Raw genomic sequence first — 112,458 nt, 5'->3', positions numbered from 1 at the left:
GGATGCGCAGCATCACCTTCGTGCAGGCCTTCCAGTACTGGCTCAAGCTCACCGCACTGCTGGTCCCGGCCTTCTTCCTGCTCGCGGCCTGGGCGGGGGACGGCGCGCCGCGGGCCGGCTTCGACGCCCCGGCCGTCTTCCGGGAGCGCACCTCGGTGACGCTGGCGCAGGACGTGCGGCTCCAGGTGGAGGAGCCGCTCACGGTGACGGTGACCGGGCAGGTGGACGGGCGCGGCTACGCGTCGGTGCCGGTGACCCTGGCCGCCGGGCAGCATGCCGTACGGGCCCACGCGCGGCTGGAGTTCGCCGCGGGCACCCCCGTCCCCGAGCCCCGGCGGGAGGCGGGGCTCGGCGTGTCCAGCTGGTCGGAGCCGTTGTCGGGCGACCGCCCGGAGCACCGCCTGTACGCGACGTACGGGCTGATCCTCGCCACCTTCCTCGGCACGATGGGCCTGCCGCACGTCGCGGTGCGCTTCTACACCAGCCCCAACGGGCGGGCCGCGCGGCGCACGACGCTGGTCGTGCTCGCCCTGGTCGGCGTCTTCTACCTGCTTCCGCCCGTGTACGGGGCCCTGGGGCGGATCTACACGCCCGAGCTCGCCCTCACCGGCGACGCGGACGCCGCGGTGCTGGTGCTGCCCGAGCGGCTCCTCGGCGGGCTGCTCGGTGATCTGCTGGGGGCGCTGCTGGCGGCGGGCGCCTTCGCGGCGTTCCTGTCGACGGCTTCCGGGCTGACGATGGCGGTGGCCGGGGTGCTGCACCAGGACGTGCTGCGGGCGCGCGGGGTGCGCAGTTTCCGTACGGCGGCGCTGGTGGCGATCCTGGTGCCGCTCGGCGGCAGCGTGGCGGTCACGGCCGTGCCGGTGGCGGACGCGGTGGGGCTGGCCTTCGCGGTGTCGGCCTCGTCGTTCTGCCCGTTGCTGGTCCTGGGCATCTGGTGGCGCGGGCTGACCCCGCCCGGGGCGGTGGCCGGGCTGGTCACGGGCGGCGGGGCGGCGCTGAGCGCGGTGCTGGCGACCCGGGCCGGGCTGCCCCCGGCGGGCTGGACGCACACCTTGCTGGCGTGGCCGGCGGTGTGGTCGGTGCCGCTCGGGTTCCTGACGATGGTGGCGGTGTCCCTGGCCACGCGGTCGCGGATCCCCGCCGGGACCGCGGCCACGCTGGCCCGGCTGCACCTCCCGGAGAACGTGGCCGGGGACCGGGTGGGAGGCCTCCGGTGAGCGCGGTGGACCCGGCCGTGCTGGCGGTACTGGCCGCGGCGTGCCCCCTCCTGCTGGGCGCGGGCTGGGCGGCGGGCCTGTGGCACGCCCGGCGCGGTGAACGGGCGGCCGGGCTGGACCTGGGGACCCCGGTGGAGCGGGCCACCTTCCACACCCTGCACACGGCTTCGCTGGCCGCGCCTCCGCTGCGCGCCGGGCTGACCGAGGACGCCGCCCGCAAGGCCGCCCGGCGGCTGCGGTCGCTGCTGGGGACGGAGGCGCTGTGCCTGACCGACCGCAGGTCAGTGCTGGCGTGGGACGGCCCGGGCGCCGACCACCACCAGCGGGGGGCGATGGCCCGGGTGGCGATGATGCTGGCGTCGGGGCGCAGTCAGAGCGTGCGGACCGAGTGCCAGCGGCCCGACTGTCCGCTGAAGTGGGCGGTGGTGGCGCCGCTGACCGGCGAGGACGGGATGCTGGGCGCGCTGGTCGCGTTCGGGTCGCGGGAGTCGGCGGTGCTGGTGCGGGCCGCGACGGAGGTGGCCCGGTGGGTGTCCGTACAGCTGGAGCTCTCCGAGCTGGACCGCTCGCGGACCCGGCTGATGGAGGCGGAGATCAGGGCCCTACGGGCGCAGATATCCCCGCACTTCATCTTCAACTCCCTGGCCGCGATCGCCTCGTTCGTGCGGACCGATCCGGAGCGGGCCCGGGAACTGCTGCTGGAGTTCGCGGACTTCACCCGGTACTCCTTCCGGCGGCACGGGGACTTCACCACGCTCGCCGACGAGCTGCGCTCGATCCAGCAGTACCTGGCACTGGCCGGGGCCCGTTTCGGGGACCGGCTGAAGGTGACCTTGCAGGTCGCTCCGGAGGTGCTGCCGGTGGCGCTGCCGTTCCTGTGCCTGCAGCCCCTGGTGGAGAACGCCGTCAAACACGGCCTGGAGGACTCCACCGAGGAGTGCCGGATCACCATCACGGCGCAGGACGCGGGCTCGGAGGCGGTGATCACCGTGGAGGACAACGGGGTCGGAATGGATCCCGCCCTGCTGCGCCGGATACTGGCCGGGGAACGCGCGGGCTCCTCCTCCGGCATCGGGCTGCCCAATGTCGACGAGCGGATCCGGCAGGTGTACGGGGACGAGTACGGGCCGGTGATGGAGACGGGCGTCGGCGCCGGCATGAAGGTGACCCTGCGGATCCCCAAATACCGTGCGGGCGTACATAGTTCACCCTCCGGGCAGCCTCCCCCCGGCCCCTGAGCGGGGGGCAGCGCGGGCCTGTGGAGGCGGGTCCGGCAGGTCCGGCGGCGCATGCGAGAACGCCGGCGGGGCCGGGACATCCGACCTCGCCGGCGTTCGAGACGCAGCGGCCCGGGGGGCGGGCCCCCGGCCTGGACCTGGGCCTAGCTCCAGCTGGCGTGCAGCGGCTTGCCCTCGGCGTAACCGGCCGCGGACTGGATGCCGACGACGGCCTTCTCCTCGAACTCCGCCAGGGAGCCGGCACCGGCGTAGGTGCAGGAGGAGCGCACGCCCGCGATGATCGAGTCGATCAGGTCCTCGACGCCCGGGCGGGACGGGTCGAGGAACATCCGCGAGGTGGAGATGCCCTCCTCGAACAGACCCTTGCGGGCGCGGTCGTAGGCCGACTCCTCGCTCGTGCGGTTCTGGACCGCGCGGGCGGAGGCCATGCCGAAGGACTCCTTGTAGAGGCGGCCCTCGGCGGACTGCTGGAGGTCGCCCGGGGACTCGTACGTACCGGCGAACCAGGAGCCGATCATGACGTTGGAGGCGCCGGCGGCCAGCGCCATCGCCACGTCGCGCGGGTGACGGACGCCGCCGTCGGCCCACACGTGCTTCCCGTACTTCTTCGCCTCGGCCGCGCACTCCAGCACCGCGGAGAACTGCGGGCGGCCCACGCCGGTCATCATGCGGGTGGTGCACATGGCGCCGGGGCCCACACCGACCTTGATGATGTCGGCGCCGGCGTCGATGAGGTCCTTGACGCCCTCGGCGGCGACGATGTTGCCCGCCACGATCGGGACCTGCGGGTCCAGCGCGCGGACGGCCTTGATCGCGTTGATCATCGATTCCTGGTGGCCGTGCGCCGTGTCGATGACGAGCGTGTCCACGCCCGCGTCGAGCAGCTGCTTGGCCTTCTGCACGAAGTCGCCGTTGATGCCGACGGCCGCCGCGATGCGCAGCTTGCCGTTGGCGTCGGTGGCGGGGGTGTAGAGGGTCGCGCGCAGGGCGGCCTTACGGGTGAGGATGCCGACGAGCTTGCCGTCCCGGTCGACGGCCGGGGCCAGCTTGCGGTGACCGGCGTCGAGCCGGTTGAAGGCCTCGCGGGGGTCGATGTCGGCGTCGATGAGCAGCAGCTCCTTCGACATGACCTCGGAGAGCTGGGTGAAGCGGTCGACACCGGTCAGGTCGTGCTCGGTGACGACGCCGACCGGGCGGCCCGCGTCGTCGACGACGACGCCCGCGCCGTGCGCCCGCTTGAACAGCAGGGACAGCGCGTCGGCGACCGTCTGGGTGGGCGCCAGCGTGATCGGCGTGTCGAGCACGAGGTGGCGGGTCTTCACCCAGGAGATGACGTCGGTGACGACCTCGATCGGGATGTCCTGCGGGATGACGACGAGGCCACCGCGGCGGGCGACGGTCTCGGCCATCCGGCGGCCCGCGATGGCGGTCATGTTCGCCACGACCAGAGGAATGGTGGTGCCGGTGCCGTCGGGCGAGGCGAGGTCGACGGCCTGGCGGGAACCGACCGCGGAGCGGCTCGGCACCATGAACACATCGTCGTACGTCAGGTCGTACGGCGGCTTCAGGTCATTGAGGAAACGCACGTGCTGAACATCCCAGTCGATCGAAGGATCCGTCTATGGCCTCGACCGGATCAGCCGAGGAAACGCACGTACTTCATTCTCCCACGACCTGGGGTTTACACAGCCCGGGCCGATCGTCCAGGACATACCGGGCCGCCTGGTTCTTTCCTACGGGACCTCGGTCCCCAGACCTTGTGATCAAGGGCCCACCGGATGCAACGTTGATTACATGATTACAGCCGAGCAACGCGAACAGCTCCGCGCGTGGTTCGCCGAGCGGCTGCCGGAGGACGTCTACGAGTCCCTGCTGTCGGTCACGGCCGACCGCGAGGAGATCACCGTGATCGGCACCATCCCGGCGACCGAGTCCGTCAAGGACTTCCGCGAACGCACCCGCGAACAGCGCATCGAGGTGGCCCGCGAGGCAGAGGCCCTCTACCGCCGCAAGGTCGCCTGGGGCGTGCGGGCGGGTGAGGAGACGACGCTCTTCACCCACCTCGCCGTCCCGGTGATGACCCGCCTGCGCCAGTCCGAGCGCCAGGTCCTCGACACCCTCGTCGCGGGCGGCGTCGCCCGCAGCCGGGCGGACGCCCTGGCCTGGTGCGTCCGCCTCGTGGGACAGCACACCGACACCTGGCTGACCGACCTGCGCGACTCCCTGGACCAGGTCCACCGGATCCGCGCCCAGGGCCCGGACGTCCAGGGCGCCACCGACACCGAACCCCCGGGAGGACCCAGACAATGACCCCGAAGACGACAGTGGAGTACATCCGCTACCGGATCGCGTTAGCGGACCAGGAGGCCTTCGAGGCCGCGTACGCCCGGGCGGCCGCCTCCCTGGCCGCCTCACCCGAGTGCATCGACTACGAACTGTCCCACTGCGAGGAGGAGCGGGAGCGCTACGTCCTGCGCATCCGCTGGACCTCGGTCGACGCCCACCTGGGCGGCTTCCGCAAGGGCGAGCACTTCCCGGCCTTCTTCAGCGCGATCCGGCCGTACGTGTCGGCGATCGAGGAGATGCAGCACTACACGGTGACCGGCGTCGCGGGCACCGGAAAGGGCGCCGGAGAACGATGAGCACGACACCCACGATCTACGAGTGGATGGGCGGCGCGGAAGCGATGAAGCGCCTCACCGACGCCTTCTACGCCCATGTCATGCGGGACGAGATTCTCTCCCCGGTCTTCGCCGGCATGGACGCGGAGCACCCGCAGCACGTCGCGGTCTGGCTCTCGGAGGTCTTCGGCGGCCCCGCGGACTACACCGCCCACCACGGCGGCCACGCGCACATGGCCTCCAGGCACCTGGGCCGCGCGATCACCGAACAGCAGCGCCGCCGCTGGGTGGACCTGCTCATGGACACGGCCGACGAGGTCGGCCTCCCGACGGACCCCGAGTTCCGCGGCGTGTTCGCGTACTACATCGAGTGGGGCACCCGCATGGCCCTGATCTACTCGGGCCCCACCCCACCCCCACTCGACGCGGCCCCGATCCCCCACTGGTCCTGGGGCCAGACCCCACCCTGGACCTAACCCCCAGCCCCGCCGCCACATCTAGCCTCGCCGGCGTTTGAGGCGCGGGGTCCGGGGCGGAGCCCCGGCAGCCGGACCGGGCCCGGGCTCCGAATCGGCCTCGCCCTCGGCCAGCAGCACCGCCAGCCCCGGCTCCCCGTCCTCCCCCTCACGCTCCCGCCAGAAAGCAACGGCCTCCTCCAGGATCTCCACCAGGATCTCCCAGTCCCCCGGCCGCGCCTCGGCGAACCGACGCCACGAGGTCACCACCACCAACCGCCCGGCAGCACCCCCACCCTCCGCGCCCCCCGGGACGGGGACCGGCAGCCACGACAGATCCCGCACCGCATCCGCCAACGCGTCCCAGTTCCCCCCGACCCAGTCCGGCAGCCGCAAGGCATCCCCGCAGCGCGCCATCAGCCCGGCCTTGTCGCGTACGCCGTCCAGGTCCAGCCGTAGGGTCGTCCAGCCGGCGGCCTCCGCCGCGGCGAGCGCCGGCGCGAGCGGCTGCGGGTCCAAGGTCATCGGAGAACCGCCTTGAAGGTCTCGTAGTGGTCGTCCGTGTAGAAGAACTCCCCACCCTCACCCGTCACGATCCGCCGGGCCCCACGGTCCCGCTCCCCGGGCGTCCGCACCGTGAACTCGTGGTAGTAGCCGCGCTTCTGCCGCGGCAGGACCTTCTCGAAGTTCCCGAAGACGGTGCCGTCCTGCCGGTAGGGGTACGGCCCGCCCTTGTCGATCAGCGCGAGCACGTCCCGGGCCTGCTGCGACAGCGCATCGGCGCGTACGGTCGCGAACCCCTTCGCCCACCCCGGGGCGGCACTGGGCTCAGCCCGAACACGCCCACTGGCGCTAACACTGGCACTAACACCGGGACCGGCACTGGCGGCGGCAGGCGCGGGATCCGTCCCGCCACAGCCCGCCGCACCGACCAGCGCGACGCAGAGGAACAGGGGCCCCAGTAAACGCAGCAACGATCGGGGCACGTTCCGAAAGATCATGCACCGATCGTGCCAAATATCCGATTCGCTCGCGAATCGCCCACTGGCCTCAGAGCGCGGCCATCTTGGTGTAGGGACTCAGGATGCGCTTCTGGACCGAACCGAAGTCGACGAGAACAGCGATCCCCTCCTCGATTCCGACGACACGGCCGAGGCCGTGCTCATCGTGAGTAACCCGGTCACCCACGGAGAACTGCCGGATGGGCTGTTCCACGGGAGCCTTGAACGGGCTGGACGGCAAATGGCGGCGAGGTACTGCGGACTTTGTCATTGGAACCAGTATGCGCCCAGTGGGCCGCCTCGCGGTCCGCCGTTCGGATCTCAATTCCGGCACCATCCGCACCGGGACCGGCGGACGAGCACGCCCGAACCCCGCACGCCCGGTCAGAACGGCGGGTACGGGACTGCGCCAGGCGGCTGGGCTAGTCGTCCGGGTCGGCCCGGTCCAGCGCGGGCCGCAGCCCCGGCGCCGATTCGGTCAGCAGGTAGTCGGCGACGGCCGTGTCCGTGACCAGGCTGGTCACCAGCCCCGACCGGAGCACCGCACCGATCGCGGAGGCCTTGCGCAGCCCGCCCGCGATCGCCACGACCTCGGGGATCCGCCGCAGCCGGTCGGCCTCGACGGTGATGCACCGCTCGCCGAGGTCCCGGCCGACCCGCCGGCCCTCGGAGTCGAAGAGGTGGGCGGACATCTCGGCCGCGACGCCGAGCGAGGCGTAGTGGGCCCGCTCCTCGTCGGTCAGCATGTCGTGGACGGTCGAGATGCCCGGCTCCCACGACCCGATGGAGACGGCCGCGACCGTCACCTTGTCGAAGTACTCGAAGGCGCGTGCGATCCCGGTCTGGCTCCGCAGCGCGGCGGCGGTCGCCGGATCGGGCAGCAGCATCGGCGCGTAAATGGGGTGCGCGTCGCCGCCCGAGACCTGGGCGGCCCTGCGTACGGCCTCGACCGAGCCGCGCTCGGCGGTCCCCGCGTCGTACACGCCGGTCAGTTGCACGACGGTGCAGGGCGGCAGTCTGTGCAGGGAGGCGGCCATGTGGATGGTCGACCGCCCCCAGGCCAGGCCCAGGACGTCGCCCTCGTTGACGAGTTCGCCCAGCAGGTCCGCGGCGACCGCCCCCAGGTTCTCGGGGTCGGGCGCGTCCTCGGTGGCGTCGGCGGGCGACTCCACGACGACGGCGTGCCGCAGCCCGTACCGGGCGCGCAGCGCGTCCGAGCGCTCCGCGTCCAGTTCGGCCGGGACCCGGATCTCGATGCGTACGAGGTCACGTTCGAGCGCGGTCTCCAGGACCCGGGCCACCTTGAAGCGGCTCACGCCGAACTCCTCGGCGATCTGGATCTTGGACTTCCCCTCCAGGTAGAAGCGGCGCGCCATGGCCGCCGCCTGCACCAGCTCCGCGGGTCCCATCCGCAGGGCTGACCGTCCCGCCGACATTGCAGACACCGCGTTCTCCTCACTGCTGTTCACACTGTCGTGTTCACACTCTCGACTCGCCGTTCATCCTGTCAGATCCGACGGCCGTTGATCAGCCTGGACGGCTACCGTTCACCGAGCCGTTCATCAGCGCTCGATTCAGTGGTCGCAAGCCCACGGCGCGGCGGCGATGGCCGCGCCCGCCTGCTCACGGAGCGTGCGGACGGCGGCGGCCGGATCGACCGCCCCGTAGACCGCGCTGCCCGCCACGAACACGTCGGCGCCGGCCTCGGCGCAGCGTTCGATGGTCGAGGCCGAGACGCCGCCGTCGACCTGGAGCCAGATCTCCAGACCGTGCTTGGAGATCAGTTCCCGGGTCCGGCGGATCTTGGGCAGCATGATGTCGAGGAAGGCCTGGCCGCCGAAGCCGGGCTCGACCGTCATGATCAGCAGCATGTCGAGCTCGGGGAGGATGTCCTCGTACTGCTCGATCGGCGTCGCGGGCTTCAGCGCCATGGACGCGCGCGCACCCTTGGCCCGGATCTCCCGCGCGAGGCGCACGGGCGCGGCGGCGGCCTCGGCGTGGAAGGTGACCGAACCCGCGCCGGCCTCCACGTACTGCGGGGCCCACCGGTCGGGGTTCTCGATCATCAGGTGGAGGTCCAGCGGGATGTCCGTGGCCCTGCTGAGGGATTCCACGATCGGCATGCCGAGGGTGAGGTTCGGGACGAAGTGGTTGTCCATGACGTCGACATGCAGCCAGTCGGCCCCCTCGACGGCCTTGGCCTCCTCGGCGAGGCGGGCGAAGTCGGCGGACAGGATGCTGGGATAAATCTGCGCGGCCATGCCCCAAGCCTGCCATGCCCCCGGCCGGTTCCGGCCACGACCCCGCAAGTCGGGACGGGCGCAGCAGCGCCTGCCCGACCCCGTAGAACGCTTCATCCTCCCTGAACCCCCGACGGCCGGTTCAGCACCTTGCCCGGCGGGCGGAAGCAGGGCGAGACCACCTGAGGTCGGGGAGTCCAGGGCCGGTGCTACGCCGTGCGCCGGAGCAGGGCCAGGTACATCGCGTCCGTTCCGTGCAGGTGCGGCCACAGCTGGACGTCCGGGCCGTCGCCCAGGCCGGGTACGCCCGGCATGTACGGGCGGGCGTCGATCAGTTCGGCGGACACCGGCGAGGCGCCCGCGCCGCGGCCCTTCAGGACGTCGTCCACGACGACCCGGGTCTCCGCCAGGTGCGGGGAGCAGGTCGCGTAGCCGACGATGCCACCCACCCGCACCGCCGACAGCGCCTCCCGCAGCAGCCCGCGCTGGAGCGGGGCGAAGCCCTCCAGGTCCTCCGGGCGGCGGCGCCAGCGGGCCTCGGGGCGGCGGCGCAGCGCGCCCAGGCCCGTGCAGGGCACGTCCATCAGGACGCGGTCGAAGGAGCCCGGGAGCCACGGCGCGCGGGTGCCGTCGGCCGCGATGACCTGGTAGGGGCCCGGGTTGCCCACGAGCGCCCGTTCCACGAGCCGCGCCCGGTGCGGCTGCTTCTCCGAGGCCAGCAGGAACGCCCCGCGCTGCGCCGCGAGCGCCGCGAGCAGCGCCGCCTTGCCGCCGGGACCCGCGCACCCGTCGAGCCAGCGCTCGTCGCGGCCCTCGACCGGCGCCGCCGCGAGGGCCATCGCGACCAGCTGGCTGCCTTCGTCCTGGACTCCGGCGCGACCCTCCCGTACGGCCTCCAGCGCGCCCGGTTCGCCGCCCTCGGCCATCCGGACCGCGTACGGGGACCAGCGGCCCGGGAGCGCGGAGTCCTCGCCGACCGCCTCCAGCAGTTCCTCGGGCGTGGAGCGCCCGGGGCGCGCGACGAGCGTCACCTCGGGCCGTTCGTTGTCGGCCTCCAGCAGGTCCTCGATGCCGGCGCGCCCGCCGCCCAGCGCGTCCCACAGGGCGCTGACGACCCACCTGGGGTGTGAGTGGTAGACGGCGAGGTGTTCCTCGGCGTCGTCCTCGTAGGGGGGTGCGACCCGCTCCAGCCAGCCGTCGAGGTCGTGCGCGGCGATCTTGCGCAGGACGGCGTTGACGAACTTGGCGCGCCCGTCGCCGAGCACCACCCGGGCCAGCTCCACGCTCGCCGACACCGCGGCGTGCGTCGGGATCCGGGTGCCGAGCAGCTGGTGGGCTCCGAGCGAGAGCACGTCCAGCACCGGCGGGTCCACCTCCCGCAGCGGCCGGTCGATGCACGCCTTGATCACGGCGTCGTACGTGCCCTGCCTGCGCAGCGTCCCGTAGACCAGCTCCGTGGCGAGGGCCGCGTCGCGCGCCTGGAAGCTCTCGTCCTGCCGGGCCTTCTTCAGAAGCGGCGGCAGCACGAGGTTGGCGTACGCGTCGCGCTCGTCCACCGCCCGCAGCACCTCGAAGGCCAGCATCCGCACGGGGTCCTTCTGCGGCCGGCGGTAGGGCTTGGCCTGCCGGTTGCCTGCGGGGTTGCGACGGGGACGGGGCTGTTCGCTCACGTGAAAGGTGCTCCGGGGTTACGAGGTACTGGTGGTGATGACGTGGAGGAGGGGCCGGCCGTCCCGGGCGGGGGCGGCGCTACGGTGCTGCGCCCGCGCCGCAGCGCGCGGCGCGGCTGGATTCAGCCTACGTCGGCTCCGCCGAGCCGCTCGCCGGGAGCGATCCGCACCCCGCGGGCCCAGTCGGCGCCCCGCATCGGCTTCTTGCCCTGCGGCTGCACCCACAGCAGTTCCACGGCGTGCGAGCCGGTGCCGACGTAGACGTTGTTCTTGGCCGGGGCCAGCACGCCGGGCGCCAGGTCGGTGCGGTCGGGCACCAGGCCCACCGAGATCAGCTTGAGCCGCTCGCCGCGGAAGACGGTCCACGCCCCCGGCGCCGGCGTGCAGCCGCGCACCACGCGGTCGGCGCGCATCGCCGGGGCGTTCCAGTCGACCCGCGCGTCCTCGACGGTGATCTTGGGCGCGAGGGAGATCCCGTCGTGGGGCTGCTCGACGGCGCGCAGCGTGCCGTCCTCGATGCCGTCCATGGTGGCGGCCAGCAGCCCGGAGCCGGCGAAGGCGAGCCGGGTGAGCAGGTCGCCGCTGGTGTCGGTGGGGCGGATCTCCTCGGTGAGGATCCCGTAGACCGGGCCGGAGTCCAGGCCCTCCTCGATCAGGAAGGTGGAGGCGCCGGTGACCTGGTCCCCCGCCATGATCGAGTGCTGCACGGGCGCGGCTCCGCGCCAGGCCGGCAGCAGCGAGAAGTGCAGGTTGACCCAGCCGTGCTTCGGGATCTCCAGGGCGCTCTTGGGCAGCAGCGCGCCGTACGCGACGACCGGGCAGCAGTCCGGGGCGATCTCGCGCAGGCGGGCCTGGAAGTCGGGGTCCCGCGGCCGGACCGGCTTGAGGACCTCGATGCCGGCCTCCTCGGCACGTTCGGCGACCGGGCTGGCGACGAGCCTGCGGCCCCGGCCGGCCGGGGCGTCGGGCCGGGTGACGACGGCGGCGACCTCGTGCCGCCCGGAGGCGATGAGGGCGTCCAGGGCGGGCACGGCGACCTCGGGGGTGCCTGCGAAGACGAGCTTCACTGGGTCCTACCTCGCTTTTTCGGCTGACAGCAGCGCACCAGTCTATGGGGGCGTGCGCCCGGCGGCCCACCTGCGGTGGGGAGGGGGCGTACACGGACGCGCGCGCCTCTCGCATATGCCGACACGCCCCCACAGCGTGACCTGGGCGACGGGTGGCGCGTTGGTCAAGAGAGATTGACCAAAACGGGCCGCGCGCGCACGGTTTCCGCGGCCCGATCCGCCCTTCAGCACCGGTTCGAGAGGCTTCTTCATGGCCGACCACGCCACCCACGACGCCCAAGCCCGGGCGAGCCTGCACCTGCTGGTGCGGGACATCGAGCGGGTTCGCCGCCAGGTGGATGCTCTGCGTACGCTCACCGCCCAGCTCGGCAATGTGTACCGCCCGCGCCGCTCGGGTCCCTCCACGGGCTTCGTCGTCTACGGCCGGGCCCCCGCGCCCACCGTCCGGCTCGCGCAGGAGCTGCGCGACAGCGTGGAGACGCTGGTCACCGCCGCGGTGGACTTCGACCGCTCGCTCGGCTTCTCGTGGGACGCGGTCGGCTCGGCCCTCGGCGTCACCAAGCAGGCCGTGCACCGCCGTTACGGTGCCCGCCGGGCGCAGTCCGCCGAGTCCGCGGAGCCGCTAGCCGAGGGCGCGACCACCCGCACCCTGGGTCCGCTCCCCACCATCCCGGCCGCCCGCTCGGTCCCGCCGCAGCCCCTGCGCGAGGAGTCCCAGCCCGCCACGGCGGGCGCGTCCCGCTCCACGGCGTTCCCGAGCCCCCGCAACGGCTGACCGGCCGCACGCCCCTCGCCGCCGGGACGCCGACCCCCGACGGCCACAGGCGGCCGCAGCCGGCCACACGCCGGGTGGCCCGCAACCGGGCTCCGCCCCCCACCTCGCGCCTCGGACGCCGACGAGGCTGAATCCCAGCCCGCCCCGGCGTTCGAGGGCCGGGTCCGGGCCCGGAGGCCTCAGCCGATGTCCGGCGGATCGATCCGGATCCGGACCGCGTCCGCCGCCGGTACCCCTTTCACCAGCCGGGCCGCCTGCGCCGACTTCAGCGCCGCCGCCAGCGCGGCCCCGCTGCCCGGCGGCACGCGGACCAGCGCCCGCTCCCCGGGCGAGCGCTCCCCCCGCCGCCCCGGTATCGGCACCGGCCCGAGGATCTCCGCGTCCGGGGGGAGCCCGGCTCCCGCCAGGAAGGCCTCCACGGCCTCGCCCCGCCCGGCCACCGCCGCCATCCGGGACACCGGCGGGAAGCCCAGCTGGGCCCGCTCCGCCAGTTCCCGTACGGCATGGCCCACGGGGTCCCAGCGCACGAGCGCCTGCACCGGCCGCAGCGTCGGCTCGGCGACCACCACGACCTGCCCGGTCCCACGGACCAGCGACGCGGCGGCGATCCACCGCCGCAGCGCCTCCTCTCCGGCCCGCAGATCGGGCCGGCTCAGCATCGCCCAGCCGTCGAGCAGCAGCGCGGCCGCGTACCCCTCGCCCGCCGCCACCGGCTCGGCCCCCGGCGTGCACACCACCAGCGCCGGCCGGTCCGGCACCTCGTCCAGGACGTGGTCGCGCCCCGAGGTCCGCACGGGCACGGCCGGGAAGGCCCGCCCGAGCTCCTCGGCGGTGCGCCGGGCGCCCACGACCTGGGCCCGCAGCCGGAACGACCCGCACTCCTCGCAGTGCCACGACGGCTCGCCGCGCCCGCACCAGCCGCAGTGCAGCTCCCGTTCGTCGGGGGCCTCCAGCGGCCCGGCGCAGACCGTGCAGCGGGCCGGGGTCCGGCACCGCTCGCACGCCAGCCGGGGCACGTAGCCCCGCCGGGGCACCTGGACGAGCACGGGCCCGGTCTTCAGCCCTTCCCGTACGGTCTCCCAGGCCAGGCTCGGCAGTCGCGCGGCGCGGGCCGCCTCGTCGCGCGCCAGCAGCTCGTCGCCCACGGTCCGGATCCGGGGGGCGCAGGCCCGTACGGTCTCGCGGCTGGCGACCAGCGGCCGGGCCCAGCCGGACTCGACGAGCTGGGCGGCCTCGACGGTGCAGCTGGTGGAGCCGGCCAGGAAGCCGCAGCCGTCGCTGACCGCGCGCAGCTCCAGCACCTCGCGGACGTGCGGGAAGGGGGCGTGGTCGTCGCTGTGGCTGGAGTCGCCGTCGTCCCAGATGGCGACGAGCCCGAGGTCGCGCACGGGGGCGAACATCGCGGCGCGGGTGCCGACGACGGCCCGCACCGATCCGCGGCTGACGGAGAGCCACTGGCGGTAGCGCTTCTCGGGGCCGGACTCGGCGGTCAGCAGCGCGTGCCGGCCCTCGCCGAGCAGGGCCGTGAGGGCCGCGTCCACGCGGGCGGCGCTGCGTCCGTCGGGGACGACGGCGAGGGCCCCGCGCCCGGAGGCCAGGGTGGCGGCCATGGCCCGGGCGAGTTCGTCGGCCCAGCCCGGACCGGGCAGGGCGGTCCACACAGCGCGCGGGGTCCCGCCGGTGGCCAGCGCCCGCAGGAACGCCGGCCCGGCCCCGTACCGCTCCCAGCCGCCGGGCTCCGGCGCGGGCGGCGCGGGCAGCGGCGGCGGCGAGGGTTTGGCCTCGGCGCGGGCGCTGCGCGCGGGCAGGGCGAGCTGGAGCACGTCGGCCAGGCTGCCGGCGTACCGGTCGGCGACGGCCCGGGCGAGGGCGAGCATGCCGGGGCCGAGCACCACCTCGGGCGAGACCACGTGGGCGAGCGCGGCGAGGGCCCCGTTGTAGTCGGACTCGGCGCGGCGCTCCACGATGAAGCCGTCGATGAGGCCGCCGCCCTCGCGGCGGCCGCCGTGCACCTGGTGGGAGCCGGCCCCGAAGCGGACCCGGACGCGGACGCCCGGCTGCGCGGCCTCGGAGAGCTCCTCGGGGACGGCGTAGTCCCAGAGCTGGTCGAGGTGGAGCACGCCCTTGTTGACGAGGACGCGGGCGACCGGCAGCTCCGCGGCCAGGGCGGCCCCCCGCCAGGTACGCGGCTTCGCCTTGGGCACCTTGGCCTTCGCCTCGGCGACCATCTCCCGGATCAGTGCGAGCTGCTCCGGCGGGGAATCATTCGCGCTGCTCACATCAGCATTCTTACCAAACCCCGCTGACAGCCAGGGCATGCGAACGGCCCCGGACCAGCAGGTCCGGGGCCGTTCGGCGGCTGTTCCTAGAGGCCGGCGGCCGCGCGCAGCGCGTCCACGCGGTCGGTGCGCTCCCAGGTGAAGTCCGGCAGCTCGCGGCCGAAGTGGCCGTAGGCGGCGGTCTGGGCGTAGATCGGGCGCAGCAGGTCCAGGTCGCGGATGATCGCGGCCGGGCGCAGGTCGAAGACCTCGCCGATCGCGTCCTCGATCTTCTGGACCTCCACCTTGGCGGTTCCGAAGGTCTCGACGAAGAGACCGACGGGCTCGGCCTTGCCGATCGCGTAGGCGACCTGGACCTCGCAGCGCGAGGCCAGACCGGCGGCGACGACGTTCTTGGCGACCCAGCGCATCGCGTACGCCGCGGAACGGTCGACCTTCGACGGGTCCTTGCCGGAGAAGGCGCCGCCACCGTGGCGGGCCATGCCGCCGTAGGTGTCGATGATGATCTTGCGGCCGGTCAGGCCGGCGTCGCCCATCGGGCCGCCGATCTCGAAGCGGCCGGTCGGGTTCACCAGGAGGCGGTAGCCCTCGGTGTCGAGCTTGATGCCGTCCTCGACGAGCTGGGCCAGCACGTGCTCGACGACGAACTCGCGGATGTCCGGGGCGAGCAGCGAGTCCAGGTCGATGTCCGAGGCGTGCTGCGAGGAGACCACGACGGTGTCCAGGCGCACGGCCTTGTCACCGTCGTACTCGATGGTGACCTGGGTCTTGCCGTCGGGACGCAGGTACGGGATGGTCCCGTTCTTGCGGACCTCGGACAGCCGGCGCGAGAGCCGGTGCGCGATGTGGATCGGGAGCGGCATGAGCTCGGGGGTCTCGTCGCAGGCGTACCCGAACATCAGGCCCTGGTCGCCGGCACCCTGCTTGTCGAGCTCGTCCTCGTCGCCCTCGACGCGCTTCTCGTAGGCGGTGTCGACGCCCTGCGCGATGTCCGGGGACTGGGCGCCGATGGACACCGACACGCCGCAGGAGGCGCCGTCGAAGCCCTTCTTCGAGGAGTCGTAGCCGATTTCGAGGATCTTCTCGCGCACGAGCTGCGCGATCGGCGCGTAGGCCTTCGTCGTCACCTCGCCCGCGATGTGCACGAGGCCCGTGGTGATGAGGGTCTCCACGGCCACGCGCGAGGTCGGGTCCTCGGAGAGGAGGGCGTCGAGGATCGTGTCGCTGATCTGGTCAGCGATCTTGTCGGGGTGGCCCTCGGTCACGGACTCCGAGGTAAACAGACGACGGGACACAACGCTCCCTGGGGGTTGCAGCGGCTGCTGGCTGATCATTTGGCGGAACCACACCGGGGGCTGCGCCCGATCACGTTCCGAATGCAGTTTATCGGTCGCCACCGTTTGCCGGACCACCCGTCTCGCCTTATGGGAGCCGTGTGACCTGCGGCACCGACATTCTTACCCACGGACCTGACCAGGAGAAGGGGAATCGGCTCAGGCGCGTCGCGGCGGCAGCAGGGCCGCCACCTGGTCCCAGATCTCCTCTGCCAGGGCTTCCTTGGGTCCGTAGGGGACGTGGCGGTCCGATCCGTTGGAGGAAAGGATCACCGCTTCGTTCTCCTCGGAACCGAAGGTCTTGGCCTCGCCGACCTCGTTCACGACGAGAAGATCACATCCCTTGCGCCGGAGCTTGGCCCGCCCGTTGGCGAGGACGTCGTCGGTCTCGGCGGCGAATCCCACGACGACCTGCCCCTCCCGCGCCCGGTCGGCGGAGATCTCCGCGAGGACGTCCGGGTTGCGCACCAGCGCGACCGGCGCCGGGTCCTCCCCGTCCTTCTTCTTGATCTTTCCGCCCGCGTAATGGGCCGGCCGGAAGTCGGCCACGGCCGCGGCCATCACCACCGCGTCGGCGTCGGCCGCCGCCTTGATCACGGCCTCCCGCAGCTGCACGGCCGTCCCCACGCGGACGAGGTCCACCCCGGCCGGGTCGGCCAGCGCCGTGTTGGCCGCGACCAGGGTGACCCGGGCCCCGCGGGCGACGGCGGTGCGGGCCAGCGCGTAGCCCTGCTTGCCGGAGGAGCGGTTGCCGAGGAAGCGGACCGGGTCCAGCGGTTCGCGCGTACCGCCCGCGCTGATCACCACGTGCCGGCCGGTGAGGTCGGGCTCGGCCACCCCGCGCGCCAGGACCCTCTTGCACACCTCGAAGATCTCGTCCGGGTCGGGCAGCCGTCCCTTGCCGGTGTCCTTGCCGGTGAGCCGGCCGACCGCGGGCTCGATGACGAGGGCGCCGCGCCGGCGCAGCGTGGCCACGTTCTCCTGGGTGGCGGGGTGCTCCCACATCTCCGTGTGCATGGCGGGGGCGAAGACCACCGGACAGCGGGCGGTGAGCAGGGTGTTCGTGAGCAGGTCGTCCGCGAGCCCGTGGGCGGCCTTGGCCAGCATGTCGGCGGTGGCCGGGGCGACGACCACCAGGTCGGCGGACTGCCCGATGCGCACGTGGGGCACCTCGTGGACGGTCTCCCACACCTCGGTGGAGGCCGGGTTCCCCGAGAGGGCGGCCCAGGTGGCCTCGCCGACGAAGTTCAGGGACGCGGCCGTGGGCACCACCCGCACGTCGTGGCCGGACTCGGTCAGCCGACGGAGCAGCTCGCACGCCTTGTAGGCGGCGATCCCGCCACTGACCCCCAGTACGACCTTCGGCTTACCCACCGCGCACTCCCCTTCGAGCTCCGTCGACGTGTCTCGTCCCTACCCATGACACACCACAGGCCCGGCAGATGTTCTGCCGGGCCTGTGGTGAAAGGATTCTCGTGCCTTACTGAGCCGGGGCCTCGATGGCCTCGGAGGTCAGCAGACCCGCGTTGATCTCGCGCAGCGCGATCGAAAGCGGCTTCTCGTGGACGTGGGTGTCCACCAGCGGGCCGACGTACTCCAGCAGGCCCTCACCGAGCTGCGAGTAGTACGCGTTGATCTGACGCGCGCGCTTGGCCGCGTAGATCACGAGGCTGTACTTCGAGTCCGTGGCCTCGAGCAGCTCGTCGATCGGCGGGTTGATGATGCCCTCGGGCGTGGTGATGGAAGAGGACACGCTCTACCTTCCGAAGAATGTGGGGAAAGATCGGATCGATCAAGCCCTGTCGATCATGGAAAATCGACCAACGATCAGACAACTTCCATCAAGGCTAGCAGCTCACGCGCCACGTCCTCGACGGAGGTGTTGACCAGGGTCGTATCGAATTCGGACTCGGCAGCGAGTTCGATCTTGGCGGTGGCCAGTCGGCGCTCGATGACCTCGGGCGATTCGGTCCCCCGCCCGGTGAGGCGGCGGACCAGCTCGTCCCAGCTCGGCGGGGCCAGGAAGACCAGCTGGGCCTCGGGCATGGACGCTCGGACGAGCCGTGCGCCCTGGAGGTCGATCTCCAGCAGTACCGGCTCGCCGTTGTCCAGGCGTTCCAGCACCGCGCCGCGCGGTGTGCCGTAGCGGTTGCCCGCGAACTCGGCCCACTCCAGCAGCTCGCCATTGGCGATCAGCTTGTCGAACTCGTCGTCATTGACGAAGAAGTAGTGGACTCCGTGTCGCTCACCGGGCCGCGGCTTGCGGGTGGTGGCCGACACCGAGAGCCATACCTCGGGGTGAACCTTGCGCATATGCGCGACGACCGTGCTCTTGCCGACCCCTGAAGGGCCGGAGAGCACGGTCAGCCGCGGACGAACCTCTGCTGCCATAGAGCGATTATCCAGGTTCCCAGGACTGCCTGGGAACGCCGGGAGAACTTCAGGCGACGCCTCAGGCGCCGGTGCTGCCGAACTCGCGCTCCAGAGAGGCGATCTGGTTGGAACCGAGACCTCGGACACGTCGGGACTCGGAGATGCCGAGACGCTCCATGATCTGCTTGGCGCGCACCTTGCCCACGCCAGGCAGAGACTCCAGCAGGGCGGAGACCTTCATCTTGCCGATGACGTCGTTCTCCTGGCCCGTCTTGATGACCTCTTGGAGCGAGGCGCCGGAGTGCTTGAGTCGATTCTTCACCTCGGCCCGCTCCCGGCGAGCCGCGGCGGCCTTTTCGAGCGCGGCTGCGCGCTGTTCAGGGGTAAGGGGCGGAAGAGCCACGCCTACGTCACCTCGGATGTCGAACTGTCGGATACGGACCGGTGGGTAACCCAAAGGCAACACACCAGGCGAGCTCCCGAACAGCAGTGGAACTGGTTCGCTGCTCGTTCACTCTGCTCGGAGACTAGCGGCCATCACCGCTCCAGTCAGCGAGAACGGACGAAAAGTCCTGGTCAGCCTCCACTGAACCGTACATCACGGACAAACTACCCCTGTTTTGTCCGATGAAGGACGTTCGATTCTCGTCAAGAGGTGCGAGACGGCACGCCGCGCGGGCCGCAGCGGGGCCCGCGGGCGGCCGGCTAGGCGGAGACGGCCTCGCTGACCTCGTCGGCGAACCGCCGCGCCGCGTCGCGCAGGGCCCGGGCGTCCGGTCCGTGCTTCAGGACGCCGCGCGAGACGTTCGGGACGACGTTGCGCACGGCCTTGCCGAACACGGCCGGCAGGTCCGCCGCCGTCGCGCCCTGCGCTCCGATGCCGGGAGCCAGCAGCGGCCCGTTGATGTCCAGGTCGAAGGAGGACAGGTCGCCCAGGGTGGCGCCGACCACCGCGCCGAAGGACCCCATGGGGGCGGCGTCCGCGTTCTCGGCCGCCAGGTGCGCCAGCATGGTCGCGCCGATGCTCCGGCCGTCCTCGCGGACCGCCCGCTGGACCTCCGCGCCCTCCGGGTTCGAGGTCAGGGCGAGGACGAAGAGCCCCGCGCCCGACTCCCGGGCCAGGTCCACCGCGGGCTTCAGCGAGCCGTAGCCCAGGTACGGGGACACCGTCAGGGCGTCCGAGAACAGCGGCGAGGCCGGGTCCAGGAAGGCCGAGGCGTACGCGGCCATCGTCGAGCCGATGTCGCCGCGCTTGGCGTCCATGACGACCAGGGTCCCGGCGGCCCGGGCGTCCGCCACGGTCCGCTCCAGGACGGCCACGCCCCGGGAGCCGAACCGCTCGAAGAAGGCGGCCTGCGGCTTGAACACCGCGACCGACTCGGCGAGCGCCTCCACGACGGTGCGGGAGAAGCGCTCCAGGCCCGCGATGTCGTCCTGCAGGCCCCACTGCGCCAGCAGGGCGGCGTGCGGGTCGATGCCCACGCACAGCGGGCCGCGGGAGTCCATCGCCTCGCGGAGGCGGGTGCCGAACGGGGTCAGCTTCACTGTGCGGCCTTTCGGGTCTCGGCGCCCACCGCGTCGGCGAGCGTCGCGTACGGGCTGGCGGCCAGGCGCGCGGCCAGGCCCTTGTGGATGGCGCGGGCGTAGCAGGGGCCCTCGTAGATGAAGGCGCTGTAGCCCTGGATCAGCGTGGCGCCGGCCAGGATCCGCTGCCAGGCGTCCTCGGCGTTCTCGATGCCGCCGACCCCCACCAGGACGAGCCGGTCGCCCACGCGGGCGTACAGGCGGCGCAGGACCTCCAGCGAGCGTTCCTTGACCGGGGCGCCGGACAGGCCGCCGGTCTCCTTGACCAGCTCGGGCGAGGACTTCAGGCCCAGACCCTCGCGGGCGATCGTGGTGTTGGTCGCGATGATGCCGTCGAGGCCCAGCTCCAGGGCCAGGTCGGCGACGGCGTCGACGTCCTCGTCGGCCAGGTCGGGGGCGATCTTGACCATCAGCGGTACCCGGCGGTCGGTGACCACGCGGTCCGCGGCCTCCCGTACGGCCGAGAGCAGCGGGCGCAGGGACTCGGCCGCCTGGAGGTTGCGCAGGCCCGGGGTGTTCGGCGAGGAGACGTTGACCACGAGGTAGTCGGCGTGGCGGGCGAGGCGCTCGGTGGAGGCGACGTAGTCCGCCACGGCCTCCTCCTCGGGCACGACCTTCGTCTTGCCGATGTTGACGCCCACGACCGTCTTAAAGACGGGCCTGCGGTGCGCCAGGCGCTCGGCGACGGCCGCGGAGCCCTCGTTGTTGAAGCCCATGCGGTTGATCAGCGCGCGGTCCGGCACGAGCCGGAAGAGGCGCTTCTTGGGGTTGCCGGGCTGCGGCTCGGCCGTGACCGTGCCGATCTCGATGTGGTCGAAGCCGAGCATCGACATGCCGTCGATGGCGACGGCGTTCTTGTCGAAGCCCGCCGCGAGGCCGAAGGGGCCGTGCATGCGCAGGCCGAGGGCCTCGGTGCGCAGCTCCTCGTACCGGGGGGCGAGGTAGGCCGCGACGAAGGTGCGCAGCACGGGGGTGCGGGCCGCGAGGCGGATCCAGCGGAAGGCCGTGTAGTGGGCCTTCTCCGGGTCCATCCGCTTGAAGACCAGGTTGAAGAAGAGTTCGTACATCGTCGAGAAGGATCCCTCTGCGCTCATGGAAAGGGGGACACCCGTCGTGAAACCGGTGTCCCCCTCCCCGTGTCCGGGCTGTTCGGGCTACTTAGTCGCGGGCCGCGGTCAGGTGCTCCGCGTGCTCCTGGAGGGAGCGGACGCCCACGTCGCCGTGGTTGAGCGCGTCGATGCCCTGGACGGCCGCGGCGAGTGCCTGGACCGTGGTCAGGCACGGGACGCCGCGCGCCACGGCCGCCGTACGGATCTCGTAGCCGTCGAGACGGCCGCCGGTGCCGTACGGGGTGTTGACGATCAGGTCGACCTGGCCGTCGTGGATCAGCTGGACGATGGTCTTCTCGCCGCCCGGGCCCTCGCCCTCGCTGAGCTTGCGCACGACGGTGGCGTTGATGCCGTTGCGGCGCAGCACCTCGGCGGTGCCGGAGGTGGCCATGAGCTCGAAGCCGTGGGCGACGAGTTCGCGCGCCGGGAAGATCATCGTGCGCTTGTCGCGGTTGGCGACCGAGATGAAGGCGCGGCCCTTGGTGGGCAGCGGGCCGTAGGCGCCGGCCTGCGACTTGGCGTACGCCGTGCCGAAGACCGAGTCGATGCCCATGACCTCGCCGGTGGAGCGCATCTCCGGGCCGAGGACGGTGTCGACGCCGCGGCCGTGGATGTCGCGGAAGCGCGACCACGGCATGACGGCCTCCTTGACGGAGATCGGCGCGTCGATCGGCAGGGTGCCGCCGTCGCCGTTCCTGGGCAGCAGGCCCTCGGCGCGCAGCTCGGCGATGGTGGTGCCGAGCGAGATGCGGGCGGCGGCCTTCGCGAGCGGGACGGCGGTGGCCTTCGAGGTGAAGGGCACGGTGCGGGAGGCGCGCGGGTTGGCCTCCAGGACGTAGAGGATGTCACCCGCCATCGCGAACTGGATGTTGATCAGGCCGCGGACGCCGACGCCCTTGGCGATGGCCTCGGTGGAGGCGCGCAGGCGCTTGATGTCGTGGCCGCCGAGGGTGATCGGGGGCAGGGCGCAGGCCGAGTCGCCGGAGTGGATGCCGGCTTCCTCGATGTGCTCCATGACGCCGCCGAGGTAGAGCTCGGTGCCGTCGTAGAGGGCGTCGACGTCGATCTCGATCGCGTCGTCGAGGAAGCGGTCGACCAGCACGGGGCGGGTCGGGGAGATCTCGGTGGACTCGGCGATGTACGACTCCAGCCGGGTCTCGTCGTAGACGATCTCCATGCCGCGGCCGCCGAGCACGTAGGACGGGCGGACCAGGACCGGGTAGCCGATCTCGTCGGCGATGGCCTTCGCACCCGTGAAGGTGGTGGCGGTGCCGTGCTTGGGGGCCGGCAGGCCGGCGTCGGCGAGGACCTGGCCGAAGGCGCCGCGGTCCTCGGCGGCGTGGATGGCCTCGGGCGAGGTGCCGACGACGGGGACGCCGTTGTCCTTGAGCGCCTGGGCGAGACCGAGGGGGGTCTGGCCGCCGAGCTGGACGATGACGCCCGCGATGGGGCCGGCCAGCGTCTCGGCGTGGACGATCTCCAGCACGTCTTCGAGCGTCAGCGGCTCGAAGTACAGGCGGTCGGAGGTGTCGTAGTCGGTGGAGACGGTCTCCGGGTTGCAGTTGACCATCACGGTCTCGTAGCCGGCGTCGCTAAGCGCGAAGGAGGCGTGGACGCAGGAGTAGTCGAACTCGATGCCCTGGCCGATGCGGTTCGGGCCGGAGCCCAGGATGATGACCGCGGGCTTCTCGCGCGGGGCGACCTCGCTCTCCTCGTCGTAGGAGGAGTAGAAGTACGGGGTCTTCGCGGCGAACTCGGCGGCGCAGGTGTCGACCGTCTTGTAGACCGGGCGGACGCCCAGCGCGTGGCGGACCTCGCGGACGACGTCCTCGCGCAGGCCGCGGATCTCGGCGATCTGGGCGTCGGAGAAGCCGTGGCGCTTGGCCTCGGCGAGCAGCTCGGGGTGGAGCTTCTCGGCGGCGGCGAGGTCGTCCGCGATCTCCTTGATGAGGAAGAGCTGGTCGACGAACCAGGGGTCGATCTTCGTGGACTCGAAGACCTCCTCCTGGGTGGCGCCGGCGCGGATGGCCTGCATGACGGTGTTGATGCGGCCGTCGGTGGGGCGGACCGCGGTGGCCAGCAGCTCGTCCTTGTCGCCGGGCTCGCCGACGAAGGTGAACTGCGAGCCCTTCTTCTCCAGGGAGCGCAGGGCCTTCTGGAGCGCCTCGGTGAAGTTGCGGCCGATGGCCATGGCCTCGCCCACCGACTTCATGGTGGTGGTGAGGGTGGCGTCGGCGAGCGGGAACTTCTCGAAGGCGAAGCGCGGGGCCTTGACGACGACGTAGTCGAGGGTCGGCTCGAAGGAGGCCGGGGTCTTCTCGGTGATGTCGTTGGGGACCTCGTCGAGCGTGTAGCCGATGGCCAGCTTGGCGGCGATCTTGGCGATCGGGAAGCCGGTGGCCTTCGACGCGAGCGCCGAGGAGCGCGAGACGCGCGGGTTCATCTCGATGACGATGACGCGGCCGTCGACCGGGTCGATCGCGAACTGGATGTTGCAGCCGCCGGTGTCGACGCCGACCTCGCGGATGATCGCGATGCCGATGTCGCGCAGCCGCTGGTACTCGCGGTCGGTGAGCGTCATCGCCGGGGCGACGGTGATCGAGTCACCGGTGTGCACGCCCATCGGGTCGAAGTTCTCGATGGAGCAGACGACGACCACGTTGTCCTTGGTGTCGCGCATCAGCTCCAGCTCGTACTCCTTCCAGCCGAGGATGGACTCCTCCAGGAGCACCTCGGTGGTCGGGGAGAGCGTCAGGCCCTGGCCGGCGATGCGGCGCAGCTCCTCCTCGTCGTGGGCGAAGCCGGAGCCGGCGCCGCCCATGGTGAAGGAGGGGCGCACGACGACGGGGTAGCCGCCGAGGGTCTCGACGCCCGCGATGACGTCGTCCATCGAGTGGCAGATGACCGAGCGGGCGGACTCGCCGTAGCCGATCTTCGCCTTGACCGCTTCGACGACGCCCTTGAAGAGGTCGCGGTCCTCGCCCTTGTTGATGGCCTCGACGTTGGCGCCGATGAGCTCGACGCCGTACTTCTCCAGTACGCCCTGCTCGTGCATGGAGATCGCGGTGTTGAGCGCGGTCTGGCCGCCGAGGGTGGGGAGCAGCGCGTCGGGGCGCTCCTTGGCGATGATCTTCTCGACGAACTCGGGGGTGATCGGCTCGACGTACGTGGCGTCGGCGATCTCCGGGTCGGTCATGATCGTCGCGGGGTTGGAGTTGACCAGGATGACCCGCAGGCCCTCGGCCTTGAGGATGCGGCAGGCCTGGGTCCCGGAGTAGTCGAACTCGGCGGCCTGGCCGATGACGATCGGGCCGGAGCCGATGACCAGGACGGACTGGATATCGGAGCGCTTAGGCACGATCGGCCTCCATCTGGGCGGTGCTCATCAAAGACGTGAAGCGGTCGAAGAGGTACGCGGCGTCGTGCGGGCCGGCAGCCGCCTCGGGGTGGTACTGGACGCTGAAGGCCGGCTGGTCCAGCAGCTGGAGGCCTTCGACGACCTGGTCGTTCAGGCAGACGTGCGAGACCTCGGCGCGGCCGTAGGGGGTCTCGGAGACCTTGTCGAGGGGCGCGTCGACGGCGAAGCCGTGGTTGTGCGCGGTGACCTCGACCTTGCCGGTGGTGCGGTCCTGCACCGGCTGGTTGATGCCGCGGTGGCCGTACTTCAGCTTGTAGGTGCCGAAGCCGAGCGCGCGGCCCAGGATCTGGTTGCCGAAGCAGATGCCGAACAGCGGGGTCTTGCGCTCCAGGACGCCGCGCATGACGGCGACGGGGCCGTCGGCGGTGGCCGGGTCGCCCGGGCCGTTGGAGAAGAAAACGCCGTCGGGGTTGACCGCGTACACGTCCTCGACGGTGGCGGTGGCGGGCAGCACGTGGACCTCGATGCCGCGCTCTGCCATCCGGTGCGGGGTCATGCCCTTGATGCCGAGGTCGACGGCGGCGACGGTGAAGCGCTTCTCGCCGATCGCGGGGACGACGTACGCCTCCTTGGTGGCGACCTCGGCGGCGAGGTCGGCGCCCTTCATCTGCGGCTGGGCCTGGACCTTCGCGAGCAGGGCCGCGTCGTCGGCGATGGCCGCGCCCGAGAAGATGCCGACGCGCATGGCGCCGCGCTCGCGCAGGTGGCGGGTCAGGGCGCGGGTGTCGATGCCGCTGATCCCCACGACGCCCTGCCGGACGAGCTCCTCGTCCAGCGTGCGCCGGGAGCGCCAGTTGGAGGGGATGCGGGCGGGGTCGCGCACGACGTACCCGGCCACCCAGATGCGGGAGGACTCGGGGTCCTCGTCGTTGACGCCGGTGTTGCCCACGTGCGGGGCGGTCATCACGACGACCTGCCGGTGGTACGACGGGTCGGTGAGCGTCTCCTGGTAGCCGGTCATGCCGGTGGAGAACACGGCCTCGCCGAAGGTCTCCCCCACAGCGCCGTAGGCACGGCCGCGGAAGATCCGACCGTCCTCCAGTACGAGTACGGCGGGAGCTTTGGCTGCTCCCCTGGTGGAGGTCGTCATCGTTCGGCGCCTTCCGTCGTGATGGATGAGTGGATGTGGTTGACGGCTTCGACCCAGGCGGCGTGTTCGGCCGCGCGGTCGGAGCGGAATCCGGAGTCGATCAGCTTGTCGCCGTGCGCCCAGGTGACGACGAGCAGACCGCCCTCGGTGAGTACCTTGCCCGCGATTCCCTTGTCGAGGCGGGCGCCGCGCAGCTGCGCGGCCGGTACGAAGAAGTCGGTGGCCCCCGGACGGACCACGTCGAGGCCCGCGTCGGTGAGCGTGAGCTCGACCCGGCTGCGGACGCCCAGACCGTGGGCGACGATCCGGTCGAGCCACTGTCCGGCGGTGGTGGACCCGTGGTACCGGCCGGTCAGGGCGAGGCGGTGGGCGGGCAGACCGTCGGGGGCGGCGGGGAGCTCCGGCAGGTCGTTCTGCAGGGCGCCGCGCCATTTCCAGCCCTGCCGCATCAGCCAGTACACGAACGCGATGAAGACGACCAGGCCGATCACCCACGCCATGCGGGCGCCGAAGCTGGTCACCTCCGCCGACTGTCGTTCGGCGGCCTCGGCGGCCAGTTGGATCACTGCAGGTGTCACGCCAGTTTCCCGTCCACGACCGTTGCCCGGCCCCGCAGGAAAGTGTGAGTGACGCGCCCCGGCAGCTCACGGCCCTCGTAAGGCGTGTTGCGGCTGCGGGAGGCGAAGTGTGCGGGGTCCACGACACCACGGTACGAGGTGTCGACCAAGGTCAGGTTCGCGGGTTCACCTGCCGAGACGGCGCGGCCGTGGTTCTCCAGGCCGCCGATGCGCGCCGGGGCGAAGGACATCCGCTCGGCGACGCCCGCCCAGTCGAGCAGTCCGGTCTCCACCATCGTCTGCTGGACGACGGACAGCGCGGTCTCCAGGCCGACCATGCCCATGGCGGCGGCGGCCCACTCGCAGTCCTTGTCCTCGTGGGGGTGCGGGGCGTGGTCGGTGGCGACGATGTCGATCGTGCCGTCGGCGAGCGCCTCGCGCAGGGCCATCACGTCGCGCTCGGTGCGCAGCGGCGGGTTGACCTTGTAGACCGCGTTGTAGGAGCGGACGAGCTCGTCGGTGAGGAGCAGGTGGTGCGGGGTGACCTCGGCGGTGACGTCGATGCCGCGGGACTTGGCCCAGCGGACGATCTCGACGGAGCCGGCGGTGGAGAGGTGGCAGATGTGGACGCGGGAGCCGACGTGCTCGGCGAGCAGGACGTCGCGGGCGATGATCGACTCCTCGGCGACGGCCGGCCAGCCGCCCAGTCCCAGCTCGGCGGAGACGACGCCCTCGTTCATCTGGGCGCCCTCGGTGAGGCGGGGCTCCTGGGCGTGCTGGGCGACGACGCCGCCGAAGGCCTTCACGTACTCCAGGGCGCGGCGCATGATCACGGCGTCGTCGACGCACTTGCCGTCGTCGGAGAAGACGGTGACGCGGGCGGCGGAGTCGTGCATGGCGCCCAGCTCCGCGAGCTGCTTGCCCTCCAGGCCGACGGTGACGGCGCCGATGGGCTGCACGTCGCAGTAGCCGGACTCCTTGCCCAGGCGCCAGACCTGCTCGACGACGCCGGCAGTGTCGGCGACGGGGAAGGTGTTCGCCATGGCGAAGACGGCGGTGTAGCCGCCGGAGGCGGCGGCGCGGGTGCCGGTGAGGACGGTCTCGCTGTCCTCACGGCCGGGCTCGCGCAGGTGGGTGTGCAGGTCGACGAGGCCGGGCAGGAGGACCTGGCCCGCGGCCTCGATGACGGTCGCGCCTTCGGCGGACAGGCCGGTCCCGACCTCGGAGATGGTCTCGCCGTCGATCAGGACGTCCTGCGCCTCGCCGCCGAGTACCTTCGCGCCACGGATAAGGATCTTGCTCATGGTTACTTGTTCTCCTCGGTGCGCGTGGCGGCGGGGGTGGTGGTGACGGCGGGCTCGGAGCCTCCGAGCAGCAGGTACAGGACGGCCATCCGGGTGGAGACGCCGTTGGCGACCTGCTCGACGGCCGTGCAGCGCTCGGAGTCGGCGACCGCGGCGGTGATCTCCATGCCGCGGTTCATCGGGCCGGGGTGCATCACGATGGCGTGTTCGGGCATCTTCGCCATGCGGTCGCCGTCGAGACCGTAGCGGCGGGAGTACTCGCGCTCGGTGGGGAAGAAGGCGGCGTTCATGCGTTCGCGCTGCACACGCAGCATCATCACCGCATCGGACTTCGGCAGCACGTCGTCCAGGCTGTACGAGACCTCGCAGGGCCAGGTCTCGACGCCGATCGGGACCAGCGTGGGCGGGGCCACCAGGGTGACCTCGGCGCCGAGGGTGTGCAGCAGGTGGACGTTGGAGCGGGCCACGCGGCTGTGCAGGACGTCGCCGACGATGGTGATGCGGCGGCCGGCGAGGTCCTTGCCGAGGCCGGCGTCGCGGCCGACCAGGCGGCGGCGCATGGTGAAGGCGTCCAGCAGGGCCTGGGTGGGGTGCTCGTGGGTGCCGTCGCCGGCGTTGACGACGGCGGAGTCGATCCAGCCGGAGGTCGCGAGCCGGTAGGGGGCGCCGGAGGCGTGGTGCCGGATGACGACCGCGTCGGCGCCCATGGCCTCCAGGGTCAGCGCGGTGTCCTTCAGGGATTCGCCTTTGGAAACCGAGGAGCCCTTGGCTGAGAAGTTGATGACGTCGGCGGAGAGCCGCTTGGCGGCCGCCTCGAAGGAGATCCGGGTGCGGGTCGAGTCCTCGAAGAAGAGGTTGACGACGGTGAGGCCGCGCAGCGTGGGCAGCTTCTTGATCGGCCGGTCCGCGACGCGGGCCATCTCCTCGGCGGTGTCGAGGATCAGGACGGCGTCGTCGCGCGTGAGATCGGCGGCCGAGATGAGGTGGCGCTTCATCTGGATGGCTCCGGGGTTCGGGAGGGCAGGCGGGCGGACTGACGGGCAGGGGTGCGGGCGGGCAGGGCAGGGCGGAGCCCGGCGCGGACCCGGGAGGCGGGTCCGCACGGGGAGGGGCTACTGCCCTGCTGCCGGGGCGGTCCGCTGGCCGAGCAGTACGGCGTCACGGCCGTCCTCCTCCTGGAGCTGGACCTTGACGGTCTCCCGCAGCGACGTGGGGAGGTTCTTGCCGACGTAGTCCGCGCGGATCGGCAGCTCGCGGTGACCGCGGTCGACGAGGACGGCGAGCTGCACGGCGCGGGGGCGGCCGAGGTCGCCGAGGGCGTCGAGGGCGGCGCGGATCGTGCGGCCGGAGAAGAGCACGTCGTCGACGAGGACGACGAGGCGTCCGTCGATGTCGTCGCCGGGGATCTCGGTGCGGCCGATCGCGCGGGCGGGCTTCATCCGCAGGTCGTCGCGGTACATGGTGATGTCGAGGGAGCCGACCGGGATCTTCGTACCGGTGATCTCTTCGAGCTTGGCGGCCAGCCGGCGGGCGAGGTAGACACCGCGGGTGGGGATGCCGAGGAGCACCACGTCGTCGGCGCCCTTGGCGCGTTCGACGATCTCGTGGGCGATGCGGGTCAGGACCCGCGCGATGTCCTGCGCTTCGAGCACGGGGCGCATGGCATCGGTGTGCTGCTGGGTGTCCATGAAAAGGACCTCCTTCTCCGCCTCACGGGACGGACCTTAAAGGACGTCTGATGTACGTCTCACACCGTACCAGGGGGCGGCCGGTGACCGGGCACCGGGCCGGTGCGCGGGGTCCCTGGCGGGGCTGCTGGGGCTCCCTCCGAAGGGGCGGGAGAGGTCATTCGGCTTGACGCATCCAAGTAACGCTGCGTAACCTCACAGTGAGTTACCAGCCGCGCGGCAGAGCCGCACGTGGTCATGTCGTCACAGCGTCCGGGAGCGTTATGTCCAGCGAATACGCCAAACAGCTCGGGGCCAAGCTCCGCGCCATCCGCACCCAGCAGGGCCTCTCCCTCCACGGTGTCGAGGAGAAGTCCCAGGGCCGGTGGAAGGCCGTGGTGGTCGGTTCCTACGAGCGCGGGGACCGCGCCGTGACCGTCCAGCGCCTTGCCGAACTGGCGGACTTCTACGGGGTGCCGGTGCAGGAACTGCTGCCGGGCACGACTCCCGGCGGGGCGGCCGAGCCGCCGCCGAAGCTGCGCCTGGACCTGGAGCGCCTGGCGGGCGTCCCCGCCGAGAAGGCGGGCCCGCTGCAGCGTTACGCGGCGACCATCCAGAGCCAGCGCGGCGACTACAACGGCAAGGTGCTGTCGATCCGCCAGGACGACCTGCGCACCCTGGCCGTCATCTACGACCAGTCCCCCTCGGTCCTGACCGAACAGCTGATCAACTGGGGCGTGCTGGACGCGGACGCCCGTCGTGCGGTGGCTCACGAGGACGTCTAGTCCCGTAGGCCCCGGCCGTCACAGCAGAAACGTTTACCGGCGGGTGCCGGCTCCTTCCCGGGGTCCGGCACCCGCCGGTTTTCGCATGCCCGGGCAGCATGCCCGCGCCCTCACCAACTCATACGGAAGGGCCCGCAACGCGTACGCTGCGGGCCCTTCCGTAGGGCGGTGCCGGTCCGTGCCGGGGTGCCGTGCGCGGTCAGCTCTCGCTGCGGCGCAGGCTCGGCTTCAGGTCCTTGAAACGGGCGAGCAGCCCGTTCACGAACGAGGGGGACTCGTCCGTGGAGAACTCCTTGGCCAGCTGGACGGCCTCGTCGATGGCCACGGCGTCCGGGGTGTCGTCCACCCAGATCAGCTCGTAGGCACCGAGCCGCAGGATGTTGCGGTCCACGACCGGCATGCGGTCGAGGTCCCAGTCCACGGCGTAGGTGACGATCAGGTCGTCGATGCGGTTCACCTTGTCGGCGTAACCCTCGACGAGATCCATCGTGAAGGCGCTGACCGGCGGCTGCCGGTCGTCCGACCGCGCGTGGCGGATCCAGTCCGCGAGGACCTCGCGTACGGACACCCCCCGCTGGTCCGCCTCGAAGAGGATCTGGAAGGCGCGCTTGCGCGCATTGCTCCGAGCAGCCACGGGTTAGTTGCTCTTCCGGCCGAGGTAGTCGCTGGTGCGGGTGTCGACCTTGACCGTCTCGCCGGTGGTGACGAAGAGCGGGACCTGGATCTCGTAGCCGGTCTCCAGGGTGGCGGGCTTGGTGCCACCGGTGGAGCGGTCGCCCTGGACGCCCGGGTCGGTGTGCTCGATCTTGAGCTCGACCGCGGCCGGGAGCTCGACGTAGAGCACCTCGCCCTCGTGCTGGGCGACGGAGGCCGTGAAGCCCTCGATCAGGAAGTTGGCGGCGTCGCCGACAGCCTTCTTGTCGACCATCAGCTGGTCGAAGGTGGTCATGTCCATGAAGACGAAGTACTCGCCGTCCATGTAAGAGAACTGCATGTCACGGCGGTCGATGGTGGCCGTCTCGACCTTCGTGCCGGCGTTGAACGTCTTGTCGACGACCTTGCCGGAGAGCACGTGCTTGAGCTTGGTGCGCACGAAGGCCGGGCCCTTGCCGGGCTTGACGTGCTGGAACTCGACGACGGACCAGAGCTGGTCACCGTCGAGCTTGAGCACCATGCCGTTCTTGAGGTCGTTCGTGGAAGCCACGGTTGCGGAATCTCCTGCACTGGAAGACCACGGAGGCGCGCACGGCCCGCCGCGGCGGGCTAGAGCGCGAGCAGCTCCTTGGTCGTAATGGTGAGTAGCTCGGGACCGCCGTCCGCCTCGGGGCGTACGACGAGCGTGTCATCGATCCGGACACCTCCCCGGCCCGGGAGGTGAACCCCCGGTTCGACGGTGACCGGCACGCAAGCGTCCAGTTTACCCATGGCCGTAGGTGCAAGCTGCGGGTCCTCGTCGATTTCGAGGCCGACGCCGTGTCCGGTCGACGCGGCGAGGGCCTCCCCGTGGCCCGCGGAGTCCAGTACGGAGCGTGCCGCGTGGTCCACGTCGCGGTACGCGGCCCCGGGCAGCAGCGCCTCGCGCCCGGCCCGCTGCGCGGTGAAGACGAGGTCGTACAGCTGGATCTGCCAGTCCGCCGGGGTGGTGCCGATCACGAAGGTCCGGCCGATCTCGCACCGGTAGCCGCGGTAGTTGGCGCCGAGGCACACGGAGAGGAAGTCGCCCTCCTCCACCCTGCGGTCGGAGGGCCGGTGCCGGGAGCGGCCGGAGTGCGGGCCGGTGCCGACGGAGGTCGGGAAGGCGGGCCCGTCCGCCCCGTGGTCGACGAGCCGGCGCTCCAGCTCCAGCGCGAGGTGGCGCTCGGTGCGTCCGACGAGGATGGACTCCAGCAGCTCGCCGAGGGCCTGGTCGGCGATCTCCGCGGCGATCCGCAGGCAGGCGATCTCCTCCTCGTCCTTGACGAGGCGCTGCTGCTCCACGGCGTTGGCGAGGTCGGCGAGCCGCAGCTTGGGCGCCACGGAGCGCAGGGCGCGGTGCCGGGCGACGGTGAGGTGGTGCTCCTCCACCGCGAGCGAGTCCGCGCGTACGGCGGCGGCCATGTCGGCGGCCGCGACGGCCGGGTCCCCGCCGGGGCCCGACAGTACGGACACTCTGAGCCGGTCGTCGAGGCGGCCCTCGTCGGCCTCTCCGGTGGGCGGGCCCGCGCAGAACATCACGTCCTCGGACGGTCCGACGAGCAGGACGGCGCCTTGCGGGGAAGCCCCGGAGAGGTAGCGGACGTTGGCCGGACGCGTGATCAGTGCGGCGGCGTTCCCCGCAGCGGCGCAGCGGTCGCGAAGCAGGCCCCGGCGGGCGGCGTACACGTCTGACATGTCTTCGAGCGTACGAGCGCTCGCGCCTCCCGGCCTGGTGAGCGCGTCCGGACGGGCAGCCCCCTGCTGGGGCTCCGCCCTAACCGGTCGTGCGCCAGCCGGGCAAATTCAGCCCCGCCGGCGTTTGAGGCGCGGGGGTTCGGGGGCGGCGCCCCCGAGAGCGGCGGGCCCGACAGGGCGCCGCCTCCTCACCCGCTAAGCCAGCGCACGCGCCAGGGCCTCGTCGAGGGCGCGGGCCGTGCCCTCCACGTCGAGCTGGGAGTTGTCGATGATCGGCAGGCCCGAGCCGTACCAGCCGGCCATCCGGCCGTGGATCCGCGCGACCTCCTCGTCGGAGAGGCGGCGGTTGCCGGAGCGGGCCGCGTTCCGCTCCAGGACGATCTCCAGGCCGGGCAGCAGCACCACCGGCAGCAGCGCGGGGCCGACGTGCCGCCGCCAGCCGCCGAGACCCACCACGGGCCGGTCGGGGAAGACGGCGTCGTCGAGGATGCAGGAGATCCCGTTGGCCAGGTAGTTGCGGGCGGCGAAGCCGCAGGTGCGGCGAGCGAGGCGGTACTGGGCCTCGGAGTGCTCGTTCCAGCCGGCCTGCGGGTCCGCGAAGCCGGCGCAGACCCACTCCCGTACGTCGTCCAGGCTGATGTGGGCGGTCGCCACCTGCCGGGTGCTGGCCCAGTGCCGGGCGACGGTGGTCTTCCCGGCGCCGGCCGGGCCGATGAGCAGCACGGCCAACACGGCCCCGCCGGTTCCCGCCACCGCGGGCGGCAGCGGGATGTGCCCGGTGGCCTCCGGCCCCGCGGGCACGGGGGGCACCGGGTGCGCGGGGTACGCGTGCGGACCCTGCGGCGGCTGGGGCTGGGCCGGCGGCTGCGCGCCCGGCCAGCCCTGCGCCGGGGGTATCGGCGGCTGCGGGGGCGCCGCCGGGTGCTGTCCCGCCGGACCCCAGCCCCCCACTCCGTGCTGCATCCGCGCCACTCCGTCTCGTTCCGGCGACTGATGCGAGAACGTTATATGACCGCGGAGGTCAGAGCGTCCACCGGCACCGACACGCAGGGTGTCAGGCGGTGATCTCGTCCGCCAGTGCCCGCAGCGCCAGCCTGTACGAACCGATGCCGAATCCCGCCACCGTCCCGGTCGCCACGGCCGCGATGACCGAGGTGTGCCGGAACTCCTCGCGGGCGTACGGGTTCGAGATGTGCACCTCGATCAGCGGCGCGGTGCGCTGCGCCGCCGCGTCCCGCATGGCGTACGAGTAGTGGGTGAAGGCCCCCGGGTTGATGACCACGGGGATCTTCCCGTCGGCCGCCTCGTGCAGCCAGCGCACGAGCTCGCCCTCGTCGTTGGTCTCGCGGACCTCGACGTCGAAGCCGAGCTCCCCGCCCAGCGAGCGGCAGCTCTCCACCAGTCCCGCGTACGAGGTGGCCCCGTACACGTCGGGCTCGCGCGAGCCGAGCCGTCCCAGGTTGGGGCCGTTCAGGACGAGGACGCGACGGCTCACGCCGACACCTCGCCGTACGCGGCCACCAGGTGCGCCGGGTCGGGGCCCTCCAGGACCGTCGGCTTGGCCAGCCCGTCGAGGACGATGAAGCGCAGCAGGTTGCCGCGGGACTTCTTGTCGACCTGCATGGTCTGGAGCAGCTTGGGCCACTGGTCGCCGCGGTAGGTCAGGGGCAGTCCCACCGAGGCGAGCACCGCCTTGTGCCGGTCGGCCGTCGCGTCGTCCAGGCGGCCCGCGAGGCGGCCGAGCTCGGCCGCGAAGACCATGCCGACGGACACGGCGGCGCCGTGGCGCCACTTGTAGCGCTCGTTCTTCTCGATGGCGTGCGCGAGGGTGTGCCCGTAGTTGAGGACCTCGCGCAGTCCCGACTCCTTCAGGTCGCTGGAGACCACGTCGGCCTTGACCTGGATGGAGCGCACGATGAGCTCGGCCGTGTGGGGGCCGGCGGGCGTACGGGCCGCCTGCGGGTCCTCCTCGATCAGGTCGAGGATCACGGGGTCGGAGATGAATCCGGCCTTGATGATCTCGGCGAGGCCGCTGACGTAGTCGTTGACCGGCAGTGAGTCCAGCGCCGCCAGGTCGCACAGCACCCCGGCCGGCGGGTGGAAGGCGCCCACCAGGTTCTTGCCCTCGGCGGTGTTGATGCCGGTCTTGCCGCCGACCGCGGCGTCCACCATCGCGAGGACGGTGGTCGGTACGGCGACCCAGCGCACCCCGCGCAGCCAGGTGGCCGCCACGAAGCCCGCGAGGTCGGTGGTGGCTCCCCCGCCGACGCCGACGATCACGTCGGTGCGGGTGAAGCCGGACTGGCCGAGCGCCTTCCAGCAGTACGCCGCCACCTCGACGGTCTTGGCCTCCTCGGCGTTCGGCACCTGGATGGCGACCGCCTCGTAGCCCTGCTCGGCGAGGTCGTCGCGCAGTGCCTCACCGGTCGAGGCCAGCGCCTCGGGGTGGATCACGGCGACCCGCTGGGCCTTCGTGCCGATCAGGGTGCCGAGCTCGCCGAGCAGCTGGTGTCCGACCAGCACCTCGTACGCGTCGTGCCCGGCGCTCGCGCCGACCTGGATCCGCGTCACCTGGTCCGTCATACGTCCTTCAACTCCAGAGCGTCGAGGACCGCCTGGGCGACCTCTTCGGGGGTGCGGTCGTCGGTTGCCACGACGACGCGCGCGACTTCGGTGTACAGGGGGCGCCGGGCGTCCATCAGCTCGCGCCACTGGCGGCGCGGGTTGACGGCGAGCAGCGGGCGCGCGGCGCCGAGGCCCACGCGCCGTACGGCCTCCTCGACGTCCATCGACAGATAGGCGACGGGCAGGCCGGTCAGCAGCTTGCGCGTGCCCTCGTCGAGGACGGCGCCGCCGCCGAGGGCGAGCACTCCGGTGTGCTCGGCGACGGCGGCGGCCACCGCGCGGCGCTCCAGCTCACGGAAGTACGGCTCGCCCTCGTCGACGAAGAGGTCGGAGATCTCGCGGCCCTCGGCCGCGACGATGTCGGCGTCGGTGTCCCGGTAGGGCACGCCGAGCCGTTCGGCGAGCAGCGCGCCCACGGTGGACTTGCCGGAGCCCATGGGGCCGACGAGGACGACCCGCGGTCCGCCGGTCACCGGATCTGCAGGTGGTCGAGGTACGACTGGACGTTGCGGCGGGTCTCGGGGACCGAGTCGCCGCCGAACTTCTCGACGACGGCGTCGGCCAGCACCAGGGCGACCATGGCCTCGGCGACGATGCCGGCGGCCGGCACGGCGCACACGTCGGAGCGCTGGTGGTGGGCCACCGTCGCCTCACCGGTGGCGACGTCGACGGTCGCCAGCGCGCGCGGAACGGTCGCGATGGGCTTCATCGCGGCCCGTACGCGCAGCAGTTCGCCGGTGGTCAGGCCGCCCTCGGTGCCGCCGGAGCGGCCGGAGGTGCGCTTGAGGCCCTCGGGGGTGGAGACGATCTCGTCGTGCGCCTTGGAGCCGGGCACGCGGGCGAGCTCGAAGCCGTCGCCGACCTCGACGCCCTTGATGGCCTGGATGCCCATGAGCGCGGCCGCCAGACGGGCGTCCAGGCGCCGGTCCCAGTGGACGTGCGAGCCGAGGCCGACGGGGACGCCGTAGGCCAGCACCTCGACGACGCCGCCGAGGGTGTCGCCGTCCTTGTGGGCCTGGTCGATCTCGGCGACCATCGCCTTGCTGGCGTCGGCGTCGAGGCAGCGCACCGGGTCGGCGTCGAGCCGGTCGACGTCGGCGGGGGTCGGGTAGACGCCGTACGGGGCCTTGGCCGCGGCCAGTTCCACCACGTGCGAGACGATCTCGATGCCGGCGACCTCCTTGAGGAAGGACCGGGCGATCGCGCCGAGCGCGACGCGGGCGGCGGTCTCACGGGCGCTGGCGCGCTCCAGGATCGGCCGGGCCTCGTCGAAGCCGTACTTCTGCATCCCCGCGAGGTCGGCGTGGCCGGGCCGCGGACGGGTCAGCGGCGCGTTGCGGCCGGTGTCCTTGAGCAGCGAGGGGTCGACCGGGTCGGCCGACATGACGGTCTCCCACTTGGGCCATTCGCTGTTGCCGACCATGACCGCCACCGGGGAACCCAGCGACAGCCCGTGGCGGACGCCGCCCAGGAAGGTGATCTCGTCCTGCTCGAACTTCATCCGGGCCCCGCGGCCATAGCCGAGCCGGCGCCGGGCCAAGTGGTCGGCCACCAGCTCGGTGGTGACCGGGACGCCGGCGGGAAGCCCCTCCAGCGTCGCCACCAGTGCCGGTCCGTGCGACTCCCCGGCGGTCAGCCAACGCAACCTGCTCAACGATGCTCCTCATGCTCGCGCCTGGTTCGGCTACGGCGCATCCGGGGGCACCTGCCAGCGGTAGCTGGAGGGTGCGCGGCCCGAACCCGCCTCACCCGATCCTCCCATGTTCACGGGGGTCTACCGGGCCCCGGTCCAGCTATCGGACGCCCTGTCCATCAGGTGACCCTCCGGCCGCGGTCGCGCAGCCAGGTGAACGCCGTCCACGCGCCGAGGCAGCCGACCAGTCCGATGAGGACCGCCTTGACCCAGAACGGCAGCCCGCCGAAGGCCACTCTGAGCAGGGAGAAGGCGAGGAAGGGGAGGTCCCACTTCGACGCGAGGATATGTTCCGTGCCCGACTCGTTCATGCCACCCCCGTGGGAAAGACGCAGGTGGAAAGCCTAGCGGGCGGCGAGCGCCCGTTCACCGGCGGCCCTCATGGCGGCCAGCGGACCGGGCATGCGGCCCGTCATCCGCTCCACCTGGAGCACCGCCTGGTGGACCAGGAGGTCCAGCCCGCCGACGACCTTGCCGCCCTGGCGCGACCAGGCCGCGGCCAGCGGCGTCGGCCAGGGGTCGTAGAGGACGTCGAACAGGGTCCCGGCCCCGGCCGGGACGGACGCGGCCAGGGAGTCGGTCGCACCCGCCGGGGTGGTCGCGATGACGAGCGGCGCGGCCAGCGCCTCGGCCGCCCGGGACCAGTCGGCCGTGCGGACGGGGACGCCGAGCCGCTCGCCCCACTGGCGCATCTCGTCGCCGCGGGCGCGCGAGCGGACGTACGCGGTGACCTCGCCGGAGCAGATCCGCGAGAGCGCGGCGAGCGCCGAGGAGGCGGTGGCTCCGGCGCCGAGGACGGCGGCGGACGGCACCTTCTCGACGCCGCGCTCGTGGAGCGCGGCGACGATGCCCGGGATGTCGGTGTTGTCGCCGAGGCGGCGGCCGTCCTCGGTGAGGACGACCGTGTTGACGGCCTCGACGGCGGCGGCCGTGTCACTGACCGCGTCCAGCAGCGGGATGACCGCCCGCTTCAGCGGCATGGTCAGCGACAGCCCGGCCCACTCGGGGCCGAGTCCGGCGACGAACCCCGGGAGCGCGGCCTCGTCGATCTCGAAGCGGTCGTAGGACCAGTCGTCGAGGCCGAGCTCCTGGTAGGCGGCGCGGTGCAGCACCGGCGAGAGGGAGTGCTCGATGGGCGAACCCAGCACCGCGGCCCGTATTGGTGACATGTCCTGCTACCCGCCGTTCTTCTGCTTCTGCCGCGCGAGGAACTCGTCGGCCAGCTTCTGGTGCTCCTCGTAGGTCTTGGTGAAGGTCGTCTTGTCGCCGTCGACCGACACGAAGAACATCCAGCCACCATGATCGGGGTTGAGCGTAGCGTTCAGCGCGTCCGCGCCCGGGTTCCCGATCGGGCCGGGCGGCAGCCCCTTGACGTTGTGCGTGTTGTAGGGGTGCTCGAACGCCCGTGCTTCCTTGAGCGAGAAGTTGATGTCGCTCTTGCCCTTGATGTAGTTGTACGTCGAGTCGAATTCCAGCTTCTGGTTGGTGACGTCGTTCGTCTTCTTGAGGCGGTTGTAGACCACCTCCGCCATCTTCCGGAAGTCGTCGTGGTTCTTGCCCTCGGCGTTGACGAGGCTGGCCACGGTGACGACCTGGAGCGGGTTCTCCAGACCGAGTTCCTTCGCCTTGGCCTCGATGCCCATCTCGCCGTACTTGTCGGTCGCGTTCTTGACCATCTGCTTGAGCAGGGACTCCGGGGTGGTGTCGCTGCTGAGGTCGTAGCGCGCCGGGTACAGGAAACCTTCCAGCGGGTCGATCGCCTTCGGGTTGGCGGCCCACGCCGGCAGGCCCATGTTCTTGGCCTCGCGCCGGGCGATCTCGTTGGTGGTGCCCTCGGGCTTGCCCAGCTTCGCGTCGATCAGCTTGTAGACCTCGGCGTTGCGCTTGCCCTCCGCGACCGTGACCACGTTCAGCTTCGAGGGGTCGCTCATCACCTCGACGACGGACGCGGCGGACATCTTCTTCTTCAGCGGGTAGACGCCCGCCTGGATGGCCTTGCCCGGGGGGAGCTTGGCGGCCGCGTCGGCGAACGCCTGGGCGCTGGCGACGACGCCGGCCTTCTTGAGGATGACGCCCATCTGGAGGAGACCCGAACCCTTGGGGATCTCGACGTCGATGGACTCGCCGGTGCCTTCGCCCGCGTAGTCCTCGGGCGCGCCGAACCGGGCCTTGATGTAGGTGTAGCCGTAGTAACCGCCACCGCCGAGCACGCCCACGATCACGAGCGCGGCGATCAGGCACGCGGCGCCGCTGCGCTGCTTGGGCTTGCCGCCCTTCGAACGGCCGCCCCGGCGGCCGCCGCCGGCCGGGTCGTCACCGTCGTCGTCGCCGTCGCGGCCGCCGCCGCCGGCGAGGAAGCCGCTCTCGGCCTCCTCTTCCTCCTGCTCGACCGGTTCCGGTTCCAGGTGGCGCTGGCCGGGGGGCCGCGGCGGCGGGTAGGCCTCGGCCGTGGCGTAGAGGTCGGGGGCCTCGCCCGGGTAGCCCGGCACGGGCTGCTGGGCGTAGGGCTCCGCGCCCACGTAGGGGTCGGCCTGCACCGCGGCCATGTACGGGACCTGGCCGGTGTCCCAGCCCTCGGTGTCGTACACCGGCTGCTGGTGCTGCGGGTGCTGCTGCGGGGCGTAGGCCGGCTGCTGCTCGGCGTACTGCTGCGGCTGCTGGTACTCGGGGTACTGCTGCTGCTGGGGGTACGGCTGCTGCGGGTACTCCGCGTACTGCTGCTGCGGGTACTGCTGCTGGTACTGCTGCTGCGGCTCCTGCGGGTACTCCTGCTGCGGGGCACCGCCGTAGGGCGCCTGGCCCTGCTGGGTCTGGTGCCCGGTCCACCCCTGGTCCCCGTACAGGGGGTCCTCGGGGTGCCACGGTTCGGGGCCACGGCCCCGGCCATACTCAGTCATCGGTCCCCTAGAGCCGCGAGACGGAGGCCACGGATTCCGTCATCCGTGGCACCCGGGTCCGCCTCATTGACGGTGGGCGACGGCTGTTCGAATGCCGTCTCATCGCGCGGAACGTTACCGTATCGCGATCAGACAACCACTTCGACGCACTCACCGGGCGGATTACCTGATACCCGTTCGGTCTCAAGAGCGTTCTGAAGGATCACCACAGCGGCCGCCTGGTCGATGACCGCACGGCCCTTCTTGGCGTTCCTTCCCGAGGCCCGCAGGCCCTGGGCGGCGGTGACCGTGGTCATCCGCTCGTCCACCAGACGGACCGTCACCGGCTTGATGCCCTTCGCGAGTTCGTTCGCGAAGGCGCGCACCTTGGCCGCGGCCGGCCCCTCCCGCCCGCTGAGCGAACGGGGCAGGCCGACCACGACTTCCAGGGGCTCGTACTCCGCGACGAGCTGCCGCAGCCGCCGGTGGGCGAAGGGGATGTCCCGGCCCGGGACGGTCTCCACCGGTGTGGCCAACACCCCATCGGGGTCGCACGAGGCGACCCCGATCCGGGCGTCACCGACATCGATGGCCAGCCGGCGGCCACGGCGCAGCGTCATCGTCAGGCCGTCTCGACGACGAGACGCTCGACCGCGGCGATGGCCTCGGGGACGGCGGCCGGGTTCTGGCCACCCCCCTGGGCGACGTCCGGCTTGCCGCCACCGCCGCCGCCGAGGGTCTTGGCGGCCGTACGGACCAGGTCGCCGGCCTTGAGACCGCGCTCGCGGGCGGCCTCGTTGGTGGCGATGACGGTCAGCGGACGGTCGTTCGCCACGGCGAACAGGGCGACGACGGCCGGGCGGTCGCCCTGGATGCGGCCGCGGACGTCGAGGACCAGCTTGCGCAGGTCGTCGGCGCCGGTGCCGTCCGGCACCTGGCCGACGACGAGGGCGACGCCGTGGATGTCCTGGGCGCCCGCGGCGAGACCGGCGGCGGCCTGGAGGACCTTCTCCGCGCGGAACTTCTCGATCTCCTTCTCGGCGTCCTTCAGCTTGCCGAGCATGGAGGCGATCTTCTCCGGCAGCTCCTCGGGACGGCCCTTGACCAGCTCCTGGAGCTGGGCGACGACCGTGTGCTCCTTGGCGAGGAAGTTGTACGCGTCCACGCCGACGAGGGCCTCGACGCGGCGCACGCCGGAGCCGATGGAGGACTCGCCGAGCAGCTTCACCAGGCCCAGCTGGGCGGTGTTGCCGACGTGCGTGCCGCCGCACAGCTCCTTGGAGAAGTCGCCGATGGTCACGACGCGCACGCGCTCGCCGTACTTCTCGCCGAATTCGGCGATGGCGCCCTGCTTCTTCGCCTCGTCGATGCTCATGATCTCGGCGGTGACGTCGAGCTCACGCGAGAGCACGTCGTTGATCTTCTGCTCGACGTCGGTCAGGACCGAGCCGGGGACGGCGTTCGGAGAGCCGAAGTCGAAGCGGAAGCGGCCGGGGCTGTTCTCGGAGCCGGCCTGGGCGGCCGTCGGGCCGAGGGCGTCGCGCAGCGCCTGGTGGGTCAGGTGCGTGGCCGAGTGGGCGCGGGCGATGGCCCGGCGGCGGTGGACGTCGATGGCGGCGTACGCGGAGGCGCCCACCGTCACCTCGCCGACCTGGACGGAGCCCTTGTGCACGGAGACGCCCGGAACCGGCTGCTGCACGTCGCGGACGACGATGACGGCGCCGGAGTCGAGCTTGATGCGGCCCTGGTCGGCGAGCTGGCCGCCGCCCTCGGCGTAGAACGGGGTGCGGTCGAGGACGACCTCGACCTCGTCGCCCTCGGAGGCGGCGGGCGCGGAGACGCCGTTGACCAGCAGGCCGACGATGGTGGACTCGCCCTGGGTCGTGGCGTAGCCGGTGAACTCGGTGGCGCCGGAGCCGTCGGCGATCTCCCGGTAAGCGGACATGTCCGCGTGGCCGGTCTTCTTGGCCTTGGCGTCGGCCTTGGCGCGGTCGCGCTGCTCCTGCATCAGGCGGCGGAAGCCGGACTCGTCCACGGAGAGGCCCTGCTCGGCGGCCATCTCCAGGGTGAGGTCGATCGGGAAGCCCCAGGTGTCGTGGAGCAGGAAGGCCTTGTCGCCGGAGAGGACCGTGCCGCCGGCGGCCTTGGTCTCGGTCACGGCGGTGTCGAGGATGTTCGTTCCGCCCTTGACGGCCTTGAGGAAGGCGGCCTCTTCGGCGAGCGCGACGGTCTCGATGCGCTTGCGGTCGGTGACCAGCTCCGGGTACTGCTGCCCCATCGTGTTGATCACGACGTCGACGAGCTCCTGGACGACCGGACCCGTGGCACCCATGAGGCGCATGTTGCGGATGGCGCGGCGCATGATGCGGCGCAGCACGTAGCCGCGGCCCTCGTTGCCGGGGGTGACGCCGTCGCCGATGAGCATGACGGAGGTGCGGATGTGGTCGGCGACCACGCGCATCGACACGTCGGTCGACTGGGCGGCGCCGTACTGCACGCCGGTCAGCTCGGTGGCCTTGTCCATGACCACGCGCAGGGTGTCGGTCTCGTACATGTTCTGCACGCCCTGCAGGATCATCGCGAGGCGTTCGAGGCCGAGGCCGGTGTCGATGTTCTTCGACGGCAGGTCACCGAGGATCGGGAAGTCTTCCTTCCCGTCGCCGGCGCCGCGCTCGTACTGCATGAAGACCAGGTTCCAGATCTCCACGTAGCGCTCGTCGTTGACGGCCGGGCCGCCCTCGACGCCGAACTCGGGACCGCGGTCGTAGTTGATCTCCGAGCAGGGGCCGCAGGGTCCCGGGACGCCCATGGACCAGAAGTTGTCCTTCTTGCCCAGGCGCTGGATGCGCTCGGCGGGGACGCCGATCTTCTCGCGCCAGATCTGCTCGGCCTCGTCGTCGTCGAGGTAGACCGTGATCCACAGCTTCTCGGGCTCAAGGCCGTAGCCACCGTCCGCCACGGAGCTGGTCAGCAGCTCCCAGGCGTACGAGATGGCGCCTTCCTTGAAGTAGTCGCCGAAGGAGAAGTTGCCGCACATCTGGAAGAACGTGCCGTGGCGGGTGGTCTTGCCGACCTCTTCGATGTCCGGCGTACGGACGCACTTCTGCACGCTGGTGGCCCGGGGGGCCGGGGGCTTGGTCTCGCCGAGGAAGTACGGCTTGAACGGGACCATGCCCGCGTTGACCAGCAGCAGAGTCGGGTCGTCCGCGATGAGCGACGCCGAAGGGACGACGGTGTGACCGCGCTCCTCGAAGAAGCTCAGCCAGCGGCGGCGAATTTCAGCCGACTCCATCAGTGGTCCTCATTCCGGTCGTACGAAAACTTGGGTCGGTAGGTCGTCTTGTCGTTCTCGATGGCCCGCAGCCGCCGCGGCCCGGGGAGGGCGGTGACGTTGTCGGGCCGGTCGGGGTCCTGGTGCAGCCCCAGTGCATCGTTCAGCTCGTCCTCGCGCTGCGTCATTCCCGCCTTGACGTCGAGGGCGAAGTCCTTGAGACGGTGGCCCGCCTCCACGGCCTTGTCGGCCGCCTGGGCCGCCAGGCTCTCCGGCGTCAGCTTCTTGAGCTGGCGGTTGACCTTGGTGGTGGCCCACACGCCGGCGGCTGCGCCTGCGGTGAACCAGAAGGCTCGGCGGAACATGGAGGTCTCAGCCCTTCTGCTTCCGGCGCCGGGCAGCCGGCACCGTACGGCCGACGATCACGGTACGTCGGGTCTTCTTCGCGGGCGCGTCGTCCGTCCGGCCCAGCGCCTTGCGGACGCCGTAGCCGAAGGCCGCGACCTTCACCAGGGGGCCGCCGAAGGCGGAGGCCACGGTGGAGGACAGCGCGGAGGCGTTGGACGTGACCTCCTGGACGTCGCTCGCGATGGCGTCGACCCGGTCGAGCTGGGTGCGCGCGGAGCGGACGGTGGTGGAGGCGTCGGCCAGCAGCGGCACCGCCTGGTCGGTCACGTCGGCGACCAGCTTGGTGGTCGCCCTGAGTACCTGGGCCAGCCTCGCCAGCACCACGGCGAGGAAGGAGATCAGGATGGCCCAGAAGACGGCCACGATGATCCCGGCCACCTCTACTCCGGACACGTCACACCGCTCTCTGTCTGTACCTGAACTTCTGACTGTACTGATGCCTGTACCGATGCCTGCGCATGGCCCTTCGACCCTATCGCGCCGGGGATCCCCGGCCGTACCGGAATTCCGGCACGGCCGGGGATACAGGAAACCCGCCGCCCCCCGGAGGGGACGGCGGGCTGACCAGTCGGTGAGACCAGGCCTGCGTCAGCGGGCGTAGTACTCGACGACGAGCTGCTCGTCGCAGATGACCGGGATTTCCTTGCGGTTCGGGTCGCGGTCCAGGCGGAAGGCCAGGGCCTTCAGGTTGACCTGCAGGTAGCGCGGGGTCTCGCCCTCGCCTGCGTAGCCACCCTCACGGGCAACCTGGAACGGAACCTTCTCGCGGCTGCGCTCGCGAACGGTGATGACGTCGTCCGGGCGGACACGGAACGACGGCTTGTCGACCTTGTCACCGTTGACCTCGATGTGGCCGTGAACGACCATCTGGCGCGCCTGGTAGATGGTGCGGGCGATGCCCGAACGCAGGACCAGCGCGTCGAGGCGACGCTCGAGCTCGACGACGAGCGCCTCGCCCGTCTTGCCTTCGGCCTTCTTCGCGCGGTCGTAGGCGCGAGCCATCTGGCGCTCAGAGATGTCGTACTGGGCGCGCAGACGCTGCTTCTCGAGCAGACGAACCTTGTAGTCCGAGTTCTGCTTGCGGCCACGGCCGTGCTCGCCCGGCGGGTAGGGGCGGGCCTCGAAGTACTTGACGGCCTTCGGGGTCAGCGCAATGCCGAGGGCACGCGACTTCTTGACCTTGGGTCGCTTCTGGTTCACGTGGAACCTACCTCCATGTAAGTTAGGTGAGGCTTACCTTAGCGAGGAGGACGTAATGTCTCGACCACATGGGATCCCCCTGCCCAGTGCGCGTCGAAGTTCAGATTCCAACGAAACGGAATCTGCTTTCGACGACGATAAGCAAGGTCAGCCGCGTCCCAGGGAAGGCGTTCGGCAGCTCACCGGAGCCGAACGCGTACGAACCCTCGTAGAGTCCAACGCCTCAGTATCCCTCACGCTGCTCGGTGCTCATGACCAGGCGGAGTTCGGGACGGGGATGCCGGCCGCTCGGACCGTCACCCCGGACGGGGACGTGATTCTCCTTGTTTCCGGGGAATCCGCGGCTGCCAGGGCAGCCGCTCACGCCCAGGACGACGACCTCACCGCCGTGATCGAGATCACGGATGTGGCGCCGGTGTCCGTGCCCCATCGTATCCGAGGCCGCGCCTGGCTCGCCGGGTGGCTGACACCGGTGCGCGGGACCGACCGGGCGGCCTGCGCGGCCCTGCTCGCCGAGCGCCACCCGGTGGGTGAGCTGCTGGCGATGTCCGACTTCCCCGAGGACCCCGGCGCCGCCCGCTACTCCGGCCGTCCGGCCTGGATGCTGCTGCGCCTGGAGGTCGGCGAGATCTCGGTGGACGACCTGTGGGGCGCCGAGCACGTCACCCCGGAGGACCTGGCTGCGGCGCAGCCGGACCCGATGGTCGCGCACGAGACGGAGCTGCTCCAGCACCTGCACTCCGCCCACGGCGACCGCATCGGCGAACTGTGCGGCCTGCTCGGCAACCGCGAGGCGGGGGGCCCGACCGCCGTCCCCCTCGCCCTGGACCGGCTCGGCCTGCGCGTGCGCTTCTCCGGCGGCGCCGCCGGCACCTTCGACGCCCGCTTCGACTTCCCGGAACCGGTCACCGACATCTGCGGCCTACGCCGCGCGATGCACACCCTCTTCTCGGCCGCGGGCCACTGAGGGGCGCGCGTCACCTACGGCCCGCCGGCGCGGCCTCACGCGCCGCGCAGGCGGTCGCGGACCTTTTCCACCACGTCCGCGTACCGGGCTTCCGCGCCGTAGCGGGTGGGTTCGTAGTAGCGCTTGCCGTGGATCTCGTCCGGGGCGTACTGCTGTGCGGCGATGGCGCCGGGCACGTCGTGCGGGTAGACGTATCCCTGTGCGTGTCCCAGCTTCGCCGCGCCCTTGTAGTGGCCGTCGCGCAGGTGCGGGGGGACCGGGCCCGACAGGCCGGCCCGTACGTCGGCCAGCGCGGCGCCGATCGCGGTCGTGGCGGTGTTCGACTTCGGGGCCAGCGCGAGCGCGATCGTCACGTGCGAGAGGGTCAGGGCGGCTTCCGGGAAGCCGATCATCGCGACCGCCTGGGCCGCGGCCACCGCGAGCGGCAGGGCCGCCGGGTCGGCCAGCCCGATGTCCTCGCTCGCCGAGATCATCAGGCGGCGCGCGATGAACCGGGGGTCCTCCCCCGCTTCGATCATCCGGGCCAGATAGTGCAGCGCTGCGTCCACGTCGGAGCCGCGGATCGACTTGATCAGCGCGCTCGCCACGTCGTAGTGCTGGTCGCCGTCCCGGTCGTAGCGGACGGCGGCGCGGTCGACCGCCTCCTCCACGGTCTGGAGGCTGATCTCCGCCTCGCCCTTGGCGATGGCCGCCCCGGCGCCGGCCTCCAGCGCCGTGAGCGCCCGCCGGGCGTCGCCTCCGGCGATCCGCAGCAGGTGGGCCTCGGCGTCGGCCGGCAGGGACACGGCGCCGCCCAGGCCCCGCTCCTCCGTGAGCGCGCGCCGCATCAGGGCGCTCAGGTCCTCGTCCGTCAGCGGTTCCAGCGTGAGCAGCAGCGAGCGCGACAGCAGCGGGGAGATGATCGAGAAGTACGGGTTCTCCGTGGTCGCCGCGATCAGCGTCACCCAGCGGTTCTCGACGGCGGGGAGCAGGGAGTCCTGCTGCGCCTTGCTGAAGCGGTGGATCTCGTCCAGGAACAGGACGGTCTCCTTGCCGTACCCGCCGGCCGCGCGCCGCGCGCCCTCGATGACGGCCCGTACCTCCTTGACGCCCGCCGTGATCGCGGAGAGCTCCACGAAACGCTTCTGCGTGGCCTGGCTGACCACATAGGCCAGCGTGGTCTTCCCGGTGCCGGGCGGGCCCCACAGGATCACCGACGAGGCACCGGCCGGGCCTCCGGCCCCTTCCCCGACCAGCCGCCGCAGCGGTGAGCCGGGCTTCAGCAGGTGCTGCTGGCCGACGACCTCGTCCAGGGTGCGCGGGCGCATCCGGACGGCGAGGGGCGAGCTCGCGGGGTCCTTCTCCTGGCGGTCCTCGGCAGCGGCGGTGAACAGGTCTGGTTCCACACCGGAAGCCTATGCGAGCCCACTGACAGGGCGGCCGCCGTCAGGAGGTCCAGAAGTCCCACCAGCGCGTCAGGATGAGCATCCCGATGATCCCGACGTGCAGCACCGGCAGCACCCAGGTGAACTCGTCGACGAAGCCCTTGAGCCAGCCGGGAGCCGGCAGCAGCCCCTGGCGCAGGTTGTGGGCGGTGACGTACCAGAACATGAAGATCGTGGCGACCCAGGCCAGGCAGCACCACAGGCACAGGGAGTTGATGGTGTAGAGCGACTGGTACATGAGCCAGGTGCAGAAGGCGACGCCGAAGAGCATGCCGGCGTTGAGCATCAGCCAGTACCAGGGGCGGAACCGGGCCCCGGCCAGCAGGCTCATGCCGACGCAGATCACGATCCCGTAGGAGACCAGTCCGAGCATCGGGTTCGGGAAGCCGAAGACGGCCGCCTGGTCGCTCTTCATGATGTTGCCGCAGGAGACGATCGGGTTCAGGCTGCAGCCCGGCGTGAAGTTCGGGTCCTCCAGCAGCTTGAACTTGTCGATCGTGATGACCCAGGCGGCGAGCAGTCCCGCGGCTCCCGTGATCACCAGGAGCAGGGCCAGGGCCCGGCTGCCCCCGGCGACCGTCCTCGGGGCGGTGTCCGTGTCCGTGGCTCGTGTCGTCATACCGCCCGCTCCGCATCTGCAAGGTCAACAAGCACCGGCCATTGTGCCGCATGTACCTGTGAAAGGGCGGGGCCGGGGAAACATCCCCGGCCCCGCCCCGTCCATGCCGTACCGGGTCCTGCCGTACCGGGCCCCGCCGTGCCGGGCCCGCCCGCGTCAGGCCAGGCGCGCCCGGACCGTGTCGACCAGCTCGGCGACCGGCACGGCCGCCTGGTCGCCGGACTCCATGTCCTTCAGCTGCACGACGCCCTCGGCGAGGTCGCGCTCACCGGCGACCACCGTGAACCGCGCGCCCGAGCGGTTGGCGTCCTTCATCGCACCCTTGAGGCCCTTGCCCCCGTAGCTGAAGTCCGCGGCCACTCCGGCCCTGCGCAGCTCGGTGACCGCGCCGAACAGCAGGCGGCGCGCCTCGGCGCCGATCGCCACGGCGAACACGTCCGTCGTGGCCGGGATGTCCAGGGCCACGCCCTCGGCCTCCAGCGCCAGGACCGTGCGGTCGACGCCCAGCGCCCAGCCGACCGACGGCAGCGCCGGTCCGCCGATCATCTCGGACAGGCCGTCGTAGCGGCCGCCGCCGCCCACCGCGGACTGCGAGCCCAGACCGTCGTGGACGAACTCGAAGGTGGTGCGGGTGTAGTAGTCCAGGCCGCGCACCAGCTTCTCGTCGTCCTCGAAGGCCACCCCGGCGGCCGTGATCAGCTCGCGGACCTCCTCGTGGTACGCCTTGCAGGCGTCGCACAGGTAGTCGCGGAGCATGGGCGCGCCCACGAGCTGCTTCTGGACGTCGGCCCGCTTGTCGTCGAGGACGCGCAGCGGGTTGATCTCGGCCCGGCGGACGGTCTCCTCGTCCAGGTCGAGCCCGCCCAGGAAGGCCTGCAGCGCCTCCCGGTAGACCGGACGGCACTCCTTGTCGCCCAGCGAGTTCAGCAGGATCCGGAAGTTGCGCAGGCCGAGCGTGCGGTACGCCTGGTCGGCCAGGATGATCAGCTCGGCGTCCAGGGCCGGGTCCTCGGCGCCGATCGCCTCGGCGCCGACCTGCGAGAAGTGGCGGTAGCGGCCCTTCTGCGGGCGCTCGTAGCGGTAGTACGAGCCGGAGTACCAGAGCTTGACCGGCAGGCCGCCGGCCTTGTGGAGGTTGGCCTCCAGCGCCGCGCGCAGCACGGAGGCGGTGCCCTCCGGGCGCAGGGCGAGGTTGGCGCCGCCCTTGGTGGTGAGGGTGTACATCTCCTTCGTCACGATGTCGGTGGACTCACCGACACCGCGCGCGAAGAGGTCCACGTCCTCAAAGCCCGGCGTCTCGACGTACCCGTAGCCGGACGTGCGCAGCGGGCCGGAGATCGCCTCGCGCACGGCCAGGTACTTGGCCGAGTAGGGCGGGATCAGGTCGTACGTGCCCTTGGGGGCCTTGAAGGTGCTCACGGGTCTCTCGTCACATTCCTCGTCGTGGAGCGGGCGCGGCACCACTGGGGTTCGCTCCCAGGCCGGCGGCGACCTCCCGCAGGAACGGGTTGGTCGCGCGCTCGCGGCCGATGGTGGTCTGGGGACCGTGGCCGGACAGCACCACGGTGGAGTCGTCGAGCGGCAGGCACACGCGGCCCAGCGATGCGAGCATCTCGGCGTGGGAGCCGCCGGGCAGGTCGGTGCGGCCGATGGAGCCGGCGAAGAGCAGGTCACCCGAGAAAAGGACCGGCGGGACGTCGGCCAGCTCGGGCATCCGGAAGGTCACCGACCCCTTGGTATGCCCGGGCGCGTGCGCCACGGAGAAGTCCATTCCGGCCAGCTTCAGGGCGGCGCCGTCGGCCAGCTCGCGGACGTCGTCCGGCTCTCCCACGGTCAGCTCGCCCATGAGGGGCATCCCGATGGAGCGGCCGAGGGCCTTCTCCGGGTCGCTCATCATGTAGCGGTCCTCGGGGTGGATCCAGGCCGGTACGTCGTGTGCTCCGCACACCGGGACCACCGAGGCCACATGATCGATGTGGCCGTGGGTCAGCACGACCGCGACGGGCTTGAGCCGGTGCTTCTTCAGCGTCTCCTCGACACCCTGGGCGGCCTGGTGGCCCGGGTCGACGATGACGCACTCCTCACCGGCGGCGGGGGCGACCACGTAACAGTTGGTCCCCCAAGCTCCTGCGGGGAACCCGGCAATCAGCACGTTCGTCCTCAATCGTCGTCCGGCGGGAGGCTGCAGATCGGAATGCTGCTGCTCAGAGCCTACCGGCGCCCCTCATTACACAGCGAACCCATATACGGTACGGCCTATCCCAGCCCGGACAGCAGTACCAACCACGCACAAGGAGACGACCCGGTGGTCACGAGCGATCAGCGGCGGCGACAGCTCGCCAAGGAGAAGTACGAGCGCCAGCAGAAGCGGCGGGCCGAGGCCCGGCAGAAGGCCCGCCGGCGCGCGGCCGTGATCGGCGCGGCGGTGGCCGTGGTGGTCGCGACGCTGGTCGGCCTGATCGTGGGCGGTGTCTTCGACAAGGACAAGAAGGACCAGGCGGCGGACCCGTCGGCCAACCCGTCGGCCTCGGCGTCGCCCACCCCCAAGAAGTCCCCCTCGCCGGAGATGGCGATCGACCAGAAGGCGAAGTACACCTTCGCCCTGAAGACGAGCGCGGGCGACATCACCTTCGCGATGGACGCGGCGAAGACCCCGCAGACCGTGAACTCCTTCAAGTCCCTCGCGGACAAGGGCTACTTCGACAACACGAAGTGCCACCGGCTGACGGCCGGCGGGATCTTCGTGCTCCAGTGCGGTGACCCCGAGGGCACCGGCATGGGCGGCCCCGGCTACACCATCCCCGACGAGAACCTCGACTCGCTCGGCAAGGCGAACGAGCAGGGCCAGGTCGTCTACCCGGCGGGCACGGTCGCGATGGCCAACACCGGCCAGCCCGGCTCGGGCGGCAGCCAGTTCTTCCTCGTCTACAAGGACAGCCCGCTGGCGCCGTCCTACACCCCCTTCGGCAAGATCGACGCGGCGGGCCTGAAGGTCCTGGAGGACATCGCCAAGGCCGGTACGGCCGACGGCGGCCAGGACGGTCCCCCGAAGAACGAGGTGAAGATCGAGAAGGGCACCGTCACCCAGAGCTGACGGGCCCGCGCGGCCCCGGACCGGCCGGCCCGCCGTCCGTACGTCGAATTCCGTCGTGCGGGATGCGGACAGCCGGCCCGGCGGTCGCCTATGTTGGCGTTGTGCAGGGCGGGCGCTGCCCGCCCCAGGAAACTGTGGACGATGCCCAGGGGGTGAACCCCTCGCAGGCATCAGGTGGAGGAGGCGCTGTGAGCAGCGACCCGTGGGGCCGAGTCGACGAGACGGGCACCGTGTACGTGCGTACTGCCGATGGCGAGAAGGTCGTCGGATCGTGGCAGGCGGGCACCCCTGAGGAGGCCCTGGCCTATTTCGAGCGCAAGTACGAGGGCCTGGTGGTCGAGATCGGCCTCCTCGAAAAGCGGGTGCGGACCACCGATCTGTCCGCGAAGGACGCGCAGACGGCGATCGACCACCTGCGGACGCAGGTCGACGAGCACCATGCCGTGGGCGACCTCGACGCGCTGCGGGTGCGACTGGACAAGCTGGTCGCGACCGTGGAGTCGCGCCGCGAGGAGCGCAAGATCCAGAAGGCCAAGCAGACGGACGAGGCCCGTGCGGCCAAGGACGCGCTGGTCGTGGAGGCCGAGCAGCTCGCGCAGAGCGACCAGTGGCGCAGCGCCGGTGAGCGCCTGCGCGCCCTGGTGGACATCTGGAAGGGTCTGCCGCGCCTGGACCGCAAGTCGGACGACGAGCTGTGGCACCGCTTCTCGCACGCCCGTTCCGCCTTCTCCAAGCGCCGCAAGGCGCACTTCGCCTCGCTGGACGCGCAGCGCGAGGACGCCCGCAGGGTCAAGGAGAAGCTGGTCGCGGAGGCGGAGGCGCTGTCGAAGTCGACCGACTGGGGTCCGACGGCCGCCCGCTACCGCGAGCTGATGGCGGACTGGAAGGCGGCGGGCCGGGCGCAGCGCGAGTCCGAGGACGACCTGTGGAACCGTTTCCGCGGTGCGCAGGACGTCTTCTTCGCGGCCCGCAGCGAGGTCTTCGCCGAGCGCGACGCCGAGCAGACGGAGAACCTGAAGCTCAAGGAGGAGCTGGCCGAAGAGGCCGAGAAGCTCGTACCCGTCACGGACCTGAAGGCGGCCCGCGCCGCGTTCCGCTCGCTGAACGAGCGCTGGGAGGCCATCGGCCACGTGCCGCGGGACGCCCGGCCGAAGGTCGAGGGCCGGATGCAGGCGGTGGAGCGTGCGATCCAGGAGGCCGAGGAGGGCGAGTGGCGCCGTACGAACCCGGAGGCGCGGGCGCGTGCGGCCGGTCTGACGGGTCAGCTCCAGGCGGCCGTCGACAAGCTGCGTGAGCAGATCGACGCGGCGCGCGCGGCGGGCAACAACGCGAAGGCCGACAAGCTGTCCCGGGAGCTGGAGGGCCGCCAGGCCCTGCTGGACCAGGCGCTGAAGGGCCTGGAGGAGTTCGGCGGCTGATCGCCGGCTCCCCCGGTCACGCGAAGGGCCCCGGTACGGATCTCCGTACCGGGGCCCCTGCGCGTACCGCTACGGCCGTCGGGCCGAGGTCACGCGGTAGACGTCGTAGACGCCCTCCACGCCCCGCACGGCCTTCAGGACGTGGCCGAGGTGCTTGGGGTCGCCCATCTCGAAGGTGAACCGGGAGGTGGCGACCCGGTCGCGGGAGGTCTGGACGGCCGCGGACAGGATGTTGACGTGCTGGTCCGACAGGACGCGGGTGACGTCGGAGAGCAGCCGGGACCGGTCCAGCGCCTCGACCTGGATGGCGACCAGGAAGACCGAGGACTGGGTGGGCGCCCACTCGACCTCCAGCATCCGTTCGGGCTGCTGCGAGAGGGAGTCGACGTTGACGCAGTCCGCGCGGTGAACCGATACGCCACTGCCCCGCGTGACGAACCCGATGATCGGGTCGCCCGGCACCGGGGTGCAGCAGCGGGCCAGCTTGACCCACACGTCGTCGACGCCCTTGACGACGACGCCCGGGTCGGCGTTGCTGCGGCGCTTGCGGCCGCGCGCGGGCGGGATCGACTCCTCGATGTCCTCGCCGGCCGCCTCCTCGCCGCCGAGGGCCGACACCAGCTTCTGGACGACCCCCTGCGCGGCCACGTGACCCTCGCCGATCGCCGCGTACAGCGAGGAGATGTCGGGGTAGCGCATCTCGTGGGCGAGGGTGACGAGGGAGTCGCCGGTCAGGATGCGCTGGATCGGCAGGTTCTGCTTGCGCATGGCCCGCGCGATGGCGTCCTTGCCGTGCTCGATGGCCTCGTCGCGGCGCTCCTTGGAGAACCAGCCGCGGATCTTGTTGCGGGCCCGGGGGGACTTGACGAAGCCCAGCCAGTCGCGGGACGGGCCGGCGCCCTCGGCCTTGGAGGTGAAGACCTCGACCAGGTCGCCGTTGTCGAGCGTGGACTCCAGCGGGACCAGGCGGCCGTTGACCCTGGCCCCTATGGTGCGGTGGCCGACCTCGGTGTGGACGGCGTACGCGAAGTCCACGGGGGTGGCGCCGGCGGGCAGCGCGATGACGTCGCCCTTGGGCGTGAAGACGAAGACCTCGTTGCGGGAGAGGTCGAAGCGCAGCGAGTCGAGGAACTCGCCCGGGTCCTCGGTCTCCTTCTGCCAGTCCAGCAGCTGGCGCAGCCAGGCCATGTCGTTGACCGTGTCGTGGCCGGCGCTGCCCTTGGCGGCCTGGGGGACGTCGGTGCGCACCTTGGAGGTGCCGGCGACGGTCTGCTGCTTGTACTTCCAGTGCGCGGCGATGCCGTATTCGGCGCGGCGGTGCATGTCGAACGTGCGGATCTGTAGTTCGACGGGCTTGCCGCTGGGCCCGATGACCGTCGTGTGGAGCGACTGGTACATGTTGAACTTGGGCATCGCGATGTAGTCCTTGAACCGGCCGGGGACCGGGTTCCATCGCGCGTGCACGGTGCCGAGGGCGGCGTAGCAGTCCCGGACGGTGTCCACCAGCACCCGGATGCCGACCAGGTCGTAGATCTCCGCGAAGTCGCGGCCGCGCACGATCATCTTCTGGTAGACGCTGTAGTAGTGCTTCGGGCGGCCCGTCACGGTGGCCTTGATGCGGGCGGCCCTGAGGTCGGCCTGCACCTCGTCGGTGACGACGGCGAGGTACTCGTCCCGCTTGGGCGCGCGCTCGGCGACCAGACGCACGATCTCGTCGTACATCTTCGGGTAGAGGATCGCGAAGGAGAGGTCTTCGAGCTCCCACTTGATGGTGTTCATGCCCAGCCGGTGTGCCAGCGGGGCGTAGATCTCCAGGGTCTCGCGGGCCTTCTTCTCCTGCTTCTCCCGCTTGAGGTAGCGCATGGTGCGCATGTTGTGCAGCCGGTCGGCGAGCTTGATGACCAGGACGCGCGGGTCCTTGGCCATCGCGACGACCATCTTGCGGACGGTCTCGGCCTGGGCGGCCTCGCCGAACTTGACCCGGTCGAGCTTGGTGACGCCGTCGACGAGCAGGGCCACGGCGTCGCCGAAGTCGCGGCGCAGGTCCTCCAGTCCGTACTCGGTGTCCTCGACGGTGTCGTGCAGCAGGCCGGCCATCAGCGTGGCGGGGTCCATGCCGAGCTCGGCGAGGATCGTGGTCACCGCGAGCGGGTGGGTGATGTAGGGGTCGCCGCTCTTGCGCTTCTGGCCGCGGTGCCAGCGCTCGGCCACCTGGTAGGCCTGTTCGAGCTGGCGCAGCGTCGCCGTCTCGATCTTCGGGTCGTTGCTGCGGACTATGCGGAGCAGGGGCTCCAGTACCGGGTTGTACAGGGTCGAGCGCTGTACGCCGAGACGGGCGAGACGGGCGCGCACCCGGTTGGAGGACCCGGCCGACTTCGCGGACGCGGGCTTGACCGGCGGCGCGGGCCGCGCGGGCGGGGCCGGCGGGGGCGTGGCGGCGGCCGCCGTGGCCTGCTCGGCCTGCGGGTCGGGCTGCGCGGCGGAGAGTGGCTGGACCTCGTCTGGCAAGAGCGCTCCTCACGGGGGTCCCCCGGGACGGTGTCCGGGGGAGGATCCGGTGCCCGTGTCCGGTCCGGATAACCCATCGTAGCGAGGGTTCGGCCCCGTCGTTGTAGCGAGGGTTCGGCCCCCTCGTTCCCCGGCCCCGCCCTTCCCTCCGGGGTCCGCCGCCGGGGCTCGGAGGGCCCCGCACGCAGAAGCGGCGGGCACCCGGAGAACCGGATGCCCGCCGCTCGGCGCGGGAGGGGTCAGACCACGATCAGCGCGTCCAGCGGGGCTTCCCCGAGGGCGCTTGCCAGCTTGGCCCGGCCCGGCAGGAACGACAGCTCCATCAGGACGGCCACGCCGGCGACCTCGGCCCCGGCCCGCCGGATGAGCATGAGCGAGGCCTCGGCCGTGCCGCCGGTGGCCAGGACGTCGTCGATGACCATGACCCGGTCACCGATCGCCAGGTCCTCGGCGTGGACCTCGATCTCCGCGGTGCCGTACTCCAGGTCGTACGCCTGGGCCAGCGTCGCGCCCGGCAGCTTGCCGGCCTTGCGCACCGGGACGAAGCCGATGCCCGCCTGGACGGCCACCGGAGCCGCCAGGATGAACCCCCGCGCCTCCAGCCCGACGATCTTCGTCGCGCCGTACCGCACGGCCAGCTCCGCCAGGGCCCCGGTGAGCGCGGTGAACGCCTCGGGGTCCGCCAGCAGCGGGGTGATGTCCTTGAACATCACGCCCGGCTTCGGGTAGTCCGGCACGTCCTTGATCCGCCGGAGCAGCAGGGCCCGTACGTCCTCGGACAGGACTTCGGTCACCGCCGCCGCCCCGACCGGCCCTGGGCCACGACCTGGGGCTCGTCCTCGGCCTCGTAGGCCTCGTCCGGGGACTCGCCCTTGGCCGCCGCGGCCGCCCGCTTGGCGAGCACCCGCTTCTTCAGGGCCTTCATCGCCGGCTCGCGCTCCTTGAGGTCGACGACCAGCGGGGTCGCGATGAAGATCGAGGAGTACGCACCGGCCGCGAGGCCGACGAACAGCGACAGCGAGATGTCGTTCAGCATGCCGGCGTCCAGGAAGCCGCCGCCGATGAACAGCAGGGCCGCGACCGGGAGCAGCGCCACGACCGTGGTGTTGATCGAGCGGACCAGCGTGCCGTTGATGCTGCGGTTGGCGATCTCGCTGTACGTCCAGCGGGTCTGCTTGGTGATGTCCTTCGACCCCTCCTTGAGACCGTCGAAGACGACGACGGTGTCGTAGAGCGAGTAACCGAGGATCGTCAGCAGACCGATGACCGTACCCGGGGTGACCTCGAAGCCGACCAGCGCGTAGATGCCGACGGTGATGGTGAGGTCGTGGATCAGGGCGATCAGCGCCGCGACCGCCATCCGCCACTCGAAGGCGATGGCCAGGTAGATCACCACGAGGACCATGAAGATCCCGAGGCCCGTCCAGGCCTTGTTGGCGATCTGCTCACCCCAGCTGGGGCCGACGAGGTCCGCGTTGATGTCCTTCTCGGTCACCTTGAGGTCGGTGGCGAGCTGCTTCTTCACGTCGGTCGCGGCGTCGGTGTCCAGACCGGAGATCTGGATCCGCAGGCCGCCGGTGCCGAGCTCCTGGACGATCGCGTCGTGGCCGGAGGCCTTCTCCGCGTCCTCCGTCGCCTTGGCGACCGAGACGGCCGTCTTCGGGGTGGTGAAGACGGCACCGCCCTTGAACTCGATGCCCATGTTGAGGCCCTGAACGGCCAGGGCCACGATCGCCGTGATGGTGATCAGGATGGAAACGCCGTACCAGAGAAAGCGCTTGCCGACGAAGTCGTAGCCGACATCACCGCGGTACAGCTTGGCGCCGAGATCTCCCAGCTTCGACATCTCTCACGCCTCCTTTGCGTCGACGGGGGCGGGGGCGGTACGGCGCGACCGGCGCAGCGGGGGCTTGGCGCCGAGCCGCTTGGGGTCGAGCCCGGACCACGGGTGACCGCTGGCGAAGAAGTTCGTACGCGCCAGCAGCGTCATGATCGGCTTGGTGAAGAGGAACACCACGACCACGTCGAGCACCGTGGTCAGACCCAGCGTGAAGGCGAAGCCCTGCACCTTGCCGACGGTGACGATGAACAGCACCGCGGCCGCCAGGAACGACACGAAGTCGGAGACCAGGATGGTGCGGCGGGCACGGGGCCAGGCGCGCTCGACGGCCGGACGCAGGGTGCGGCCCTCGCGGATCTCGTCGCGGATGCGTTCGAAGTACACGATGAACGAGTCCGCCGTGATGCCGATCGCCACGATCGCACCGCAGACGGCGGGCAGGTTCAGCGCGAAGCCGATGCCCTTTCCGAGCAGCGCCATGATCGTGTAGGTCAGGATCGCGGAGACCATGAGGCTGACGATCGCGACGAACGCCAGGCCGCGGTAGTAGACCAGCAGGTAGATCACCACGAGGAGCAGGCCGATCGCGCCCGCGATCAGGCCGGCCTTCAGCTGCTCGCCGCCGAGCGCGGCGGTGACGGTGGTGACGCTGTCCTCCTGGAAGGACAGCGGCAGGGCGCCGTACGAGAGCATGTTGCCCAGGTCCTGCGCGGACTGCTGGTTGAAGCCGCCGGAGATCTCGGCGTTGCCGCCGGTCAGCGCCTGGCTCACGGACGGGTCGGAGATGACCTCGCCGTCGAGCACGATCGCGAACTGGTTCTGCGGCATCTGCTTGGTGGCGAGCTCACCGGTGATCTTGGCGAACTTGTCGGCGCCCTTGTCGGTGAACTGCATCGTGACGATCCACTGACCGCGCTGCGGGTCGATGACGCCCTTGGCGTCCTTCACGTCCTGGCCGTTGACCTGCGCCGGGCCGAGGACCCACTTGCCCCAGGCGTTGCCGCGCTTGCCACAGGCGAGCATCGGCTCCTCGGGCTTGGCGCCCTTGCCGGCGGCGGCGCGCTGCGCCTCGTCGGTGCAGTCCAGCGCCGCGAACTTCGCCTGCAGGGCGGCCGCCGCCGCTTCGTCGCCGGTGGGCGGCGTGGAGGCGGAGGGGGACGGAGCCTTGTCGTCTGCCTTCTTCGACTCGCTCGCCGAGGGCGAGGGAGTGGGCGCGGCCGGGGCCTTGAGGGCCTCGCTGAGGGCGCGGCCCTGGGAAGTGGCGCTGGACGACGGGGTGGCCGAGGGGGTGGTCTTGCCGTCCCCGGCCTTGGGGGCGCCGGAGCCGCTCGCGGAGGGGCTCGGGCTCGGGGTGCCCTCGGGGGCGACGGGGGCGCCGTCCGCGTAGGCGAGGACCGGGCGGAAGTAGAGCTGGGCGGTGGTACCGACCTGCTCGCGCGCCTGCTCCTCGTTGGTCCCCTTGGGGATGTTCACGATGATGTGGTCGCGGCCCTGTGTCTGGACCTCGGCCTCCGACACGCCGAGCCCGTTGACGCGGCGCTCGATGATGCCGACCGCCGTGTTCATGTTGGTCTCGTTGACGGCGTTCTCTTTACCGGGCTCGCTCTTGGCCTTGAGCGTGATGCTCGTGCCGCCAGCGAGGTCGATGCCGAGCCGGGGAGTCGTCTGCTTCGAGAGGAACATCCCCGCGGTGAGCGCCACCATCGCGATCAGGATGACCGCCAGGGCGCGCCCCGGCCTCCCCTGAGCCCCCGTGGGCCGCCGGCCCTTCTTCGGTGCTGCCACCTTGTCGTTTCTCCCTGTCCAACCGCCCCGCGCCGGGTCAGCGCGCGGACGGCCACGAAATGTGTGGTGGGGACCCCTGCCCCCCGCAGAAATGGGTCACTGACCGGGACCGCGAGGTCGCCGGTCCGGCGCCCGCGGTCCCCGGCCGAACGCTACTTCGCGCCGGCTTCGCCGTCTGCCTTGCCGTCCTTGGGCTCGTCGTCGCCCTCGGGGGCGTCCTTCTTGCCCAGGTCGAGCTTGGGCGCCTCGTCCCCGCCCTTGGTGAGGGAGGAGGCGTCGTCCGGGACGACCGGCGTGTCGGTCGTCCCGTCCTCGTCGATGCCGTGGACGATGCGGTTGTACTCCGCGTCCTCCAGGACGGCGCCGATGGCGTTCTTCGCGTAGACCGCGTGGACGCCGGGAGCCACCTCAAGGGTGACCGTGTCGTCACCGACCTCCTTCACCGTGGCGTACATGCCGCCGATGGTGCGGACGCCGGTGCCGGCCGTCATGTGGTCGCGCATCTGCGCGGCTGCCTGCTGCTTCTTCTTGGCAGAGCGGGTCATCAGGATCATCGCGCCGATGAGCACGATGAACGGGAGGAATGTCATGAGACTCACGGGACGGAGATCCTTCGCACGACCGCACGCGGACGGCGGCCTTTTCTACGGGGGGTGGGCACACCGACCCGAAGGGTCGGCATCGGCGGAGTCTAGGCGAGTCCGCACCGATGGAACAACGCCCAGCATGGCACCGCAGTTCCTGAGGGCGCGAACCTCCGCGCCGTCAGGCCCCGAACAAGCCCTGTTGCCCGCTTGATCCGATCGCGCCGTGCTGCGGCGGAACAAGCCCCAGGTGGGCCCATGCGGCGGGCGTCGCGACCCGCCCGCGGGGGGTGCGCGCGAGCAGCCCCTCCCGTACCAGGAAGGGCTCGGCGACCTCCTCCACGGTCTCCCGCTCCTCGCCGACGGCCACGGCGAGGGTGGACAGGCCGACGGGACCGCCGCCGAACAGCTTGAGCAGCGCCTCCAGCACGGCCCGGTCGAGCCGGTCGAGCCCGCGCGCGTCCACCTCGTACACCTGGAGGGCGCTGGCGGCCACCTCGCGGGTGATCGCCCCGTCGGCGCGGACCTGGGCGTAGTCGCGGACGCGGCGCAGCAGGCGGTTGGCGATGCGGGGGGTCCCGCGGGAGCGCCCGGCGATCTCGGCGGCGCCGGCGGTGTCGATCGCGACGTCGAGGAGACGGGCGGAGCGGTGGATGACGCGCTCCAGCTCCTCGGGCGCGTAGAACTCCATGTGGCCCGTGAAGCCGAAACGGTCCCGCAGCGGGGGCGGCAGGAGCCCGGCGCGGGTGGTCGCCCCGACCAGGGTGAAGGGCGGCAGCTCCAGGGGGATGGCGGTGGCGCCCGGTCCCTTGCCGACGATCACGTCGACGCGGAAGTCCTCCATGGCCATGTAGAGCATCTCCTCGGCCGGCCGGGACATGCGGTGGATCTCGTCGAGGAAGAGGACCTCGCCCTCCTGGAGGGAGGACAGGATCGCGGCGAGGTCGCCGGCGTGCTGGATGGCGGGGCCGGAGGTGATCCGGATGGGCGCACCCATCTCCGCGGCGATGATCATGGAGAGGGTGGTCTTGCCGAGGCCGGGCGCGCCGGAGAGCAGGACGTGATCGGCGGTGGCCCCGCGCTGGCGGGCCGCCTTCAGGACGAGGTCCAGCTGCTGGCGGACCTTCTCCTGCCCGACGAACTCCCCGAGGTCCTTGGGCCGCAGCGCCGCCTCGACGGCGGTGTCCTCCCCGTCGGCTGCGGCGGCGACCAGCCGGTCCGGCTCGGGGATGGTGCTCTCGTCGTCCCAGTTCACGGTGTCAGTCTGCCTTCTGCGTCTCTGTGGTGATCGGTGCGGGTGGCGGTGGCTGCACGTGGGCCGCTGCGCGAAGCTGCTCCCCGCCCCGCCCTTTCACCGTTTCGCGGGGCTCCGCCCCGGCCCCGACCGGGCGAGGCTGGATGTGCGCAGCACATCTCAGCCTCGCCGGCGTTTGAGACGCGGGGGTCTGGGGGCGGAGCCCCCGGGGAACGGTGGAAGGGCGGGTAGGGGACGGCCCCGCGCAGCGGCACGACGGTCAGCGCGCACGGTTCAGGGACTGGAGGGCGGCCCGGAGGAGCTGCGGGACGGGGGCGGAGCCACCGGCGGCGATGGCCGCCTCGGCCTGCGGCGTCACGGCCGAAACCGCTTCCTCCGCCTCCCGCGCCGCATAGCCGAGGCCGATCAGCGCGGCGGACAGCTGCTCCGTCCACGGCGCCGGCCCCGACGCGGCGGCCCGCTGCGCCCCCACCAGGCCACTGGAGCCCAGCGGAGCGCCCAGCTTGTCCTTCAGCTCCAGCAGCAGCTTCTGCGCGCCCTTCTTGCCGATGCCGGGCACCGCCGTCAGCGCCTTCTCGTCCCCCGTGGAGACGGCCAGCCGCAGGGCGTCCGGGCTGTGCACCCCGAGCATCGCCTGGGCCAGCCTCGGGCCGACCCCGCTCGCGGTCTGGAGCAGCTCGAAGACCTGCCGCTCGTCGTCGTCGGCGAAGCCGTACAGCGTGAGCGAGTCCTCCCGTACGACCAGGGAGGTGGCCAGCCGGGCCTGCTCGCCCATCCGCAGGCCGGCGATGGTGTTCGGCGTGCACTGCACGGCCATGCCCACGCCCCCGACCTCGATCACGGCCAGGGTGGGGGCGAGCGCGGCGACCGGGCCGCTAACGAAGGCGATCATCGGGTACGGCCTTTCGAGCCAGAGGCGTGCAGGGCTACCGCCTGCTGGAGGCGGTTGTGGGCGGGGGCCCGCCAGATGTGGCAGATGGCGAGGGCGAGCGCGTCGGCGGCGTCCGCGGGCCTGGGCGGTTCGGCCAGCCGCAGCAGGCGGGTGACCATCGCGCCGACCTGGGCCTTGTCGGCCCGGCCGCTGCCCGTGACGGCGGCCTTGACCTCGCTCGGCGTGTGCAGGGCGACCGGTATGCCGCGGCGCGCCGCGCACAGCATGGCGACGGCGCTCGCCTGGGCGGTGCCCATCACGGTGCTGACGTTGTGCTGGCTGAACACCCGCTCCACGGCGACGACTTCGGGCCGGTGCTCGTCGAGCCATTCCTCGATGCCCTGCTCGACGGCGACCAGCCGGTGGCCCAGCTCCGCGTCCGCGGGCGTCCGTACGACCCCCACCCCGAGCATGGTCAGGGGCCGGCCCGCGACGCCCTCGACGACGCCGACACCACACCGCGTCAGTCCCGGGTCCACCCCCAGTACGCGCACCGCCGCCCCCTCGTTCGATCGCTCCCGGCCGGCGCCGCGAGGTACCCGCATGTCTGCCGTGCAGGCTATCGGGCACCACTGACAAAGCGACGGGCCGACAGGGTGTGTCCTGTCGGCCCGTCGGATGCGGCACCCTGCTCAGGCGTCGACCTTCTCCATGACCTCGTCGGAGACGTCGAAGTTGGCGAAGACGTTCTGCACGTCGTCGCTGTCCTCCAGCGCGTCGATCAGCTTGAAGATCTTGCGGGCGCCCTCTTCGTCGAGCTCGACCTGCATGGAGGGCACGAAGCTGGCCTCGGCGGAGTCGTAGTCGATGCCGGCCTCCTGGAGCGCGGTACGGACCGCGACCAGGTCGGTGGCCTCGCTGATGACCTCGAAGGACTCACCGATGTCGTTGACCTCTTCGGCGCCGGCCTCCAGCACCGACTCCAGGACGTCGTCCTCGGACAGTTCGCCCTTGGGGAGCACGATGACGCCCTTGCGGTTGAACAGGTACGAGACCGAGCCCGGGTCGGCCATCGAACCGCCGTTGCGGGTCATGGCGACGCGCACGTCGGAGGCGGCGCGGTTGCGGTTGTCGGTGAGGCACTCGATGAGCACCGCGACACCGTTCGGACCGTAGCCCTCGTACATGATCGTCTCGTAGTCGGCGCCGCCGGCCTCGAGACCACCGCCGCGCTTGACCGCGGAGTCGATGTTCTTGTTCGGGACCGAGCTCTTCTTGGCCTTCTGAATGGCGTCGAAGAGCGTCGGGTTGCCGTCGATGTCGGCGCCGCCCATGCGGGCCGCGACCTCGATGTTCTTGATCAGCTTCGCGAAGAGCTTGCCGCGCTTGGCATCGATCACGGCCTTCTTGTGCTTCGTCGTAGCCCATTTAGAGTGGCCGGACATCCGCCTGTCTCCTTCGCGTCACCAACAGTGTTCGTCTCCGATCCTACCGGGACCCGATTACAGTCCCGCGCGCACCATGTCGACGAAGTACGCGTGGACCCGGTCGTCGCCGGTCAGTTCCGGGTGGAACGAGGTGGCGAGGACGTTGCCCTGGCGCACGGCGACCGTGTGGCCGTCGTACGTGGCGAGCACCTCGACGGCGCCGCCGACGGACTCGACCCACGGGGCGCGGATGAAGACGCCCTCGACCGGGCCGTCCGCGATGCCCGCGAAATCGATCTTCGCTTCGAAGGACTCGTTCTGACGGCCGAAGGCGTTGCGGCGGACGATCATGTCGATGCCGCCCAGGGTCTCCTGGTCCTCACGGCCGTCCAGGAGCTTGTCCGCCAGCATGATCATGCCGGCGCAGGTGCCGTAGACGGGCATGCCGGCGGCCACGCGCTCGCGCAGCGGCTCCAGCATGCCGAAGAGCACGGCGAGCTTCGACATGGTCGTGGACTCGCCGCCGGGGATGACCAGGGCGTCGACCTCGGCGAGCTCCTCGGGGCGCCGGACCGGCCTGGCCACGGCGTCCGCCGCGGCCAGGGCGATCAGGTGCTCCCGTACGTCGCCCTGGAGCGCCAGGACACCGATGACGGGGGTGTGGGTCATGGCTCGACTACCAGCCGCGGTTGGCGTAGCGCTCGGCCTCGGGCAGGGTGTCGCAGTTGATGCCGACCATGGCCTCGCCCAGGTTGCGGGAGGCGTCCGCGATGATCTTCGGGTCGTCGTAGAAGGTGGTGGCCTTCACGATGGCGGCGGCGCGCTTGGCCGGGTCGCCCGACTTGAAGATGCCGGAGCCGACGAAGACGCCCTCGGCGCCGAGCTGGCGCATCAGCGCGGCGTCGGCCGGGGTGGCGACGCCACCGGCGGAGAACAGCACGACGGGGAGCTTGCCGAGCTCGGCGACCTCCTTGACGAGCTCGTACGGGGCGCGCAGCTCCTTGGCGGCGGCGTACAGCTCGTTGTTGTCGAAGCCGCGCAGCTTGGCGATCTCGTTCTTGATCTGGCGCAGGTGGCGGACGGCCTCGACGACGTTGCCCGTGCCGGCCTCGCCCTTGGAGCGGATCATGGCCGCGCCCTCGGCGATGCGGCGCAGGGCCTCGCCCAGGTTGGTGGCGCCACAGACGAAGGGGGTGGTGAACGCCCACTTGTCGGAGTGGTTGACCTCGTCGGCCGGGGTCAGGACCTCGGACTCGTCGATGTAGTCGACGCCGAGGGACTGCAGGACCTGGGCCTCGACGAAGTGGCCGATGCGGGACTTGGCCATGACGGGGATCGAGACGGCCTCGATGATCTCTTCGATCATGTTGGGGTCCGACATGCGCGCCACGCCGCCGTCCTTGCGGATGTCGGCGGGGACCCGCTCCAGGGCCATGACGGCCACGGCGCCGGCGTCCTCGGCGATCTTCGCCTGCTCGGCGTTGACCACGTCCATGATCACGCCGCCCTTGAGCTGCTCGGCCATGCCGCGCTTGACGCGCGAGGTGCCGATGGCCGACTCGGCGGACTGGGGGGAGGTGGGAAGCGTGCTCACGGATTGACCTCACTCGAAGGGAACTCGAAAGGGACGGGTACTACTGGCAGAGCAAACCTCACGGTTCAGGCCACTACAAGGGCCAATGTGGAGCCAGTGGCTCTTCCATTTGTCCCCGGCGGCCCTGGCCCGTCCCCCGCGGACCTATGCGGGCCGCTCGGCCAGGTCCACCGGAGGCTCGTCGTCCATTTCGAAGGCGAGCGGGAAGGGCGCGTGCCCCGCGAGGCGGAACCAGCGGACCTTGCGGTGCCGACGCAGGGCGCGTGCGGCCCGTACGGAGTCATTGTGGAACCTGCGCGCCATCGGCACCCGGCGAACCGCCGCGGCCAGCTCCTCCGTGGCCTGCGCCCCGCCCGGGGCCGCCTTGAGCAGGTCGACCTGGTCGGCGTCGGCGAAGACCGCCCGCAGCGCCTGGCTCAGCTCGCTCTCGGCGACCTCGCGGTGCTCCTCCTCGGCCTGCCGGGCGCCGTGCGCGGCCTCGTACAGCACCAGGGAGGAGGCGGGGTCGAGCACCCCGGAGGTGGCGACCTCCAGCACGACGGAGGCCCGTCGCACGAGCTGCGCGTCGAGCGCGGCCTTCGCGGCGTCCATCCGCGAGTGCAGACGGTCCAGCCGGCCGGCGGTCCAGCTGAGGTAGACGCCGATGACACCGAGGGCCAGGGCGATCCAGACAAGGGTTTCGATCACGCTGCGCGACCCTACCGCTCCGCGCGTCCCGGGGACCCATCGCCCCTCGCCGGACGGCAGCCGGACCCGTAGGGTGCGTGATCGACATCTACACCGGGGGATCAGGCGAATGGCGCCGTACCGCAGACCACTGGCATACGCCCTGCTGGCGGGGGCCGTCGCCCTCGTGACCACCGCCCTGGCCGCGCACCGCTGGGGCGGTCCGCAGGGCGGCCTCGTCCTGCTGAGCCAGGTGAAGGCCCACTTCACCGCCATGGGCTGGCTGACGCTGGTCGCCCTGGGCGCGGCGGTCCTCCTGGGCGTGCGGACGCCGGCGATGCGCGTCGCCCTCGGCGTCCCGGTGCTCGTCCTCGGCGTCCCGGTCATGTTCCTCGCCACCGTCCTGGCCCAGCTGGGCGGCGGCCAGGAGCAGACGCGGAGCGTGGCGGCCCCCGGCCGGGACGATCGGCGGCTGGTCGTCGAAGAGGGCTCAGCCATGATCGACCCGCTGTGGTACGTCTACGTCCACGAGGGCAGCTGGCCCCGGGAGCGGCGCTGGGCCGTCGGCTACTTCAACGGCGACGCCACCCACAACGAGCTCCGCGAGGCCGTCTGGACGGGCCCCGACCGGATCCGCATGACCACGGCCGGTGGCGTGGTCCACGAGGTGACCGTCGCCCCCGGCGGGCGGCCCGACCGGATCGTCTCCGCCGGCTGGTGAGCCGCCGGGACGGGCCTACGCCTCCCGCGAGAAGCCCAGGCGGGTGCGCAGCGGCACCCGCTCGTCCGTGTCGACCGCCGCCGCGCCGTCCGTCACCGTCTCGTAGACGGCCAGGATGTCCGCGCCGACGGTGGACCAGTCGAAGCGGCGCACGTGCGCCGAGCCGCGGGCGCTGAGCTGCGCGCGGCGGGCCGGGTCGCGCAGCAGGGTGACGGCCGCCGTCGCGAGGGCGTCGGCGTTCTCGTTGGCGAAGAGGTCGCCCGCGCCGCCCTGGTCCAGGACCTGCGCGAAGGCGTCCAGGTCGGAGGCGAGGACCGCCGCGCCCGCCGACAGGGCCTCGACCAGGATGATGCCGAAGCTCTCGCCGCCGGTGTTCGGGGCGACGTACACGTCGACGCTGCGCAGCAGCCGCGCCTTGTCCTCGTCCGAGACCATGCCGAGGAACTCCACCCGCGAGCGCAGTTCGGCGGGCAGCGAGGCCACCGCCTCCTCCTCGTCGCCGCGGCCGGCGACCAGCAGCCGTACGTCCGGACAGGCCTCCACGATCTTCGGGAAGGCGGCCATCAGCACCGGCAGGCCCTTGCGCGGTTCGTCGATGCGGCCGATGAAACCGAGGGTCTGCCCGGTCCACTCGGCCTTGGGCTCGGCCTGGGCGAAGAAGTCCACGTCCACGCCGTTCGGGATCACGACCGCGTCGCCGCCCAGGTGCTCCACCAGCGTCCGGCGCGCGTACTCGCTCACCGCGATCCGCGCGCTGATCTTCTCCAGCGCCGGCTGGAGGATCGGGTAGGCGGCGATCATCGCCCGGGACCGGGGGTTCGAGGTGTGGAAGGTCGCCACGATCGGCCCCTGCGCCGCCCAGCAGGCCAGCAGGCCCAGCGAGGGCGAGGTCGGCTCGTGGATGTGGATCACGTCGTAGGCGCCCTCCTGGAGCCAGCGCCGCACCCGGGCCGCCGACAGGAAGCCGAAGTTCAGCCGGGCCACCGACCCGTTGTACGGAACCGGCACCGCGCGCCCGGCCGAGACGACGTACGGCGGCAGCGGGGTGTCCTCGTCCGCCGGGGCCAGGACCGAGACCTCGTGGCCGAGACGGATCAGGTGCTCCGCCAGGTCTCGGATGTGGAACTGCACCCCGCCCGGCACGTCCCAGGAGTACGGGCACACGATGCCGATCTTCACTGGGCGCGCTCCTGGCGGTCGGTCAGGTCGTCCAGCCACAGGCGCTGCAGCATGTGCCAGTCCTCCGGGTGCTCGGCGATGCCCCACGCGAAGACGTCCGCCACCGCCTGGGTCATGGCGGCGGTCTTCTCGGCGCGGGTGCCGGTCGTGGGCACCTCCACCTCCGGGTGGATCCGGCCGTACATCTTCGGGGTCTCGCCGTAGTGCAGGGTGGCCGCGAGCAGCACCGCGCCGGTCTGCTGGGCCAGCAGGGCGGGGCCGGCCGGCATGCGGGCCTTGGAGCCGAAGAAGTCCACCTCGACCCCGGAGGCCGACAGGTCCCGGTCGGCGACCAGGCAGACCAGGCCGCCGGAGCGCAGCCGACGGGCGAGGGTGCCGAAGGCGGCGCCGCCGCTGTGCGGCAGGACCTCCATGCCCAGGCTCTCCCGGTAGGCCACGAAGCGGTCGTAGAGCGTCTCGGGCTTGAGCCGCTCGGCGACCGTGGTGAAGGGCACGCCGATGTGGCCGATGGCCCAGGCCCCCGCGAGGTCCCAGTTGGCGAGGTGGGGCAGGGCGACGATCACCCCGCGGCCGGAGGCGAGGGCCTCGCGCAGCAGGTTCTCGTCCTGGAACTCGACGTCCGCGGCGAACCGTTTCGGATCCATCGTGGGCAGCCGGAAGGACTCCATCCAGTACCGCATGTACGAGCGCATGCCGGCCTTGGACAGTTCGCGCAGCCGCTCGGGCCCGGCCTCGGGCACCACCCGCGCCAGGTTCGACTCCAGGCGCAGCACGCTCTTGCCGCGCCGCTTCCACGCGAAGTCCGCGATCCGCCGGCCCAGGGCCACCGCGGCCGGTTCGGGCAGCTTCTTGACCGCGGCCCAGCCGAGCCCGTACACCCCGTCGACCAGTTTGTCCTGTGCGGCGCCCATCAGGCCGCGCCGCCTTCGGCGGGCGGGGCCTGGGCGGCCGCCTCGGCGTCGGCCTCGGCCGATTCGCGGCGTACGGTGACGACCCGCTGGATCAGCGTGACGAACGAGCCCACCGCGACCACCCACAGGGCGATCGGCAGCAGCACCCCGAGCCAGGACGGCGCCCCGAAAGTCTCCAGTCCCGCCAGGCCGGCCGCGACCAGGGAGATCACCAGGCGCTCGGCCCGCTCGATGAGCCCGTTGACGGCCACCGGCAGCCCGATCGACTCGCCGCGCGCCTTCGTGTACGAGACCACCTGGCCGCTGGCCAGGCAGAAGATCGCCACTGCGCACAACACGTTGTCGTGGCCGGAGCCCGCGTACCAGAGCGCGAGACCGCCGAAGATCGCCGAGTCGGCCACCCGGTCGAGGGTGGAGTCGAGGAACGCCCCCCAGCGGCTGGAGATCCCGGCCTGGCGGGCCATGTTCCCGTCCACCAGGTCGGAGAAGACGAAGAGGGTGATGGTGATGGTGCCCCAGAAGAACTCCCCGCGGGGGAAGAAGACCAGCGCTCCGGCCACCACTCCGGCCGTGCCGATCAGGGTGACCGCGTCCGGGCTCACCCCCCGCCGGAGCAGAAATGCGGCGAATGGCGTGAGAACACGCGTGAAGAATGCACGCGCGTACTTGTTCAGCATGGCCTTCCCGGAGGGTCGCTGGGCCGCACGGCCACCACGGCCACCGGCGGGCCCATCGTAGCCAGCGCGCCGCCGCCCGGATGCCGCGCACCCACCGGTTCGCGCCACGGAAGACCCACTTCTCCTCGCGGACCGGCTCCCGGGGGCCCGCGGGGCCGTCCCCGGCGCGACGTATGGACGCGGTGTGACAGCAGTGCAAAGCTCGAAGAACCGCGTATTCCTCCGTCACCACCGGGAGGCACGAGCACCATGGGAGCCACATCACACCAATCCGGAGCCGCCGGCAGGGCACTGACGGCCGACCGCCCCTCCGCCATCCGGAACGTCGTGCTGGTCGGCCACAGTGGATCCGGCAAGACCACGCTGGTCGAAGCCCTCGCCCTGACCGCCGGAGCGGTCAACCGGGCCGGCCGGGTCGAGGACGGTGCCACCGTCTCGGACCACGACGAGATCGAACACCGCCGGCAACGCTCGATCCAGCTCTCCCTCGTCCCGGTCGAATGGGGCGGAATCAAGATCAATATCCTGGACACCCCCGGATACGCCGACTTCGTCGGAGAGCTCAGGGCCGGTCTGCGCGCAGCGGACGCGGCCCTTTTCGTCGTCTCGGCCTCCGACGGGATCGACGGGGCCACCCGCATGGTCTGGGACGAGTGCGAGGCCGTCGGCATGCCCCGCGCCATCGTCGTGACGCACCTGGAGGCCGCCCGCTCCGACTACACGCAGATGACCACCGTCTGCGGCGAGATCTTCGGCGCCGACGACCCCGACGCGGTCATCCCGCTCTACCTGCCCCTGCACGGCCCCGCCGGCCCCGACGGGCACGCCCCCGTCACCGGCCTCCTGGGCCTGCTCTCCCAGCGCGTCTACGAGTACACCTCCGGCGAGCGCGTGGAGCGCGACCCGGACCCCGCCGAGCTCGCCCTCATCACCGACGCCCGCTCCCGCCTCATCGAGGGGATCATCGCGGAGAGCGAGGACGAGGGCCTCATGGACCGCTACCTCGGCGGCGAGGACGTCGACGTCAAGACCCTCGTGGACGACCTGGAGCGCGCCGTCGCCCGCGGCACCTTCCACCCCGTCCTGATGGCCGCCCCCGCCGCCGACGGCGCCAGGCAGGGCCTGGGCACCGTGGAACTCCTCGAACTGATCACGGGCGGCTTCCCCACCCCGCCGGAACGCGCCCCGGTCCCCGTCAGCGCCCCCGACGGCTCCCCCCGCCCCGCCGTCACCTGCGATCCCGACGGCCCGCTCGTCGCCGAGGTCGTCAAGACCTCCTCCGACCCCTACGTCGGCCGCATCTCCCTCGTGCGCGTCTTCTCCGGCACCCTGAAACCCGAGGAGACGGTGCACGTCAGCGGGCACGGCCTGGCCGACCGCGGTCACGAGGACCACGACGTCGACGAACGGATCGGCGCCCTGAGCTCCCCCTTCGGCAAACAGCAGCGCACCCTGACCCGGTGCATCGCCGGGGACCTGGCCTGCGTGGCCAAGCTCTCCCGCGCCGAGACCGGGGACACCCTCTCCGCCAAGGACGATCCGCTCCTCATGGAGCCCTGGACGATGCCGGACCCGCTGCTGCCCCTGGCCATCGAGGCCCACAGCAAGGCCGACGAGGACAAGCTCTCCCAGGGCCTGGCCCGGCTCGTCGCCGAGGACCCCACCATGCGTCTGGAGCAGAACCCGGACACCCACCAGCTCGTCCTGTGGTGCCTCGGCGAGGCCCACCAGGACGTCGCGCTGGAGCGGCTGCGCACCCGCTACGGCGTCCAGGTCGACCCCGTCCCGCACAAGGTGAGCCTGCGCGAGACCTTCGGGGCCAAGTCCGCCGGGCGCGGCCGGCACGTCAAACAGTCCGGCGGCCACGGCCAGTTCGCGATCTGCGAGATCGAGGTGGAGCCGCTCCCGCCGGGCAGCGGCGTCGAGTTCGTCGACAAGGTCGTCGGCGGTGCGGTGCCCCGGCAGTTCATCCCCTCCGTGGAGAAGGGCGTACGCACCCAGGCCGCCCGCGGGGTCGCGGCCGGGTACCCGCTGGTCGACGTGCGGATCACCCTCCTCGACGGCAAGGCGCACTCGGTGGACTCCTCCGACGCCGCCTTCCAGACCGCCGGGGCCCTGGCCCTGCGCGAGGCGGCCGCCGAGGCCCGCATCGACCTGCTCGAACCGGTCGCCGAGCTCGCCGTACTGGTCCCCGACGAGTACGTCGGCCCGGTCATGAGCGACCTCGCGGGCCGGCGCGGCCGCGTCGTCGGCACCGACCAGGCGGGCCCCGGCCGCACCCGGGTCCGCGCCGAGATCCCCGAGATCGAGATCGGTCGCTACGCCGTCGAGCTGCGCTCCGTCTCGCACGGAACCGGCCGTTTCGCCCGGGCCTACGCCCGGCACGAGCCGATGCCCCCTCAGATCGCGGACAAGGTTCGCGAACAGGCCGAGAAGGGAAGCTGACTGACATAGCGTCGGAGGAGTAGCCGGGAGAGTCGCCCACCCAACCCGCTTGCGGTGGGCGGCATTTCCCTGTCCCATGACCATGGGCGGAGATCCGCCGATAGGCTCGTCGGCGCACCAAAAGAGCACGAACGCACAGCGATGGGGGCAGCGGTGGCGGACGACGGATTCGACTTCAGGCCCGGGGCGCAGATTCCTCTCCAGGGCGGGGGTGGGCAGACGGCGGCGACCAACGCCCTGGCCTCGGCCGCGTACCGCGACGGCGGCAACGACAGCAAGCTGGAGAAGATCCTCACCGCCAACAGCGAGAACCACCCGGCGACGGTCAAGCCCCCGAAGATCTCCCTGTTCGAGCCCAGCCTCGGCGAGGCCTTCTGCCGGGCCGTCGAGGCCCGCACCCTGACCCCGGGGCGCAAACCGCTCATCCAGTCCTTCGGCGCCGACCCCCAGTCCGTCGTGGAACACTGCCTGGCCGCCTCCCACATCCGCAAGCAGCGCGACCGCAGGCTCCGCCTGATCACGCTGGTGTGCGGGGTGCTGTTCCTGCCCGGGCTGCTGCTGTGGCTGGGCCTGTTCCAGCTTCGCAAGAGCCTGTCGTCCCAGGACGGCAAGCGCGGCTCCGCGATCAGCACCGCCGTGCTGGTCGTCATCGGCGTCGTGGTGGCCGCCCTGATGTTCAAGCTGCCGCTCACCGGCTTCCTCGGGCTCTACCTCCGCGGCATGGTCCTCGCCCCGGTCCTGGGCTGGATGCTCGCCCGCCGGACCTGCGAGGCCACCGCCCGCGACCTGCGGTCCCGCTGGGACGCGCTGCTGTCCGGCGGCGGGATCGGCGCCAAGATCCCGGAGGCCGTGCCGGGCAACCCGGACGAGAAGGCGCGCGAGGACCTGCGCCACCAGCTGGCCAAGCTCACCGCGGAGGACCGCAGCAACCAGGTCTTCTACGCGGGCCCCAAGGGCATACTCGGCATGGGCACCCGGTGGGGCAGCTGGCAGATGGCCGAGGAGCTCGACCCCAAGACCGAGGGCATGGAGATCCACCCCTTCCGCAGCTGGGACGTCATACGCGCGATCGACACCCAGCTGCGCAAGCTGGAGCGCGGCCCCCTGCACACGGGCGGTTTCCCGACCGCCGCGATCCAGCACTGGATCGTCACCCCGGTCGGCGAGGGCGCCGCGGAGGTGGCCCGGCCCACCGGCGAGAACGTCGAGGCGTTCCTCATCAAGCCTCACGAGATCACCCGGATCTGCAACGAGCAGCAGTTCAGCGCCGGGAACCGGCACTACCTGGGCATCCAGTACCCGCTCTGGGACGGCCAGTTGGTCATCAACATGCTGGTCACGGTCACCGTGCTCTACAAGACCCTGCGCGTGGACGTCACGGCGCACGCCCTGGGGCCCGTACACGGCCTGTTCACGACGAAGCCCGCCGCGCCGGTCGTGGAGGTGCCCAAGAGCATCCGCTTCTGGGAGACCGTCGAGCGCCCGCTGCCGCTGGTGAACGCCCAGGAGGTGGTGCGCCTGGCCGTGCGCGCCCCCCTGACCTGGTACCCGCCCGTCCTCGACTTCCTCGGCGGCAAGCTGGTCCTGCCCGAGCCCTTCGGCCTGCGCCACGTCTGGGCCAGCTCCATGTGGCGCCACCGCTTCATGGCGGACGACGCGCTGCGCACCGTGGCCCCGGTCCTGCGGTCGATCCACGCGGCGACCTTCAAGGTCCTGGAGGAGAACGGCGTCGACACCGACAAGTTCACCAACCGCTCCTCGATCATGAGCGGCCTCATCCAGGAACCGGCACCCCGCAAGGCGGACGTCTACGACGCCTAGCCGGGCCGACGCCGCGACGCGCATCCCCTGGCCAGGGGGTGCGCGTCGCGGTCACTTCGGGTCGGTGTCGAAGAAGCAGCGTGAGTACACGGCGAAGCTGATCAGCGGCTCGCCCCCGCCGGCACCCTTGAGCCAGGTGGCCTCGAGCTGGGTGTGCGTCGTCTCGTGCGCGGCGAAGACCTCGATGCGCTTGCTCTCCGTGTTGGCGTTCGGGCCGTTCTTCACGACCTTCCAGCCGTTCTCGGGCAGCTGTGCGCCCAGGTTCTTCATGCCCTGGTCGAGGGTGCCGTTGTCCACGCCGTACACGGACCAGACGTGCCGCACGTAGCGCAGGCCCTTCTTCTTCTCCTCGCCCGTCCCGCAGGGGTAGGTCACCGGTCCCACGTCCGTCACCTTGCCCTTGACCTGGGTCAGGTCGAGGGCCCTGCTCGACAGATCACCGACTTCCCTCTCGACCTCCTGGTGGCTGCGGGTCGCGGGCTCGTACGCGCGCTTGGTCTCGTCGTCCATGGAAGAGCATCCTGCTGTCAGGGTCAGGGCGCCCAGGAGCGCCATCGCGGTGACGCCACGCCTGTTCCTTCGGTCCATTAGCGGAGGCAGGGGTCAGCCGACGGGCCAGGCGTCCGCGAGCATCTGGCGGGTGTCCGCGAGGAGCTGGGGCAGGACCTTGGTGTGGCCGACGACCGGCATGAAGTTCGTGTCGCCGCCCCAGCGGGGCACGATGTGCTGGTGCAGGTGCGCGGCGATGCCGGCGCCGGCGGCCGCGCCCTGGTTCATGCCGATGTTGAAACCGTGCGCGCCCGACGCCTTGCGCAGCGCCACCATCGCCCGCTTGGTCAGATCGGCGAGCTCGGCCGTCTCCAGGGTGTCGAGCTCGGTGTAGTCGGCCACGTGCCGGTACGGGACGACCATGAGGTGTCCGCCGTTGTACGGGTAGAGGTTCAGGACGGCGTAGACGTGCCGGCCGCGGGCCACGACCAGGCCCTCCTCGTCCGTCATCTCCGGAATCCCGCAGAAGGGACAGCCGTCTCCGGCCTCCGGGCCGGTCGGCTTGTTCTCCCCCTGGATGTAGGCCATCCGGTGGGGCGTCCACAGACGCTGGAACGCGTCCTGCGTGCCCACACCGATCTGCTGCTCCGGCTCAGTCGTCATGGCGGCAAGCATATGACCTTGCCTTCGGGTACGAGGAAGGCCCCCGGGAAGTGATCACTTCCCGGGGGCCTCCCCCGATGCGTCAGACCTGGACCCGGTCCGCGACGACCTTGGCCAGCTTGGCCAGCGCCTCGTCCTTCGGGACGCCGTTCTCCTGCGAACCGTCGCGGTAGCGGAAGGAGACGGTGCCCGCGGCCATGTCCTCGTCACCGACGATGATCATGAACGGGACCTTGAGCTTCTGGTGGTTGCGGATCTTCTTCTGCATGCGGTCGGAGGAGGCGTCCACCTCGACCCGCAGACCCTGCTTCTTCGCCGCCGCGGCGAACTCCTGGAGGTACTCGACGTGGCCGTCGCCGATCGGGATGCCGACCGCCTGGACGGGGGCGAGCCACGGCGGCATGGCGCCCGCGTAGTGCTCCAGCAGCACCGCGAAGAACCGCTCGATCGAGCCGAACAGCGCACGGTGGATCATGACCGGCCGCTGGCGCGAGCCGTCCGGCGCGGTGTACTCCAGGTTGAAGCGCTCCGGCAGGTTGAAGTCGAGCTGCACGGTCGACATCTGCCAGGTGCGGCCGATGGCGTCGCGCGCCTGCACCGAGATCTTCGGGCCGTAGAAGGCCGCGCCGCCCGGGTCGGGGGTCAGCGGCAGGCCCTGCTTCTCGGCGACCTGCTGGAGGACGGCGGTGGCCTCCTCCCAGACCTCGTCCGAGCCGACGAACTTCTCCGGGTCCTTGGTGGACAGCTCCAGGTAGAAGTCGGTCAGACCGTAGTCGCGCAGCAGGTTCAGCACGAAGGTGAGCGTGCGGTCGAGCTCCTCGGCCATCTGCTCACGGGTGCAGTAGATGTGCGCGTCGTCCTGGGTGAAGCCCCGGGCGCGGGTCAGGCCGTGGACCACGCCCGACTTCTCGTACCGGTACACGGTGCCGAACTCGAACAGGCGCAGCGGCAGCTCGCGGTAGGAGCGGCCGCGCGCGTCGAAGATCAGGTTGTGCATCGGGCAGTTCATGGGCTTGAGGTAGTAGTCGGTACCACCGTCGAGCTGCATGGGGGGGTACATGCCCTCCGCGTACCAGTCCAGGTGCCCGCTCTTCTCGAACAGGGCGCCCTTGGTGGCGTGCGGGGAGTAGACGAACTCGTAGCCCTCCTCCTCGTGCCGGCGGCGCGAGTAGTCCTCCATCACCCGGCGGATGATGCCGCCGCGCGGGTGGAAGACGGCGAGGCCGGAGCCGATCTCGTCCGGGATGGAGAAGAGGTCCAGCTCGTTGCCGAGCTTGCGGTGGTCGCGCTTCTCGGCCTCGGCGAGGAAGTCGAGGTGGGCCTTCAGCTCCTCCTTCGACGGCCACGCGGTGCCGTAGATGCGCTGGAGCATCGGGTTCTTCTCGCTGCCGCGCCAGTAGGCGGCCGCGTTGCGCATGAGCTTGAAGGCCGGGATGTTGCGGGTGGTGGGCAGGTGGGGGCCTCGGCAGAGGTCCTTCCAGCACAGGTCGCCGGTCTTCGCGTCCAGGTTGTCGTAGATGGTCAGCTCGCCGCCGCCCACCTCGACGTTCGCGCCGTCGTCGGTCGAGGCCGAACCCTTGATCCCGATGAGTTCGAGCTTGTACGGCTCGTCGGCGAGCTCCTCGCGGGCCGCCTCGTCGGAGACCACGCGGCGGGAGAACCTCTGTCCCCGCTTCTGGATCTCCTGCATCTTCTTCTCGATGGTCTTCAGGTCATCGGGGGTGAAGGGCTTCGCGACGTCGAAGTCGTAGTAGAAGCCGTCCCGGACCGGCGGGCCGATGCCCAGCTTGGCCTCGGGGAAGAGCTCCTGCACGGCCTGCGCCATGACGTGCGCGGTCGAGTGGCGCAGGATGTTCAGGCCGTCCTCGGAGGAGATCTCCACCGGTTCGACGGTCTCGCCGTCCTGCACCTCGTACGCGAGGTCCTTCAGTTCCCCGGCGATGCGCGCGGCGACGATGGTGCGCTCGCCGGCGAAGAGCTCCGCCGCCGTAGTGCCCGTGGCCACCACGCGCTCGTCCCGCTCGGAATCGCGTTGGATGATCACACGGACGTCTGACACCGGTCTCTCCTGACTCAGGGGGTGCGCGAGTGGACACTGCGCGCCTGAATCGTACCGAGCGCAGTGGCCGGGCCGCTAAACGGTTACTTCGCCCACCGCTCTCCCGGCCGGGAGCCGCCCCCGCGGTCCGCGCCTCATACACGGGCGGGCCGCGCGGGCCGGGCCGGTAGCGTGGCCGCATGCCGAGCCCTCAGATACGCCCCCTGGACCTGACCGACGACGCCACCGCGAGGGCCGTGCACCGGATCGGGCTGGCCGCGTACGCGGTGGAGGCGGAGCTGATCGGCTTCCCCGGCATCCCCGCGCTGGGCGAGAGCCTCGCGCAGATGCGGGCGCAGGACCTGAACTGGGTCGGCGCCGTCGGCGAGGACGGGAAGGGCGGGGAGCTCGCCGGATTCCTCGCCTGGGAGGAGCGGGCCGACGGCGGCGTCTGCATCGACCGGCTCTGCGTGGCTCCGGCCTGGTTCCGCCGGGGCGTCGCCTCCCTGCTGCTGCGCCACGCGCTGACCGAGCTGTTCCCGGACCGCCCGGTCGAGGTCACCACGGGCGCCGCCAACACCCCCGCGGTCACCCTCTACGCACGCCTGGGCTTCACCCGCGGCGACGACTTCTCCCCCGCCCCGGGCCTGACCATGGCGTCCTTCACCTCCGGGCCGTCCGTCGCCTGAGGAGCGAGCGGGGGTACGCGACCAGGCCCCCGGCGGCTCCGGCGCGCACCCTACTCGTCGGCCGGCAGCACTTCCTCGGGGTCGAACGCCGAGTCCAGCGACTTCATCAGCCGGTCCCGCTCGACCTCGTCCAGCGGGACCGGCGACACCTCCGCCGCATCCGTCAGCCGGCGGAACCCGCCCCGCCGCTGCAACCGGCCGCTGACCCGGATCGGCAGTCCCACCAGGTGCGCGTGACCCGCCACCCGGTACGCCTCCTCGTCGAGCGCGGCCCGTACGTACGGCACCTCCGCCCCGGCCAGGACCCGCAGCCTGACCGTGCCCCCGCCCCCCGGCGCCGAGCGCCGCATGCGGACCACCGCCCCCGCGATCCGGACCTGCACGGCCGGCTCGTCCCGGGTGTAGCGCGCGGCTGCCTCCCGCAGCACCGGCAGGTCGCCCGGCGAGAACTCCACCGGCTCGGGCCGGGCCGCGCAGCCGGCCGGGACCCCGGCCGCCGGCGCCCAGGCCAGCGCGATCCGGGCCCCCTCCGAGCCCCGGACCAGCGCGATCAGCGCGTCGGCGAGCTCGCGGCTGACCCCGGCCTGCACGGCGGCGTCGAAGGCCTCCATGCCGCCGGTGGCCCGCCGGTAGTCCACGGCCTCGCGGGCGGCGTGCAGCGCGTGGTGGAGCCGGGTCAGGGTGCCCCGCCCGCCGTGCACGGGCAGGTACGCCGTCAGGTGCCGGCCGCCGGGATGCGGGCCCACCAGGACCCCGTCCAGGGCCCGCTCGGCCTGGGCCCGGTGCCGGGCGCCGTAGTAGCCGGCCCTCGCCCGCGCGGCGAGGGCTCCGGCCAGCAGCAGCTGCCGGGCGGCCGAGCGCAGCTGCTCCTGCGCCGTCCACGCGGCCTCGCCCTGGAGCCCGTACGCCCCCGGCGGGATCTCCCGGTCCCAGTGGATCTCGTCGCTCGGCACGCTCAGCCCGTAGAGCACCTCCCGCGCGGAGGGCAGCGCGCTGCGCGAGAGCGCGGTGAGCGCCTCCTGGAGCAGGTCGGCGCAGTCGGGGAAGGCCCGGCTCTCGGGGACGAGCAGGCTGGTCCCCGCGTACCCGGGCGGGGTCCAGCGGCCGTAGCGCCCGGCGGCGCCGCCCCGGCGCAGCCAGCCGTGCCGGTGCAGCAGCGCGCCGAGCACCGCGGGGTCGACCTGGGCGGGGTCGGGCGCCCCCGGGCCGAGGTCCGGGCCGAACTGCGGGGACGGCGGCGGCGGTTCCAGGTTCGGTGAGTGCGAGTGCCAGTGCGCGTGCGACGGCGAGTGCATCAGGGTGTCCCTCCCGACCCGACCCGGGTCATGATCTCGCACAGCGCCCGGTCGTCGAAGATCCGCGCGGTGGGGATCCGTACGGTGGTCCGGCGCCGGCCGGTCACGGGGTGTCCGGCGAGATTGGTCCAGTAGCAGCAGTGCCTCAGGTCGAGCCGGTCGTGCCCGGCGGCGAGCCACTGCTCGCGCTCCCGCGGGACGAGCATCACGACGAGGATCTTGTGTACGGCGACCGGGGTGCGGGCCAGTTTGACCAGGTGCTCGTTGTCGAGGGTGAAGGCGAAGGTGGGCCCGGCCGGCCTGGGCGGTACCTGGTAGGTCGCCTTCAACTGCACCTTGATGGTGACCTCGTCGTCGACGACGTGCTCGGGGGCGCCGTGGCTGACGTGCCAGTCGATGCCGTTGTCCGGGAAGGGCTGGGAGAGCGAGCAGCCGGCCGCGGCGGCGACGGCGTGCAGGTATCCCACCTGAAGGGTCTCCATACAAGCGGTGGTGGCGAGTGTGCCGCGCAGCGGTGCGGTCGGCGCGTCGTCCGGTGGACCGGTGCGCGGACCGATCTGCCCCGCCAGCACCCCGCCCTGTTCGGGCTGCGCGAGCGCCATGGCCGGCTCCCCCATGCCTGACGGCCCTCAGGTCGTGTCCGGTCGGTGGTGGGTGGGGTGACGGCCGGTCATGTGTGCGGCCCCCCAAGGGTGTTGTCTCCGCACGCGGGTCGCCGCAAACGGCGTACGGGGCAAAGAGCCCGGGTATCACCGATTCGGGCATGGGTGGCACGTTCCGAGGCGGCGGCGCCCGGATGTGCCCATCTGCCGATCGGGGACGAGGAGTTCGCCATGACACGCTGGTACGAGGGCCCGCTGGCCGCATTCGACACCGAGACGACCGGGGTGGACGTCGAGCAGGACCGGATCGTGTCCGCCGCGCTCATCGTGCAGGAATGCGCGGGCGGCCGGATCCGCACCACGCGCTGGCTGGTCAATCCGGGCATCCCGGTGCCGGCGGGCGCGACGGAGGTGCACGGGCTCACCGACGAGCACGTGCAGCGCCACGGGCGCTGGCCGGCGCCGGTGGTGGAGGAGATAGCCCGGGCGCTCGGGGAGCAGCAGTTGGCCGGGCGGCCGGTGGTGGTGATGAACGCGCCGTTCGATCTGACGCTGCTGGACCGGGAGTTGCGCCGGCACCGGGCGTCCTCGCTGTCGCGGTACCTGGAGAACCGGCCGCTGACGGTGCTGGACCCGCGGGTGCTGGACAAGCACCTGGACCGCTACCGCAAGGGCCGCCGGACGCTGACGGACCTGTGCGCGCACTACGGGATCGAGCTGGAGGGCGCGCACGACGCCGCGGCGGACGCGCTGGCCTCGCTGGAGCTCGTACGGGCGGTGGGCCGGCGGTTCGCGTCGCGGCTGGAGCGGCTGACCCCGGCCGAACTGCACACGCTCCAGGCGGTGTGGCACGCGGCGCAGGCGCGCGGACTGCAGGCGTGGTTCGCGCGCCAGGGGACGCCGGAGCCGGTGGATCCGCACTGGCCGCTGCGGCCGGACCTGTCGACGGCGGCGTAACGGCGGTTCGCTGCCGCAGGGCCCCGTACATGCGGAAGGCCGGTCCGTCGTGTGACGGACCGGCCTGTCCCGGTGGGCGATACTGGGATCGAACCAGTGACCCCTTCGGTGTGAACGAAGTGCTCTCCCGCTGAGCTAATCGCCCGGGAACGCACTGAACAATACAGAAGGCCCGGGGCTGGTTCAAACCGCTTCCCCGCCCGGGGCGTACTCAGGCGCATATGAGTACGCACGCCCATGTCCTGACGGCGTGACCGGCGCCACACTGCGGACCATGAACATGTCTGTGCCGCCGCACGAGGAGCTGACGCTCATCGACCGTGAGCTGGCTCAACTCGATGCCCGCCGGCTGTATTTGCTGACCCGCCGGGACTGGCTGCTGCGCTTCCTCCAGCAGTCCGGGCCCGCCGCTCCCGTCGTCGGCTGGGGGCCCGTCGCGGCCGCCGCGCCGTCGAAGGAGGCCTCCGCTCCGAGCGCGCAGAACGTGCTGCTGACCTTGGGTGCGGTGCTGCTGGCCGTGGCCGCGCTGGCGTTCACGCTGGTCAGCTGGGGGTCCATGGGGATCGCCGGGCGTTCGGCGGTGCTGGCCGCGGTGACGGCGGGGGCGCTGGGCGCACCGGTCCTGCTGCTGCGCCGCGGGCTGCGGTCGACGGCCGAGGCGGTCGCCGCGGTGGGGCTGCTGCTGACGGTGCTGGACGCGTACGCGCTGTACGCGGTCGGCATGCCGGACGCCGACGGCACCGGGTACGCGGCGGGGGCGGCCGCGGCGCTCGCGGCGGCGTGGGCCGGGTACGGGCGGGCCCTGTCCGCGCGCCCGCTGCGGATCCCGCTGCCCGCGGCGGTGCTGGCGGCGCAGTTCCCGCTGCCGTTGGCGGCGCTGGCGGCGGAGGGGGGCCCGCTGGAGCTCGGCTGGGCGCTGCTGGCGACGGCGGGGCTGGACGCGGCGCTCGCGCTGCGGGTCCGGGCGGCGGCCGTGCCGGCGGCGGTCCTGGGCGCGGGGGCGCTGCTGTGCGGGGCGGCCCAGTCCTGGTCGGCGGCTTCGGCGGCGCAGGCGCTGGCTCCGGCGGCGCTGCTGCTGGCGGCCGCGGCCTTGGGGACGGCGGCGGCCTGGCGGGAGCCGCGCGCCTCGGGGGCGGCGCTGGCGGGCGCCGTGGCCGCGGTCGTGGCGCTGGGCGGCGTGGCCCGGCCGCACCTGGAGCCGGGCTGGGCGGTGGTGGTGCACCTGCTGGTGGCCGTGCCGCTGCTGGCGGCCGTACGGGTCCGCGCGCTGCCGGGGGCGGTACGGGCCGGGCTGGCCCGGGCGGGGGCGCTGGTGGCCGCTCTGGCGGCCCTGTGGGCGCTTTCCGGAGCGGCGGTGGCCTTGCTGGTGCCCCTGCGGGTGCTGGACGAGGTCTGGGCGGCCACGACCCCGGCGTCCGAGACGCCCGGGGCGGGAGGAGCGGCGGCCGCCCTGGCCCTGCTGGTGACGGCGGGCGCCGCCTGGTGGCTGTCGCGGGCGCTGGCCCGGCCGGAGCCCGGTGTGGTGGCGGTGGTCCTGGCCTGGTCGGGGCTGTTCACGGCCCCGGTGCTGCTCGGCTTCCCGGTGGCGGCGGTGTTCGCCGCCCAGCTGGCGGTGACGGGTGCGGCCGGGTTCCTCGCGCTGCGCTCCCCCGCCCGTGCGGCCGGGACCGCCGGGGTGGTGTGCGCGCTGACGGGCGCCGCGCACGTGTCCCTGGGCGCGCTGGACGGCCGGGCGGCGACCTTCGCGGTGTGGGGGCTGCTGGGCGCGGCCTGCGCGGCGGGGGCGGCGTACGGGCGCGCCCCGCTGTGGGCCCGCTCCCTCGCCGCCGTGTGCGCCGTCGGGTACGCCACGGGCGTGCTGGTGGCGGTGGCCGCGGTGACGGACCTGGCCGTGGTCTGGTGGGCGCTGCCGGTGCTCGCGGTCCCGGCGCTGGTCGCGGCGCTCGGGCCGCTGCTGGGCGGCGTAAGGCTCCCCGCCGAGATCGCGGCGGCCGTGGCCGGCGTCTCCGCGGTGGGCCTGTCGGCCGGGCGGGCCGGGACGCTGGCCCTGGTCCTGGCGCTGGCCGGGGTGATCTGCGCGGGGGCGGCCGTGCGGCCGGAGCGGCGCGTGCTGGGCTGGGCCTCGGGGGCGCTGTTCGTGGCGGCGACCTGGGTCCGGCTGGCCGAGGCCGGGGTCGCGGCGCCGGAGGCGTACACCCTGCCGGTGACGCTGCCCGCCCTGGCGGTGGGCCTGCTGCGCCGGCGCGCGGCCCGCGGCGGGCCCGGCCCGGACGGGGAGGCGCCCGCCGTGGTCTCGTCCTGGACGGCCTACGGCCCCGGTCTCGCGGCGACCCTGCTGCCGAGCCTGCTCGCGGCGTGGGGGGACCCGGACTGGAAGCGTCCGCTGCTGCTGGGCACGGCCGCGCTGGCGGTGACCCTGACGGGCGCCCACCGCAGGCTCCAGGCCCCGCTGCTGCTGGGCGGCGCGACGCTCGCGGCGGTGGCGCTGCACGAGCTGGCCCCGTACGTGGCGCAGGTGGCGGGGGCGCTCCCCCGCTGGGTGCCGCCGGCGCTGGCGGGTGTGCTGCTGCTGGTGGTGGGGGCGACGTACGAGAGGCGGCTGCGCGACGCGCGCCGGCTGCGGGACGCCATCGGCAGGCTGGGCTGAGGCGGGGGGAACGCGGAAGCCTCGGGGCCGCGAGAGGCCGCGGGAACGCCAGAGGCCCGGAGACGGTGAAAGTCTCCGGGCCTCTGGTCCGGGTGGGCGATACTGGGTTCGAACCAGTGACCCCTTCGGTGTGAACGAAGTGCTCTCCCACTGAGCTAATCGCCCGGACGCACCGCAAACATTACCGCATGTCAGCGGCGTCCCGTGACCATCACTGGTCCTTGAGGTTCCAGGGCAGGACGAGCCCGTACTTCCACAGGTAGAAGCCGATCAGGGCGCCCGCGATGACGAGGCCCGTGCTGGTCAGGATGAGGTTGCGGCGGCGGACCTTCGGGTCGAGCGCCTTCTGCGCGGCCTCGGTGACCTTGCGCTTGGTCCAGCGCAGCACGAGGTGCGCCCAGGCGAACTCGGTGGCCCAGATCGCCAGGCCCGCGAAGATCGCGACCCAGCCCGGGCCGGGCAGGACGAGCATGGCGACACCGGCGGCGATGACGGCGAGGCCGACGACGAAGACGCCGACCTGCCAGCTCAGGTGCAGGCCCCTGCGGGCCTTGATGAAGGCGGGTGCCTTCGACACGTGCGTCGCTTCCGTCTCGTCGTGCGTACGGGACGCGTCGGAGGCGGATGCGGCGGTGGAATCGTCTGATGCGGAATCGTTGGTTCCGCGGTCACTCCCCGTATTCATGGAGTCGAATCTACCGGAGCTTCGACCCGAGCTCGAAGCACACCGGAATGGTGCTTTGGATCCGCCGTCCGAGGGACCCAGAGGTCCGCAAAACGGTCAGAGGGGTTTACAACGGCACCGTAGGTGGCATGTCGATTTCGCCGACGTGCGAATCCCCGAGCGCACACTGAGCGAAAGGCCCTGGCGCTTATGAACACCACGGTCAGCTGCGAGCTGCACCTGCGCCTCGTTGTGTCGAGCGAGTCCTCACTGCCTGTTCCCGCGGGCCTGCGGTATGACACGGCCGACCCCTACGCCGTGCACGCCACCTTCCACACCGGCGCCGAGGAGACGGTCGAATGGGTATTCGCCCGCGACCTCCTCGCGGAGGGCCTCCACCGGCCCACTGGTACCGGCGACGTCCGCGTCTGGCCCTCCCGCAGCCACGGTCAGGGCGTCGTCTGCATCGCCCTGAGCTCACCGGAGGGAGAAGCACTGCTCGAAGCACCCGCCCGAGCACTCGAGTCGTTCCTCAAGCGGACGGACGCCGCGGTCCCCCCAGGGACCGAGCACCGGCACTTCGACCTCGACAAGGAGCTCTCCCACATCCTGGCCGAAAGCTGAGCCAGGCCCCCCACCGCCCGACACCGTCCGACTCGGGGCGACGGTGCCGTGCGGACAACCACATACGGCAGTGCCGGCGCTGTCCTCGCGGAAGCCACCCGCGAGGACGGCGCCGGTGTGCTGTGCGAGACCCGCTAGAGTCGGGCGGCAGTGGCGGCAGCGGTCCGTCGCCGCAGGCCCGGCCCCTGAGGGAGACCCCGTGCAGATCCCCCACGACACCCGACGCGCACTCGACGTCGTCGTCGCGCTGGTGAACACCGCGGCCGAGGCGGACCAGCCCGACGGGCTCTCGGACATCGGCGACCTGCGCTCCTTCGTCCAGGAATACGCGATCAGCGACGTCGGCGAGCTCGGCGCCCGCGATCTGGCCGGCGTCCGGACCGTGCGCGGCAAGTTCGCCCAGGTCTTCGCGGCACCGAACCCCCGCGCCGCGGCCGTACTGATCAACGAGCTCGTGGCGACGGCCGGCACGACCCCGCAGCTGACCGACCACGACGGCTACGACTGGCACGTGCACTACTTCGCGCCGGGCGCGTCGGTGGGCGACCACCTGGCGGCCGACGGCGGCATGGCGCTGGCCTTCATCGTGGTGTCCGGCGAACAGGAACGGCTCCGCCGCTGCGAGGCCCCCGACTGCCGGCGGGCCTTCGTCGACCTCTCCCGCAACCGCTCCCGGCGCTACTGCGACAGCCGGACCTGCGGGAACCGGCTGCACGTGGCCGCGTACCGGGCCCGGCGCAAGGAGGCCGACGCGGAGGCGTCAGAGCATGAAGAGGTCGTGTACGGCGCCGAGCAGCAGCAGGACGCCGATCACCGCTAGGAAGATCATCAGGGGTGGCTGGGAGAGCGCGAAGAGACAGCCTCGCGGCTCCTCGGCCACAGGGGCGGGTACCGGCGCGGGAACCGAGGGGTCGGTCGGTGAGGTCTTGACCATGTCGGGGCGATGATGACGCAGCCGGCCACCGTCCGGCCGTCAACACGCCACCGTCCGCGCGGTACTTCGCCCGATCTTGTGGACCTGCCCCGAAGGGCTGGACGGGCGGCCCCGGGTCAGATTCCGTGCTTCTTGAGGATGGCCTCGATGTCGGAGAAGTCGTCGCCGGGAGCGTCTGCGGGCGCCTTCCCGCGCGCCGCCGGACCGGGGCGTGCGTCGGCGGCGCCCAGCGACGGCGCTGAGGCACCCGGCGCGACGGCCTCCCTCCCGGACTCCCCCGCCTTGCCGAGGCGTCGGCGCTCGACGGCCCGGGTGGTGAGAAGGAGCAGCCAGGCCAGGGCCAGCAGTCCGAAGCCGGCCCAGACGGTCGGCTTGAACACGATCCCGGACACCCACTCCACCAGGCCCGTCATCACGAGGGCCACCGGCACGAGCGCGTACGCGGCGATCCGCGCGGCGGACAGGAAGCGCTTGCGGTAGGCGGTGAGCGCGGCGATGCCCAGGCCCGCCGCGGACACCGCGGAGCAGATGGTCTCGGCGAGCATGCGGTCCTCCGGGCTTTCGGCGGCTGGGCGGTCTCTCCCCCTCCATCCTGCACCGCCCGGCGCCGCACGGGCCAGGTCCGCGCGCCCCGCCGCGGGGATCTCCGGGACATCTGGGGGTCCGCCTCCTCCCCAGGTGCCGGTCGGCCGGAGCGGGCGGGGGCTGGGAGACTGTCCGCATGACCGATTCCGTGATCCTCGACGTCTGGTGCGAACTCCAGTGCCCGGACTGCCACAGCGCTCTGGACGACGTACGCGCCCTACGCGCCCGCTACGGCGACCGGCTGGACATCCGGCTGCGCCACTTCCCGCTGGAGAAGCACAAGCACTCCTTCGCCGCGGCGCAGGCCGCCGAGGAGGCCGTCGAGCAGGGGCAGGGCTGGCCGTACGCGGAGGCGGTGCTGGCGCGCACCGCGGAGCTGGGTGAGCGCGGCGAGCCGGTGCTGCTGGACGTGGCGCGCGAACTGGGCCTGGACGTGGAGGAGTTCGACACCGCCCTGATCGACGGACGGCACATCCTGATCGTCGACGCCGACCAGGCCGAGGGCAAGGCCATCGGCGTGAGCGGTACCCCGACCTACGTGATCGGAGGCGAACGCCTCGACGGCGGCAAGAGCCAGGAGGGCCTGCGCGCCCGCATCGAGGAGATCGCCGACCGCCTCCTCGCCTCTTAGCCGTCGGCCTGACGGCCTAGATCAGCTCCTTGACGGCGTTCACCGTGGTGTCCCGGTATCCGAGCGACGCGTAGAGCCGCTGGGCCGGGGTGTTGCCCTCGACCACGTACAGGCCCAGGTGGCGGCCGCCGGCGGCCAGCGCGGCGCGCTCGGCCAGCAGCATGAGGGACCGGCCGTGGCCGCGCCCGCGGTGTTCGGGCGCGACCCGGACGTCGTACACGTACGGGACGCCGCCGAGGCCGGGCAGGTCGCGTTGCCCGACCCAGACGCTGCCCGCGATCGCGTCCTGCGGCGTCCGGACCACGAGGAGGGCGGTGCCGGGCGTGTCCCGGCCGGCCGGCAGCATCCGGGCGTGCTCCGCGCGGGAGGCGGCCAGGCCCTCTTCGGCGCTCATGCCCGGGGCGACGAGGCGGGGGGCGTACTCCACCACGGCGAGCTCCAGCCAGGCGTCGAACTCGGCCTGGGTCATCGGGCGGCCGGTGGTGCCCTCGGGCAGTGCGGGCGGCTCGGCCGCCAGCTCCTTGAGCATGACGCGCCCGGTCTCCCGGTAGCCGAGGGCCGTGGCCATGCGCAGGGCGGGCGTCGCGTCGGCGGGTACCGACACGGCGACGCCGGTGCAGCGCCAGGAGCGCAGCACTTCCTCTGCGGCGAGCGCGGCGACCGTGCCGCGCCCCCGCCGGCGGTCCGGTTCGTCGATCCACAGGTTCCGGATCACGCCGGTCCGGGGCTCGGCGGCGGAGCGGGTGGCCAGTTCGAGGGCGCCGACGGGCCGGCTGTTGACCCGGACCTCATAGGCCCGGGAGCGGGTGCCGTCGCCGTGGTGCTGGAGCGGCTGTGCGGGCCGCAGGGTGGTGGTCATCACTTGGTGTTCTACCTGCCCCGCGGCCCCGCGTCACGGGTGTTCACGGATCCAGGTCCGCACCGGCCCTCGCTTCGAAGATCCGCATGACCTCGGCCGTGACCGGTCCGGGCGCCGTTCCCAGCTCGCGGGAGTCCACCCGCAGCACGGCCTGGGCGTCGCGCAGCGAGGAGGTCAGGAAGACCTCCTCCGCCTCGGCCAGCGCCTCGAAGGGCAGGTCGGTCTCCTTGGCGCCGGCCCATTCGACGACGAGCGCCCGGGTGATGCCGGCCAGGCAGCCGGAGGTCAGCGGCGGGGTGTGCAGTTCCCCGTCGAGCACGACGAAGACGTTGGAGCCGGTGCCCTCGCAGAGCCGCCCGACGGTGTTGGCCAGCAGCGCCTCGGAGGCCCCGGCCCGGTGGGCGGCGGCGAGCGCGACCACGTTCTCGGCGTAGGAGGTGGTCTTCAGGCCGGCCACGCCGGAGCGCTCGTTGCGGACCCAGTCGACCGTGACGACCTCGGTGGTGTCGGGGCGGCGGGGGGACGGCGCGGCGGCGACGACGAGGGTGGGCGCGGCGTCGCCGCGGTCGGAGCCGAGCGGGGAGACTCCCCCGGTGTAGGTGACGCGCAGCCGCCCGTGCTCCATCGGGTTGGCCTCCAGGACGGCCGCGCAGGCCCGGCGCACCTCGTCGTGGTCGGGATCCGGCAGGCCCAGGCCCCGGGAGGAGCGGGTCAGCCGCTCCAGGTGACGGGTGAGCGCGAAGGCCCGGCCGCGCTGAGCCTTCAGCGTCTCGAAGACGCCGTCGCCCACGGTCAGCCCGTGGTCCAGGACGGACACCTTGGCGTCGGACACGTCTCTCAGCGTTCCGTCGAGCCAGATTCTCATCGTGCGCCTCTCCTGTGGTGCCGTCGGCCGGTGGGGCCGGGGCCGGCGTCCTATGGTGCCGTGCGTCCTATGGTGCCGTTCGCCGCGCCGGAGGCGGTCGTCTCCCGGCCGGAGGCCACGCACAGCAGGCGGGCCGCCTTCAGCTCGGTCTCCGCCCACTCGCGGTCGGGGTCGGAGCCCCAGGTGATCCCGGCTCCGGTGCCGAAGAGCAGGCTGGGGCCGCCGGGTGCCTCGCGGTCGATCCAGAAGGTACGGATGCCCACGGCGAGCTCGGCGGTTCCCCGGTCGGCGTCGACCCAGCCGATCGCGCCGCAGTAGGGGCCGCGCGGGACGGTCTCCAGGGCCTCGATGATCCGCAGGGCGGAGGATTTGGGGGCGCCGGTGACGGAGCCGGGCGGGAAGGTGGCGTCGAGCAGCTCGGGCCAGCCGGCGCCGTCGGCGAGCTCGCCGCTGACGGTGGAGACGAGGTGGACCAGCCCGGGGTGCTCCTCGACGGCGCACAGCTCGGGGACGGTGACGGAGCCGGTGGCGCAGACCCGGCCGAGGTCGTTGCGTACGAGGTCCACGATCATCACGTTCTCGGCGTGGTCCTTGGGGAGCAGGTCGGCGACGGTGCGGCCGGTGCCCTTGATGGGGCCGGACTCGACGTGCCGGCCGGCCCGGCGCAGGTAGAGCTCCGGGGAGGCGGTGGCGATCTCCACGCCGTGCGCGGCCAGCCGAATCGTTCCTGCATAGGGCGCGGGGTTGCCGCGCGCCAGCAGCGCCGTGAGGGCGTCGACGTCGGCGCGGTCCGGGTGGGGCAGCGGCGCGGACATCACGCGGCACAGGTTGGCCTGGTAGACCTCACCGGCGGCGATGTGCTCGCGGATGCGGCGCACGCCCTCGACGTACGCGGTGCGGTCGAGCGAGGAGGTCCACTGGTCGGCATCGGGTCCGGTCCAGGCGCCGGGGACGGGCGTGGGGACGGGGTCGGGGCGCACGTCACCGAAGCGCGCGCAGACGAGCCGCCCTTCGAAGTCGGCGGACACCGCCCAGAAGCCGGTGGAGTCGAGGGCGCCGGGGTCGCCGGTGACGTCTCGGAGGTCGGTCGCGAGGAGGCCGCCGAAGCGGGCCATGGGGGGCAGGTCGTGCACGGCTGCGAGTCTATGACCGGTGACGCGGCGCCGCCGGTGCGGTGACGGCCGGGTGACCTGTGGTGATCGAGCGGCAGCACGCTGCGGAAACGCGTTTTTGAGCTGGCCCCGGAATCCGCTAGAGTTCAACACGTCGCCAGGGAGCGAAGGGGGAGAACCCCGGAGTGAACACGGTGACCTGCGGACGTAGCTCAGTTGGTAGAGCACCACCTTGCCAAGGTGGATGTCGCGAGTTCGAGTCTCGTCGTCCGCTCGAAGTGGGGGATTTCTTCCCGAGAACCCCTGCAGCTCCATGGTGGAGTGGCCGAGAGGCGAGGCAACGGCCTGCAAAGCCGTCTACACGGGTTCAAATCCCGTCTCCACCTCCAAGGACGATTAGCTCAGCGGGAGAGCGCTTCCCTGACACGGAAGAGGTCACTGGTTCAATCCCAGTATCGTCCACTGATCCGCAAGGATCCCCGCGCGATTAGCTCAGCGGGAGAGCGCTTCCCTGACACGGAAGAGGTCACTGGTTCAATCCCAGTATCGCGCACGCAGCACCTGCACCATCTGCACCACTTGTTCGACCTGCGGCTCCAGAGCCGTGGTTCCCGCGCGATTAGCTCAGCGGGAGAGCGCTTCCCTGACACGGAAGAGGTCACTGGTTCAATCCCAGTATCGCGCACAGCCCGAAGCCCCGGCCGTCTCCACGGCCGGGGCTTTCGCGTTCCCCCGTCCGGGCCAGCGGGCACGGGGACGACCATGGGGACGGGCCGGTGAGGAGTTCGAAAAGGGTGCTGCCCGTCCGACTCCCCAGTCGTACGGGCAGCACCCTTCACCTGCCGTCCGTCCGTCACGCCCCCGTCCCCACGGGGTGCGACGCGATGATGTCCGAACCCGGGCCGCTCTCCCGGGCCTGGGACGCCGCTCAGCGCCCCAGCATCACGCCTACGGACGACGCCTGTGCCGCCAGCTGATCGAAGCCTCCGAAGAGGAAGAGCAGTACGGCGGCCAGGGGGAGCACCATGGCCGCGGCCACCAGTGGGTGACGCGTGCCGGACTCGTGGCCGTTGAACGCGAAAGCCTTGCGTCCGTGCCGTGCGATGTCCGCCATGATCCTCTCCCTGTCGTCTGGAAGCGGCGGGCTGTTGACCTCGGGGGAGGGGCACGTCACCCGCCGCTTGTCCTCAACACTAGGCGGGCGCAACCGTCCTGGCCTCATGCCTTCGTACCCCTTGCCGGGCCTCCGGGAGGATGAGGGGACCTGCCCCGCGTACTCCCCTGGGTGGAGATCGCTCACCCGCTGTCGGGGTCTTCCCGGAGGGGATGACCGGAGGGTAGTGACTTCCCTCACTTTCGTCACTCCCTGTTGATGCGTGTCCGTCCACGGGAACGCGGGAAGATCGACTCGGGCCTGACCTGCGCACCGGCGCGCTTTCGCGCGGCCGGGGGCGCCTTCAGGCCCCAATCCCCTTGCGCCAAAGGCGGCTTGGGCCTGCGGCCCGACTGCCGGACGCCACCGGGGACTTTCGCTGAGGCTCCCTCAAGTGTGCTGTGCCGCACTGACGATCGAATCCCACGGCGAGGGCGCGGCCTCTGAGCGCGCATGCCGGATGGTCCGTAAGCTGTGCCAGGTCAACAGGACGACCGGTCAGCGGGGTGGACATGGCGATGATGCGGCTCCGGCGCGAGGACCCGCGTGTCGTCGGCTCGTTCAGGCTGCACCGCCGCCTCGGCGCCGGCGGCATGGGCGTGGTCTACCTGGGCTCGGACCGGCGCGGACAGCGCGTCGCGCTCAAGGTCATCCGGCCGGACCTCGCCGAGGACCAGGAGTTCCGCTCGCGGTTCGCCCGCGAGGTCTCGGCCGCCCGTCGGATCCGCGGCGGGTGCACCGCGCGGCTGGTGGCGGCGGACCTGGAGGCCGAGCGGCCGTGGTTCGCCACCCAGTACGTGCCCGGGCCCTCGCTGCACGACAAGGTGGCCGAGGAAGGCCCCCTGACGGCCGCGCAGATCGCCGCGATCGGCGCCGCCCTCTCCGAGGGCCTGGTCGCCGTGCACGAGGCGGGCGTCGTCCACCGGGACCTCAAGCCCTCGAACATCCTCCTGTCCCCCAAGGGCCCGCGGATCATCGACTTCGGGATCGCCTGGGCCACCGGGGCGAGCACCCTCACCCACGTGGGCACCGCCGTCGGCTCCCCCGGCTTCCTCGCCCCCGAGCAGGTGCGCGGCGCCGCCGTCACCCCGGCCACCGACGTCTTCGCCCTGGGCGCCACCCTGGCCTACGCGGCGACCGCCGACTCCCCCTTCGGGCACGGCAGTTCCGAGGTCATGCTGTACCGCGTGGTGCACGAGGAGCCCCATCTCCAGGGGGTCCCGGACGCGCTGGCGCCCCTCGTACAGGCCTGCCTGGCCAAGGACCCCGAGGAGCGCCCCAGCACGCTCCAGCTGTCGATGCGGCTCAAGGAGATCGCGGCCCGCGAGGCGCAGGGGCTGTCCGACGGGCGTCCGCCGGCGCAGCGGGCCCGGACCGAGCGGCCGACGGGGCGGCTGGCCGAGCCGTACGGGGAGCAGCGCGCGGAGCGCCGTACGGGAGCAGGCTCCGTGCCCCGGCCGCAGGGACAGGGCCAGGGCCAGGCGTCGCAGAGCGGGCCGCACTCGCGGCCCTCGTCCTCGCGCAACCCGCGGGTCCCCGGGGGGCCGTCCTCGCGCCCGACGGCGGGGCGTACGGGCGGCCGCCCGGCACCCCGTACGACGGGGACGGGGCGGCGGCCCTCGCGGCCCGACCCGAAGCTGATGCGGCAGCGGCTGATCGTGTTCGTCGTGGTGACGCTGATCGTGGCGCTGGGCATCGCGGCGGCGCAGAAGCTCTGACGCCCGTCGCCTGCGGGCCGCGCCCGGCTACTGGACGACTACTGAACGCCTACTGGCCGGCTGCGCGGCCCTGGGCCACCGCGTAGAAGGCCACCGCCGCCGCGGCGCCCACGTTCAGCGAGTCCACGCCGTGCGCCATGGGGATCCGTACCCACTCGTCGGCTGCGACCAGCGCCTGCGTGGACAGGCCGTCCCCTTCGGCCCCGAGCATCAGCGCGACGCGTTCCAGGGACTGCGGCGCGGCCACGTCGATCGGCGAGGCCTTCTCGTGCGGGGTGAGGGCCAGCAGCTTGAAGCCGGCCTCGCGCACCGAGTCCAGGCTCTTGGGCCAGGCCTCCAGGCGGGCGTAGGGGACGGAGAACACCGCGCCCATGGAGACCTTCACCGAGCGGCGGTAGAGCGGGTCCGCGCAGTCGGGCGACAGCAGTACCGCGTCCATGCCGAGGGCGGCGGCGCTGCGGAAGATGGCCCCGATGTTGGTGTGGTCGTTGACCGCCTCCATGACGACCACGCGGCGGGTCGTGGCGAGCAGGTCCCGCGCCGTGGGCAGCGGCTTGCGCTGCATGGAGGCCAGGGCCCCGCGGTGCACGTGGTAGCCGGTGACGCGTTCGGCGAGCTCGGGGCTGACGGCGTAGACCGGGGCCGGGAGTTCGTCGATGACGTCGCGCATGACGTCGACCCACTTGGCGGATAGCAGCATCGAGCGCATCTCGTACCCGGCGTCCTTGGCGCGTCTGATGACCTTCTCGCCCTCGGCGATGAAGAGGCCTTCCGCGGGCTCGCGCCTGCGTCGCAGTTCGACGTCGGTCAGACCCGTGTAGTCGCGCAGGCGCGGGTCGTCGGGGTCCTCGACGGTGATGAGATCAGCCACAGGGTGATACTGCCTTGTCCTGGGTGTGAAGCCAACGGCCTGTCAGGCGCCGGCGGGGGTGGAGCCGACGCGGACGACCTCGCCGATGACGATGACCGCGGGCGGCCGGACCTCCTCGGCGCGGACGCGTGCGCCGACCGTGGCGAGGGTGGCGTCCACCCGGCGCTGGGTGGCGGTGGTGCCCTCCTGGACGACCGCCACCGGGGTCTCGGGAGAGCGTCCGTGGCGCACGAGGGCCTCGGCGATCAGGCCGATCTTGTCGACGCCCATGAGGATCACCAGGGTGCCGGTGAGCTTGGCGAGCGAGGCCCAGTCCACGAGCGAGCGCGGGTCGTCGGGGCCGACGTGGCCGCTGACCACGGTGAACTCGTGGGCCACGCCGCGGTGGGTGACGGGGATGCCGGCGGCGCCGGGCACCGAGATGGAGCTGGAGATGCCGGGCACGACGGTGCAGGAGATGCCCGCCTCGGCGAGGGCCTGGAGCTCCTCCATGCCGCGGCCGAAGACATACGGGTCACCGCCCTTGAGCCGGACCACGGCCTTGCCCGCCTTGGCGTGCTCGATCAGCGCGTTGTTGATGGCCTCCTGGGCCATGAACCGGCCGTACGGGATCTTCGCGGCGTCGATGACCTCGACGTGCGGGGGGAGCTCGTCGAGCAGGTCGCGGGGGCCGAGCCGGTCGGCGATGACGACGTCGGCCTCGGCGAGGAGGCGGCGGCCGCGCACGGTGATGAGGTCGGGGTCGCCGGGGCCGCCGCCGACGAGGGAGACGCCGGGGGTGGACTTGTGGCGGTGGGCGGGGGCGGTGAGGGTGCCGTCGCGCAGGCCCTCGACGATCGCGTCGCGCACGGCAGCCGAGCGGCGCGGGTCGTTGCCCGTCAGCACGGCGACGGTGACGCCCTCGACGCGGCCGGTGGCCGGGGTCCAGGCGGTGGCGGCGGAGGCGTCGTCGGCGCGCACGCACCAGACACGCTCACGCTCGGCCTCGGCGGAGGCGCGCTCGTTGGCCTCGCGGTTCTGGGTGGCGATGAGCGCGTACCAGGCGCCCACGAGGTCGCCGTCCTCGTAGCGGCGGCGCTCCCAGCGGATCTCGCCGGTCTCGGCCATGGCGTCCACGGAGGGCGTGGCGGAGGGGGAGATCAGCAGGACGTCGGCGCCGGCCGCGATGAGGGCGGGGAGGCGGCGCTGGGCGACCTGGCCGCCTCCGATGACGACGACGCGGCGGCCGGCGAGTCGCAGACCGACGGGGTACGCGGGGTGTTCGGCCATGGCGGTGCGCTCCTGATGCGGCAGTCGTTCTGTCGTGCCGCTGCGGCTTTGGAGCGGCGGGGGTGCGTGTGCGGTTGTGCGGTGCGTGCGAGGTGCTGACGTGCGGCTTCTCGGTGCGGGTCCACCTTACGGCCCGGCGCGGGCGCGGCAGGGGCTGGGTTGCCGAGCAGCGGCAAATCCAGCCCCGCCGGCGTTTGAGGCGCGGGGTCCGGGGCGGAGCCCCGTGGAGGCGGTCCCGGCCCGGCTACTTCTCGGTGACGCCCGCGGAGTCGAAGGTGGCGACCTCGTGCATCGCGCGGGCCGCGCTCTGGACCAGCGGGAGGGCCAGGAGGGCGCCCGTGCCCTCGCCGAGGCGCAGGTCCAGGTCGACCAGCGGGCGCAGGCCGAGCTTGTTCAGGGCCGCCACGTGGCCCGGCTCCGCGCTGCGGTGGCCCGCGATGCAGGCCGACAGGGACTCCGGGGCGATGGCGCGGGCCACCAGGGCGGCGGCTCCCGCGCTGACGCCGTCCAGGATCACCGGGGTGCGCAGGGACGCGCCGCCGAGCAGGAGACCCACGATGGCCGCGTGCTCCAGGCCGCCGATCGCCGCCAGGACGCCGACGGGGTCCGCCGGGTCGGGCTGGTGGAGCTCCAGGGCGCGGCGTACGACCTCGACCTTGCGGGCGTGCGTCTCGTCGTTGATGCCCGTGCCGCGGCCGGTGACCTCGGCAGGGTCGACCCCGGTGAAGACGGAGATCAGGGCCGCGGAGACCGTGGTGTTCGCGATGCCCATCTCGCCCGTGAGCAGGGCCTTGTTGCCCGCCGCGACCAGGTCGCGGGCGGTCTCGATGCCGACCTCGATCGCGGCGACGGCCTCCTCGCGGGTCATCGCGGGGCCGGTGGAGAGGTCGGCCGTGCCCGGGCGGACCTTGCGGGGCAGCAGGCCGGGGGTCGAGGGGAGGTCCCCGGCGACGCCGACGTCGATCACGCAGACCTCGGCGCCCACCTGGTTGGCGAAGGCGTTGCAGACCGCTCCGCCGCCCAGGAAGTTGGCCACCATCTGGGTGGTGACCTCCTGCGGCCACGGGGTGACGCCCTGGGCGTGCACGCCGTGGTCACCGGCGAAGATCGCGACGGCCGCGGGCTCCGGGATCGGCGGCGGACAGACCCGGGAGAGGCCGGCCAGCTGCGCGGAGATGATTTCGAGCATGCCCAGGGCCCCGGCGGGCTTGGTCATGCGCTTCTGCCGCTCCCACGCCTCGCCGAGCGCCTTCGCGTCGAGGGGGCGGATGCTGGCGACCGTCTCGGACAGCAGGTCGTGGGGCTCCTCGCCGGGCAGGGCGCGGCGCCCGTACGTCTCCTCGTGGACGACCCAGGAGAGCGGCCGGCGCTGGGACCAGCCGGCCTGGGCCAGCTCGGGCTCCTCCGGGAACTCGTCGACGTAGCCGACGCACAGGTACGCGACGACCTCCAGGTGCTCCGGCAGGCCCAGCTCGCGGACCATCTCGCGCTCGTCGAAGAAGCTGACCCAGCCGACGCCGAGGCCTTCGGCGCGCGCGGCGAGCCAGAGGTTCTCGACGGCGAGGGCCGAGGAGTACGGGGCCATCTGCGGCTGGGTGTGCCGGCCGAGGGTGTGGCGGCCGCCGCGGGTGGGGTCGGCGGTGACGACGATGTTCACCGGGGTGTCGAGGATGGCCTCGATCTTGAGTTCCTTGAACTGCTTGGCCCGGGCCTTGGGCAGGGAGTTCGCGTACGCCTCGCGCTGCCGCTGGGCGAGCTCGTGCATCGTGCGGCGGGTCTCGGCGGAGCGGATGACGACGAAGTCCCAGGGCTGGGAGTGGCCGACGCTGGGCGCGGTGTGGGCCGCCTCCAGGACGCGGAGCAGGACCTCGTGCGGAATCGGGTCGGTACGGAAGCCCTTGCGGATGTCGCGGCGCTCGCGCATGACGCGCAGGACGGCCTCGCGCTCGGCGTCGTCGTAACCCGGCGCCGCCTCGCCTGCGGCGGGCTCGGCGGACTCGGCGGCGAGCTCGGCCACGGGGAGCGGCTCGGCCGCCTCGGCCGGATCGGCTTCCACGGGCTGCGCCGGCTCGGCCGCCGGGGGCTGTACGTCGGCGGGGGCGGGCGTGACCGGCTCCGCCGGCGCCTCGGCTACGGGCTCGGCCGACGGGTGCGCCTCGGGTACGGCTTCGACGGCCGCGGCCTCGGGGGCCACGGCCTCTGCCGGTACGGGCTCGGCGGGGACCGGCTCGGCGGGCGCCGCTTCGGCCGTCAGCGGCTCGGCGGGGGCCGCCACGGCTTCGGCCGCGACCGGCTCGGCGGTCAGGGGCTCGGCGGGCGCCGCCTCGGCCTGGACCGGCTCGGCGGGCAGGGACTCGACCGGGGCGGGCTCCGGCTGCACCTCGACGGCGACGGGCTCGGCTTCGGCTTCGGCTTCGGGGGCGGCGGCCTGGGCGACCTGCGCCGCGGGGGCGGCCTCGGGCTCGGGCTCCGCGGGCTGCGCCACGGGCTCGGCCGGGGGCTCCACGGCCTCCGGGGCCGCGGGGAGCGGCTCCGGCTCGGCGGGCGGTGCCGTCTGCTCGGCCGGCGCTTCGGGGGCCTGCGGCGCGGGCTCCGGGGAGGCGTCCGGCTGTGCCACGGGGGCCGCGGCGTCCTGCGCCACGGGCTGCGGCTGCTGCTGCTGGTCGGCGAGCGGGGGCAGCGGGGTCCACGGGGTGCCGGTCTGCGGCGGGATCTCGGACAGCTGCGGGCCGGGGGCCGCCGGGGTGTCCAGGTACTCGGGACCGGTGGTGGGCGGGCCGGGCTGGTGCACGGGCGTCGGCGCCGCGGCCGGGCCCCGGTCCGCGAGGGACCGTACGACCCCACCGGTCGCGTCGGGCACGGGCGGGCCCATGTGCAGCGGGCGCCGGACGGGGGCCGCGGGGGCCGCCGGGGCCGCGGCGGCGGGCGGCGGGACGACGAGTCCGCCGAGGTCGAGCGAGCCGGAGTCACGGCCGCCCGCCTCGTGGGCGCCCGCGCCGTAGGAGGGGAACTCGGGGTAGGCGGCCGGCTCGGTGTACACCGGGGCCTCGGGGTAGGCCTGCTCGGCGCCGTACACCGGGAAGGCGGGGGCCGGCGGGACGACCTGCGGGTCGCTCCAGGCGCCCTGGCCGCTCGGCATCAGCAGCAGTTCCTCGTCCTCCGGCTCGGCCGGGTTGTCCATGAGGTCCTGGAAGGCGTAGCCAGCGGGAAGGGGGGCGGGAATCTGGACCGGAGCGGGGACGCCCTGCTGATCCACCATGCCCGCGCTGTCCGGGTGATTCTCGCCCGGGACCTGGCCGGTGTCAGTCATGCTTACCCCTCGCCCATCGGTGTTGCCTCTTCGATCGCCCGGCCGCCCACGGGGCCGCCGGACGGAGTGTTCCTGCGGGGTTGGCGTGTGATGGAGTTCGCCTCGCATACGCCTTCACGACAACCAGTAAGCATTGTCGCGCCCGTTGGCCATCGTGGCGGCCATAACCGCCAGGGTCCTCTGTGGACTGCGCCACGTCGCGCGTCCCGACGGTGTCGCGATGCCCGAATCGTCCGAGGCAGTACGACGATCGGCCAGCCTACCCCGGCCTCGGATCAGCGGGCCACGGGGCGCTGTGCTGCCAGGAGGAACACGACGGAACGGTCCTGTTCGGCCCAGGTGCGGGGGTCCAGGCCGACGGACTGGAGCAGGGCGCACTCGACGGCGTACCCGTGTTCGGTGAGCGTCCTGCCGATGGCCTCGGCCTCGTCGCGCGTGGAGGCGTGGCTGACGATGCGTTCGGGGCGGCGGTCGGCGACGGCCGCGACGACCGCGGCTCCCCCGCCGCCGACGCGGACGACGTCGGGCTCGGGCAGGTCCTCCAGGACGTGCGGTGCGCGTCCGGCGACGACCTGGAGCTGGACTCCGCGCTTGCGGGCGGCGACCGTGACGCGGGCGCAGGCCTCCGGGTCGGCGTCGACGGCGATGACGGCGGCGCCGAGGGCGGCGGCGTCCACGGCCACGGCGCCGGAGCCGGCGCCGATGTCCCAGACGAGGTCACCGGTGCGCGGGCCGAGGCGGGCGAGCTGGGCGGCGCGCAGCTGCGCCGACTCCCCCTCGCCTTCCCCGGTGTCGTCCTGCGGCCGGGCCCAGCCGCGCTCGGCGCCGTGGGCGGCGCCCTGGCCGAGCAGCCAGCCCGGCTCGGCGGCGGGGGCCTGGACCCCTCCCCCGATGACGATGACGACGTTCGGGTCGCGCCAGCTGTGGTCGGCGGCCTTGTCGGAGGTCAGCACGCTCACCTGCTCGCGGTCCGTGCCGAGTTCCTCGCAGATGACGAAGGTGCGGTGGACCGGGCCCAGGAGCAGCGCGAGTTCGGCGGGTCCGGCGCCGGGCGAGGTGAGGACGGCGACCTTGGCGTGGGCGCGGCAGACGTTGACGGCGCGGCGCAGGGTGCGGGGGTGGGCGACGACGACCTGGGCGTCGTCCCAGGGCATGCCGGCGCGGGCGAAGGCGGCGGCGACGGAGGAGACGGCCGGGACGACCTCGACCTCCAGGCCGTGCTCGGGGGCGCGCAGGGTGCGTACGACGCCGAAGAAGCCGGGGTCCCCGTCCGCGAAGACGACGGCGGTGCCGCGGTGGCCGGCGATGCGGCGGGCGGCGAGGCCCAGGCTGCCGAGGCGGATGCGTTCGGCGGCGGGCGGGACTTCGGGGAGGGCGAGGTGGTGGGCGGCGCCGGCCACCAGTGTGGCGGCGGACAGCGCGGAGCGGGCGGCCGCGGTCAGGGGCGAGCCGTCCCAGCCGATCACCGTGACCCGGTCGGCCATCGTCGTCAGTCTCCTGGTGTGGGCGGGGGCCTCCCGGCGCCGGCCGGGGGGAGGACGCAGCTGCGTCGGGGGGTCGGGCTGGTGAGACTACCTGCTCATCGGTTCAGGACCAGTCGGCTCCGACGGCGTAGCCGCTCGCTTCGGCCGGCTGTCCGAAGCGGGCGCTGCCCGCGTAGTCGTCGTAGCCGTCGTAACCCTCGTATCCGTCGCCGTCGTCGAGGTCCTCGGGGACGAGGCTCCACACGATGAGGTCGGTGCGGGTGTCGGTCCAGCCGCCGTCGGCGGTCTGCGTGCGCACTATCCAGGCGTTGCGCAGGACGCCCTCGCTGATGCAGCCGATCTTCTGGGCCACTTGCTGGGAGGCGGTGTTGTCGGCGGGGGTGCGCAGTTCGAGGCGCTCGAAGCCCTGGTCGCGGAAGAGCCACTGGGCGACGGCGAGCACGGATTCGCTGGCATAGCCCTCGCCGCGGGCCCAGGGGGCGGTGACGTAGCCGACCTCGGTGGCGCGGGTGCGCCAGTTGGTGTTCTGGAGGTGGACGATGCCGACGAGGCGCTGGGTGAGGAACTCGGTGACGGCGAAGACGATTCCGCGGCCCTCGGTGCGTTCGGCGTGGGAGTGCCGGGTGGCGAAGGCGTGGGCGTCGTCCTGGGTGTAGGGGTGCGGTACGGAGGTCCAGGCGGTGACGTTCTCGTCGTTCATCATCTCGGTGAGCGCGGTGACGTCCTCTTCCTCGAAGGAGCGCAGCACCAGCCGGTCCGTGCTGATGGTGACGTCCGGGAAGGTGGTAGTCATGCGCAGCTCCATGCCGTTGCTGGACCGTTTGCGTGGGTCGTAGGCCACAGCATGCAGCATGGGCCGCGGGAAGCGCATGGCCGGGTTGCCCGGATGCGGGCAGAGTCGGGGCCCGCCTCGTCCTGCCCGAGACGGGCCCCGGGCCCCGCACGCCCCCGGGGCGGTGCGGGGCCTTCATCAGCCGCCGGTCAGGAGGTCGGGGCGCCGAAGGCCGGGACGACCGAGCCCTGGTACTTGTCCTCGATGAACTTCTTGACCTCGTCGGAGTTCAGGAGCTTGGCGAGCTTCTGGATGCGCGGGTCGTTCTGGCGGCCGTCCTTGACCGCGAGGAAGTTGGCGTAGGGGTTGCCCTCGGCCTTCTCCAGGAGCAGCGCGTCCTTGGCGGGGGCCAGGCCGGCCTCGATGGCGTAGTTGCCGTTGATGACGGCGGCGTCCACGTCGTTCAGGGCGCGCGGGACCGTGGCGGCCTCCAGCTCCTTGAACTCCAGGCCCTTCTTGTCGGTGATGTCGGACAGCTTGGCGCTGGTGCCGACGCCCTCCTTGAGGGTGATGAGGTTGTTCGCGGCGAGCAGCTGGAGCGCGCGGCCCTCGTTGGTGGTGTCGTTGGGGACGGCGATGGTCTGGCCGGCCTTGATGTCGCCGATGGCCTTGGCCTTCTTGGAGTAGAGGCCGAGGGGCTCCAGGTGGACGTTCACGACGGGCACGATGTGCGTGCCGTTCTTCTTGTTGAAGTCGTCGAGGTACGGCTTGTGCTGGAAGTAGTTGCCGTCGACCTGGCCCTGCTCGGTGGCGGTGTTCGGCAGGACGTAGTCCGTGAACTCCTTGACCTGGAGCTTGAGGCCCTCCTTGGCCGCGAGCTGGTCCTTGACGAAGTTCAGGATGTCGGCGTGCGGGCTCGGGGAGGCGGCGATGACGAGCGGCTTGCTCTCGTCGGCCTTGCCGCCGTCGGCCTTGGAGGAGGACGGGTCGGAGGAGCTGCCGCAGGCGGTGAGGCCGAGCGCGAGCGCGGTGGCGGTGGCGGCGAGGGCGGTGAGCTTGATGTTCTTACGCACGAAGAGTGCCTTTCTTGCATTTTTCGGGTGGTGGCCCAAGCACGACAAGTGCGGGCTCTGGGGGGGAAAGTTCTGTCTGGCCGTCAGGCCGTCAGGCCGTCAGGCCGTCCGGCCGCGGCGGGCCAGGAGGCGGACCACGCCGTCGCCGATCAGCTGGATCGCCGTGACGAGGACGATCAGGACCACGACGGTGGCGACCATGAATCCGGTCTCGAAGCGCTGGAAGCCGTAGGTGATGGCCTTGGACCCGAGGCCTTCGCCGCCGACGGCGCCCGCCATGGCGGAGTAGCCGACGAGGGTGATGACGGTGGTGGTGACACCGGCGACCAGGGAGGGCAGGGCCTGCGGCAGGAGCACCTTGCCGACCAGGGTGGGGATGCCGCCGCCCATGGACTCGACGGCTTCGATCAGGCCGTGGTCCACCTCGCGGACGGCGGTCTCCACGAGCCGGGCGAAGAAGGGGACCGCGCCGATGGCGAGCGGGACGATCATGGCGGTGGGGCCGATGAAGGTGCCGACGACCGCGGTGGTGACCGGGATCAGGAAGATCAGCAGGATGATGAACGGCAGCGAGCGGCCTATGTTCACGATCACGCCGAGGACCTTGTTGAGCGGCTGGTTCTGCAGCAGGCCGCCCTTGTCGGTCAGGACCAGCAGGATGCCGAGGGGCAGTCCGCCCAGCACGGTCACCAGGGTGGACCACAGCACCATGTACAGCGTGTCGTAGGTGCCCTGGGTGAGCAGGGGCTGCATCTCGGACCAGGTCACTTCGCACCATCCTTGACCAGTTCGGCCAGTTCGTTGTCGATCTCGTCGACGACGTCGACCTGGAGGCCCTGCTCGCGCAGGAAGCCGACCGGCACGACGTTGTCCTCGTAGCGGCCGGGCAGCTCGATGCGCATGCGGCCGATCTGCCGGCCGGCGACGGTGTCCATCGCGGCGCCGAGGATCGAGATGTCGATGTTGTAGGTGCGCGCGAGCTGCGAGATGACCGGCCGGACGGCGTCGTCGCCGTGGAAGGTGACGTCGACGACCGTGCGGTCGGGGCCGGTGGCGGCGCCGGTGACCGGGAAGAGCTCACCGGCGAGCTCGGAGCCCGGGGTGGCGAGCAGCTCGGCGACGGTGCCGGACTCGACGATGCGGCCCTTCTTCATCAGCGCGGCCGAGTCGCAGACGGTCTTGACCACGTCCATCTCGTGCGTGATGAGCAGCACGGTGAGGCCGAGCTGCTGGTTCAGGTCGCGCAGCAGCTTGAGGATGGAGCGGGTGGTCTCGGGGTCCAGGGCGCTGGTGGCCTCGTCGGAGAGCAGCACCTTGGGGTCGCCGGCCAGGGCGCGGGCGATGCCGACGCGCTGCTTCTGGCCGCCGGAGAGCTGGGTGGGGTAGGCCCTGGCCTTGTCGGCGAGGCCGACGAGGTCGAGGAGTTCGAGCGCCTTGCGCGAGCGCTCGCGGCCGCTGACCCCGAGGATCTCCAGGGGCAGCTCGACGTTGCCCTGCACGGTGCGCGAGGACAGCAGGTTGAAGTGCTGGAAGACCATGCCGATGCGGCTGCGCGCCTCGCGCAGCTCCTTGCCGGCGCGGCGGCCGCGGCCGGCGAGTGCGGTGAGGTCGACTCCGTCGACGCTCACGGTGCCGGTGGTGGGGCGCTCCAGCAGGTTCACGCAGCGGATCAGGGAGGACTTGCCGGCGCCGCTCTGGCCGATGACTCCGTAGACCTCGCCCTCGCGGACGTGGAGATCGACGCCGTCCAGGGCGGTGACCTCACGGCCACGGGACTGGTAGACCTTCGTGAGGCCCGATGTGGTGATCACAGGATTTCCGTCGCTGTCGAGTGCACGGCGCAGCGGGGTGCCGGGCACGGGGCAAACATCTGGGACGCGATACGGGACGAACCGTCAGAAAACGATGGCTTCGACGCGTGCGCGGGGCAGGAACGAGCCGTGCGGTGGATCAGCGGGTGACGCGCCGGCGCGGCTGGTCTCGCTTCGGGGCGCGAGGCTCAGGAAGGGGCCCTCAGAAGGCGCACATTCGACACATACAACGAGCACCGGGCGTCATCGTCGCCTCGGTCGCAAGGGTGCGGCTGCTCGTCGTGGTCATGGGCCCCAGTAAACCAGACACATCCCGTCACCGATCCCCGATGTCCGGATAGCGGACACATTCCGGCCGCATAGCGGACGGCGCCGTTGCGTGCGGACCTCCCGCCCGCGCACCGGCCCCCCGGGTCTGACCTGCGCCGACACGGCCCGACGGGCCCGTACGGCGCCGCTGCGGCCGGAGCGCGCCGACGCCTCCCTGTGGGCAAGACCACGGCGCTCCGCCGGTCCCCGGGTCCGCGCGGGAGCGGGGTGCCCGCATCGGGTCTTTCGGGCCGTAATACCCTCGCTGCATGCTCGACGCCCTGACGGTGGCCATCGGTGTGGCCGCACTCGCCCTCGCCGCCTGGTGCGGTCACGCCACGTGGCGCGACCAGCCCACCAAGGACTGGCACTTCATCGGCATGGCCGTCGTGACCGTGCTGGCCCTGGCCCAGCTGGTGGTCGGCCTGGTCCAGCTGGCCCGGGGCGAGAAGGCCGACGAGGGCACGGTGATCTTCGTCGCCTACCTGGTGGGCGCCTTCGCCGCGGTGCCCGCGGCCGGGATGCTCTCGCTGACCGAACGGACCAAGTGGGGTTCGGTGACGGTGGCCGCGGGCGCGGTCGTCCTCGCCGTCCTCGAAGTACGGCTCTACGACATCTGGGGAACCACCGGTGCCTGACGCGCAGACGACCACCGACGCCCCCGCCGGGCGCAAGAGGCTGGTCTCCGGACCCGGCCTGCTGCTGGTGTGGCTGTACGGGGTGATGGTGGTGGGCGCGGTCTCGCGCTCGGCCTACCAGATCTCCACCGAGTTCGACCGGGCACCGCTGGCCTACTCGCTGTCGGCCGCGGCGGCGCTCGCCTACGCCTTCATCACGTACTCGCTGGTGCGCGGCGGGGAGCGGGCCCGCAAGGCGGCGCTGATCTGCTGCGCCGCCGAGCTGACCGGCGTACTGGTCGTGGGCGCCTGGACGCTGGTGAGCCCCGAGGCGTTCCCCGACGCGACGGTGTGGTCGCAGTTCGGGCGGGGCTACCTGTTCATCCCGGTGATCCTGCCGATCACCGGGATGCTCTGGCTGCGCGCCAGGTCGCCTAGGCGCTGACGGCGAACTGCGAGGGGTCTTCGGCGTCCTTCTCCAGGATCACGAGCTGCATGCCGTCGGAGGCCGTGCGGCCGCCGACCTTGACGTAGCCGCACTTGCGGTACAGACGCAGGTTCGACTCGCTCTTGTGCCCGGTGTGCAGGCGGAAGCGGGTGGCGGTGCCGGGGCTCGCGAGGGCCTCCTCGACCGCGCGCAGCAGGCGCGCGCCGAGCCCGTGACCCTGAAGGCGCGGGTGGACGCAGAGCTTGCCGATCCTGCCGGTGCCGTCCTCGTCCACGCTGCCGCGCACGGCGCCGACGACCTCGTCGCCGAGCCGGGCCACGAGCACGGTGTCCGCCGCCAGCTCCGCCTTGAGGGAGTCCAGGGACTGGGTGAGCGGCTGGATGAGGTAGTTGCCGTACAGCTCGGCCTCGCGCTGGAAGGCCAGGTACTGCAGTTTGAAGATCTGCTCTGCGTCCTCGGCAGCTGCCGCCGAAATGGTCACGCTCATGCCCATGTGCGCATGCCTCCCGCTCACCTGGTAGCCCGATGGTCTACCGCTCCATTCCCCGCAGGCCAGGAGCCGCAACCTCTGCAGCCAGCATTCTGCGCAGACATCCCAGGCATCGGGAACGTACGGGCCCCAAACTTCCTTGTGAGATACCCAACTCTCCTGCGATTTCACGGTAAGTGAGGTCTCTGGGCGAAAGAAGTGCCTTCATCAGCTCGGGGCATCGTCCGGGCAACCGGGCGACCGCCGATCGGAGGGCGCGGTTCTCCTCCCCGTGCAGGAGCGCGTCTTCCGGTTCGGCTCCCCCGGCCGGGACGGCCGGCGGGCCGCCGCGCGCGGAGTGACGGCGGTCGCCGTACGGGATCTCCCGGCGGGCGCTGCGCCGCGCGAGGCGGGCCTCCGCCCGCACCGCCCGGCGCAGCCAGCGCGCCGGCTCCGCCGGATCCGCGGGGTCGGGGGCGCGCCGGCCGCTCTCCAGCAGCCTGACCCAGACGGCCTGTTCCAGGTCGGCCGGGTCCACTCCGGTGCCCGGGGCCTCCGCGGCCGCCTCGGCGGAGAGCAGCGGGGCCAGTTCGTTCAGGAGCTCGGGGTCCTTCAGCAGGTCCATGCCGGGCGGGACGAGCGGGCCGGGCCGCGCGGTTTCCCCGCCGGGCACGGCCCACTCGTACGGGAAGGAGCGCTCAGCGGTTGACGGGGCGTCGGCCCGGGCGGAAGGCCTCGGCCGCGAGCAGGGCGGTGTCCGGGTTGTCGGTGAAGATGCCGTCGATGCCCTGGTCGAAGTAGGCCTTGAAGGCGGCGAAGGCGTCGCCGTAGGCGGCCGGGTCCGTGCCCTTGCGGAAATCGGCCGGAAGGAAGCTGTTCTCGTTGCGCGCGGTGTAGGGGTGCAGGAGCAGTCCCTGGGCGTGGGCGTCGCGCACCAGGGTGGTGGGGGCGCCGAGCTTGCCGGCCGCGTCGCGCGGGAGGATCAGGTCCATCGTGGGGCCGATGCCCTGGGCGAAGCCGGCGATCCACTTCAGGCCCTCGGGCGTGACCAGGTCGGCGACCGTACGCGGGTCCTTGGCCTGTTCGAAGTCCCAGGGGCGGGTGCCGGCCGCGGAGAGCAGGACCACGCGGGGCGCGCTGACCAGCCGGGAGAGCCGCTGGATGCTGGAGGGCTCGAAGGACTGGAGGAAGACGGCCGCGTCGCGGTGGTCGCGTCCGTAACGGCGCAGCAGCTTGGCGAGGGGCTCCTCCAGGCCGAGGCCCAGGGCCCGGAAGTAGCTGGGGTGCTTGGTCTCCACGTGCAGCCAGATCTGCCGGTCGCGGCGGCGGCCCTCCCGGTTGGCCCAGCGCAGGACCTCCTCGAAGGTGGGCACGGCCCACTGGCCGTCGTAGAGGGTGTTGCGCTGACGGACGGCGGGGATGCGTTCCTTCGCGCGCAGGGTCTTCAGCTCGGCGAGGGTGAAGTCCTCGGTGAACCATCCCGTCACCGCGACCCCGTCGACGGACTTGGTGGTGCGCCGGGAGGCGAACTCGGGGTGGTCGGCGACGTCGGTGGTGCCGCCGATCTCGTTCTCGTGGCGGCACACCAGGTGGCCGTCCCGGGTCGGGACGAGGTCCTGCTCGATGACGTCGGCGCCCAGGTCGAGGGCGAGCTGGTAGGAGCTGAGGGTGTGCTCGGGCCGGTAGCCGCTGGCTCCGCGGTGGCCGATGACCGTCGGGTGGGGAAGGTCGCGGAAGCCTCCGTCGTGTCCCCGATCACCGTCGCCGGCCCCGGCCGCGACCCCGGCCCCGCTCGCGGCCGACGCGGCCGATGCGGATCCCGCCGCGAGTCCCGTGATTCCGGTCCCCGCCGCCAGGACGGCCGCCCCCAGGACCGTGCGCCGCGCTGCCCCACCCTGCGTCATGAATGCCACTCCTCGTGTGAAAGGGGCCTGCGGCCCGGGAGCTGTGGTGTCCCTGGTCCGCGGCCCGCGATCGGCGTGCAGATGGTAGGCAGGGGGCGGTGGCCGAGGGGGGTGCGACGGCGGCACATCGGGGGAACGTGGCGCGAACACGCGTCAACATTGCGTATCCGACACGTGAACCCGATGTGCGCTCGGACGTGACCCGCGAGTATCGTCCTCACCTGCACGACCGCCGTGTGGTGGTCGCGCGACCCGCTTTTCGATGCCGGAGGGCCCACGTTGTTCCGTACGAAGCTCATCAAAGCCACTGTCGGACCGGTCATGCGCATGATGTTCCGTACCCGTGTGGAGGGCATCGAGAACATCCCCGGCACCGGACCGGTGATTCTGGCGGGCAACCACCTCACCTTCATCGACTCCATGATCCTTCCGCTGGTGTGCGACCGCACGGTCCACTTCATCGGCAAGGACGAGTACGTGACGGGCAAGGGCGTCAAGGGCCGCGCGATGGCCTGGTTCTTCACCGGCTCCGGCATGATCCCCGTCGACCGTGACGGGGCCAACGGCGGCGTCGCGGCCCTGATGACCGGGCGCCGGATCCTCGAAGAGGGCAAGATCTTCGGCATCTACCCGGAGGGCACCCGCTCCCCCGACGGCCGGCTCTACCGCGGCCGCACCGGCATCGCCCGCCTGACCCTGATGACCGGCGCCCCCGTGGTGCCCTTCGCGGTGATCGGCACCGACAAGCTCCAGCCCGGCGGCGCCGGCATGCCGCGCCCGGGCCGGGTCACCGTCCGCTTCGGCGAGCCGATGGAGTTCTCCCGCTACGAGGGCATGGACCGCGACCGGTACGTGCTGCGCGCCGTCACCGACTCGGTGATGGCCGAGGTCATGCGCCTGTCGGGCCAGGAGTACGTGGACATGTACGCCACCAAGGCCAAGGCGGCCTGACCCCGTTTCACTGCCGCTGGAGTGACCGGCTGACGCCCGCCGCCGTCGTGGTGGCGAGGACCCAGCCGGTCACGATCAGCAGGTACGACAGCCACTGGTACCAGCCGCTCGGCGCGAAGGCCTGCTCCTGGCCGAAACCGATGATCGGCAGCATCAGGTCCAGCGTGTAGAAGACCGGGTTGAAGTCCGGCGCCTCCCCCTCCTTGATGGGCCGCGGCGGTTGCAGGCCGTAGGCGATCCAGCCCGTCATCAGGAGCGCGAGCAGCCAGCCCGCCGCGCGCAGCGGCCGGAAGCCGTATCCGACGGTGGCGTCCTGGAGCAGCCCCCAGACCCGGGCGTGCCGGGGCTGGGTGCGCCGGTGGCGGCGCAGCTTGGCGAGCTGGACGGTGCGGGCGGCGGCCTCGTCGCCCGCCGTGCGGTAGGCCGCGGCGAGCTGCTCGTAGGCGTACGGGAGGTAGCCCGCCTCCTCGCGCTCCAGGGCGGGCAGCCGCTGGTCGGCGGGCAGGTGCGGGACGAGCGTGCGGTAGGTGAGCCCGTCGATGCGGATCTTCTCCGGCCAGGTCTCGGGCGGCATGTGCAGCATGTCGAACTGGGAGCGCCGCAGGTTCACGCTGCCCTGGACGGTGTCGCAGGATCGCAGCCACACCTCGCCGATGACGCAGCTGGACGCGCGCAGGGCGACCCCTCCCGGGTTCACGAAGCGTGCGTAGGCGAGGTTGAGCTGGCCCGGGATCCGGGAGCCGGTGAGGTTGACCCGGCCGTGCAGCTGCGCGCGCATGGCCCGTACGTCGGTGCCCACGGTGAGGGTCTCGGCGTGCAGGGCGGTGGCCCCGGGGGCCAGCAGCCTGGCGCCGTCCAGGTTGACCTTGCCGGCGACGGTGGTGCCGTTGAGCCGGGTCTGGCCGTGGACGGTGATCTCCATGGCGATGACGTCGGTGCCGATGACGGCGTGACTGACCAGGAGCGGGGGCTCGGGGGTCTCCTCCGGCGGCTCGTCGCCGGTGGGCGGCGTTCCGATGACCGCGCGGCGCAGGAAGAGGCCGCCGGATATCCGGGCCCCGGCGAGCCGGACCGGCCCGGTGATGCGGCAGCACGACAGCTTGAGCGCGACGTCGACGCTGACGGAGTTGGCGGTCAGCCCGGGGAGCGTCGAGTCGTTGAGCGCGAAGTACCGCAACTGGGCGCTGTAGAGCAGGGGTTTGCGCTCGAACCAGCAGGCGCGCAGCCGGATCGGGTGCTCGACGGCGGCGTAGCGGAGGTTCAGCTTGCCGGTGATCCGGGCGCCCCTGATATTGAGCCCGGCGACCCGTCCCCCGGTGTTGGGCCCGCTCAGCAGGAGGGCGGTGAGCACCTCGGCGCGCACGGTCCGCTCGGCGCCCCAGGTCTCGCCCCCGGCTCCGGTCTCGTCGGGGTGTGCGCGGAAGTCGACGCCCTCACCGTTCGGGAAGGCCTCCCATACGCGCAGCTCGGCCGGGGTCAGGTCGTTGATCTCCATCGCCGGGATGGTGTCCCGCGGGCCGACGGACTGTCAACTCGGCTCGGAACACCACCCTCTGGCGGGACGTCAGTGCGCGACGCCGTCCTGGAGCTCCTGCCCCTTCAGCAGGAACCAGGCGGCCGCGGCGGTGGCCAGGAGCACGGCCGCGCCGACGCCCGAGGCGAGCCGCAGGCCGTCCACGAAGGCCTCCTGGGCGGCCCCCACCATCGCCTGGGCGGTGTGCGGGTCCAGCACCTTGGCCGCCTCCACGGCTCCGCCGAGGGACTCGTGCGCGGCGTCGGCCACCGGCCCGGCCGCGGCGGGCGGGGCGGTGAAGCCCTGGTAGACGCCGGTGACCACGGAGCCGAGCAGGGCGATGCCGAGGGCGGCGCCGAGCTCGTACGCCGTTTCGGAGACGGCCGACGCCGAGCCGGCCTGCTCCTTGGGGACGCTGGAGAGGATCACGTCGGCGGTGACGGTGAAGGAGAAGCCGGCGCCGAGGCCGACGACCAGCAGGGCGGCGCCGAGCAGCGGGTAGCCGCTCTCGCGGTGCAGCACGGTCAGTGCGGCCAGGGCCAGCCCGATGGCGGCGAGGCCGCCCGCCACCATCACGCGGACCGAGTACCTGCGGGCGAAGCGGCCCGCGACGAGACCGGTGGCCACCGCGCCGACGGCGGCGGGCAGTTCGGCCAGGCCGGCCTCCAGGGGGTCGCGGCCCTGCACGAGCTGGAGGAACTGGGAGAGGAAGAAGACCAGGCCCGAGAGGCCGAAGACGGTGAGCAGGTCGGCGAGGACGGCGCCGCTGAAGCCGCGGTGCTTGAAGAGGCGCATGTCGAGCAGGGGCGATTCCAGGGTGAACTGGCGGCGCACGAAGGCGTACAGGGCGCCCGCGCCCAGGCCCGCGGTGACCCAGACCTCCCAGGTCGGGCCGTGGGTGGCGACCTCCTTGACGGCGTAGACCACCGCGATGACGCCGACGAGGGAGAGGCCGACGCTGACCAGGTCCCAGGGGCCGGTGACCGGGTTCCTGGACTCGGGCAGCAGCTTGATGCCGACGATGACCAGGACGATCATCACGGGGAGGTTGATGAGGAAGACCGAGCCCCAGTAGAAGTGCTGGAGCAGGGCTCCGCCGACGACCGGGCCGACGGCCGCGCCGGCGGAGGCGGTGGCGCCCCAGATGCCGATGGCGAGGCTGCGCTCCCTCGGGTCGTGGAAGATGTTGCGGATCAGCGCGAGGGTGGACGGCATCAGGGTCGCGCCGGCCACGCCGAGCAGGGCCCGGGCGACGATCATCATCTCGGGGCTGGTCGCGTAGGCGTTGAGGACCGAGACGGCACCGAACGCCGTGGCGCCGACGAGGAGCAGCTTCTTGCGGCCGATGCGGTCGCCGAGCGAGCCCATGGAGACGAGCAGGCCGGCGATGACGAAGGAGTAGATGTCGCCGATCCACAGGAGCTGGGTGCCGGAGGGCTTGAGGTCCTCGCTGAGGGACGGGGTGGCGAGACCGAGTACGGTGGCGTCGACCGCGATCAGCAGCACGGCCAGGACGAGCACGGAGAGCGCGAGCCAGCGCCCCGGGCTCTTCCCCTCCGCCCCCTTCGGCCGGTTCAGCTGTTCGGTACGGCTCATTTCTCCACGCTCCGTCGTGCGCCACCGAGCAGCAGCTCGATGATCATGTACTGGAAGTCCTTGGCGGCGACCCGGCCGTCCATGACGGCCCAGGCGCAGGTGCCGATGAGGCCGTAGAGGGCCTCGGTGAGCCAGGCGGGGCTCAGGTCGATCCGGATGTCGCCCTCTTCCTGGCCGCGCCGGAACAGGGCGCTGACGCGGGCGTCGAGCCGGGCCCAGCCCTCGTGGACCTCGTCGCCCTCGAACAGCTGGTTCTCGGTGACGAGGAAGGCCAGCAGCTCGGCGTTGGGCTCCGCTTCGGCGACGAGCCGCCTGAGCGCGTCCACCGCCGTGCCCTCGTCGAGGCGGGCGTTGTCGAACGCCACCTCGAACTCGCGGATGCCGAGCTCCTCAAGGGCCCGTACGAGGGCGTCGCGCCCGGCGAAGTGCCGGTGGAGGGTCGCGCGGCCGATCCCGGCGGCCCGGGCGACCTCGTCCATCGTGGCGGTCGATTTGCGGGAGAGCAGGGCGGCCGCGTCACGGAGCACCTGGTCACGATCCATAGCCATGAGACAAGCATACCCCGAATGAGACATCCGCGTCTCATTCGGAGACGGAAAAGGAGCTGCCCGCGGGCAGCCGGAAGGGAATCCTGGCGAGATGAAGCCACTGCTGCTGATCGACGTCGACGGACCGCTGAACCCCTACGCGGCCAAGCCCCAGAGTCGCCCCGAGGGCTACACCACGCACCGGATGCGGCCGACCGGCTGGACGGGCGCGGAGAGCGCGAAGCCGCTGCGGGTCTGGCTCAATCCCGGCCACGGCGCGGAGCTGCTCGCGCTGGCGCGGGCGTACGAGCTCGTCTGGGCCACCACGTGGAAGGACGAGGCGAACGACTGGATAGGTCCGCAGCTGGGCCTGCCGCGGCTCCCGTACATCGACTGGCCGGTGATGCACGGACGCGCGCCGCGCGGCACCTTCTGGAAGACCCAGTACATCCTCGACTACGCGGGCGGGCGGCCCTTCGCGTGGATCGACGACGACATCACGGCCATGGACCACGAGTACGTCGGCCAGCGCCACCCCGCACGGGCGCTGCTCCTGCGGATCGACGAGCGGATCGGGCTGACGGGGCCCGACTTCGACGCGCTGCGCGACTGGGCGGCGTAGGCGGGGCCCCGCGGGGCCGGGCCGTCGCGGGGCCCCGCAGGATCCTCGGCAGGGACCGGCGGGGCCCGGTGGGGCGCCGGGGTCAGGTGAGGGTCGCGGCCAGCAGTCGGGCGGTCTTGGCCACCAGGGCGCTGTCCCGGGGGCCGGCCGGGGAGCCCGGCTTGGTGGTCAGGACCGCCATCACGATCGGCGGGCCGGCCGGCGGCCACACCACGCCGACGTCGTTGGCCACGCTGTACTCCTGTCCCCCGCCGGTCTTGTCCGCCAGGATCCAGTCCGCGGGGAGGCCGGCCTTGAACCGTTCGACGTTGGTCGTGTTGGCGACCAGCCAGCCGGTCAGCATCCGGCGGTCGCGGGGCGGGAGCGCGTCGCCGAGGAGCAGGCGCGCGTACGTCTTCCCGATGGCCCGGGGGCTGGTGGTGTCGGTCACCCGCCCGGGCTCCGCCGAGTTCAGTTCGGGCTCGTCGCGGTCGAGCCGGGTGACCCGGTCCCCCAGCGAGCGGCTGAAGCGGGTGATCGCGGTGGGGCCGCCCAGTTCCTCCAGCAGCAGGTTGGCCGCGGCGTTGTCGCTGAGGCTCACGGCCGCGGCGCACAGGGCCTCGACCGTCATGCCGCCGGCCACGTTCTCGGGCTTGCCGGTCTCCGGGCCGTACCCCGACTTCGTGACGTACTCCTGCGTGTACCGGATCCGCCGGGCGAGGAACCCGCCGTCCGCGTCGAGGTCCCGCAGGACGGCCGCCGCGGCGAGGCCCTTGAAGACCGAGCACATCGGGAACCGCTCGTCGGCGCGGTACACGACCGTGCGGCCCGTGGCCGTGTTGCGGGCGAACACGCCCAGGCGCGCGGAGTGTTCGCGCTCCCACTCCTCCAGCTGCCGGTGCACCGCGGCCGGCGGCTGCGCGGCGTACGCCCGTCCCCCGCCCACCGTGGCCAGGCCCGTGAACAGCGCGGTCCCCGCGCCGAGAGCCAGTAAGGCGCGCCGGGAGGGACCGGCTCCTGTGGTGTCCACCATCGCGTCCACGTCTGCTCGTCTCCTCGTCTTCCATGATCGGAACACCCCTCCAACGCCTGCGCCGGGTCGGACGGTTCCCCGCGGAGCCGGGACGACGGCGCGGCGCACGGCGAAGGGGGCGGCCGGGGCGCGTTCGCCCCGGCCGCCCCCTCGGGACGGTTCGCGCTACTGCTTGTGGGCCGCCCAGGCGTGCTGGATGACCAGGTCGGCCTTCAGCTCCGTGAGCTGGATCGCGACCGCCGAGGGGGCGGTGCCGCCGCGGCCGTCGCGGGAGGCCAGGGCGCCCTTGACGTTGAGGACGGTGCGGACCTCGGGGGTCAGGTGCTCCGAGATCTTCGCGAACTGCTCGTCCGTGAGCTCGTCCAGCTCGATGCCGAGCACCTCGCACACCTTGACGCACTCGCCGGCCACCTCGTGCGCCACCCGGAACGGGACGCCCTGCTTGACCAGCCACTCCGCGATGTCGGTGGCGAGCGAGAAGCCCGCCGGGGCCAGCTCCTCCATCCGCTCCCGGTTGACCGTGAGGGTGGCCATCATGCCGGTGAAGGCCGGCAGCAGGACCTCAAGGGTGTCGCAGGAGTCGAAGACCGGCTCCTTGTCCTCCTGGAGGTCCCGGTTGTACGCCAGCGGCAGCGCTTTGAGCGTGGCGAGCAGACCGGTCAGGTTGCCGATGAGGCGGCCCGACTTGCCGCGCGCCAGCTCCGCGATGTCCGGGTTCTTCTTCTGCGGCATGATCGACGACCCGGTGGAGAAGGCGTCGTGCAGGGTCACGAAGGAGAACTCCTTCGTGTTCCAGATGATGATCTCCTCCGCGATCCGGGACAGGTTGATCCCGATCATGGCGGTGATGAAGGCGAACTCGGCGACGAAGTCGCGCGAGGCCGTGCCGTCGATCGAGTTGCCGACCGAGCCGCGCTCGAAGCCCAGGTCGGCGGCGACCGCCTCCGGGTCCAGGCCGAGGGAGGAGCCGGCCAGGGCGCCCGAGCCGTAGGGGGAGACCGCGGTGCGGGTGTCCCACTGGCGCAGCCGCTCCGCGTCCCGGGACAGGGCCTGCACGTGGGCCAGTACGTGGTGGGCGAAGAGCACCGGCTGCGCGTGCTGGAGGTGGGTGCGGCCGGGCATCGCCACGTCCGCGTGGCTCTCGGCGAGGCCGACCAGCGCGTCCTGGAGGTCCGCGAGCAGCCCGCCGATGATCCGGCCGTGGTCGCGCAGGTACATCCGGAACAGGGTGGCCACCTGGTCGTTGCGGGACCGGCCGGCCCGCAGTTTGCCGCCGAGCTCGGCGCCGAGCCGCTCCAGCAGGCCCCGCTCCAGGGCGGTGTGCACGTCCTCGTCGGCG

108 protein-coding genes and 7 tRNA genes (2 of these 115 only partly in view) are annotated in these 112,458 nt (G+C 72.1%); 29 read left to right on the top strand and 86 right to left on the bottom strand.

Translation table 11 applies throughout. The features are described 5' to 3' along the window. Window positions 1-1,220, top strand: partial view of a cation acetate symporter gene (locus ACF059_RS23290; protein ID WP_392060164.1) — the 3' portion only. The gene continues 511 nt to the left of window position 1, outside the view; the window shows 1,220 of its 1,731 coding nt (coding positions 512-1,731); its start codon lies beyond the left edge, outside the window; it ends in the stop codon at window positions 1,218-1,220. Between the two features lie 5 nt (window positions 1,221-1,225). Continuing rightward, window positions 1,226-2,458 carry a sensor histidine kinase gene (locus tag ACF059_RS23285; protein ID WP_392060354.1) on the top strand — a complete coding sequence of 411 codons (1,233 nt, stop codon included), beginning with the start codon at window positions 1,226-1,228 and terminating at the stop codon, window positions 2,456-2,458. A gap of 143 nt (window positions 2,459-2,601) precedes the next feature. On the opposite strand, the gene ACF059_RS23280 is transcribed toward ACF059_RS23285, so the two are convergent. Next, entirely contained in the window at window positions 2,602-4,044 is a 1,443-nt protein-coding gene (locus ACF059_RS23280) for a GuaB1 family IMP dehydrogenase-related protein (RefSeq protein WP_366866744.1), read from the bottom strand. Between the two features lie 208 nt (window positions 4,045-4,252). Between ACF059_RS23280 and ACF059_RS23275 the strand changes: the two genes are divergently transcribed. From ACF059_RS23275 to ACF059_RS23265, 3 genes are read left to right on the top strand one after another with little or no spacing between them, the layout of a single operon-like run. Further along, window positions 4,253-4,768, top strand: a complete 516-nt coding sequence (locus tag ACF059_RS23275; RefSeq protein ID WP_392060161.1) for a hypothetical protein — start codon at window positions 4,253-4,255, stop codon at window positions 4,766-4,768. Continuing rightward, window positions 4,765-5,100, top strand: a complete 336-nt coding sequence (locus tag ACF059_RS23270; RefSeq protein ID WP_392060158.1) for a putative quinol monooxygenase — start codon at window positions 4,765-4,767, stop codon at window positions 5,098-5,100. Before ACF059_RS23275 ends, ACF059_RS23270 begins: the two co-directional genes overlap by 4 nt. Then, on the top strand, window positions 5,097-5,555 hold the full coding sequence (locus ACF059_RS23265; RefSeq protein WP_392060156.1) for a group II truncated hemoglobin: 459 nt from the start codon (window positions 5,097-5,099) through the stop codon (window positions 5,553-5,555). Before ACF059_RS23270 ends, ACF059_RS23265 begins: the two co-directional genes overlap by 4 nt. A 21-nt stretch (window positions 5,556-5,576) precedes the next feature. On the opposite strand, the gene ACF059_RS23260 is transcribed toward ACF059_RS23265, so the two are convergent. The 7 genes from ACF059_RS23260 to fmt all read right to left on the bottom strand — a co-directional run bounded on the left by ACF059_RS23260 (window position 5,577) and on the right by fmt (window position 11,512). Then, complete coding sequence (locus ACF059_RS23260; protein WP_392060153.1) at window positions 5,577-6,059, bottom strand: barstar family protein; 483 nt, start codon at window positions 6,057-6,059, stop codon at window positions 5,577-5,579. Next, window positions 6,056-6,286 (bottom strand): ribonuclease domain-containing protein, encoded by a 231-nt coding sequence (locus ACF059_RS23255; RefSeq protein ID WP_392060150.1) that lies wholly within the window; start codon window positions 6,284-6,286, stop codon window positions 6,056-6,058. The genes ACF059_RS23260 and ACF059_RS23255 overlap by 4 nt, the downstream gene beginning before the upstream one ends. 298 nt (window positions 6,287-6,584) lie before the next feature. After that, a complete protein-coding gene (locus tag ACF059_RS23250; protein WP_189740325.1) occupies window positions 6,585-6,806 on the bottom strand; it encodes a CarD family transcriptional regulator in 222 nt (73 codons plus the stop codon). A 151-nt stretch (window positions 6,807-6,957) separates the two neighbouring features. Beyond that, window positions 6,958-8,004, bottom strand: coding sequence for a sugar-binding transcriptional regulator (locus ACF059_RS23245; RefSeq protein ID WP_078950459.1), 1,047 nt, complete (start codon window positions 8,002-8,004; stop codon window positions 6,958-6,960). A gap of 105 nt (window positions 8,005-8,109) precedes the next feature. Further along, window positions 8,110-8,796 carry a ribulose-phosphate 3-epimerase gene (rpe, locus tag ACF059_RS23240; RefSeq protein ID WP_360887175.1) on the bottom strand — a complete coding sequence of 229 codons (687 nt, stop codon included), beginning with the start codon at window positions 8,794-8,796 and terminating at the stop codon, window positions 8,110-8,112. Between the two features lie 188 nt (window positions 8,797-8,984). Next, complete coding sequence (locus tag ACF059_RS23235) at window positions 8,985-10,445, bottom strand: RsmB/NOP family class I SAM-dependent RNA methyltransferase (protein ID WP_392060146.1); 1,461 nt, start codon at window positions 10,443-10,445, stop codon at window positions 8,985-8,987. A 122-nt stretch (window positions 10,446-10,567) separates the two neighbouring features. Beyond that, window positions 10,568-11,512 carry a methionyl-tRNA formyltransferase gene (gene fmt / locus ACF059_RS23230; protein ID WP_392060143.1) on the bottom strand — a complete coding sequence of 315 codons (945 nt, stop codon included), beginning with the start codon at window positions 11,510-11,512 and terminating at the stop codon, window positions 10,568-10,570. 250 nt (window positions 11,513-11,762) lie between these two features. Between fmt and ACF059_RS23225 the strand changes: the two genes are divergently transcribed. After that, window positions 11,763-12,287 (top strand): hypothetical protein, encoded by a 525-nt coding sequence (locus ACF059_RS23225; RefSeq protein WP_360887186.1) that lies wholly within the window; start codon window positions 11,763-11,765, stop codon window positions 12,285-12,287. Window positions 12,288-12,466: 179 nt separating this feature from the next. On the opposite strand, the gene ACF059_RS23220 is transcribed toward ACF059_RS23225, so the two are convergent. From ACF059_RS23220 to pyrR, 14 genes are all read right to left on the bottom strand, one after another. Continuing rightward, the gene (locus ACF059_RS23220) at window positions 12,467-14,605 is read right to left on the bottom strand and encodes a primosomal protein N' (RefSeq protein WP_392060140.1); all 2,139 of its coding nucleotides are present in this window, start codon (window positions 14,603-14,605) and stop codon (window positions 12,467-12,469) included. 47 nt (window positions 14,606-14,652) lie between these two features. Continuing rightward, entirely contained in the window at window positions 14,653-15,861 is a 1,209-nt protein-coding gene (gene metK / locus ACF059_RS23215) for a methionine adenosyltransferase (protein WP_079404387.1), read from the bottom strand. Window positions 15,862-16,059: 198 nt separating this feature from the next. Then, the gene (gene coaBC / locus ACF059_RS23210; protein WP_366866755.1) at window positions 16,060-17,274 is read right to left on the bottom strand and encodes a bifunctional phosphopantothenoylcysteine decarboxylase/phosphopantothenate--cysteine ligase CoaBC; all 1,215 of its coding nucleotides are present in this window, start codon (window positions 17,272-17,274) and stop codon (window positions 16,060-16,062) included. A gap of 106 nt (window positions 17,275-17,380) precedes the next feature. Further along, complete coding sequence (rpoZ, locus tag ACF059_RS23205; RefSeq protein WP_202202416.1) at window positions 17,381-17,653, bottom strand: DNA-directed RNA polymerase subunit omega; 273 nt, start codon at window positions 17,651-17,653, stop codon at window positions 17,381-17,383. Window positions 17,654-17,727: 74 nt separating this feature from the next. Then, window positions 17,728-18,291: a guanylate kinase gene (gmk, locus tag ACF059_RS23200; RefSeq protein ID WP_366866756.1), complete on the bottom strand. Its 564-nt coding sequence runs from the start codon at window positions 18,289-18,291 to the stop codon at window positions 17,728-17,730. Window positions 18,292-18,352: 61 nt separating this feature from the next. Continuing rightward, window positions 18,353-18,676 (bottom strand): integration host factor, encoded by a 324-nt coding sequence (locus ACF059_RS23195; RefSeq protein WP_030008746.1) that lies wholly within the window; start codon window positions 18,674-18,676, stop codon window positions 18,353-18,355. A 302-nt stretch (window positions 18,677-18,978) separates the two neighbouring features. Beyond that, the gene (pyrF, locus tag ACF059_RS23190) at window positions 18,979-19,818 is read right to left on the bottom strand and encodes an orotidine-5'-phosphate decarboxylase (protein WP_392060135.1); all 840 of its coding nucleotides are present in this window, start codon (window positions 19,816-19,818) and stop codon (window positions 18,979-18,981) included. Continuing rightward, complete coding sequence (locus ACF059_RS23185; RefSeq protein ID WP_392060352.1) at window positions 19,815-20,924, bottom strand: quinone-dependent dihydroorotate dehydrogenase; 1,110 nt, start codon at window positions 20,922-20,924, stop codon at window positions 19,815-19,817. Before ACF059_RS23185 ends, pyrF begins: the two co-directional genes overlap by 4 nt. Before the next feature lie 91 nt (window positions 20,925-21,015). After that, window positions 21,016-24,324: a carbamoyl-phosphate synthase large subunit gene (carB, locus tag ACF059_RS23180; protein WP_392060132.1), complete on the bottom strand. Its 3,309-nt coding sequence runs from the start codon at window positions 24,322-24,324 to the stop codon at window positions 21,016-21,018. Next, window positions 24,317-25,474, bottom strand: coding sequence for a glutamine-hydrolyzing carbamoyl-phosphate synthase small subunit (carA, locus tag ACF059_RS23175; protein ID WP_361945506.1), 1,158 nt, complete (start codon window positions 25,472-25,474; stop codon window positions 24,317-24,319). The genes carB and carA overlap by 8 nt, the downstream gene beginning before the upstream one ends. Then, window positions 25,471-26,052: a hypothetical protein gene (locus ACF059_RS23170; RefSeq protein ID WP_360887206.1), complete on the bottom strand. Its 582-nt coding sequence runs from the start codon at window positions 26,050-26,052 to the stop codon at window positions 25,471-25,473. Before ACF059_RS23170 ends, carA begins: the two co-directional genes overlap by 4 nt. Continuing rightward, a complete protein-coding gene (locus ACF059_RS23165; RefSeq protein WP_366866759.1) occupies window positions 26,049-27,335 on the bottom strand; it encodes a dihydroorotase in 1,287 nt (428 codons plus the stop codon). Before ACF059_RS23165 ends, ACF059_RS23170 begins: the two co-directional genes overlap by 4 nt. Window positions 27,336-27,337: 2 nt before the next feature. Continuing rightward, window positions 27,338-28,330, bottom strand: coding sequence for an aspartate carbamoyltransferase catalytic subunit (locus ACF059_RS23160; protein ID WP_392060128.1), 993 nt, complete (start codon window positions 28,328-28,330; stop codon window positions 27,338-27,340). A 117-nt stretch (window positions 28,331-28,447) separates the two neighbouring features. Beyond that, complete coding sequence (gene pyrR / locus ACF059_RS23155) at window positions 28,448-29,023, bottom strand: bifunctional pyr operon transcriptional regulator/uracil phosphoribosyltransferase PyrR (RefSeq protein WP_360887214.1); 576 nt, start codon at window positions 29,021-29,023, stop codon at window positions 28,448-28,450. Between the two features lie 263 nt (window positions 29,024-29,286). Here pyrR and bldD point away from each other — a divergent pair, with 263 nt between their 5' ends. Continuing rightward, a complete protein-coding gene (bldD, locus tag ACF059_RS23150) occupies window positions 29,287-29,787 on the top strand; it encodes a transcriptional regulator BldD (protein ID WP_392060125.1) in 501 nt (166 codons plus the stop codon). A 199-nt stretch (window positions 29,788-29,986) separates the two neighbouring features. On the opposite strand, the gene nusB is transcribed toward bldD, so the two are convergent. The 16 genes from nusB to rpsD form a co-directional block, all read right to left on the bottom strand. Continuing rightward, the gene (nusB, locus tag ACF059_RS23145) at window positions 29,987-30,421 is read right to left on the bottom strand and encodes a transcription antitermination factor NusB (RefSeq protein WP_361945494.1); all 435 of its coding nucleotides are present in this window, start codon (window positions 30,419-30,421) and stop codon (window positions 29,987-29,989) included. Between the two features lie 3 nt (window positions 30,422-30,424). Then, window positions 30,425-30,991, bottom strand: coding sequence for an elongation factor P (gene efp, locus ACF059_RS23140; protein WP_030008757.1), 567 nt, complete (start codon window positions 30,989-30,991; stop codon window positions 30,425-30,427). A 59-nt stretch (window positions 30,992-31,050) separates the two neighbouring features. Beyond that, complete coding sequence (locus ACF059_RS23135; protein WP_392060121.1) at window positions 31,051-32,157, bottom strand: aminopeptidase P family protein; 1,107 nt, start codon at window positions 32,155-32,157, stop codon at window positions 31,051-31,053. Window positions 32,158-32,352: 195 nt separating this feature from the next. Continuing rightward, entirely contained in the window at window positions 32,353-33,120 is a 768-nt protein-coding gene (locus ACF059_RS23130; protein ID WP_366866764.1) for an AAA family ATPase, read from the bottom strand. Window positions 33,121-33,211: 91 nt separating this feature from the next. After that, on the bottom strand, window positions 33,212-33,652 hold the full coding sequence (gene aroQ, locus ACF059_RS23125) for a type II 3-dehydroquinate dehydratase (protein WP_366866765.1): 441 nt from the start codon (window positions 33,650-33,652) through the stop codon (window positions 33,212-33,214). After that, window positions 33,649-34,740 (bottom strand): 3-dehydroquinate synthase, encoded by a 1,092-nt coding sequence (gene aroB / locus ACF059_RS23120; RefSeq protein ID WP_366866766.1) that lies wholly within the window; start codon window positions 34,738-34,740, stop codon window positions 33,649-33,651. Before aroB ends, aroQ begins: the two co-directional genes overlap by 4 nt. Further along, window positions 34,737-35,255 carry a shikimate kinase gene (locus ACF059_RS23115; RefSeq protein WP_360887231.1) on the bottom strand — a complete coding sequence of 173 codons (519 nt, stop codon included), beginning with the start codon at window positions 35,253-35,255 and terminating at the stop codon, window positions 34,737-34,739. Before ACF059_RS23115 ends, aroB begins: the two co-directional genes overlap by 4 nt. Further along, entirely contained in the window at window positions 35,252-36,436 is a 1,185-nt protein-coding gene (gene aroC, locus ACF059_RS23110) for a chorismate synthase (RefSeq protein WP_030706316.1), read from the bottom strand. The genes ACF059_RS23115 and aroC overlap by 4 nt, the downstream gene beginning before the upstream one ends. A gap of 158 nt (window positions 36,437-36,594) precedes the next feature. Then, window positions 36,595-36,786: a hypothetical protein gene (locus ACF059_RS23105; RefSeq protein WP_392060116.1), complete on the bottom strand. Its 192-nt coding sequence runs from the start codon at window positions 36,784-36,786 to the stop codon at window positions 36,595-36,597. Window positions 36,787-36,819: 33 nt separating this feature from the next. Beyond that, a complete protein-coding gene (locus ACF059_RS23100) occupies window positions 36,820-37,644 on the bottom strand; it encodes a shikimate dehydrogenase (protein ID WP_392060114.1) in 825 nt (274 codons plus the stop codon). Window positions 37,645-37,650: 6 nt separating this feature from the next. After that, window positions 37,651-39,372, bottom strand: a complete 1,722-nt coding sequence (gene mltG / locus ACF059_RS23095) for an endolytic transglycosylase MltG (RefSeq protein ID WP_392060111.1) — start codon at window positions 39,370-39,372, stop codon at window positions 37,651-37,653. Between the two features lie 128 nt (window positions 39,373-39,500). Further along, window positions 39,501-39,971, bottom strand: coding sequence for a Holliday junction resolvase RuvX (gene ruvX / locus ACF059_RS23090; RefSeq protein ID WP_361945469.1), 471 nt, complete (start codon window positions 39,969-39,971; stop codon window positions 39,501-39,503). 2 nt (window positions 39,972-39,973) lie between these two features. Beyond that, complete coding sequence (gene alaS, locus ACF059_RS23085) at window positions 39,974-42,643, bottom strand: alanine--tRNA ligase (RefSeq protein ID WP_392060107.1); 2,670 nt, start codon at window positions 42,641-42,643, stop codon at window positions 39,974-39,976. Continuing rightward, window positions 42,643-42,987 carry a DUF6167 family protein gene (locus ACF059_RS23080; protein WP_392060105.1) on the bottom strand — a complete coding sequence of 115 codons (345 nt, stop codon included), beginning with the start codon at window positions 42,985-42,987 and terminating at the stop codon, window positions 42,643-42,645. The genes alaS and ACF059_RS23080 overlap by 1 nt, the downstream gene beginning before the upstream one ends. A 7-nt stretch (window positions 42,988-42,994) precedes the next feature. Continuing rightward, window positions 42,995-43,423, bottom strand: coding sequence for a DUF948 domain-containing protein (locus ACF059_RS23075; protein ID WP_392060102.1), 429 nt, complete (start codon window positions 43,421-43,423; stop codon window positions 42,995-42,997). Between the two features lie 195 nt (window positions 43,424-43,618). Further along, on the bottom strand, window positions 43,619-44,230 hold the full coding sequence (gene rpsD / locus ACF059_RS23070) for a 30S ribosomal protein S4 (RefSeq protein ID WP_008740451.1): 612 nt from the start codon (window positions 44,228-44,230) through the stop codon (window positions 43,619-43,621). 277 nt (window positions 44,231-44,507) lie between these two features. Between rpsD and ACF059_RS23065 the strand changes: the two genes are divergently transcribed. Continuing rightward, on the top strand, window positions 44,508-45,197 hold the full coding sequence (locus tag ACF059_RS23065; protein WP_392060099.1) for a DUF2470 domain-containing protein: 690 nt from the start codon (window positions 44,508-44,510) through the stop codon (window positions 45,195-45,197). A gap of 35 nt (window positions 45,198-45,232) precedes the next feature. Here the strand turns inward: ACF059_RS23065 and ACF059_RS23060 are convergent, their stop codons facing one another. From ACF059_RS23060 to ACF059_RS23045, 4 genes are all read right to left on the bottom strand, one after another. Next, the gene (locus ACF059_RS23060) at window positions 45,233-46,582 is read right to left on the bottom strand and encodes a replication-associated recombination protein A (RefSeq protein WP_392060097.1); all 1,350 of its coding nucleotides are present in this window, start codon (window positions 46,580-46,582) and stop codon (window positions 45,233-45,235) included. A gap of 40 nt (window positions 46,583-46,622) precedes the next feature. Beyond that, window positions 46,623-47,240, bottom strand: coding sequence for a vitamin K epoxide reductase family protein (locus tag ACF059_RS23055; RefSeq protein WP_392060094.1), 618 nt, complete (start codon window positions 47,238-47,240; stop codon window positions 46,623-46,625). A gap of 156 nt (window positions 47,241-47,396) precedes the next feature. Continuing rightward, a complete protein-coding gene (gene hisS / locus ACF059_RS23050; RefSeq protein WP_392060091.1) occupies window positions 47,397-48,659 on the bottom strand; it encodes a histidine--tRNA ligase in 1,263 nt (420 codons plus the stop codon). 10 nt (window positions 48,660-48,669) lie between these two features. After that, window positions 48,670-49,392 (bottom strand): MBL fold metallo-hydrolase, encoded by a 723-nt coding sequence (locus ACF059_RS23045; RefSeq protein ID WP_361945446.1) that lies wholly within the window; start codon window positions 49,390-49,392, stop codon window positions 48,670-48,672. A 153-nt stretch (window positions 49,393-49,545) separates the two neighbouring features. Between ACF059_RS23045 and ACF059_RS23040 the strand changes: the two genes are divergently transcribed. Beyond that, window positions 49,546-50,334 carry a peptidylprolyl isomerase gene (locus ACF059_RS23040; protein WP_392060088.1) on the top strand — a complete coding sequence of 263 codons (789 nt, stop codon included), beginning with the start codon at window positions 49,546-49,548 and terminating at the stop codon, window positions 50,332-50,334. 188 nt (window positions 50,335-50,522) lie between these two features. Continuing rightward, window positions 50,523-51,752, top strand: coding sequence for a DUF349 domain-containing protein (locus ACF059_RS23035; protein ID WP_392060085.1), 1,230 nt, complete (start codon window positions 50,523-50,525; stop codon window positions 51,750-51,752). 69 nt (window positions 51,753-51,821) lie between these two features. Here ACF059_RS23035 and ACF059_RS23030 read toward each other — a convergent pair whose 3' ends face one another. The 12 genes from ACF059_RS23030 to ACF059_RS22975 form a co-directional block, all read right to left on the bottom strand. Then, complete coding sequence (locus ACF059_RS23030) at window positions 51,822-54,260, bottom strand: bifunctional (p)ppGpp synthetase/guanosine-3',5'-bis(diphosphate) 3'-pyrophosphohydrolase (protein ID WP_366866786.1); 2,439 nt, start codon at window positions 54,258-54,260, stop codon at window positions 51,822-51,824. Window positions 54,261-54,499: 239 nt separating this feature from the next. Then, complete coding sequence (locus ACF059_RS23025; protein ID WP_392060082.1) at window positions 54,500-55,054, bottom strand: adenine phosphoribosyltransferase; 555 nt, start codon at window positions 55,052-55,054, stop codon at window positions 54,500-54,502. After that, a complete protein-coding gene (secF, locus tag ACF059_RS23020; RefSeq protein WP_361945435.1) occupies window positions 55,051-56,106 on the bottom strand; it encodes a protein translocase subunit SecF in 1,056 nt (351 codons plus the stop codon). The genes ACF059_RS23025 and secF overlap by 4 nt, the downstream gene beginning before the upstream one ends. A 3-nt stretch (window positions 56,107-56,109) precedes the next feature. Beyond that, the gene (gene secD / locus ACF059_RS23015) at window positions 56,110-57,885 is read right to left on the bottom strand and encodes a protein translocase subunit SecD (protein ID WP_392060079.1); all 1,776 of its coding nucleotides are present in this window, start codon (window positions 57,883-57,885) and stop codon (window positions 56,110-56,112) included. Window positions 57,886-58,037: 152 nt separating this feature from the next. Beyond that, complete coding sequence (yajC, locus tag ACF059_RS23010) at window positions 58,038-58,484, bottom strand: preprotein translocase subunit YajC (RefSeq protein WP_392060076.1); 447 nt, start codon at window positions 58,482-58,484, stop codon at window positions 58,038-58,040. Between the two features lie 166 nt (window positions 58,485-58,650). After that, window positions 58,651-59,724 (bottom strand): Holliday junction branch migration DNA helicase RuvB, encoded by a 1,074-nt coding sequence (gene ruvB, locus ACF059_RS23005; RefSeq protein ID WP_392060073.1) that lies wholly within the window; start codon window positions 59,722-59,724, stop codon window positions 58,651-58,653. A gap of 259 nt (window positions 59,725-59,983) precedes the next feature. Continuing rightward, window positions 59,984-60,616, bottom strand: a complete 633-nt coding sequence (gene ruvA, locus ACF059_RS23000; RefSeq protein WP_392060070.1) for a Holliday junction branch migration protein RuvA — start codon at window positions 60,614-60,616, stop codon at window positions 59,984-59,986. Next, window positions 60,613-61,149, bottom strand: coding sequence for a crossover junction endodeoxyribonuclease RuvC (gene ruvC, locus ACF059_RS22995; protein WP_361945422.1), 537 nt, complete (start codon window positions 61,147-61,149; stop codon window positions 60,613-60,615). Before ruvC ends, ruvA begins: the two co-directional genes overlap by 4 nt. A gap of 138 nt (window positions 61,150-61,287) precedes the next feature. Continuing rightward, a complete protein-coding gene (locus ACF059_RS22990) occupies window positions 61,288-62,040 on the bottom strand; it encodes a YebC/PmpR family DNA-binding transcriptional regulator (protein ID WP_361945419.1) in 753 nt (250 codons plus the stop codon). 57 nt (window positions 62,041-62,097) lie between these two features. Then, window positions 62,098-62,691 carry a pyridoxal 5'-phosphate synthase glutaminase subunit PdxT gene (gene pdxT / locus ACF059_RS22985; RefSeq protein ID WP_360887313.1) on the bottom strand — a complete coding sequence of 198 codons (594 nt, stop codon included), beginning with the start codon at window positions 62,689-62,691 and terminating at the stop codon, window positions 62,098-62,100. Window positions 62,692-62,698: 7 nt separating this feature from the next. Then, entirely contained in the window at window positions 62,699-63,616 is a 918-nt protein-coding gene (gene pdxS, locus ACF059_RS22980; protein WP_215018835.1) for a pyridoxal 5'-phosphate synthase lyase subunit PdxS, read from the bottom strand. A gap of 144 nt (window positions 63,617-63,760) precedes the next feature. Continuing rightward, a complete protein-coding gene (locus tag ACF059_RS22975) occupies window positions 63,761-64,303 on the bottom strand; it encodes a hypothetical protein (RefSeq protein ID WP_360887316.1) in 543 nt (180 codons plus the stop codon). A 109-nt stretch (window positions 64,304-64,412) separates the two neighbouring features. Here ACF059_RS22975 and ACF059_RS22970 point away from each other — a divergent pair, with 109 nt between their 5' ends. Beyond that, window positions 64,413-65,003 carry a hypothetical protein gene (locus tag ACF059_RS22970; RefSeq protein ID WP_392060067.1) on the top strand — a complete coding sequence of 197 codons (591 nt, stop codon included), beginning with the start codon at window positions 64,413-64,415 and terminating at the stop codon, window positions 65,001-65,003. A gap of 15 nt (window positions 65,004-65,018) precedes the next feature. Here the strand turns inward: ACF059_RS22970 and ACF059_RS22965 are convergent, their stop codons facing one another. Genes ACF059_RS22965 through pgsA form a run of 3 tightly spaced genes read right to left on the bottom strand, consistent with a single transcriptional unit; the run spans window position 65,019 to window position 67,770 of the window. Next, window positions 65,019-66,182, bottom strand: a complete 1,164-nt coding sequence (locus ACF059_RS22965; protein ID WP_366866791.1) for a glycosyltransferase family 4 protein — start codon at window positions 66,180-66,182, stop codon at window positions 65,019-65,021. Then, complete coding sequence (locus tag ACF059_RS22960; RefSeq protein WP_392060064.1) at window positions 66,179-67,093, bottom strand: phosphatidylinositol mannoside acyltransferase; 915 nt, start codon at window positions 67,091-67,093, stop codon at window positions 66,179-66,181. The genes ACF059_RS22965 and ACF059_RS22960 overlap by 4 nt, the downstream gene beginning before the upstream one ends. Continuing rightward, a complete protein-coding gene (gene pgsA / locus ACF059_RS22955; RefSeq protein WP_392060061.1) occupies window positions 67,093-67,770 on the bottom strand; it encodes a phosphatidylinositol phosphate synthase in 678 nt (225 codons plus the stop codon). Before pgsA ends, ACF059_RS22960 begins: the two co-directional genes overlap by 1 nt. Window positions 67,771-68,019: 249 nt before the next feature. Here pgsA and ACF059_RS22950 point away from each other — a divergent pair, with 249 nt between their 5' ends. Together ACF059_RS22950 and ACF059_RS22945 are read left to right on the top strand one after the other, a co-directional pair. Continuing rightward, complete coding sequence (locus tag ACF059_RS22950) at window positions 68,020-70,215, top strand: elongation factor G-like protein EF-G2 (RefSeq protein WP_392060058.1); 2,196 nt, start codon at window positions 68,020-68,022, stop codon at window positions 70,213-70,215. A gap of 153 nt (window positions 70,216-70,368) precedes the next feature. Beyond that, on the top strand, window positions 70,369-72,036 hold the full coding sequence (locus ACF059_RS22945) for a hypothetical protein (protein ID WP_392060055.1): 1,668 nt from the start codon (window positions 70,369-70,371) through the stop codon (window positions 72,034-72,036). Window positions 72,037-72,087: 51 nt separating this feature from the next. Here ACF059_RS22945 and ACF059_RS22940 read toward each other — a convergent pair whose 3' ends face one another. From ACF059_RS22940 to thrS, 3 genes are all read right to left on the bottom strand, one after another. Further along, complete coding sequence (locus tag ACF059_RS22940; protein WP_392060052.1) at window positions 72,088-72,546, bottom strand: hypothetical protein; 459 nt, start codon at window positions 72,544-72,546, stop codon at window positions 72,088-72,090. Window positions 72,547-72,639: 93 nt separating this feature from the next. Next, window positions 72,640-73,200, bottom strand: a complete 561-nt coding sequence (locus ACF059_RS22935; protein ID WP_361951853.1) for an HIT domain-containing protein — start codon at window positions 73,198-73,200, stop codon at window positions 72,640-72,642. A gap of 70 nt (window positions 73,201-73,270) precedes the next feature. Continuing rightward, a complete protein-coding gene (gene thrS, locus ACF059_RS22930; RefSeq protein ID WP_392060049.1) occupies window positions 73,271-75,247 on the bottom strand; it encodes a threonine--tRNA ligase in 1,977 nt (658 codons plus the stop codon). A gap of 179 nt (window positions 75,248-75,426) precedes the next feature. Between thrS and ACF059_RS22925 the strand changes: the two genes are divergently transcribed. Beyond that, complete coding sequence (locus ACF059_RS22925; protein WP_392060046.1) at window positions 75,427-75,915, top strand: GNAT family N-acetyltransferase; 489 nt, start codon at window positions 75,427-75,429, stop codon at window positions 75,913-75,915. A 50-nt stretch (window positions 75,916-75,965) separates the two neighbouring features. Here ACF059_RS22925 and ACF059_RS22920 read toward each other — a convergent pair whose 3' ends face one another. Both ACF059_RS22920 and ACF059_RS22915 read right to left on the bottom strand, forming a co-directional pair. Beyond that, window positions 75,966-77,210: a hypothetical protein gene (locus tag ACF059_RS22920; RefSeq protein ID WP_392060043.1), complete on the bottom strand. Its 1,245-nt coding sequence runs from the start codon at window positions 77,208-77,210 to the stop codon at window positions 75,966-75,968. Next, window positions 77,210-77,812 (bottom strand): DUF4365 domain-containing protein, encoded by a 603-nt coding sequence (locus ACF059_RS22915; RefSeq protein WP_360887351.1) that lies wholly within the window; start codon window positions 77,810-77,812, stop codon window positions 77,210-77,212. Before ACF059_RS22915 ends, ACF059_RS22920 begins: the two co-directional genes overlap by 1 nt. Window positions 77,813-78,043: 231 nt before the next feature. Here ACF059_RS22915 and ACF059_RS22910 point away from each other — a divergent pair, with 231 nt between their 5' ends. Continuing rightward, the gene (locus ACF059_RS22910; RefSeq protein WP_360887354.1) at window positions 78,044-78,769 is read left to right on the top strand and encodes a 3'-5' exonuclease; all 726 of its coding nucleotides are present in this window, start codon (window positions 78,044-78,046) and stop codon (window positions 78,767-78,769) included. A gap of 73 nt (window positions 78,770-78,842) precedes the next feature. Here ACF059_RS22910 and ACF059_RS22905 read toward each other — a convergent pair. After that, window positions 78,843-78,914, bottom strand: a tRNA-Val gene (locus ACF059_RS22905). Between the two features lie 129 nt (window positions 78,915-79,043). Here ACF059_RS22905 and ACF059_RS22900 point away from each other — a divergent pair. After that, on the top strand, window positions 79,044-81,416 hold the full coding sequence (locus tag ACF059_RS22900) for an SCO7613 C-terminal domain-containing membrane protein (RefSeq protein WP_392060040.1): 2,373 nt from the start codon (window positions 79,044-79,046) through the stop codon (window positions 81,414-81,416). A 93-nt stretch (window positions 81,417-81,509) separates the two neighbouring features. Here ACF059_RS22900 and ACF059_RS22895 read toward each other — a convergent pair. Together ACF059_RS22895 and ACF059_RS22890 are read right to left on the bottom strand one after the other, a co-directional pair. After that, a tRNA-Val gene (locus ACF059_RS22895) sits at window positions 81,510-81,581 on the bottom strand. A 46-nt stretch (window positions 81,582-81,627) separates the two neighbouring features. Beyond that, window positions 81,628-82,101, bottom strand: coding sequence for a TIGR02611 family protein (locus ACF059_RS22890; protein ID WP_392060037.1), 474 nt, complete (start codon window positions 82,099-82,101; stop codon window positions 81,628-81,630). A 189-nt stretch (window positions 82,102-82,290) separates the two neighbouring features. On the opposite strand from ACF059_RS22890, the gene ACF059_RS22885 reads away from it, so the two are divergent. Further along, window positions 82,291-82,704, top strand: a complete 414-nt coding sequence (locus ACF059_RS22885) for an SsgA family sporulation/cell division regulator (protein WP_030011909.1) — start codon at window positions 82,291-82,293, stop codon at window positions 82,702-82,704. A 199-nt stretch (window positions 82,705-82,903) separates the two neighbouring features. After that, window positions 82,904-83,524, top strand: coding sequence for a CGNR zinc finger domain-containing protein (locus tag ACF059_RS22880; protein ID WP_361951836.1), 621 nt, complete (start codon window positions 82,904-82,906; stop codon window positions 83,522-83,524). Window positions 83,525-83,754: 230 nt separating this feature from the next. Here the strand turns inward: ACF059_RS22880 and ACF059_RS22875 are convergent, their stop codons facing one another. After that, on the bottom strand, window positions 83,755-84,183 hold the full coding sequence (locus tag ACF059_RS22875; protein WP_392060034.1) for a hypothetical protein: 429 nt from the start codon (window positions 84,181-84,183) through the stop codon (window positions 83,755-83,757). A 176-nt stretch (window positions 84,184-84,359) separates the two neighbouring features. Here ACF059_RS22875 and ACF059_RS22870 point away from each other — a divergent pair, with 176 nt between their 5' ends. Further along, entirely contained in the window at window positions 84,360-84,854 is a 495-nt protein-coding gene (locus tag ACF059_RS22870; protein ID WP_361951831.1) for a DsbA family protein, read from the top strand. A 16-nt stretch (window positions 84,855-84,870) separates the two neighbouring features. On the opposite strand, the gene ACF059_RS22865 is transcribed toward ACF059_RS22870, so the two are convergent. From ACF059_RS22865 to ACF059_RS22855, 3 genes are read right to left on the bottom strand one after another with little or no spacing between them, the layout of a single operon-like run. Further along, entirely contained in the window at window positions 84,871-85,713 is an 843-nt protein-coding gene (locus ACF059_RS22865; protein ID WP_392060031.1) for a GNAT family N-acetyltransferase, read from the bottom strand. Window positions 85,714-85,756: 43 nt separating this feature from the next. Then, window positions 85,757-86,578, bottom strand: coding sequence for an aminotransferase class IV (locus ACF059_RS22860; RefSeq protein ID WP_392060028.1), 822 nt, complete (start codon window positions 86,576-86,578; stop codon window positions 85,757-85,759). A gap of 50 nt (window positions 86,579-86,628) precedes the next feature. Then, window positions 86,629-87,711: a chorismate-binding protein gene (locus ACF059_RS22855; protein WP_392060025.1), complete on the bottom strand. Its 1,083-nt coding sequence runs from the start codon at window positions 87,709-87,711 to the stop codon at window positions 86,629-86,631. 180 nt (window positions 87,712-87,891) lie between these two features. Between ACF059_RS22855 and ACF059_RS22850 the strand changes: the two genes are divergently transcribed. The 5 genes from ACF059_RS22850 (at window position 87,892) to ACF059_RS22830 (ending at window position 88,375) form a co-directional block, all read left to right on the top strand. Continuing rightward, window positions 87,892-87,964, top strand: a tRNA-Gly gene (locus ACF059_RS22850). A gap of 41 nt (window positions 87,965-88,005) precedes the next feature. Beyond that, window positions 88,006-88,079, top strand: a tRNA-Cys gene (locus ACF059_RS22845). Between the two features lies 1 nt (window position 88,080). Then, window positions 88,081-88,152: transfer RNA gene (locus tag ACF059_RS22840), tRNA-Val, on the top strand. A 19-nt stretch (window positions 88,153-88,171) separates the two neighbouring features. Continuing rightward, window positions 88,172-88,243 (top strand) — tRNA-Val (locus tag ACF059_RS22835). A 60-nt stretch (window positions 88,244-88,303) separates the two neighbouring features. Next, window positions 88,304-88,375 (top strand) — tRNA-Val (locus tag ACF059_RS22830). Window positions 88,376-88,618: 243 nt separating this feature from the next. On the opposite strand, the gene ACF059_RS22825 is transcribed toward ACF059_RS22830, so the two are convergent. Next, entirely contained in the window at window positions 88,619-88,804 is a 186-nt protein-coding gene (locus ACF059_RS22825; protein ID WP_360887384.1) for a hypothetical protein, read from the bottom strand. A gap of 551 nt (window positions 88,805-89,355) precedes the next feature. Between ACF059_RS22825 and ACF059_RS22820 the strand changes: the two genes are divergently transcribed. Next, entirely contained in the window at window positions 89,356-90,561 is a 1,206-nt protein-coding gene (locus tag ACF059_RS22820; protein ID WP_392060022.1) for a serine/threonine-protein kinase, read from the top strand. Between the two features lie 49 nt (window positions 90,562-90,610). Here ACF059_RS22820 and ACF059_RS22815 read toward each other — a convergent pair whose 3' ends face one another. From ACF059_RS22815 to ACF059_RS22780, 8 genes are all read right to left on the bottom strand, one after another. After that, window positions 90,611-91,432: an RNA methyltransferase gene (locus ACF059_RS22815; RefSeq protein ID WP_366866806.1), complete on the bottom strand. Its 822-nt coding sequence runs from the start codon at window positions 91,430-91,432 to the stop codon at window positions 90,611-90,613. Between the two features lie 42 nt (window positions 91,433-91,474). Next, a complete protein-coding gene (gene cobA, locus ACF059_RS22810; protein WP_361952277.1) occupies window positions 91,475-92,701 on the bottom strand; it encodes a uroporphyrinogen-III C-methyltransferase in 1,227 nt (408 codons plus the stop codon). 244 nt (window positions 92,702-92,945) lie between these two features. Continuing rightward, window positions 92,946-96,011, bottom strand: a complete 3,066-nt coding sequence (gene cobT, locus ACF059_RS22805; protein ID WP_392060019.1) for a nicotinate-nucleotide--dimethylbenzimidazole phosphoribosyltransferase — start codon at window positions 96,009-96,011, stop codon at window positions 92,946-92,948. Window positions 96,012-96,286: 275 nt separating this feature from the next. Further along, entirely contained in the window at window positions 96,287-97,495 is a 1,209-nt protein-coding gene (cbiE, locus tag ACF059_RS22800) for a precorrin-6y C5,15-methyltransferase (decarboxylating) subunit CbiE (protein ID WP_392060016.1), read from the bottom strand. A gap of 103 nt (window positions 97,496-97,598) precedes the next feature. Next, window positions 97,599-98,288, bottom strand: a complete 690-nt coding sequence (locus tag ACF059_RS22795) for a GNAT family N-acetyltransferase (protein WP_392060013.1) — start codon at window positions 98,286-98,288, stop codon at window positions 97,599-97,601. A gap of 188 nt (window positions 98,289-98,476) precedes the next feature. Further along, window positions 98,477-99,340: a MetQ/NlpA family ABC transporter substrate-binding protein gene (locus ACF059_RS22790; protein ID WP_392060010.1), complete on the bottom strand. Its 864-nt coding sequence runs from the start codon at window positions 99,338-99,340 to the stop codon at window positions 98,477-98,479. A 99-nt stretch (window positions 99,341-99,439) separates the two neighbouring features. Then, the gene (locus tag ACF059_RS22785; protein ID WP_360887407.1) at window positions 99,440-100,108 is read right to left on the bottom strand and encodes a methionine ABC transporter permease; all 669 of its coding nucleotides are present in this window, start codon (window positions 100,106-100,108) and stop codon (window positions 99,440-99,442) included. Then, entirely contained in the window at window positions 100,105-101,151 is a 1,047-nt protein-coding gene (locus tag ACF059_RS22780) for a methionine ABC transporter ATP-binding protein (RefSeq protein WP_392060006.1), read from the bottom strand. The genes ACF059_RS22785 and ACF059_RS22780 overlap by 4 nt, the downstream gene beginning before the upstream one ends. A 578-nt stretch (window positions 101,152-101,729) precedes the next feature. Here ACF059_RS22780 and ACF059_RS22775 point away from each other — a divergent pair. After that, the gene (locus tag ACF059_RS22775) at window positions 101,730-102,098 is read left to right on the top strand and encodes a hypothetical protein (protein WP_360887412.1); all 369 of its coding nucleotides are present in this window, start codon (window positions 101,730-101,732) and stop codon (window positions 102,096-102,098) included. Then, the gene (locus tag ACF059_RS22770; RefSeq protein ID WP_366866814.1) at window positions 102,091-102,522 is read left to right on the top strand and encodes a hypothetical protein; all 432 of its coding nucleotides are present in this window, start codon (window positions 102,091-102,093) and stop codon (window positions 102,520-102,522) included. Before ACF059_RS22775 ends, ACF059_RS22770 begins: the two co-directional genes overlap by 8 nt. On the opposite strand, the gene ACF059_RS22765 is transcribed toward ACF059_RS22770, so the two are convergent. From ACF059_RS22765 to ACF059_RS22755, 3 genes are all read right to left on the bottom strand, one after another. Further along, the gene (locus tag ACF059_RS22765) at window positions 102,512-103,018 is read right to left on the bottom strand and encodes a GNAT family N-acetyltransferase (protein WP_361952298.1); all 507 of its coding nucleotides are present in this window, start codon (window positions 103,016-103,018) and stop codon (window positions 102,512-102,514) included. The two genes, ACF059_RS22770 and ACF059_RS22765, sit on opposite strands and share 11 nt — an antisense overlap. 37 nt (window positions 103,019-103,055) lie before the next feature. Next, window positions 103,056-103,619: an RNA polymerase sigma factor gene (locus ACF059_RS22760; RefSeq protein WP_392060349.1), complete on the bottom strand. Its 564-nt coding sequence runs from the start codon at window positions 103,617-103,619 to the stop codon at window positions 103,056-103,058. Between the two features lie 73 nt (window positions 103,620-103,692). Next, window positions 103,693-104,898 carry a glycerophosphodiester phosphodiesterase gene (locus ACF059_RS22755; protein WP_392060001.1) on the bottom strand — a complete coding sequence of 402 codons (1,206 nt, stop codon included), beginning with the start codon at window positions 104,896-104,898 and terminating at the stop codon, window positions 103,693-103,695. A gap of 321 nt (window positions 104,899-105,219) precedes the next feature. Between ACF059_RS22755 and ACF059_RS22750 the strand changes: the two genes are divergently transcribed. Further along, window positions 105,220-105,849 (top strand): lysophospholipid acyltransferase family protein, encoded by a 630-nt coding sequence (locus tag ACF059_RS22750; protein WP_392059998.1) that lies wholly within the window; start codon window positions 105,220-105,222, stop codon window positions 105,847-105,849. A gap of 7 nt (window positions 105,850-105,856) precedes the next feature. Here ACF059_RS22750 and ACF059_RS22745 read toward each other — a convergent pair whose 3' ends face one another. The 3 genes from ACF059_RS22745 to ACF059_RS22735 all read right to left on the bottom strand — a co-directional run bounded on the left by ACF059_RS22745 (window position 105,857) and on the right by ACF059_RS22735 (window position 109,506). Further along, entirely contained in the window at window positions 105,857-107,344 is a 1,488-nt protein-coding gene (locus tag ACF059_RS22745; protein WP_392059995.1) for a membrane-associated oxidoreductase, read from the bottom strand. A 69-nt stretch (window positions 107,345-107,413) separates the two neighbouring features. After that, on the bottom strand, window positions 107,414-108,958 hold the full coding sequence (locus ACF059_RS22740) for an MFS transporter (protein WP_392059992.1): 1,545 nt from the start codon (window positions 108,956-108,958) through the stop codon (window positions 107,414-107,416). Further along, window positions 108,955-109,506 carry a TetR/AcrR family transcriptional regulator gene (locus tag ACF059_RS22735; RefSeq protein ID WP_392059989.1) on the bottom strand — a complete coding sequence of 184 codons (552 nt, stop codon included), beginning with the start codon at window positions 109,504-109,506 and terminating at the stop codon, window positions 108,955-108,957. The genes ACF059_RS22740 and ACF059_RS22735 overlap by 4 nt, the downstream gene beginning before the upstream one ends. Before the next feature lie 91 nt (window positions 109,507-109,597). On the opposite strand from ACF059_RS22735, the gene ACF059_RS22730 reads away from it, so the two are divergent. After that, window positions 109,598-110,107 carry an HAD domain-containing protein gene (locus ACF059_RS22730; protein ID WP_392059986.1) on the top strand — a complete coding sequence of 170 codons (510 nt, stop codon included), beginning with the start codon at window positions 109,598-109,600 and terminating at the stop codon, window positions 110,105-110,107. Between the two features lie 82 nt (window positions 110,108-110,189). Here the strand turns inward: ACF059_RS22730 and bla are convergent, their stop codons facing one another. Continuing rightward, window positions 110,190-111,119 carry a class A beta-lactamase gene (bla, locus tag ACF059_RS22725; RefSeq protein WP_392060346.1) on the bottom strand — a complete coding sequence of 310 codons (930 nt, stop codon included), beginning with the start codon at window positions 111,117-111,119 and terminating at the stop codon, window positions 110,190-110,192. Window positions 111,120-111,284: 165 nt separating this feature from the next. Then, window positions 111,285-112,458 carry the 3' portion of an argininosuccinate lyase gene (argH, locus tag ACF059_RS22720; RefSeq protein ID WP_366866821.1) on the bottom strand. It continues 254 nt past the right edge of the window, so only the last 1,174 of its 1,428 coding nucleotides appear in the window; its start codon lies beyond the right edge, outside the window — the gene reads right to left on this strand; it ends in the stop codon at window positions 111,285-111,287.

The sequence above is a fragment of the Streptomyces sp. NPDC016562 genome, assembly GCF_043076955.1.
Classification (GTDB): Bacteria; Actinomycetota; Actinomycetes; order Streptomycetales; family Streptomycetaceae; genus Streptomyces.
Note: the sequence above shows the minus strand (reverse complement) of the source record. Positions and strands in the feature narration are given on the sequence as shown.

Bases quoted from the DNA above. Each gene is read 5' to 3' on its own strand.
- ACF059_RS23275 (WP_392060161.1), top strand. From the start codon at position 4,253: ATGATTACAGCCGAGCAACGCGAACAGCTCCGCGCGTGGTTCGCCGAG.
- ACF059_RS23270 (WP_392060158.1), top strand. From the start codon at position 4,765: ATGACCCCGAAGACGACAGTGGAGTACATCCGCTACCGGATCGCGTTA.
- ACF059_RS23265 (WP_392060156.1), top strand. From the start codon at position 5,097: ATGAGCACGACACCCACGATCTACGAGTGGATGGGCGGCGCGGAAGCG.
- ACF059_RS23260 (WP_392060153.1), bottom strand. From the start codon at position 6,059: ATGACCTTGGACCCGCAGCCGCTCGCGCCGGCGCTCGCCGCGGCGGAG.
- ACF059_RS23250 (WP_189740325.1), bottom strand. From the start codon at position 6,806: ATGACAAAGTCCGCAGTACCTCGCCGCCATTTGCCGTCCAGCCCGTTC.
- rpe (WP_360887175.1), bottom strand. From the start codon at position 8,796: ATGGCCGCGCAGATTTATCCCAGCATCCTGTCCGCCGACTTCGCCCGC.
- ACF059_RS23225 (WP_360887186.1), top strand. From the start codon at position 11,763: ATGGCCGACCACGCCACCCACGACGCCCAAGCCCGGGCGAGCCTGCAC.
- ACF059_RS23220 (WP_392060140.1), bottom strand. From the start codon at position 14,605: ATGCCCTGGCTGTCAGCGGGGTTTGGTAAGAATGCTGATGTGAGCAGC.
- gmk (WP_366866756.1), bottom strand. From the start codon at position 18,291: ATGGCAGCAGAGGTTCGTCCGCGGCTGACCGTGCTCTCCGGCCCTTCA.
- ACF059_RS23185 (WP_392060352.1), bottom strand. From the start codon at position 20,924: ATGTACGAACTCTTCTTCAACCTGGTCTTCAAGCGGATGGACCCGGAG.
- carA (WP_361945506.1), bottom strand. From the start codon at position 25,474: ATGACGACCTCCACCAGGGGAGCAGCCAAAGCTCCCGCCGTACTCGTA.
- ACF059_RS23165 (WP_366866759.1), bottom strand. From the start codon at position 27,335: ATGAGCAAGATCCTTATCCGTGGCGCGAAGGTACTCGGCGGCGAGGCG.
- ACF059_RS23160 (WP_392060128.1), bottom strand. From the start codon at position 28,330: ATGAAGCGCCACCTCATCTCGGCCGCCGATCTCACGCGCGACGACGCC.
- pyrR (WP_360887214.1), bottom strand. From the start codon at position 29,023: ATGGACACCCAGCAGCACACCGATGCCATGCGCCCCGTGCTCGAAGCG.
- bldD (WP_392060125.1), top strand. From the start codon at position 29,287: ATGTCCAGCGAATACGCCAAACAGCTCGGGGCCAAGCTCCGCGCCATC.
- ACF059_RS23135 (WP_392060121.1), bottom strand. From the start codon at position 32,157: ATGTCAGACGTGTACGCCGCCCGCCGGGGCCTGCTTCGCGACCGCTGC.
- ACF059_RS23130 (WP_366866764.1), bottom strand. From the start codon at position 33,120: ATGCAGCACGGAGTGGGGGGCTGGGGTCCGGCGGGACAGCACCCGGCG.
- aroB (WP_366866766.1), bottom strand. From the start codon at position 34,740: ATGACGGACCAGGTGACGCGGATCCAGGTCGGCGCGAGCGCCGGGCAC.
- ACF059_RS23105 (WP_392060116.1), bottom strand. From the start codon at position 36,786: ATGAACGAGTCGGGCACGGAACATATCCTCGCGTCGAAGTGGGACCTC.
- ACF059_RS23100 (WP_392060114.1), bottom strand. From the start codon at position 37,644: ATGTCACCAATACGGGCCGCGGTGCTGGGTTCGCCCATCGAGCACTCC.
- mltG (WP_392060111.1), bottom strand. From the start codon at position 39,372: ATGACTGAGTATGGCCGGGGCCGTGGCCCCGAACCGTGGCACCCCGAG.
- ruvX (WP_361945469.1), bottom strand. From the start codon at position 39,971: ATGACGCTGCGCCGTGGCCGCCGGCTGGCCATCGATGTCGGTGACGCC.
- alaS (WP_392060107.1), bottom strand. From the start codon at position 42,643: ATGGAGTCGGCTGAAATTCGCCGCCGCTGGCTGAGCTTCTTCGAGGAG.
- ACF059_RS23080 (WP_392060105.1), bottom strand. From the start codon at position 42,987: ATGTTCCGCCGAGCCTTCTGGTTCACCGCAGGCGCAGCCGCCGGCGTG.
- ACF059_RS23065 (WP_392060099.1), top strand. From the start codon at position 44,508: ATGCCGGCCGCTCGGACCGTCACCCCGGACGGGGACGTGATTCTCCTT.
- ACF059_RS23055 (WP_392060094.1), bottom strand. From the start codon at position 47,240: ATGACGACACGAGCCACGGACACGGACACCGCCCCGAGGACGGTCGCC.
- secF (WP_361945435.1), bottom strand. From the start codon at position 56,106: ATGTCGAAGCTGGGAGATCTCGGCGCCAAGCTGTACCGCGGTGATGTC.
- ruvA (WP_392060070.1), bottom strand. From the start codon at position 60,616: ATGATCGCCTTCGTTAGCGGCCCGGTCGCCGCGCTCGCCCCCACCCTG.
- ACF059_RS22990 (WP_361945419.1), bottom strand. From the start codon at position 62,040: ATGTCCGGCCACTCTAAATGGGCTACGACGAAGCACAAGAAGGCCGTG.
- pdxT (WP_360887313.1), bottom strand. From the start codon at position 62,691: ATGACCCACACCCCCGTCATCGGTGTCCTGGCGCTCCAGGGCGACGTA.
- ACF059_RS22970 (WP_392060067.1), top strand. From the start codon at position 64,413: ATGGCGCCGTACCGCAGACCACTGGCATACGCCCTGCTGGCGGGGGCC.
- ACF059_RS22960 (WP_392060064.1), bottom strand. From the start codon at position 67,093: ATGGGCGCCGCACAGGACAAACTGGTCGACGGGGTGTACGGGCTCGGC.
- pgsA (WP_392060061.1), bottom strand. From the start codon at position 67,770: ATGCTGAACAAGTACGCGCGTGCATTCTTCACGCGTGTTCTCACGCCA.
- ACF059_RS22950 (WP_392060058.1), top strand. From the start codon at position 68,020: ATGGGAGCCACATCACACCAATCCGGAGCCGCCGGCAGGGCACTGACG.
- ACF059_RS22940 (WP_392060052.1), bottom strand. From the start codon at position 72,546: ATGGACGACGAGACCAAGCGCGCGTACGAGCCCGCGACCCGCAGCCAC.
- ACF059_RS22935 (WP_361951853.1), bottom strand. From the start codon at position 73,200: ATGCTTGCCGCCATGACGACTGAGCCGGAGCAGCAGATCGGTGTGGGC.
- ACF059_RS22925 (WP_392060046.1), top strand. From the start codon at position 75,427: ATGCCGAGCCCTCAGATACGCCCCCTGGACCTGACCGACGACGCCACC.
- ACF059_RS22920 (WP_392060043.1), bottom strand. From the start codon at position 77,210: ATGCACTCGCCGTCGCACGCGCACTGGCACTCGCACTCACCGAACCTG.
- ACF059_RS22915 (WP_360887351.1), bottom strand. From the start codon at position 77,812: ATGGCGCTCGCGCAGCCCGAACAGGGCGGGGTGCTGGCGGGGCAGATC.
- ACF059_RS22910 (WP_360887354.1), top strand. From the start codon at position 78,044: ATGACACGCTGGTACGAGGGCCCGCTGGCCGCATTCGACACCGAGACG.
- ACF059_RS22900 (WP_392060040.1), top strand. From the start codon at position 79,044: ATGAACATGTCTGTGCCGCCGCACGAGGAGCTGACGCTCATCGACCGT.
- ACF059_RS22890 (WP_392060037.1), bottom strand. From the start codon at position 82,101: ATGAATACGGGGAGTGACCGCGGAACCAACGATTCCGCATCAGACGAT.
- ACF059_RS22885 (WP_030011909.1), top strand. From the start codon at position 82,291: ATGAACACCACGGTCAGCTGCGAGCTGCACCTGCGCCTCGTTGTGTCG.
- ACF059_RS22875 (WP_392060034.1), bottom strand. From the start codon at position 84,183: ATGCTCGCCGAGACCATCTGCTCCGCGGTGTCCGCGGCGGGCCTGGGC.
- ACF059_RS22870 (WP_361951831.1), top strand. From the start codon at position 84,360: ATGACCGATTCCGTGATCCTCGACGTCTGGTGCGAACTCCAGTGCCCG.
- ACF059_RS22865 (WP_392060031.1), bottom strand. From the start codon at position 85,713: ATGACCACCACCCTGCGGCCCGCACAGCCGCTCCAGCACCACGGCGAC.
- ACF059_RS22860 (WP_392060028.1), bottom strand. From the start codon at position 86,578: ATGAGAATCTGGCTCGACGGAACGCTGAGAGACGTGTCCGACGCCAAG.
- ACF059_RS22825 (WP_360887384.1), bottom strand. From the start codon at position 88,804: ATGGCGGACATCGCACGGCACGGACGCAAGGCTTTCGCGTTCAACGGC.
- ACF059_RS22820 (WP_392060022.1), top strand. From the start codon at position 89,356: ATGGCGATGATGCGGCTCCGGCGCGAGGACCCGCGTGTCGTCGGCTCG.
- cobA (WP_361952277.1), bottom strand. From the start codon at position 92,701: ATGGCCGAACACCCCGCGTACCCCGTCGGTCTGCGACTCGCCGGCCGC.
- cobT (WP_392060019.1), bottom strand. From the start codon at position 96,011: ATGACTGACACCGGCCAGGTCCCGGGCGAGAATCACCCGGACAGCGCG.
- cbiE (WP_392060016.1), bottom strand. From the start codon at position 97,495: ATGGCCGACCGGGTCACGGTGATCGGCTGGGACGGCTCGCCCCTGACC.
- ACF059_RS22795 (WP_392060013.1), bottom strand. From the start codon at position 98,288: ATGACTACCACCTTCCCGGACGTCACCATCAGCACGGACCGGCTGGTG.
- ACF059_RS22775 (WP_360887412.1), top strand. From the start codon at position 101,730: ATGCTCGACGCCCTGACGGTGGCCATCGGTGTGGCCGCACTCGCCCTC.
- ACF059_RS22765 (WP_361952298.1), bottom strand. From the start codon at position 103,018: ATGGGCATGAGCGTGACCATTTCGGCGGCAGCTGCCGAGGACGCAGAG.
- ACF059_RS22760 (WP_392060349.1), bottom strand. From the start codon at position 103,619: ATGGACCTGCTGAAGGACCCCGAGCTCCTGAACGAACTGGCCCCGCTG.
- ACF059_RS22755 (WP_392060001.1), bottom strand. From the start codon at position 104,898: ATGACGCAGGGTGGGGCAGCGCGGCGCACGGTCCTGGGGGCGGCCGTC.
- ACF059_RS22750 (WP_392059998.1), top strand. From the start codon at position 105,220: ATGCGCATGATGTTCCGTACCCGTGTGGAGGGCATCGAGAACATCCCC.
- ACF059_RS22745 (WP_392059995.1), bottom strand. From the start codon at position 107,344: ATGGAGATCAACGACCTGACCCCGGCCGAGCTGCGCGTATGGGAGGCC.
- ACF059_RS22740 (WP_392059992.1), bottom strand. From the start codon at position 108,958: ATGAGCCGTACCGAACAGCTGAACCGGCCGAAGGGGGCGGAGGGGAAG.
- ACF059_RS22735 (WP_392059989.1), bottom strand. From the start codon at position 109,506: ATGGCTATGGATCGTGACCAGGTGCTCCGTGACGCGGCCGCCCTGCTC.
- ACF059_RS22730 (WP_392059986.1), top strand. From the start codon at position 109,598: ATGAAGCCACTGCTGCTGATCGACGTCGACGGACCGCTGAACCCCTAC.
- bla (WP_392060346.1), bottom strand. From the start codon at position 111,119: ATGGTGGACACCACAGGAGCCGGTCCCTCCCGGCGCGCCTTACTGGCT.